This window comes from Caulobacter sp. GW822-FHT01G02, from assembly GCF_058802865.1.
In genome coordinates this window covers 395,266-507,308 of the sequence record NZ_JBXAON010000003.1, presented here as the reverse complement: position 1 = coordinate 507,308, position 112,043 = coordinate 395,266, and the positions used below count along the sequence as shown (strand labels likewise).

Annotated in this window: 102 protein-coding genes and 4 pseudogenes (2 of these 106 only partly in view); 32 read left to right on the top strand and 74 right to left on the bottom strand. The window is 68.1% G+C overall.

The window, feature by feature from the left end; translation table 11 throughout:
• The 7 genes and pseudogenes from AC1RNC_RS11325 to tet form a co-directional block, all read right to left on the bottom strand.
• Positions 1–984, bottom strand: partial view of an NADPH:quinone oxidoreductase family protein gene (locus AC1RNC_RS11325; protein WP_492886267.1) — the 5' portion only. 15 nt of this gene lie to the left of the window's left edge; only the first 984 of its 999 coding nucleotides appear in the window; the start codon lies at positions 982–984; its stop codon lies beyond the left edge, outside the window.
• 145 nt (positions 985–1,129) lie between these two features.
• Positions 1,130–2,194 (bottom strand): annotated as a pseudogene (locus AC1RNC_RS11320) (alpha/beta hydrolase); the annotation flags it as partial.
• A 33-nt stretch (positions 2,195–2,227) separates the two neighbouring features.
• Positions 2,228–2,863: a TetR/AcrR family transcriptional regulator gene (locus tag AC1RNC_RS11315; RefSeq protein ID WP_492886265.1), complete on the bottom strand. Its 636-nt coding sequence runs from the start codon at positions 2,861–2,863 to the stop codon at positions 2,228–2,230.
• A gap of 254 nt (positions 2,864–3,117) precedes the next feature.
• Positions 3,118–3,369, bottom strand: coding sequence for a DUF2164 domain-containing protein (locus tag AC1RNC_RS11310; RefSeq protein ID WP_492886263.1), 252 nt, complete (start codon positions 3,367–3,369; stop codon positions 3,118–3,120).
• 133 nt (positions 3,370–3,502) lie between these two features.
• Positions 3,503–4,900 (bottom strand): flavin-containing monooxygenase, encoded by a 1,398-nt coding sequence (locus AC1RNC_RS11305; RefSeq protein WP_492886261.1) that lies wholly within the window; start codon positions 4,898–4,900, stop codon positions 3,503–3,505.
• Positions 4,901–4,974: 74 nt separating this feature from the next.
• Positions 4,975–5,301 carry a hypothetical protein gene (locus AC1RNC_RS11300; protein WP_492886259.1) on the bottom strand — a complete coding sequence of 109 codons (327 nt, stop codon included), beginning with the start codon at positions 5,299–5,301 and terminating at the stop codon, positions 4,975–4,977.
• A gap of 60 nt (positions 5,302–5,361) precedes the next feature.
• Positions 5,362–6,579 carry a Tet(A)/Tet(B)/Tet(C) family tetracycline efflux MFS transporter gene (tet, locus tag AC1RNC_RS11295; protein ID WP_492886257.1) on the bottom strand — a complete coding sequence of 406 codons (1,218 nt, stop codon included), beginning with the start codon at positions 6,577–6,579 and terminating at the stop codon, positions 5,362–5,364.
• Positions 6,580–6,662: 83 nt separating this feature from the next.
• Here tet and AC1RNC_RS11290 point away from each other — a divergent pair, with 83 nt between their 5' ends.
• Entirely contained in the window at positions 6,663–7,286 is a 624-nt protein-coding gene (locus AC1RNC_RS11290; RefSeq protein ID WP_492886255.1) for a TetR/AcrR family transcriptional regulator C-terminal domain-containing protein, read from the top strand.
• On the opposite strand, the gene AC1RNC_RS11285 is transcribed toward AC1RNC_RS11290, so the two are convergent.
• Entirely contained in the window at positions 7,270–8,598 is a 1,329-nt protein-coding gene (locus AC1RNC_RS11285; protein ID WP_492886253.1) for a PQQ-dependent sugar dehydrogenase, read from the bottom strand. The genes AC1RNC_RS11290 and AC1RNC_RS11285 overlap by 17 nt on opposite strands.
• A gap of 75 nt (positions 8,599–8,673) precedes the next feature.
• Here AC1RNC_RS11285 and AC1RNC_RS11280 point away from each other — a divergent pair, with 75 nt between their 5' ends.
• Positions 8,674–9,339, top strand: coding sequence for a GDSL-type esterase/lipase family protein (locus AC1RNC_RS11280; protein WP_492886251.1), 666 nt, complete (start codon positions 8,674–8,676; stop codon positions 9,337–9,339).
• On the opposite strand, the pseudogene AC1RNC_RS11275 reads toward AC1RNC_RS11280, so the two are convergent.
• The 9 genes and pseudogenes from AC1RNC_RS11275 to AC1RNC_RS11235 form a co-directional block, all read right to left on the bottom strand.
• Positions 9,336–9,454 (bottom strand): annotated as a pseudogene (locus AC1RNC_RS11275) (hypothetical protein); the annotation flags it as partial. The gene AC1RNC_RS11280 and the pseudogene AC1RNC_RS11275 overlap by 4 nt on opposite strands.
• 107 nt (positions 9,455–9,561) lie before the next feature.
• The gene (locus tag AC1RNC_RS11270) at positions 9,562–12,642 is read right to left on the bottom strand and encodes an efflux RND transporter permease subunit (RefSeq protein WP_492886249.1); all 3,081 of its coding nucleotides are present in this window, start codon (positions 12,640–12,642) and stop codon (positions 9,562–9,564) included.
• Positions 12,643–12,655: 13 nt separating this feature from the next.
• Positions 12,656–13,726, bottom strand: a complete 1,071-nt coding sequence (locus tag AC1RNC_RS11265; RefSeq protein ID WP_492886247.1) for an efflux RND transporter periplasmic adaptor subunit — start codon at positions 13,724–13,726, stop codon at positions 12,656–12,658.
• Positions 13,727–13,964: 238 nt separating this feature from the next.
• Positions 13,965–14,402, bottom strand: a complete 438-nt coding sequence (locus AC1RNC_RS11260; protein ID WP_492886245.1) for a hypothetical protein — start codon at positions 14,400–14,402, stop codon at positions 13,965–13,967.
• A gap of 75 nt (positions 14,403–14,477) precedes the next feature.
• Positions 14,478–14,828 carry a hypothetical protein gene (locus tag AC1RNC_RS11255; protein WP_492837142.1) on the bottom strand — a complete coding sequence of 117 codons (351 nt, stop codon included), beginning with the start codon at positions 14,826–14,828 and terminating at the stop codon, positions 14,478–14,480.
• Positions 14,829–15,025: 197 nt separating this feature from the next.
• Positions 15,026–15,370, bottom strand: coding sequence for a hypothetical protein (locus tag AC1RNC_RS11250; protein WP_492886243.1), 345 nt, complete (start codon positions 15,368–15,370; stop codon positions 15,026–15,028).
• A gap of 226 nt (positions 15,371–15,596) precedes the next feature.
• Positions 15,597–15,650, bottom strand: a pseudogene (locus AC1RNC_RS11245) (hypothetical protein); the annotation flags it as partial.
• 158 nt (positions 15,651–15,808) lie between these two features.
• Positions 15,809–16,867 (bottom strand): L-glyceraldehyde 3-phosphate reductase, encoded by a 1,059-nt coding sequence (gene mgrA / locus AC1RNC_RS11240; RefSeq protein ID WP_492886571.1) that lies wholly within the window; start codon positions 16,865–16,867, stop codon positions 15,809–15,811.
• A 95-nt stretch (positions 16,868–16,962) separates the two neighbouring features.
• On the bottom strand, positions 16,963–17,865 hold the full coding sequence (locus tag AC1RNC_RS11235) for a LysR family transcriptional regulator (protein ID WP_492886241.1): 903 nt from the start codon (positions 17,863–17,865) through the stop codon (positions 16,963–16,965).
• A 150-nt stretch (positions 17,866–18,015) separates the two neighbouring features.
• Between AC1RNC_RS11235 and wrbA the strand changes: the two genes are divergently transcribed.
• The 5 genes from wrbA to AC1RNC_RS11210 all read left to right on the top strand — a co-directional run bounded on the left by wrbA (position 18,016) and on the right by AC1RNC_RS11210 (position 21,549).
• Positions 18,016–18,615, top strand: coding sequence for an NAD(P)H:quinone oxidoreductase (gene wrbA, locus AC1RNC_RS11230; protein WP_492886239.1), 600 nt, complete (start codon positions 18,016–18,018; stop codon positions 18,613–18,615).
• A gap of 128 nt (positions 18,616–18,743) precedes the next feature.
• Complete coding sequence (locus tag AC1RNC_RS11225; RefSeq protein ID WP_492886237.1) at positions 18,744–18,944, top strand: hypothetical protein; 201 nt, start codon at positions 18,744–18,746, stop codon at positions 18,942–18,944.
• A gap of 213 nt (positions 18,945–19,157) precedes the next feature.
• The gene (locus AC1RNC_RS11220; RefSeq protein ID WP_492886235.1) at positions 19,158–19,985 is read left to right on the top strand and encodes a flagellin; all 828 of its coding nucleotides are present in this window, start codon (positions 19,158–19,160) and stop codon (positions 19,983–19,985) included.
• A gap of 329 nt (positions 19,986–20,314) precedes the next feature.
• The gene (locus tag AC1RNC_RS11215; protein WP_492886233.1) at positions 20,315–21,139 is read left to right on the top strand and encodes a flagellin; all 825 of its coding nucleotides are present in this window, start codon (positions 20,315–20,317) and stop codon (positions 21,137–21,139) included.
• A 254-nt stretch (positions 21,140–21,393) separates the two neighbouring features.
• Complete coding sequence (locus AC1RNC_RS11210; protein WP_492886231.1) at positions 21,394–21,549, top strand: hypothetical protein; 156 nt, start codon at positions 21,394–21,396, stop codon at positions 21,547–21,549.
• On the opposite strand, the gene AC1RNC_RS11205 is transcribed toward AC1RNC_RS11210, so the two are convergent.
• Positions 21,530–23,140, bottom strand: coding sequence for a carboxylesterase/lipase family protein (locus AC1RNC_RS11205; RefSeq protein ID WP_492886229.1), 1,611 nt, complete (start codon positions 23,138–23,140; stop codon positions 21,530–21,532). The genes AC1RNC_RS11210 and AC1RNC_RS11205 overlap by 20 nt on opposite strands.
• 169 nt (positions 23,141–23,309) lie before the next feature.
• Between AC1RNC_RS11205 and AC1RNC_RS11200 the strand changes: the two genes are divergently transcribed.
• Positions 23,310–24,728: a S41 family peptidase gene (locus AC1RNC_RS11200; RefSeq protein WP_492886227.1), complete on the top strand. Its 1,419-nt coding sequence runs from the start codon at positions 23,310–23,312 to the stop codon at positions 24,726–24,728.
• Here the strand turns inward: AC1RNC_RS11200 and AC1RNC_RS11195 are convergent.
• From AC1RNC_RS11195 to putA, 5 genes are all read right to left on the bottom strand, one after another.
• Entirely contained in the window at positions 24,725–26,044 is a 1,320-nt protein-coding gene (locus AC1RNC_RS11195) for a glycoside hydrolase 5 family protein (protein WP_492886225.1), read from the bottom strand. The two genes, AC1RNC_RS11200 and AC1RNC_RS11195, sit on opposite strands and share 4 nt — an antisense overlap.
• Positions 26,041–27,405 carry an alpha/beta hydrolase family protein gene (locus AC1RNC_RS11190; protein WP_492886223.1) on the bottom strand — a complete coding sequence of 455 codons (1,365 nt, stop codon included), beginning with the start codon at positions 27,403–27,405 and terminating at the stop codon, positions 26,041–26,043. Before AC1RNC_RS11190 ends, AC1RNC_RS11195 begins: the two co-directional genes overlap by 4 nt.
• A gap of 92 nt (positions 27,406–27,497) precedes the next feature.
• Positions 27,498–27,779 (bottom strand): type II toxin-antitoxin system RelE/ParE family toxin, encoded by a 282-nt coding sequence (locus AC1RNC_RS11185; RefSeq protein ID WP_395444673.1) that lies wholly within the window; start codon positions 27,777–27,779, stop codon positions 27,498–27,500.
• A complete protein-coding gene (locus AC1RNC_RS11180) occupies positions 27,776–28,039 on the bottom strand; it encodes an antitoxin (protein ID WP_492886220.1) in 264 nt (87 codons plus the stop codon). The genes AC1RNC_RS11185 and AC1RNC_RS11180 overlap by 4 nt, the downstream gene beginning before the upstream one ends.
• A gap of 38 nt (positions 28,040–28,077) precedes the next feature.
• Complete coding sequence (gene putA / locus AC1RNC_RS11175) at positions 28,078–31,167, bottom strand: bifunctional proline dehydrogenase/L-glutamate gamma-semialdehyde dehydrogenase PutA (protein WP_492886569.1); 3,090 nt, start codon at positions 31,165–31,167, stop codon at positions 28,078–28,080.
• Positions 31,168–31,601: 434 nt separating this feature from the next.
• Here putA and AC1RNC_RS11170 point away from each other — a divergent pair, with 434 nt between their 5' ends.
• Positions 31,602–32,069 carry an Lrp/AsnC ligand binding domain-containing protein gene (locus AC1RNC_RS11170; protein WP_492837129.1) on the top strand — a complete coding sequence of 156 codons (468 nt, stop codon included), beginning with the start codon at positions 31,602–31,604 and terminating at the stop codon, positions 32,067–32,069.
• A 388-nt stretch (positions 32,070–32,457) separates the two neighbouring features.
• Here the strand turns inward: AC1RNC_RS11170 and AC1RNC_RS11165 are convergent, their stop codons facing one another.
• The 3 genes from AC1RNC_RS11165 to AC1RNC_RS11155 are packed head-to-tail and all read right to left on the bottom strand — an operon-like array spanning position 32,458 to position 38,237.
• Entirely contained in the window at positions 32,458–33,885 is a 1,428-nt protein-coding gene (locus AC1RNC_RS11165) for an efflux transporter outer membrane subunit (RefSeq protein ID WP_492886218.1), read from the bottom strand.
• A 2-nt stretch (positions 33,886–33,887) separates the two neighbouring features.
• A complete protein-coding gene (locus AC1RNC_RS11160) occupies positions 33,888–37,052 on the bottom strand; it encodes an efflux RND transporter permease subunit (RefSeq protein WP_492886216.1) in 3,165 nt (1,054 codons plus the stop codon).
• A 12-nt stretch (positions 37,053–37,064) separates the two neighbouring features.
• Complete coding sequence (locus AC1RNC_RS11155) at positions 37,065–38,237, bottom strand: efflux RND transporter periplasmic adaptor subunit (protein WP_492886214.1); 1,173 nt, start codon at positions 38,235–38,237, stop codon at positions 37,065–37,067.
• A 201-nt stretch (positions 38,238–38,438) separates the two neighbouring features.
• Here AC1RNC_RS11155 and AC1RNC_RS11150 point away from each other — a divergent pair, with 201 nt between their 5' ends.
• Together AC1RNC_RS11150 and AC1RNC_RS11145 are read left to right on the top strand one after the other, a co-directional pair.
• A complete protein-coding gene (locus AC1RNC_RS11150; RefSeq protein WP_492886212.1) occupies positions 38,439–39,035 on the top strand; it encodes a TetR/AcrR family transcriptional regulator in 597 nt (198 codons plus the stop codon).
• 149 nt (positions 39,036–39,184) lie between these two features.
• Positions 39,185–40,861, top strand: a complete 1,677-nt coding sequence (locus AC1RNC_RS11145) for a M61 family metallopeptidase (protein WP_492886210.1) — start codon at positions 39,185–39,187, stop codon at positions 40,859–40,861.
• Between the two features lie 63 nt (positions 40,862–40,924).
• Here AC1RNC_RS11145 and AC1RNC_RS11140 read toward each other — a convergent pair whose 3' ends face one another.
• From AC1RNC_RS11140 to AC1RNC_RS11125, 4 genes are all read right to left on the bottom strand, one after another.
• Positions 40,925–42,547: a family 43 glycosylhydrolase gene (locus AC1RNC_RS11140; RefSeq protein ID WP_492886208.1), complete on the bottom strand. Its 1,623-nt coding sequence runs from the start codon at positions 42,545–42,547 to the stop codon at positions 40,925–40,927.
• Between the two features lie 182 nt (positions 42,548–42,729).
• Complete coding sequence (locus AC1RNC_RS11135) at positions 42,730–44,166, bottom strand: sugar porter family MFS transporter (RefSeq protein WP_125155499.1); 1,437 nt, start codon at positions 44,164–44,166, stop codon at positions 42,730–42,732.
• Positions 44,167–44,438: 272 nt separating this feature from the next.
• Entirely contained in the window at positions 44,439–45,032 is a 594-nt protein-coding gene (locus AC1RNC_RS11130) for a GNAT family N-acetyltransferase (protein WP_492886206.1), read from the bottom strand.
• Positions 45,029–45,262, bottom strand: a complete 234-nt coding sequence (locus tag AC1RNC_RS11125; RefSeq protein ID WP_492837122.1) for a hypothetical protein — start codon at positions 45,260–45,262, stop codon at positions 45,029–45,031. The genes AC1RNC_RS11130 and AC1RNC_RS11125 overlap by 4 nt, the downstream gene beginning before the upstream one ends.
• A gap of 191 nt (positions 45,263–45,453) precedes the next feature.
• On the opposite strand from AC1RNC_RS11125, the gene AC1RNC_RS11120 reads away from it, so the two are divergent.
• Positions 45,454–45,576, top strand: a complete 123-nt coding sequence (locus tag AC1RNC_RS11120; protein WP_492886203.1) for a hypothetical protein — start codon at positions 45,454–45,456, stop codon at positions 45,574–45,576.
• Between the two features lie 36 nt (positions 45,577–45,612).
• Here AC1RNC_RS11120 and xylD read toward each other — a convergent pair whose 3' ends face one another.
• The 6 genes from xylD to xylR form a co-directional block, all read right to left on the bottom strand.
• The gene (gene xylD / locus AC1RNC_RS11115) at positions 45,613–47,388 is read right to left on the bottom strand and encodes a xylonate dehydratase XylD (protein WP_492886201.1); all 1,776 of its coding nucleotides are present in this window, start codon (positions 47,386–47,388) and stop codon (positions 45,613–45,615) included.
• The gene (gene xylC / locus AC1RNC_RS11110) at positions 47,381–48,247 is read right to left on the bottom strand and encodes a D-xylonolactone lactonase (protein ID WP_492886199.1); all 867 of its coding nucleotides are present in this window, start codon (positions 48,245–48,247) and stop codon (positions 47,381–47,383) included. The genes xylD and xylC overlap by 8 nt, the downstream gene beginning before the upstream one ends.
• Positions 48,248–48,450: 203 nt before the next feature.
• Positions 48,451–49,197, bottom strand: a complete 747-nt coding sequence (gene xylB, locus AC1RNC_RS11105; RefSeq protein WP_492886197.1) for a D-xylose 1-dehydrogenase — start codon at positions 49,195–49,197, stop codon at positions 48,451–48,453.
• 5 nt (positions 49,198–49,202) lie between these two features.
• Positions 49,203–50,639: an aldehyde dehydrogenase family protein gene (locus AC1RNC_RS11100; protein ID WP_492886195.1), complete on the bottom strand. Its 1,437-nt coding sequence runs from the start codon at positions 50,637–50,639 to the stop codon at positions 49,203–49,205.
• A gap of 22 nt (positions 50,640–50,661) precedes the next feature.
• A complete protein-coding gene (locus AC1RNC_RS11095) occupies positions 50,662–51,816 on the bottom strand; it encodes a fumarylacetoacetate hydrolase family protein (protein WP_492886193.1) in 1,155 nt (384 codons plus the stop codon).
• A gap of 160 nt (positions 51,817–51,976) precedes the next feature.
• Positions 51,977–53,032, bottom strand: coding sequence for a transcriptional regulatory XylR (gene xylR / locus AC1RNC_RS11090; protein WP_492886191.1), 1,056 nt, complete (start codon positions 53,030–53,032; stop codon positions 51,977–51,979).
• An 87-nt stretch (positions 53,033–53,119) separates the two neighbouring features.
• Here xylR and mobA point away from each other — a divergent pair, with 87 nt between their 5' ends.
• Positions 53,120–53,653 carry a molybdenum cofactor guanylyltransferase gene (gene mobA, locus AC1RNC_RS11085; RefSeq protein WP_492886189.1) on the top strand — a complete coding sequence of 178 codons (534 nt, stop codon included), beginning with the start codon at positions 53,120–53,122 and terminating at the stop codon, positions 53,651–53,653.
• A pseudogene (locus AC1RNC_RS11080) lies at positions 53,622–53,747 on the top strand (hypothetical protein); the annotation flags it as partial. The gene mobA and the pseudogene AC1RNC_RS11080, both read left to right, overlap by 32 nt.
• A 7-nt stretch (positions 53,748–53,754) precedes the next feature.
• Here the strand turns inward: AC1RNC_RS11080 and AC1RNC_RS11075 are convergent.
• The 13 genes from AC1RNC_RS11075 to AC1RNC_RS11015 all read right to left on the bottom strand — a co-directional run bounded on the left by AC1RNC_RS11075 (position 53,755) and on the right by AC1RNC_RS11015 (position 70,220).
• On the bottom strand, positions 53,755–55,257 hold the full coding sequence (locus AC1RNC_RS11075) for a sulfite reductase subunit alpha (RefSeq protein ID WP_492886187.1): 1,503 nt from the start codon (positions 55,255–55,257) through the stop codon (positions 53,755–53,757).
• Positions 55,257–56,258, bottom strand: a complete 1,002-nt coding sequence (locus AC1RNC_RS11070) for an FAD:protein FMN transferase (RefSeq protein ID WP_492886185.1) — start codon at positions 56,256–56,258, stop codon at positions 55,257–55,259. Before AC1RNC_RS11070 ends, AC1RNC_RS11075 begins: the two co-directional genes overlap by 1 nt.
• 139 nt (positions 56,259–56,397) lie before the next feature.
• The gene (locus AC1RNC_RS11065; protein WP_492886183.1) at positions 56,398–57,291 is read right to left on the bottom strand and encodes a DUF4198 domain-containing protein; all 894 of its coding nucleotides are present in this window, start codon (positions 57,289–57,291) and stop codon (positions 56,398–56,400) included.
• A gap of 8 nt (positions 57,292–57,299) precedes the next feature.
• On the bottom strand, positions 57,300–57,824 hold the full coding sequence (locus AC1RNC_RS11060; RefSeq protein WP_492886181.1) for a DUF2271 domain-containing protein: 525 nt from the start codon (positions 57,822–57,824) through the stop codon (positions 57,300–57,302).
• A gap of 11 nt (positions 57,825–57,835) precedes the next feature.
• Positions 57,836–58,465: a PepSY-associated TM helix domain-containing protein gene (locus tag AC1RNC_RS11055; RefSeq protein WP_492886179.1), complete on the bottom strand. Its 630-nt coding sequence runs from the start codon at positions 58,463–58,465 to the stop codon at positions 57,836–57,838.
• 111 nt (positions 58,466–58,576) lie between these two features.
• Positions 58,577–60,547, bottom strand: coding sequence for a PAS domain-containing protein (locus AC1RNC_RS11050; RefSeq protein WP_492886177.1), 1,971 nt, complete (start codon positions 60,545–60,547; stop codon positions 58,577–58,579).
• A 114-nt stretch (positions 60,548–60,661) separates the two neighbouring features.
• Positions 60,662–61,369, bottom strand: a complete 708-nt coding sequence (locus AC1RNC_RS11045; protein ID WP_492886175.1) for a 2OG-Fe dioxygenase family protein — start codon at positions 61,367–61,369, stop codon at positions 60,662–60,664.
• The gene (locus AC1RNC_RS11040; protein ID WP_492886173.1) at positions 61,366–61,755 is read right to left on the bottom strand and encodes a group III truncated hemoglobin; all 390 of its coding nucleotides are present in this window, start codon (positions 61,753–61,755) and stop codon (positions 61,366–61,368) included. The genes AC1RNC_RS11045 and AC1RNC_RS11040 overlap by 4 nt, the downstream gene beginning before the upstream one ends.
• A gap of 240 nt (positions 61,756–61,995) precedes the next feature.
• A complete protein-coding gene (locus AC1RNC_RS11035; RefSeq protein WP_492886171.1) occupies positions 61,996–64,416 on the bottom strand; it encodes a glycoside hydrolase family 3 N-terminal domain-containing protein in 2,421 nt (806 codons plus the stop codon).
• Positions 64,417–64,524: 108 nt separating this feature from the next.
• The gene (locus AC1RNC_RS11030) at positions 64,525–65,064 is read right to left on the bottom strand and encodes a dihydrofolate reductase family protein (RefSeq protein WP_492886169.1); all 540 of its coding nucleotides are present in this window, start codon (positions 65,062–65,064) and stop codon (positions 64,525–64,527) included.
• A gap of 20 nt (positions 65,065–65,084) precedes the next feature.
• On the bottom strand, positions 65,085–66,884 hold the full coding sequence (locus tag AC1RNC_RS11025) for a DUF885 domain-containing protein (RefSeq protein WP_492886568.1): 1,800 nt from the start codon (positions 66,882–66,884) through the stop codon (positions 65,085–65,087).
• Between the two features lie 327 nt (positions 66,885–67,211).
• Positions 67,212–69,158, bottom strand: coding sequence for a M61 family metallopeptidase (locus AC1RNC_RS11020; RefSeq protein ID WP_492886167.1), 1,947 nt, complete (start codon positions 69,156–69,158; stop codon positions 67,212–67,214).
• Between the two features lie 198 nt (positions 69,159–69,356).
• Positions 69,357–70,220: a BON domain-containing protein gene (locus AC1RNC_RS11015; RefSeq protein ID WP_492886165.1), complete on the bottom strand. Its 864-nt coding sequence runs from the start codon at positions 70,218–70,220 to the stop codon at positions 69,357–69,359.
• 204 nt (positions 70,221–70,424) lie between these two features.
• Between AC1RNC_RS11015 and dnaG the strand changes: the two genes are divergently transcribed.
• Positions 70,425–72,353, top strand: coding sequence for a DNA primase (gene dnaG / locus AC1RNC_RS11010; protein WP_492886163.1), 1,929 nt, complete (start codon positions 70,425–70,427; stop codon positions 72,351–72,353).
• A gap of 173 nt (positions 72,354–72,526) precedes the next feature.
• Here the strand turns inward: dnaG and AC1RNC_RS11005 are convergent, their stop codons facing one another.
• Positions 72,527–72,811, bottom strand: coding sequence for a GIY-YIG nuclease family protein (locus AC1RNC_RS11005; RefSeq protein WP_492837234.1), 285 nt, complete (start codon positions 72,809–72,811; stop codon positions 72,527–72,529).
• A gap of 493 nt (positions 72,812–73,304) precedes the next feature.
• Here AC1RNC_RS11005 and rpoD point away from each other — a divergent pair, with 493 nt between their 5' ends.
• Positions 73,305–75,266, top strand: a complete 1,962-nt coding sequence (gene rpoD / locus AC1RNC_RS11000; protein ID WP_492837100.1) for an RNA polymerase sigma factor RpoD — start codon at positions 73,305–73,307, stop codon at positions 75,264–75,266.
• Positions 75,267–75,356: 90 nt separating this feature from the next.
• Here the strand turns inward: rpoD and AC1RNC_RS10995 are convergent, their stop codons facing one another.
• The 7 genes from AC1RNC_RS10995 to AC1RNC_RS10965 form a co-directional block, all read right to left on the bottom strand.
• Positions 75,357–75,860 carry a VOC family protein gene (locus AC1RNC_RS10995; RefSeq protein WP_492886161.1) on the bottom strand — a complete coding sequence of 168 codons (504 nt, stop codon included), beginning with the start codon at positions 75,858–75,860 and terminating at the stop codon, positions 75,357–75,359.
• A gap of 223 nt (positions 75,861–76,083) precedes the next feature.
• Positions 76,084–78,255: a hybrid sensor histidine kinase/response regulator gene (locus AC1RNC_RS10990; RefSeq protein ID WP_492886159.1), complete on the bottom strand. Its 2,172-nt coding sequence runs from the start codon at positions 78,253–78,255 to the stop codon at positions 76,084–76,086.
• 12 nt (positions 78,256–78,267) lie between these two features.
• A complete protein-coding gene (locus AC1RNC_RS10985) occupies positions 78,268–78,945 on the bottom strand; it encodes a class I SAM-dependent methyltransferase (RefSeq protein WP_492886157.1) in 678 nt (225 codons plus the stop codon).
• Positions 78,946–79,013: 68 nt separating this feature from the next.
• Positions 79,014–80,069: an endo-1,4-beta-xylanase gene (locus AC1RNC_RS10980; protein ID WP_492886155.1), complete on the bottom strand. Its 1,056-nt coding sequence runs from the start codon at positions 80,067–80,069 to the stop codon at positions 79,014–79,016.
• A 63-nt stretch (positions 80,070–80,132) separates the two neighbouring features.
• Entirely contained in the window at positions 80,133–80,552 is a 420-nt protein-coding gene (locus AC1RNC_RS10975) for a flagellar export protein FliJ (protein WP_492837096.1), read from the bottom strand.
• A complete protein-coding gene (fliI, locus tag AC1RNC_RS10970; protein ID WP_492837095.1) occupies positions 80,552–81,886 on the bottom strand; it encodes a flagellar protein export ATPase FliI in 1,335 nt (444 codons plus the stop codon). Before fliI ends, AC1RNC_RS10975 begins: the two co-directional genes overlap by 1 nt.
• A 56-nt stretch (positions 81,887–81,942) precedes the next feature.
• Positions 81,943–82,950 (bottom strand): alpha/beta hydrolase family protein, encoded by a 1,008-nt coding sequence (locus tag AC1RNC_RS10965; protein ID WP_492886152.1) that lies wholly within the window; start codon positions 82,948–82,950, stop codon positions 81,943–81,945.
• A 222-nt stretch (positions 82,951–83,172) separates the two neighbouring features.
• On the opposite strand from AC1RNC_RS10965, the gene AC1RNC_RS10960 reads away from it, so the two are divergent.
• From AC1RNC_RS10960 to AC1RNC_RS10940, 5 genes are all read left to right on the top strand, one after another.
• On the top strand, positions 83,173–83,469 hold the full coding sequence (locus AC1RNC_RS10960) for a type II toxin-antitoxin system RelE/ParE family toxin (protein ID WP_492837093.1): 297 nt from the start codon (positions 83,173–83,175) through the stop codon (positions 83,467–83,469).
• Positions 83,463–83,783, top strand: coding sequence for an addiction module antidote protein (locus tag AC1RNC_RS10955; protein WP_492886149.1), 321 nt, complete (start codon positions 83,463–83,465; stop codon positions 83,781–83,783). The genes AC1RNC_RS10960 and AC1RNC_RS10955 overlap by 7 nt, the downstream gene beginning before the upstream one ends.
• A 39-nt stretch (positions 83,784–83,822) precedes the next feature.
• Positions 83,823–84,599, top strand: a complete 777-nt coding sequence (locus AC1RNC_RS10950) for a LytTR family DNA-binding domain-containing protein (RefSeq protein WP_492886147.1) — start codon at positions 83,823–83,825, stop codon at positions 84,597–84,599.
• 439 nt (positions 84,600–85,038) lie between these two features.
• Positions 85,039–85,734 carry a response regulator transcription factor CtrA gene (gene ctrA, locus AC1RNC_RS10945; RefSeq protein WP_492837090.1) on the top strand — a complete coding sequence of 232 codons (696 nt, stop codon included), beginning with the start codon at positions 85,039–85,041 and terminating at the stop codon, positions 85,732–85,734.
• 259 nt (positions 85,735–85,993) lie between these two features.
• Complete coding sequence (locus tag AC1RNC_RS10940) at positions 85,994–87,370, top strand: M23 family metallopeptidase (RefSeq protein ID WP_492886145.1); 1,377 nt, start codon at positions 85,994–85,996, stop codon at positions 87,368–87,370.
• A 1-nt stretch (position 87,371) separates the two neighbouring features.
• On the opposite strand, the gene AC1RNC_RS10935 is transcribed toward AC1RNC_RS10940, so the two are convergent.
• Entirely contained in the window at positions 87,372–88,931 is a 1,560-nt protein-coding gene (locus tag AC1RNC_RS10935) for an ATP-binding protein (protein ID WP_492886143.1), read from the bottom strand.
• 318 nt (positions 88,932–89,249) lie between these two features.
• On the opposite strand from AC1RNC_RS10935, the gene AC1RNC_RS10930 reads away from it, so the two are divergent.
• The gene (locus AC1RNC_RS10930; RefSeq protein WP_492886141.1) at positions 89,250–90,209 is read left to right on the top strand and encodes a DMT family transporter; all 960 of its coding nucleotides are present in this window, start codon (positions 89,250–89,252) and stop codon (positions 90,207–90,209) included.
• A 70-nt stretch (positions 90,210–90,279) separates the two neighbouring features.
• Here the strand turns inward: AC1RNC_RS10930 and AC1RNC_RS10925 are convergent, their stop codons facing one another.
• The 4 genes from AC1RNC_RS10925 to AC1RNC_RS10910 all read right to left on the bottom strand — a co-directional run bounded on the left by AC1RNC_RS10925 (position 90,280) and on the right by AC1RNC_RS10910 (position 95,679).
• Positions 90,280–91,572, bottom strand: a complete 1,293-nt coding sequence (locus AC1RNC_RS10925) for a M20/M25/M40 family metallo-hydrolase (protein WP_492886139.1) — start codon at positions 91,570–91,572, stop codon at positions 90,280–90,282.
• A gap of 172 nt (positions 91,573–91,744) precedes the next feature.
• The gene (locus tag AC1RNC_RS10920) at positions 91,745–93,799 is read right to left on the bottom strand and encodes a phosphocholine-specific phospholipase C (RefSeq protein WP_492886137.1); all 2,055 of its coding nucleotides are present in this window, start codon (positions 93,797–93,799) and stop codon (positions 91,745–91,747) included.
• 216 nt (positions 93,800–94,015) lie between these two features.
• Complete coding sequence (locus tag AC1RNC_RS10915; RefSeq protein ID WP_492886135.1) at positions 94,016–95,116, bottom strand: Zn-dependent alcohol dehydrogenase; 1,101 nt, start codon at positions 95,114–95,116, stop codon at positions 94,016–94,018.
• A gap of 89 nt (positions 95,117–95,205) precedes the next feature.
• The gene (locus AC1RNC_RS10910) at positions 95,206–95,679 is read right to left on the bottom strand and encodes a chemotaxis protein CheW (RefSeq protein WP_492837081.1); all 474 of its coding nucleotides are present in this window, start codon (positions 95,677–95,679) and stop codon (positions 95,206–95,208) included.
• A gap of 206 nt (positions 95,680–95,885) precedes the next feature.
• On the opposite strand from AC1RNC_RS10910, the gene AC1RNC_RS10905 reads away from it, so the two are divergent.
• Positions 95,886–96,284, top strand: coding sequence for a hypothetical protein (locus AC1RNC_RS10905; RefSeq protein ID WP_492886133.1), 399 nt, complete (start codon positions 95,886–95,888; stop codon positions 96,282–96,284).
• 183 nt (positions 96,285–96,467) lie between these two features.
• A complete protein-coding gene (locus AC1RNC_RS10900; protein WP_099581075.1) occupies positions 96,468–96,695 on the top strand; it encodes a hypothetical protein in 228 nt (75 codons plus the stop codon).
• A 16-nt stretch (positions 96,696–96,711) separates the two neighbouring features.
• Here AC1RNC_RS10900 and AC1RNC_RS10895 read toward each other — a convergent pair whose 3' ends face one another.
• The 3 genes from AC1RNC_RS10895 to AC1RNC_RS10885 form a co-directional block, all read right to left on the bottom strand.
• The gene (locus tag AC1RNC_RS10895; protein WP_492886131.1) at positions 96,712–97,017 is read right to left on the bottom strand and encodes a hypothetical protein; all 306 of its coding nucleotides are present in this window, start codon (positions 97,015–97,017) and stop codon (positions 96,712–96,714) included.
• A 151-nt stretch (positions 97,018–97,168) separates the two neighbouring features.
• Positions 97,169–97,732, bottom strand: a complete 564-nt coding sequence (locus AC1RNC_RS10890) for a bactofilin family protein (protein ID WP_492886129.1) — start codon at positions 97,730–97,732, stop codon at positions 97,169–97,171.
• 78 nt (positions 97,733–97,810) lie between these two features.
• Positions 97,811–98,053 carry a DUF2188 domain-containing protein gene (locus AC1RNC_RS10885; RefSeq protein ID WP_492837077.1) on the bottom strand — a complete coding sequence of 81 codons (243 nt, stop codon included), beginning with the start codon at positions 98,051–98,053 and terminating at the stop codon, positions 97,811–97,813.
• A 204-nt stretch (positions 98,054–98,257) separates the two neighbouring features.
• On the opposite strand from AC1RNC_RS10885, the gene AC1RNC_RS10880 reads away from it, so the two are divergent.
• Both AC1RNC_RS10880 and AC1RNC_RS10875 read left to right on the top strand, forming a co-directional pair.
• Entirely contained in the window at positions 98,258–98,539 is a 282-nt protein-coding gene (locus AC1RNC_RS10880; protein WP_492886126.1) for a type II toxin-antitoxin system RelE/ParE family toxin, read from the top strand.
• Positions 98,514–98,840 (top strand): HigA family addiction module antitoxin, encoded by a 327-nt coding sequence (locus AC1RNC_RS10875; RefSeq protein WP_492837075.1) that lies wholly within the window; start codon positions 98,514–98,516, stop codon positions 98,838–98,840. The genes AC1RNC_RS10880 and AC1RNC_RS10875 overlap by 26 nt, the downstream gene beginning before the upstream one ends.
• A 4-nt stretch (positions 98,841–98,844) precedes the next feature.
• Here AC1RNC_RS10875 and cobS read toward each other — a convergent pair whose 3' ends face one another.
• Positions 98,845–99,855, bottom strand: a complete 1,011-nt coding sequence (gene cobS, locus AC1RNC_RS10870; protein WP_492886124.1) for a cobaltochelatase subunit CobS — start codon at positions 99,853–99,855, stop codon at positions 98,845–98,847.
• Between the two features lie 144 nt (positions 99,856–99,999).
• Entirely contained in the window at positions 100,000–100,380 is a 381-nt protein-coding gene (locus AC1RNC_RS10865) for an RcnB family protein (RefSeq protein ID WP_492886122.1), read from the bottom strand.
• Positions 100,381–100,503: 123 nt separating this feature from the next.
• On the opposite strand from AC1RNC_RS10865, the gene AC1RNC_RS10860 reads away from it, so the two are divergent.
• A complete protein-coding gene (locus tag AC1RNC_RS10860) occupies positions 100,504–101,232 on the top strand; it encodes a phosphatase PAP2 family protein (RefSeq protein WP_492886121.1) in 729 nt (242 codons plus the stop codon).
• Here the strand turns inward: AC1RNC_RS10860 and AC1RNC_RS10855 are convergent.
• Together AC1RNC_RS10855 and AC1RNC_RS10850 are read right to left on the bottom strand one after the other, a co-directional pair.
• Positions 101,204–101,635 carry a hypothetical protein gene (locus AC1RNC_RS10855; RefSeq protein WP_492886120.1) on the bottom strand — a complete coding sequence of 144 codons (432 nt, stop codon included), beginning with the start codon at positions 101,633–101,635 and terminating at the stop codon, positions 101,204–101,206. The two genes, AC1RNC_RS10860 and AC1RNC_RS10855, sit on opposite strands and share 29 nt — an antisense overlap.
• Positions 101,636–101,751: 116 nt before the next feature.
• The gene (locus AC1RNC_RS10850; protein WP_492837070.1) at positions 101,752–102,408 is read right to left on the bottom strand and encodes a J domain-containing protein; all 657 of its coding nucleotides are present in this window, start codon (positions 102,406–102,408) and stop codon (positions 101,752–101,754) included.
• Positions 102,409–102,466: 58 nt separating this feature from the next.
• On the opposite strand from AC1RNC_RS10850, the gene AC1RNC_RS10845 reads away from it, so the two are divergent.
• Together AC1RNC_RS10845 and cdd are read left to right on the top strand one after the other, a co-directional pair.
• Entirely contained in the window at positions 102,467–102,739 is a 273-nt protein-coding gene (locus AC1RNC_RS10845; protein WP_492886118.1) for a BolA family protein, read from the top strand.
• 87 nt (positions 102,740–102,826) lie between these two features.
• Positions 102,827–103,255, top strand: coding sequence for a cytidine deaminase (cdd, locus tag AC1RNC_RS10840; protein WP_492886116.1), 429 nt, complete (start codon positions 102,827–102,829; stop codon positions 103,253–103,255).
• A gap of 50 nt (positions 103,256–103,305) precedes the next feature.
• On the opposite strand, the gene AC1RNC_RS10835 is transcribed toward cdd, so the two are convergent.
• The 3 genes from AC1RNC_RS10835 to AC1RNC_RS10825 form a co-directional block, all read right to left on the bottom strand.
• Positions 103,306–103,674, bottom strand: a complete 369-nt coding sequence (locus AC1RNC_RS10835; RefSeq protein WP_125155551.1) for a response regulator — start codon at positions 103,672–103,674, stop codon at positions 103,306–103,308.
• Between the two features lie 3 nt (positions 103,675–103,677).
• The gene (locus AC1RNC_RS10830) at positions 103,678–105,213 is read right to left on the bottom strand and encodes an HWE histidine kinase domain-containing protein (protein WP_492886114.1); all 1,536 of its coding nucleotides are present in this window, start codon (positions 105,211–105,213) and stop codon (positions 103,678–103,680) included.
• A gap of 169 nt (positions 105,214–105,382) precedes the next feature.
• On the bottom strand, positions 105,383–106,669 hold the full coding sequence (locus AC1RNC_RS10825) for an HlyC/CorC family transporter (RefSeq protein ID WP_492837066.1): 1,287 nt from the start codon (positions 106,667–106,669) through the stop codon (positions 105,383–105,385).
• Between the two features lie 156 nt (positions 106,670–106,825).
• Between AC1RNC_RS10825 and AC1RNC_RS10820 the strand changes: the two genes are divergently transcribed.
• On the top strand, positions 106,826–107,608 hold the full coding sequence (locus AC1RNC_RS10820) for a hypothetical protein (protein WP_492886111.1): 783 nt from the start codon (positions 106,826–106,828) through the stop codon (positions 107,606–107,608).
• A gap of 447 nt (positions 107,609–108,055) precedes the next feature.
• On the opposite strand, the gene aroB is transcribed toward AC1RNC_RS10820, so the two are convergent.
• Positions 108,056–109,183, bottom strand: coding sequence for a 3-dehydroquinate synthase (gene aroB / locus AC1RNC_RS10815; protein ID WP_492886109.1), 1,128 nt, complete (start codon positions 109,181–109,183; stop codon positions 108,056–108,058).
• A gap of 10 nt (positions 109,184–109,193) precedes the next feature.
• Complete coding sequence (locus AC1RNC_RS10810) at positions 109,194–109,757, bottom strand: shikimate kinase (protein WP_492886107.1); 564 nt, start codon at positions 109,755–109,757, stop codon at positions 109,194–109,196.
• A gap of 60 nt (positions 109,758–109,817) precedes the next feature.
• On the opposite strand from AC1RNC_RS10810, the gene AC1RNC_RS10805 reads away from it, so the two are divergent.
• Entirely contained in the window at positions 109,818–111,326 is a 1,509-nt protein-coding gene (locus AC1RNC_RS10805; protein ID WP_492886105.1) for a hypothetical protein, read from the top strand.
• Positions 111,323–112,043: the 5' portion of a site-specific tyrosine recombinase XerD gene (locus AC1RNC_RS10800; RefSeq protein ID WP_492886103.1), read on the top strand. The gene runs 206 nt beyond the window's last position; only the first 721 of its 927 coding nucleotides appear in the window; its start codon is at positions 111,323–111,325; the stop codon falls past the right edge of the window. The genes AC1RNC_RS10805 and AC1RNC_RS10800 overlap by 4 nt, the downstream gene beginning before the upstream one ends.

Here is a 112,043-nt window from a genome sequence, read left to right as displayed (position 1 = left end):
CGCTTTCCCCACCACCTTACGCCCCGCCAGCAGCTCGAACGCCTCACGCCAGCGATCCAGCGGCAGCGCCATATGCACATGCGGCCGGATCACCCCCTCGTTCGCCATTTTCCAGATGGCCTCGGCGTTCTCGCGGCCTTTCTCGGGAAACCGCCGGCCGTACTCGCCGGCGCGCACGCCCATGACCGAGAAGCCCTTGATCAGTGGCATGTTGACCGAGACGTTCGGGATCCGGCCCGAGGTGAAGCCGATGACCAGCAGCCGGCCGTCGAAGGCGATGCAGCGGACGCTCTCGTCGAACACGTCGCCGCCCACGGGATCATAGATCACGTCGGCCCCGTGGCCGCCGGTGATCTCTTTCACGCGTTCCCGAAAGCCGCCGGTGACGTTGACGAGGGCGTCGGGGGCATAGAGCGCCTGAACGGCCGCCAGCTTGTCGTCCGAGGCCGAGGCGGCGATGACGCGCGCGCCCAGCGCCTTGGCCAGGTCCACCGCCGCCAGGCCCACCCCGCCGGCCGCGCCGTGGACCAGCACCCACTCGCCGGGCGCGACGCGCGCGCGGCGGACCAGGGCGACATAGGCCGTGAGATAGGCCGCGCCATAGGCGGCGGCCTCGGCGAAGGACAGCCGCGCGGGCTTGGGCTTCAAGGCCTCCGCCGACAGCACGGCGTATTCCGCGAACCCGCCCAGCCGCGCCCCGCCGACCACGGCGTCACCGACCTGGAAGCTGGTGACGCCCTGGCCAAGCGCGGCGACCTCGCCGGCGATATCGAGGCCCGGCGTGAAGGGCGGGGGCGGTTTGAACTGGTACTCGCCGCGGGTCATCAGCAGGTCGGGAAAGTTGACGCTGGCGGCGCGCACGCGGACCAGCACCTCGCCGGGGCCCGGCTGGGGCGTGGGGACGTCTCGGACGGCGCAACCGGCGAAGTCGGGGGCGAGGTCCTCGACGACGAGGGCGCGCATGGTGGGGGGAACAGAACTCACGCCATCTCCTCAATCCGTTTTCCCCGGCGAATGCCGGGGCCCAGATTCAGCCTGATCGGTTGGGGCTGTCCGAAAAGCGCCCCGTCACCGTGTCACGCGCCCATGGGTTCGATCTGGACCCCGGCATTCGCCGGGGAGAACGGATTTATTGAGAAGCGCGCTGATCAAACGCCTGCCGCACCAGTCCCGCGATTTCGCGGCACGCACCGTCCGCCGCCGGGATCGCGCCGGTGAAGGCCGTGAACCCGTGGGCCAGGCTATCGTAGCAGCGGTACAGCACCGGCACGCCGGCCGCCTGAAGGCGCTTGGCGTAACCCTCGCCCTGGTCGACCAGCGGGTCGAAGCCGGCGGTGGCGACCACGGCGGCCGTCAGGCCCGTCAGGTCGGCGGTCCTGTCCGGCGACAGGCGCGGGTCCGCCGGGTCGGCGTCGGCGCTCATATAGTGGCCCATGAACCAGTCCATGGTCGCGCGGGTCAGCGGATAGGCGTCGGCATAGGTGGTCATGGACGGCGTCTCGCTGGCCACGTCGACGGCGGGATAGATCAGGATCTGGGCGGCCGGCCGCGGCTCGCCCTTGCGCTGCATCTCCTGGGCGACGATGGCCGCGAAGTTGCCGCCCATGCTGTCGCCGCCGATGGCCGGCGGGACCGGCGCGGCGCCGAAGCGGCCGGTGTTGTCGCGCGCCCAGCGATAGGCGGCCAGCACGTCCTCCAGCCCAACCGGGAACTTGTGATCAGGGGCCAGTCGGTAGTCGACCGAGATCACCGCCGTGCGGACGATCCGCGCCAGGATCGAACAGAAGGCGTGGCAGGACTCCAGGTCGCCGATCACCCCGCCGCCCATGTGGGCGTAGACGATCAGCGGCATGGAGCTGTCCTGGTTCTCCGGACGGTAGGCGCGGCAGGGGATCGGGCCGTTGGGACCCTCGACCGACAGGCTCTCGGTGCGCACGCCCGGCTCCAGGGGACCCTGGACGGCGGCCAGGCCCCGAGCGCTGCCGGCCACGGCCTCGGCGGGGCTCAGCGTGGTCATGGGCGGCAGTTTCTTGGCCGCGTGGGCGAAGAACTGGAAGCGGGGGTCCAGGGTTCGCCCGCCCTTATAGACGACCCCGCCGCCCGACATGGCCCGCAGGATCGGGCTGGGCAGGGACAGGATCAGCTTCAGGATGGTCTTCTGGGCGGCGTCGGAGGCCATGGTTTCCCCACTCTCTGCGTTCTTGTTGTTCTGATTATCTGGAAGGCTCTAGAGCCTTGGCAAGGCCGGCAGCCCGCCCAGGATCAGCTTGACCGCGAAATCCGCGGCGCTCTCTGTGTCGACGGGCCGCCGCTCCAGCATCTTGTCGCCGATCTCGCGGGCCACGGCGATGCAGGCGGCGGTCAGGTAGTCCAGGTCGACCGGCGGGGCGTGGGTCTGCTCCAGCACCCGGGCGAAGGCCTCTCGCACCTCGTCGAACACGGCGGTCACCTCGGGCGATGGACGCGCGTGCGGGATCTGCTCGCCCGGCGGCCGGTTGATGCGCCAGCTTTCCTGCTCGGTGGCCACGAAGTTGAAATAGGCCAGGATCGCGCCGCGCACGAACGACTGGAAGTCGACGGCCTTCTCGGACTCGGCGCGCAGGAGGGGCCGGAAGCGGCGCGCGCCGTCGTCGGCCAGGGCGTCGAACACCTCCTCCTTGGACTTGTAGTAGTTGTAGAAGGTGCCTGAGGCCAAACCCGTGCGGCGGATGATGTCGCGCACGGTGGCGGCGTCATAGCCCAGCTCGCCGAACACCTCGCGCGCGGCGTCCAGGATCGCCTGGCGATTGGCGGTCTTGGTGCGTTCCCGCTTGCCCGGCCGCTGATCGACGTGGGGCTTGGGGAAATAGGCGATGTTCGACATGGACCGCGACTCGGAGATGGAGCGATCTTGACGCTCCGTCAGGATCACAGCCTTAGTCCGGCGCGAGACGCAAGGGGTTGGCTGGGGACGGCTGAATCCCGCCCCCCACCCCGACCTTCCCGGCGAAGGCCGGGACCCAGGTTCAGCCAGAGCGGTTTGGGATGATCCGAGATGCGCCCGTTCAGCTTGTCGGGCGCCCATGGGTTCGATCTGGGCCCCGGCGTTCGCCGGGGAAATCGGAATAGAGGGGATTTTCATAAGGGTTTGATCGGCTGCTCGATCTCCCACACGGCCTCGCTGATCGCCTCCAGTTTCTCGCGGTACAGCGCCGAGGCGTCGTGGAGGCCCTGGTTGTAGTAGTAGGGGCCCAGCCGCTCGGTGATGAAGTCGAGCAGGAACTCGGCGTCGAAGCCTTTCACCTCAAGGTCCAGCTCGGTCCGCAGATAGTCCGAGAGCCCGCCGACCAGCTTGGCGCGGGTGTCCTTGTCGAAGGTGATCTTGGCCATGGTCGTCACTCTCAACTTGTCATTCCGGCCGCAGCGAAGCGGAGAGCCGGGACCCCCGGGGCCCTCCGCACTACCATTGGCCCCTGGGTCCCGGACAGCCTCTTCGAGGCTTCCGGGATGACAAGGTTTTGCGTCAAGACGCCAGCAAGGGTTCCATCCTGATCTCCGCCAGCGCCGGCACCGGCAGCTTGCCGCCCTGGCTCCGCGCCCGCGCCTCGCCCTTGGCGATCTCCTTCTTCAGGTCGGCGCAATAGACGTTGAAGTCGACCTGGATGGTGTGCCGCGCGGAGTCATAGAATTGGCCCGTGTGGCGCGCCTCGTCGTTGGTCATGATCCGGACCATCTCGGCGTCCGACGGCGGGGCGTACTTGCCCGCCAGATAGGCCGCCGCCAGCTTCGCCTGCTGCTCGGCGAAGTTCACCAGGGTCGGCAGCGGCTGGGCCAGACCCATGAAGAAGAGGTTGGGGATTCCCGGCTTCATCATCCGCTTGAACAGCGGGAAGCGGTGGTCGGCGCCCGGCAGCAGGGCCGGATCGTCGAAGAACGGGAAGCTGATCTTGTAGCCGGTGGCGAAGACGATGGCGTCGACGTCCTCGACGGTGTCGTCGGCGAAGCGCACGCGCTTGCCTTCCAGCGCCTTGATCGCCGGCTTGAACTTGATGTCGCCGCAGCCGGCCCGGGTCAGGAACTCGCCCGAGACTGACGGGTGGGCCTCCAGCGGCTCGTGGTCGGGCTTTGGCAGGCCATAGTCCTCCATCCGGCCGATGGTCTTCTTCAGCACCGAGCGGGCCAAGGCGACGCCCAGCTTGCGCGGCATCCAGGCGGGCATGGCGCTCTTATCCGCCGGCTTTCCGTTCAGGTACTTGGGAAACACCCAGACCCCGCGCCGGGCCGAGACCCACAGGGTCTTCGCGATCGGCCGTTGAGAGAGTTCGCTGGCGATGTCCATGGCCGAATTGCCCATGCCGACCACCACGACGTTCTTGCCGCGCATGTCGACTGGATCGAACGGGTCGCTATAGGCGTGGGCGTGAAAGGCCGGACCTTCGAACTCGCCCGGATAGTCGGGAATACGCGGATCCCAGTGGTGGCCGTTGCAGACGAACAGCACGTCGTAGAGCCGCGTCTCGCCGGTCGACAGGGTCACCGACCAGAGACCATCGTCGGTGCGGCGAGCCTTCTCGACGCGGGTGTTGAAGGTGATCGTCGGACGCAGGCCGAAGTGGTCGACATAGTCCTTGAAGTACTGAAACAGCTGCGCGTGGTGCGGGAAGTCGGGCCAGTCCTTCGGCACGGGGAAGTCCTCGAAGGCCAGCCGCCACTTGCTGGTGTCGATGTGCAGGCTCTCGTAGCAGGCCGACATCCCGTTAGGGTTCTTGAAGTACCAGTTGCCCCCGATCTCGTCGGACATCTCGAAGCAGTCGTAGGGGACCCCGTGGTCCTTCAACCGCTTGATCGTGGTGAAGCCGCTGCAGCCCGCGCCGATGACGCACGCTTTCGGAAGTTTCCCCCCTGAAGCTTTGAGCGACATTCCACCCTCCTGACTTATCGTTGTTCAGGAGCGTATCAGCGTTATGCGGAGCGGCAAGCGGCCGTTGGGGAAACTCAGCGGCCGAAGCGCGCCGGAGAATAGGTGGCCGTGCAGGCGGCGTTGCACTGGGCCCAGCGACCGCCGCACCCGTCATCGTCGCCGCCCGCCTGGCAGAAATAGAGCGTCTTGGAGCAGGTCGTCTTGCACTGCTGGGTGTCGCCGGCGGGCCGGCCCTGGGCCAGCGGGATCGGGGCGGGCAGGATGAAGCTGGGCGCGTCGACCGGCGCGGCGAGAACCGCGACGGGCTTCTTGGGCTTCGGCGCGGCCGGGACCGTCGGCTGGCCGGCCAGGGCCGGGCCGGCGATGGCGAGGGTCAGCAGGACGAGCAGGCGGCGGCGCATGAAGCGACCCTAGGCCGCCAGGGTAAAGGTCCGATTAACCATGTTTCTCCGGTTCGGACCCTATCGGCGGACCGCCGTCGAAGGGCCTCTCAGGAGGATCGGCAGGCACAGCAGGCCGATCGCCGCGCCAGCCATCCACACCAGGCCCGGGAACCAGCCGCGACTGGCGAAATAAACCTGGGCGATGACCACGGGACCGATCACCGAGGCCAGGCTCGCCAGACTCGCCAGCACGCCTTGCAGACGGCCCTGCTGGTCCTCGCCGACCTGGGCCGACAGCAACGACTGGATCGCCGCGTGGCCTATGCCGCCCAGGCAGAAGAACGGCAGCAGCGCGAACGCCATCCAGCCTTTGGCCGCCAGGCCGATGGCGACATAGGCGAAGGCGTCGCAGACGATGGCGATGGCCAGGGTCTTGCGCTCGCCGAACCGCCCGGCCACCGGACCGGCCACGAAGGCCTGGGCCAGGGCGGTGAAGACGCCGAAGCCCGCCAGTGAGAAGCCGACCGTCCAAGGATCCCAGGCGAACTTGTCCTCGCCGTACAGCACCCAGATCGTGCCGCCGACCTCGCCGACGATCGCCAGCATGACGAACGCGGCCATCAGCGGCAGCAGGGCCGGGAAGGCGGCCGCCCAGCGCAGCGAGCCGAACGGGTTGAGGGCCCCGCGGTCGAACGGCTTGACCCGGCTCTCGGCCAGGGTCTTGTGCGACTCCGGCAGGATGAAGACGGCCATCAGGAAGTTGACGCCGTTCAGCGCCGCCGCCGCCAGGAACGGCGCGCGCGTCCAGACCTCGCCCAGGAACCCGCCGATCACCGGGCCCAGGATGAAGCCGACCCCGAACATGGCGCTGAACAGGCCAAAGCGGCGGGTGCGCTGCGTCTCGGGCGTGATGTCGGCGATATAGGCCTGGGCCACGGCCATGTTGGCCCCGGTGATCCCGGCGATGGCGCGGCCGACGAACAGCCAGGCCAGCGAGGGCGCGAAGGCCATGAACACATAGTCGATCGCCGCGCCCGCCAGCGAGACCAGCAGCACCGGCCGGCGGCCGACCTTGTCGCTGATCGCGCCCAGCACTGGCGCGCACAGGAACTGCATCAGGGCGTAGAGGCCCAGGAACGCCCCGAACCGCCAGCCCAGGTCGCCGGTATGGCCGACCTCGCGCAATAGGCGCGGGATGATCGGCATGACCAGGCCGATGCCGACGGCGTCCAGCATCACGGTGGCCAGGATCAGGGGAAAGGCGAGCTTAGCGCGGCGCTGAAGAAGATCGGACATAAAATTTATCATCGATAAAGTTCCTTATCGACGATAAAGTCCGGATCGGCCGCGAGGTCAAGATGATTCAGAATGGGACTCTCATGAAGGTCGATCGTCGGCGGATCCTGGAGACGGCGCTGGAGGTGCTGAACGAGGTCGGGGTCGACGCCCTGTCCACGCGCGCCATCGCCGAGCGCCTGGGCGTGCGGCAGCCGGCCCTCTACTGGCACTTCAAGAGCAAGCGCGACCTGCTGGACGCCATGAACGGCGAAATCCTGGGGAGGGCCCACGAGGCGCGCGTACCCCGGCCAGGCGAGACCTGGCAGGACTTCGTGCGCCGCAACGGCAGGAGCTTCCGCGCGGCGCTATTGAACTACCGTGACGGCGCGCGGGTCCATGCGGGCACCGAGGCCGATCCGGACGGCCTGACGCACGTCGAGGCCCAGGTCGCCTTCCTGGTCGCGGCGGGCTTCACGCCCGGCCACGCCATGCAGCTGTTCGTCGCCGTCAGCCGCTACGTGGTCGGCTGCGTGCTGGAGGAACAGGCTTCGTCCGCGGACGGCTCGGTCGAGCAGAGCCAGCTGGACGAAGCCGCCAGGGCCTATCCGGTTCTGTCCGAGGCCGTCGCCTACTACCGCACGAGCGGCCATGCGGGACTGTTCGAGCGCGGGCTGGAGCTGATGGTGAAGGGCGCGGAGGCGGAGCTGGCTACCGCGAGGGGCTGACCCTCCACACCGCGTTGCCGACGTCATCGGCGACCAGCAGCGCGCCGGAGGCGTCGACCGTCACGCCGACCGGCCGGCCCTGGGCCTTGCCTTTGGCGTCCAGGAATCCCGTCAGGAAGTCCTCGACCGGGCCCGCCGGCTTGCCGTCGACGAAAGGCACGAACACCACCTTGTAGCCCGCCTGCGGATTGCGGTTCCACGAGCCGTGCTGGCCGATGAAGGTTCCGCCCCGATAGTGAGCCGGGAAGCTCTTGCCCGTGTAGAAGGTCAGGCCCAACGAGGCGGTGTGGGCGCCCAGGGCGTAGTCGGGGACGCTCGCGCGCTCGACCAGGTCGGGGCGGCGGTCCTTGTCCCTGACCCGCTTGTCGACGTGGGGGCCGTAATAGCTGTAGGGCCAGCCATAGAAGCCGCCCTCGCGGACCGAGGTCATGTAGTCGGGGACCAGGTCGTTGCCCAGTTCGTCGCGCTCGTTGACGGCGGTCCACAGCTGGCCATTGGCCGGGTTCCAGGACAGGCCGACGGGATTGCGCAGGCCCGAGGCGAAGATGCGCTGCTGGCCCGTGGCGAGGTCGATCTCGTGGATCGCGGCGCGGCCCTCCTCGGCCGGGATGCCGTTCTCGCCGACATTGCTGTTCGAACCGACGCTCGCATAGAGCTTGGCGCCGTCCGCGCTGGCGATGATGTTCTTGGTCCAGTGGTGGTTGATCGGCCCGCCCGGCAGGTCGGCGACCTTGCGCGGCGCGGCGGTGATCCGGGTGACCCCGGCGGCGTAGGGGAAGGCGACGATGGCGTCGGCATTGGCCACGTAGAGGGTGTCGCCGACCAGGGCCATGCCGAACGGCGAATAGAGATTGGTCAGGAACGGGACCTTCATCTCGGCCACGCCGTCGTGATCGGCGTCGCGCAGCAGGGTGATGCGGTCGGCGCTGGGCGCGCCGGCCCCGGCCTTTTTCATCAGCATCTTCTCGAAGAAGCCCTTCAGGCCGCGCGGCGGCTCCTTCTTGGGCGGGGCGTTGCTCTCGGCCACCAGCACGTCGCCATTGGGCAGGACGAGCAGCCAGCGCGGATGGTCCAGGCCTTGCGCGAACGGCTGGACGCGGAAGCCCGCCGGGGCGCTCGGCGTGACGCCCGCCGGCCAGCCGACGACGTCCGAGACCTTGACGGTCGGGATCAGGCTCCTGCTGGGCTTGGGCAGCTGCGGGTCAGGGCCGTAGCCGACCGCGCCGTTCTGCTGACCGTTGCTCCGCCCGCAGGCGGCGAGGGCGGTCAAGGCCGCGCCGACGATCAAGATTTCGCGAAACCGACGCCGCATTGAACACTTCCCTCTTCATCCTGCGTTCAACGCGCAGGGTGTTTGATCTGTTCTGGTTATGGATACGGTTCGACGATGGTGAAGTTCCAGTCTTCCGCTCTTGATCGCCGGTTCCTGCTGGCTGGCCTCGCGGCGCTCATGACGCCCGGCGGCGCCTCGGCGACCGCGCGGAACGCCAAGCCTTCGCCGCCGCCCTTGCCGGTCGTGACGGTGCTGGGCGACTCGATCACGGCGGGCCTTGGTCTGGCGCAGGACCTTTCCATGCCCGCGCGGCTGCAGGCGGCGCTGGAGCGGATGGGCGCGCCGTCGCGGGTGCGGAACCTGGGCGTGCTGGGCGACACCAGCGCCAACGGCCTGGCGCGCGTCGATCGCGTGCCCGTCGAGAGCGTGGTCTGCGTGGTGGCGCTCGGCGGCAACGACCTCCTGCTCGGCCTCGCCCCGACGATGACCAAGGCCAACCTGCGCGCCATCGTCCAGCACCTGAAGTCGAAGAACATCCGCGTGGTGCTGGCCGGGGTCCGCGCGCCGGGCCTGCTGGGCGTCGACTACGCCCGCCGCTTCACCCAGCTCTATCCGGACCTGGCCCGCGAGCAGGGGGTATTCTACGCGCCGGACTTCCTGACCGGGGTGATCGGCGTGTCGCGCTACATGCAGCGCGACGGAATCCACCCGAACGCGGACGGGGCGAGGATCATCGCCGACCGTCTGGCGCCGGTGGTGGCCCAGGCGCTGAGGGCTTAACAATCCTTGTCATCCCGGAAAGCCCGCAGGGCTTGTCCGGGACCCAGGGGGCGGCGCAGTGCGTTGCCCCTGGGTCCCGGCTCTCCGCTTCGCTACGGCCGGGATGACAAGCTTTTAGACAGACAGAAAAGCGCCCCCCCCCCCCGCCGAGGTTCGACGAGGGGCGCTCTGGGTTCGATCTAGACCCCGGCTTTCGCCGGGGAGATCGGGATATTGGAGGCTCTACTCCACGATCGGCTTCTTCGGCGCCACGTGGTGGTGATTGCCGAACAGGCGGCCCATCAGGCGCTCGGAGCGCGTCTTCAGGCCGTCCATCAGGATGAACACCACCGGGATGTAGAGCAGCGACAGCAGGGTCGAGGTGATCAGGCCGCCGATGACCGCGATGGCCATGGGGGCCCGGAACTCGACTTCCGCGCCCAGGCCGATGGCGGTGGGCAGCATGCCCGCGCCCATGGCCACGGTGGTCATCAGGATCGGCCGGGCCCGCTTGTGCGCGGCGTCGATGATCGCCGTGCGCTTGTCCATGCCGTGCTCCTTCATGGCCATGATCGCGTACTCGACCAGCAGGATCGAGTTCTTGGCCGCGATGCCCATCAGCATCAGGATGCCGATCAGGGTCGAGATCGAGAAGCTGGAGTGGGCCAGCACCAGCAGGCCGAAGGCGCCGCCGATGGCCAGCGGCAGGGCCACCATGATGGTGATCGGGTGGGCGAAGCTGCGGAACAGCAGCACCAGCACGACGTACATCAGCAGGATGCCGGTGATCAGCGCGCCCAGGAAGCCGGTGACCATCTCCTGGATGAACTCGGCGTCGCCGGCGGCCACTTCCTTGACCCCGTTCGGCAGGTTTTTGACCGCGGGCAGGGCGTGGACGCGCTTGGCGGCCTCGCCCACGACGATGCCGTCCAGCTCGGCGGTGATCGTCGCCACGCGCGCGCGGTCGCGGCGGTCGACCTGCGAGGGACCCGCGCCGAAGCGGACGTCGGCGACGGCGTTCAGCGGCACGGGGCCGTTGGGCGACGGCACCTGCAGGGTCTCCAGGACGGCGATGTCCTCGCGCGCGGTCTGGCTGAGGCGCAGGCGGATGGGCACCTGGCGGTCGCCCAGGTTATACTTGGGCAGGTTCTGATCGACGTCGCCGATGGTGGCGACGCGCACGGCCTGGGAGATCGCGCCGGCCGAGACGCCAGCGCGGGCGGCCTGGTCGGGCTTGGGCGTGACGACGATCTCGGGGCGGGCGATCGAAGCGGTGTTGACCACGTGGGCCAGGCCCGGGACGCCGCGCATTTCGGCCTCGACCTTGCGGGCCGCCGCTTCTAGGGCCGGGCCGTTGTCGCTGACCAGGCTCAGGGTGTAGCTGCCGCCGCTGGACGGGCCGCCGCCGTTGTTGCTGCCCGAGCCGATCCGCGCGCCGGGGATGGCGGCGAACTGGTCGACCATCTGGCGGCTGAACACCTTCTGGCTGATGCGTTCCTTCTTGTCGGTCAGGTCGGCGGTCAGCTCGGCCTTGTTGACGGCGCTGTTGCTGCCGACCGCGGCATAGACGCTGACCACTTCCTTGCGGGCCCGCAGTTCGCGGGTCACGCGCTGCACGATGGCGTCGGTCTCGTCCAGCGTGGCGCCGGGCGGCAGCTCGACCGAGAACTCGGCGCGACCGCGGTCGGCCTGAGGCTGGAACTCGAACGGCAGGCGGGTGGCCAGCAGGATCGAGATGGCGAACATCGGGATGCCCATCGCCAGCACCTTCCAGCGATTGCGCAGACCCCAGTTCAGGGCCTTCAGGTAAGGTCCCATCCACGCCGGATCCTTGTCCTCGTGGTTATGGTCGGCCTTCAGCATGTAGGCGCCCATCAGCGGCGTCAGCAGGCGGGCGACCACCAGCGAGAACAGCACCGAGATACAGGCGGCCAGGGCGAAGGCCTTGAAGAACTGGCCGATGATGCCGGGCATGAAGCCCACCGGCGCGAACACGGCCACGATGGTGAAGGTGGTGGCCACGACGGCCAGGCCGATCTCGTCGGCCGCCTCCATGGCCGCCGCATAGGGGCTTTTGCCGCCGCGCATGTGGCGGACGATGTTCTCGATCTCGACGATGGCGTCGTCGACCAGGATGCCGACGGTCAGCGACAGGGCCAGCAGGGTGATGCCGTTCAGCGACTGGTTCAGCGGCGCCAGGACGGCGAAGGTCGGGAACAGCGACATCGGGATGGCCACCGCCGCCAGCAGCGTGGCGCGCCAGTCGCGCAGGAACAGCAGCACGACCAGCACCGCCAGGATCGCGCCGACGATCAGGGCCTCCATCGAGGCGATATAGCTCTCCTCGATGTATTTCACGTTCGAGGTGATTTCCTGGATCTGGATCTCGGGATGATCCTGGTCGAGCTTCTCGACGGCCTTGCGGATCTTCTCGGCGGTCTGCACCTCCGAGGCGCCGCGGCCGCGGACCATGTTGAAGGTGACGACTTCCTGGCCGTCATAGCGGGCGCGCGAGCGGGGCTCGGCCCAGTGGTCGGTGACCTGGCCCAGGTCGGCCAGGCGCACGGCGTCGCCGCTGGAGACGGGCACGCGGGTCTCGCGCAGCTGCTCGACCGAGCCGGCCGCGCCCAGGGTGCGGATGGCGCGCTCGGCGCCCGAGATCGTCACGCGGCCGCCGGGCAGGTCGGCGTTCGAGGACACCAGGGCCTGGCTGACGGCGGCGGCGGTGACGCCGCGCGCGGCCAGGCGGTCGGGATCCAGGGCGATCTCGATCTCGCGGCTCACGCCGCCCTGGCGGTTGACCTCGCGCACGCCCTTGATGGCCAGCAGGGCGCGGCTGACGTCGTTGTCGACGAACCAGCTGCGCTGCTCGGGCGTCAGGGTCGGCGCCTTGACGACATAGGTGATCAGCGGGTCGCCCGAGATGTCGATCCGGGTGACGATCGGCTCCTGCATGTCCTGGGGCAGGGAGCCGCGCAGGTTGGACATGGCGTTGCGCACGTCGTTGGTGACGCGCTCGTGGTCCACCCCCAGCTCGAACTCGATGAACGTGGTCGAGGCGCCGTCGACCACGGTGGAGTTGATGTGGCGCACCTGGCCCAGGCCCGCGATCGAGTCCTCGATCAGGCGGGTGACCTGGGTTTCAAGCTCCTGCGGCGCGGCGCCGGGGCGCACGGCCGTGACGACGACGAACGGCAGGTCGACGTCGGGATTGTTGTTGATCCGCATGCTCTTGAAGCCGGCGATGCCGGCGAAGCAGAGCAGCACGAACAGCATGATGACGGGGATCGGGTTCTTGATCGCCCAGGACGAGATGTTGCGCATCGGTCTGTCGTCCTCAGCGCGCGGTCTTGGAGGCGGCCGGCCGGGCGGCCGCGCCGACGCGGACCAGGTCGCCCTCGCCCAGGAAGCCCGCGCCCTCGACCACCACCTGCTCGCCGGCGTTCAGGCCGGTCGCCGCCACGCGGTCGCCCGTCGTGGCCAGGATGGCGATGCGGCGGAAATGGACCTTCTTGGCGGCGTCGACCACGAACACGCCGGGGCGGTTCTCGCGGTACAGCACCGAGGCCGACGGAACGACCAGCGCGGCCTGATCGCCGGCGTCGATCGTGGCGCGGGCGAACATGCCGGGACGGAAGCCGCCCATCGACGACAGGGCGATGCGCGCCGTGCCGATGCGGGTGGCGGGGTTGACTTCCGAAGTGACGATGCGGACGCGGCCGGTCGTTTCACCAACCTTGTCGGAATAGATCTTGGCCGACATGCCGGCCTTGACCGAGCCGAGGTCGGTCTCGGGGATGTCGGCGTCCAGCTCCAGTCGGCTGTCGCGGACGATACGGAACAGTTCCGAGCCGGCCGTGACGATCTGGCCCTTGGTGACGCTGCGGCGGCTGATCAGGCCGCCGACCGGCGCGCGGATCGAGGTCTGGGCCACGCGCGCGGCGGTCTCGCCCCGCGCGGCTTCGGCGGCGGCCAGGTTGGCGGCCGAGGTGCCCTGGCGGGCGACGGCGGTGTCGAGGCCGGCCTGGCTGAGATAGCCCTTGGCCTGCAGCTCCTTGGCGCGGTTCAGTGCGGCGCTGGCCTCGGCCAGGGTGGCCCTGGCGCTGGCGACGGCGGCGTCCTGCTGGCGCAGTTGGGCGGTGATCAGCGCGCTGTTGAGCTGGACCAGGACCTGGCCGGCGCGGACGGTCTGGCCTTCCTCGGCGTTGACGGCGACGGCGGTCAGGCCGCCGGTCTCGGCGCCGACCGGCACCTCTTCCCACGGCGAGACCGTACCTGTGGCGTTGATCTGGCGCGCGATCGGCTGGCTGGAGACCGTGGCGAGGCTGACGGTCGCCGAAGCGCTCGGCGCGGCCCGAGTCTTCTTCTCCGGCTTCTTCCCGCATCCGGCCAGAGCGATCGCGCTCACGCCCAGGACCAAGACCAGCGCGCTCAGAGTCGGGCGGCGCCCATTGATCCCGTTAAGCACGAACATTTCCCCAGCAACAATTGAGCCCGACGGCCTTCTAGCCGACAAACCTCGGGTCGCTGAGTTAATTTGCCGTAAGACGATAAGAAGCCTGGAATTCCTCCCCTCTTGATGGGGGAAACCTGAGCCGGCCGTTGGTAGCGCTGTCAGCGGTGAGGCGGCGTCACGGGGTTGGGTGTCAGGGCGCGACGGCCTTGGGCGGCGTCGGGCGCCGGCGCGGCAGCGCGCCGCAGAACAGCGCCGCCATGGCCAGGTAGCTGAAGACTCCGCCGCCCGCGATGTAACCGGCGCGGTTGGAGAGCTTGTGATCGGCCAGGTTGGCGAGAACCAGGATCAGGGTCAGGCCGTGAAAGCCGCAGGTCCACATCGGCCACCAGCGATCCGATCGCAGGGCGATGAACAGCAGCACCAGCATCAGGGCCAGGTCGACCAGGATGACCGCGGTCTGGGGACCGAACCTCTGCAGGCTGTTGTAGAACAAGGCCGTGGCGAACCAGGCCAGGATCATGGCGACGGCGGCCACGCGCTCGGGCCAGCCGCCACGCCACAGGGCCACGCCGGTCGCGATCAGCAACGCGGCGAGACTGGCCCATTGATAGAAGAAGCCGAGAGACATCGCGCCAGGGTGGCGCCATTCGTCCAGATTGCAACGCCTCTCGCCGATCGAGACCGGCGAGAGGCGCGCTCGAACCTAGGCGGCGACGGTCAGGCGGCCGCTGGGGCTGGTCTCGATCAGGCCGGCCGGCTTGACGGCGCCTTCGCCGAAGGAGACGGCCGACAGGCCGATGTCGTGCTGGGCGGTCGACAGGTGCTTGTGCGTGACCACGATGCCCTCGCGGGCCGCGCCCAGGGCCTGCATGGTGTTGATCGCCGCCATCAGGGCGTCCTGGCCGACCAGGGCCGAGAGGTTGGCGTCCTGGCGGGTGGTCGGCATCAGCCCGGCCAGGGCGGCGGTGCGAGTGATGGCGGCGTCGATGGCCTTTTCGGCGGCGAACAGAGCTTCGGCCACGGTCTCGGCGGCCAGGCGGCGTTGCTTGAGCATGAGAAGTCTCCTCGCGCCGAGAGCTCCCGGCGCGTTGCTGAGGTGAAAATCTGGGCGGATGGACGCCCCGGCTCCCCGGAGGCGGAAATCTTACGGAAACAGGCCTTGCAGTGCGTGGAGCCCCGCCAGGATCGAGCCGAACGCGAACGCGGTCACGATCATCACGGCGGCGATGAAGGCCAATCGCAGGGGCAGGCTCAGATGATTGGGCCGTCCTCCTCCGAGTCCGAAGAGGACAAGTCCGACAGGAACGTCTCGTCCATCACCGCGCTGGCGATGCACAGAATCTCCCGCATCACCAGTTCGCTGGGCTTGAACGAAGCCTGCTTGCGGGTGGCTTCCACCAGGTCGTGCACCATCGAAGCGCCCGCCGGAGTCACCGACAGGCTCTGCAACTGGCGCTCGAGCTCGCTCCACGTGATCGGGGGCATGGTCTCGGCCGAATTCAGCAGGGGCCACGCGTGCCGGAAGCTCGACACTTCCTGGCGCAGGTGCGTGGCTCGGCCGATCGCGTCCTTCTGGTGGGGGGTCAACTCGTTCACTGGGAACTCCTTCCTCGATGAGGTCAGCAGACCGCGAGGAAGGATGTTCGCCTAGCCGGGCCGTGTCGGACCCCGACGCGATAGGAGGGGGGGGCGCGATAGGAGGGGGGGCTCCCCCCTGATGGGGGCCCTGATCGCCCGCCTGATACGCCCGGTCGAAGACGCGGCGCGCCGCGTCGTAGCGGTCGGCCGCGCCCAGGCGCTTGCGGGCCTTGTCCAGGTGCCAGTCGACGGTGTGCTTGGAGAGGCCCAGTTCGCGGGCGATCTCCTTGGAGCTCATGTGACGATCGACGAGTCGGAGACACTCGCGCTCACGTTCGGTGAGGCGTTCCAGGCCGTCGGCCTGGTCAGGCAGGGTGTGAGCGCCCTTATCCATCACCGAGAACCATATGCAAACGCGACAGGTCGGCCAAGCGCCGGAACATTAAACCTTGGCTATCAGCGACGCGGCAAATCGCCGTCTGCCAGGGTCGACGACACTTTCCACAGGTCGACGCCGCCTTCGGAGGCATGGCGATCGATCAGCGCCAGCTCCTCGGCCGAGAAGGTGACGCCCTTCAGCGCCGCCAGGGAATCCTCCAACTGGGCGACGGTGCGGGCGCCGATCAGGGCCGAGGTGACGCGCGGATCGCGGAGGGTCCAGGCGATCGCCATCTGGGCCAGGGTCTGGCCACGACCTTGGGCGATCGCGTTCAGGGCCTTGATGCGATCCAGATTGTCCTGGGTCAGCAGATGCCCGCCGAACGAGCCGTCCCGGGCCGCCCGCGAGTCCGCGGGCACGCCGCCCAGGTACTTGCTGGTCAACAGCCCTTGCGCCAGCGGCGAGAAGGCGATGCAGCCGACGCCGAGGTCGTCCAGGGTGTCCAGCAGCGCATCCTCGATCCAGCGATTGACCATCGAATAGGACGGCTGGTGGATCAGCAGCGGCACGCCCTCGCTCTTCAGGATCGCGTGGGCCTTGCGGGTGAGCTCGGGCGAGTAGGACGAGATCCCGACATAGAGCGCCTTGCCCTGTCGGTGCAGGTGGGCCAGCGCGCCCATGGTCTCCTCCAGCGGCGTCGTGGGATCGACGCGGTGCGAGTAGAAGATGTCGACATAGTCGACGCCCATGCGCTTGAGGCTCTGGTCGCAGCTGGCGATCAGATATTTCCGCGACCCGCCGATCCCGCCATAGGGGCCCGGCCACATGTCCCAGCCGGCCTTGGTCGAGATGACCAGTTCATCGCGGTGGGCCCTGAAGTCGCTCCCCAGCACCTTGCCGAAGTTCTCCTCCGCCGAGCCGTAGGGCGGGCCGTAGTTGTTGGCGAGGTCGAAATGGGTGATCCCCAGATCGAAGGCCCGGCGCAGGATGGCGCGGCCGGTCTCGAACACGTCGACCCCGCCGAAGTTCTGCCACAGGCCCAGCGAGATCGCCGGCAGATCCAGGCCGCTGCGGCCGGTGCGGCGATAGGGCATGGCCGCGTAGCGGTCGGCGGCGGCGACATAGGGAGTCTGCATCGGGTGTTCCTTGGAGCGCGTGCGAATACAGCCGCCCCGCGCCGGTTCGGCAAGAGTGTTCAGGCCATAGGTCTGACCAAAGCGCGGCGGGCGGCTCAATTGGCCTGGCTGCGGAACCGTTCGATCAGGAAAGCGGTGGCGGGACCAGGCGGGGTGTCGCTGCGATAGATGGCGTGCAGCGTGTAGACCGCGTCGCTCAGGTCCGGCATGTCGAGGCGCTTCAGGCGGCCGGCGGCGATGTCCTCGCGGACCATCGGCTCGGGCATGTTGCCCCAGCCGAAGCCCTCCTTCATCAGCAGGTGCTTGGCGCCGAGGTCGGCCAGCCGCCACGTGTGGACGCTGCCGACGGCGAAATCGCGACCGTCGGTCAGCTTCGAGCGGTCGGTCAGAACGAGCTGGGTATGGCCGCGCGCCGCGCCCGGCGGATTGCGGCCCAGGGCCAGCGGATGGTCCGGCGCGGCGACGGGGATCAGCAGGGTCGAGCCCACGGCGATGGTCTCCAGGGCGTCGCCGCCGTTGACGACGTCCAGCGGTCCGGCGATGCCGATCGTGGCCCGGCGGTCCAGCACCATCTGGGTCACCGCGCCCAGGCCCTCGACATAGAGGCGCAGGGTCACGGTCGGGAAGGCCTCGCGGAAGGCGCGCAGGGCGTCGACCACCCGGGCGGTGGGCAGCATGACGTCCAGCACCAGGTTGACCTCGGCCTCCAGCCCCTGGATCAGGCCCCTGGCCTGGGCCCGGAGGGACGCGACGTCGCCGGCGATCACCCGGGCCTGGGCCAGCACCACCCGGCCGGCTTCGGTCAGCACCGGCGTTTTGGCCGCGTCGCGGTCGAACAGCGTCAGGCCCAGCTGGGCCTCCAGATTGGCGATCGCGTAGCTGACCACCGAATTGGCCCGATTCATCCGCCGGGCCGCGCCCGCGAAGCTGCCCGCCTCGACCACGGCGAGGAATACGGACAGCTGGTCGAGGGTGGGAAGGCCGGGCTCGGCGGTCATCGGGCTCTAGGACCTAAGATTGGCATTCGAAAATCTCGAACATATTAGACGATTTTATTCGGCTGTTTCGCAAGTCGAAGCGGCGCCAAAAGGCGCGTCAACGACGGGGCATGACGCTTCCGCCAAGCAAGACACCGAGGGTTCGCCGTCATGGCCAAGGTTCTGGTTCTCTACTATTCGTCCTACGGTCACCTGGAGACGATGGCCAAGGCCGTCGCCGAGGGGGCGCGCGAAGCCGGCGCCAGCGTCGACATCAAGCGCGTGCCCGAAACCGTGCCGCTGGACATCGCCAAGAGCGCCCACTTCAAGCTGGATCAAGAGGCCCCGGTCGCCTCGGTCGAGGATCTGGCCAATTACGACGCGATCATCGTCGGCGCGCCGACCCGCTTCGGCCGCATGGCCTCGCAGGTCGCGGCGTTCTTCGACCAGGCCGGCGGCCTGTGGGCCCGCGGCGCCTTGCACGGCAAGGTGGCCGGCGCCTTCACCTCGACCGCCACCCAGCACGGCGGCCAGGAAACCACCCTGTTCTCGATCATCACCAACCTGCTGCACTTCGGCACGACCATCGTGGGTATGGACTACGGCCACGCCGGCCAGATGACGCTGGATGAAATCACCGGCGGCAGCCCCTACGGCGCCACCACCATCGCCGGCGGCGACGGCTCGCGTCAGCCCAGCGAGAACGAGCTGACCGGCGCCCGTTACCAGGGCCGCCGCATCGCCGAAACGGCGATCAAGCTGCACGGCTGATCTCAAGCCCCGGCTTTCGCCGGTCACATCGCTAGCGACCGGCCGTGAGGGGCCGGCCGGCTCCTTCCCCCTCCCGGGGAGCCGGTCGGCCCCTTCTTTCGTTGAACTGGAAAGCAAGGAGTCTCGTCATGCGTCGCCGCAACGGCCTTTTCGCCGACCTCTGGAGAGGTTTCGTGTTCATCGTGACCATCCGGGCGATCGCCAGGCCCTATCGCTCGCGCCGTCTGTACCTGGCGGGCCGCCGAGGTCCGGCCGCCAGTCCGCGCGAGCCTCTCGGGGAAACCGGGGAGGGGCTGGGCGACTACCAAGTCATCATAGGCAATACCTAAGATGTGCCATTTTGATACAAAGTGTTATCGCTCATTAATTCAAATTCAAAGTTGATCTGGCTTTAATAGTAAACGAAATAGTTTGAATTGTTAATTATGGAATACTGAAAATTAAACGAAGCCGTAAGCTCGTTGTGCGAGGTTCGTATTGGGCAAAACGCCCACCGGTCGTCAAAATGACGCCGGAATACCTCGAATAGGAGTTACTTCGTTATGGCGCTGAATAGCATCAACACGAACTCGGGCGCTCTGATCGCCCTGCAGAATCTGAACGCGACGAACGCCGAACTGGGCTCCGTCCAGCAACGCATCAACACCGGCAAGAAGGTTGGCTCGGCCAAGGACAACGGCGCGATCTGGGCCATGGCCAAGACGCAGACCTCCAACTCGTCGGCGCTGAACTCGGTGAAGGACTCGCTGCAACGCGGTCAGTCGACCATCGACGTGGCCCTGGCCGCCGGCGACACGATCACCGACCTGCTCGGCAAGATGAAGGAAAAGGCCCTGGCCGCTTCCGACACCTCGCTGAACACCGCCTCGTTCAACGCGCTGAAGTCGGACTTCGACTCGCTGCGCGAACAGGTCCAGAAGGCCGCCGACAACGCCAAGTTCAATGGCGTCAGCCTGGCTGACGGCAAGGCCTCGAAGATGACCTTCCTGGCCAACTCCGACGGTTCGGGCTTCACCGTCAAGGCCCAGACCCTGGGTCTGGCCGGTCTCGGCCTGAGCACGACCGCGACCTCGACCTTCGCCTCGGCCAGCGCTGCCAAGACGATGATCGCCACGCTCGACAAGGCCATCGGCACGGCCACCAACAAGCTGGCCTCGCTGGGTACGGCCTCGACCGGCCTCGACACCCACCTGACCTTCATCGGCAAGCTGCAAGACAGCCTGGACGCCGGCGTCGGCAACCTGGTGGACGCCGACCTGGCCAAGGAAAGCGCCAAGCTGCAGTCGCTGCAGACCAAGCAGCAGCTGGGCATCCAGGCCCTGTCGATCGCGAACTCCTCGAGCTCGTCGATCCTCAGCCTGTTCCGCTAAGCCGGACACCTCGACCGAAAGGTCGTCGAAAGGGCGAGTCTCCGGACTCGCCCTTTTTCTTTTGCGCGCAGTCTCTCAGAGTCTAGGTGGGAGCCGTCGGGTAGAAGGAGGGATGTTTGAATGTGTGCCAATTTGGGACACTTGCGGAAATATAGTAATGAGTCCTAACGTCCAGGCCTTGTTTCTTAAGGAAGAGGTTCGATGATTCAGTCAGGGCCTGTCGCTCATCAACAATATTGAAAGAGCGGGTGGCATAGTGTCGCGGCGGGCAAAACGCCCGCCGGTTGTCAAAACGACGCCGGAACACCTCGAATAGGAGTTGTTTCGTCATGGCGCTGAACAGCATCAACACGAACTCGGGCGCGCTGATCGCCCTGCAAAACCTCAACACCACCAACAGCGAACTGGGCGTCGTCCAGCAACGCATCAACACCGGCAAGAAGGTCGGTAACGCCAAGGACAACGGCGCGATCTGGGCCATGGCCAAGACGCAGACCGCCAACTCGTCGTCCCTGAACTCGGTGAAGGACTCGCTGCAGCGCGGCCAGTCGACCATCGACGTGGCCCTGGCCGCCGGCGACACCATCACCGATTTGCTCGGCAAGATGAAGGAAAAGGCCCTGGCCGCTTCCGACACCTCGCTGAACACCGCCTCGTTCAGCGCGCTGAAGTCGGACTTCGACTCGCTGCGCGAACAGGTCCAGAAGGCCGCCGACAACGCCAAGTTCAACGGCGTCAGCCTGGCCGACGGCAAGGCCACGCAAATGACCTTCCTGGCCAACTCGGACGGCTCGGGCTTCACCGTCAAGGCCCAGACCCTGGGCCTGGCCGGTCTCGGCCTGGGGACCGCTAGCCCCACCTTCACTTCGGCCTCGTCCGCCAAGGCGATGATCACCACGATCGACAAGGCCATCGGCACGGCCACCAACAAGCTGGCCTCGCTGGGTACGGCCTCGACCGGCCTCGACACCCACCTGACCTTCGTCGGCAAGCTGCAGGACAGCCTGGACGCCGGCGTCGGCAACCTGGTGGACGCGGACCTCGCCAAGGAAAGCGCCAAGCTGCAGTCGCTGCAGACCAAGCAGCAGCTGGGCATCCAGGCCCTGTCGATCGCGAACTCCTCGAGCTCGTCGATCCTCAGCCTGTTCCGCTAAGCCGGACGTCTTCGACCGAAAGGTCGTCGAAAGGGCGAGTCTTCGGACTCGCCCTTTTTCTTTGTCCGATCTCTCGTTGAGACGCGCCAAAGGGGCCAGACCGCCGCCTCGGCGACCTCGATCGTTCCGCGACAGCTTCCCGCGTTACGGGGGCTTCCCGCGGAAGCTCCAGCACGAAAGTCTGGTTACCCGCGCGTTAACCAGCAACCCCTTGTTCCGCCGAGCCATTGGAACCCCCGAAAGGAGTTCGCCCGGTGGAGTACGAAGAGCGTCAGGCGTGGATCGCCCTGTGGGTCGCCGTCTTCGGCGAGCCGCCGCCCGTGCAGCCCGATCGGGAACCGACGTCGCGGATCCTGGTCCAGCATCTGCCGCCGACGCTCCCCTACGAGATCAAGTCCCGAACTGAGTGAACGGCACGCGGTTGAAGAACGCGCGCTCGGCCCCGCGCGGGTCGTCCTCCAGCCGCGTCGTGGTGTCGAACACCATCGTCTGGCGGCGGGGCAGGGTGTAGGGCTCCCACTTCGGCAGGGCGCCGCCGTTCGGGTCGCCCGTGTCGGCGAAGCGCACGAAGGCGTCGCTCATCGTGTTCGACATGGTGACCGACTCCGGCCCCGTCCCGACGATCGAGCCCTTGGCGTCCAGCGTGCCGAACACCAGGCCGATGTCGATGGTGTGCGGCGCGCCGAAGATCCCGCCGTCCCTGGGCGACTTCCAGTTGACCTGGTAGGCGAAGGCGGGCGCGCCGGCCTTGGCGCGTTCCTCGTCCTGGATGATCGCGGCCTTCCACGAGCGGCCAGCCGTCGAGGCGGCGAAATAGACGTCCGACGGCGAATAGGTCGGATAGGTCTCGCGGTAGAAGGCCACCACCGTTTCGGGATCGATGTCGATGCGGGCGTTGAACTGGCCCGGCAGGCGGGCGATCACCTCGTCCCAGCTCTTGGGGAACGCCCCGGCGTCCCAGCCGATGAAGCCCTTGGTCTCGTCGTGGGTGTTGCCACACATCATCGGCACGCCAAGGCCCACCGGCGAGGCGTCGGGGAAGAACGGGTGGCGGTCCAGGGTCCGCTCGTCCAGCACCGGCCCCATATAGACCCCGCCCGCGCCGGCGATCGGATCGACGGCCCGCAGCCCTTCGACCATCTTGTCGGCCGAGAGGGCGCGCAAGGACGCCAGGTCCTGGGCGCCGACCTTCTCCATGAACGCCTTGGCGCGCTTCGTCGCATTGAACGGGCCGCCGGCGGTGACCTGCTGGCCGCTCATGGTGGCGGCGCGGTGGAACAGGCCCTTGGCGTTGGGCTGGGCCAGCAGGGTGGCGATCTTGGCCCCGCCGCCGGATTGGCCGAACAGCATCACCCGGCCGGGATCGCCGCCGAAGGCGGCGATGTTGTCGCGCACCCATCGCAGGGCCAGGACAAGATCCAGCTGACCCGCATTGCCGCTGTCGGCCACCGACGGATCGTTGAACAGGCGGGCGAGATACAGATAACCGAAGGCGTTCAGGCGGTGGTTGACCGTCACCACCACGACGTCGCCGCGCTTGGCCAGCTTGGTCCCCACGTACCAGGGATGGCTGCCCGAGCCGGTGTTGTAGGCCCCGCCGTGGATGTAGACCATCACCGGCCGCTTGCCGCCATCCGCGAGGCCGGTCTTGCCGGCCTTGGCCGGGGTCCAGACGTTGAGGAACAGGCAGTCCTCGGACTGGACCTCTTCCTCGCCCTTGCCCTGGGGGCATGACGCGCCATAGGTCAGGGCGTCCTTCACCTCGGTCCAGGGCTCGGGCCTGACGGGCGGCATGAAGCGCCGCGCGCCGCCGGTGTCCTGGCCGTAGCGCAGGCCCTTGAAGACGCTGACCCCGTCCTCGACATAGCCGCGCACCTTGCCGGCGGTGGTGGCCACGACCGGGGAGCGCTTCTCGGCCGCATAGCCGGCGCGGGGCAGGGCGCCATAAGCGGCCAGGGCGGCGGCGCCGGTGATCAGGGTGCGGCGGGTGGCGGTGTGCACAGCGGTTCCTCCGGCGCCTTCCTGGCGCGCTTTGCCGTAGCGGTAGCACGAATGACACCGGTAACAATCCACTTTCGACCCGCCAGGACTTCGCACCTTTCGTCGTTTTAACGTGGCGTAGCGGCGTTCGGCGACTAGGAGGCTTGGTGAAGCTTTCCGGGGAACCTTCATGATTTCGCGCCTCAGCGCCGCCGTCGCCGCCGTCGCCCTGATGGGCCTCGCCGCGCCCGCCCTGGCCTACGATCCCGCGCCGTGGATCGAGGACGCCCGTCAGATTCGCGCGGCGCTGGGCAGTCGCTACGCCAATCTCGACTGGTTGACGATCGACCGGGGCCTGAACCTCGACACCAGCTTCAAGGCGGTCGAGGCGGGGTTGGCCAAGACCACGTCGGACGCCGAGGCGCGCGCCCTGCTGGATCGCGCCCTGGCGTCCCTGGCTGACGGCCATGTGCGGGTCGACTGGAGCCCGGCCGTTCCGGCGCCCAAGGTCACGGCCCCGTCCGCCACGCCTTGCGCCGACCAGCGCCCTTTCCGGCCCCGCCCGCCGGTCGCCTCGGGCCTGCCGGGCTGGACGCCGCTGGACACGGGCGAGGGCGCTCGCGAGTTCCCGGGCGGTCTGGTCACCGTCGACGACCGCAAGATCGGTGTCGTGCAGATCAACATCTTCATGGCCGACCCCGCCGTCTGTGAGGCCGCCGCCGCCAAGCTGCAGCTGCCGCTGGACAAGCCGTGCGACGGCGACTGCTCGAGCAAGCTGGACACCGCCGTCTACCAGGAACTGACCGATCGTTTCGCCGCGCGTCTGGCGACCGTGAAGGCCGCGGGCGCGCAGGTGCTGATGATCGATCTCGCCGGCAATGGCGGCGGCCGCGAATGGGCCGAAATCGCCGCCCGCATGGTCACGTCCATACGCCTGAAGAGCGCGCCGGTGCGCCTGGTGCGCTCGCCCCAGGCCGCCGACCAGCTCGACGCCCGAGCCCTGGATATCGAGAACAATGTCGGCGGTGAGCGGGGGGCCGCCAAGGCCGCCCTGCTGGCCGAGGCCAAGGAGCTGCGCCGTCGCGCCGCCGAGGCTCGCGCGCCCTGCGTCGAGGGCCAGGCCTGCCCGTTGCTGATCGACGCCGGCTACAGCAGCGGCCCGCGCGCTTCCGCCGATCCGCTGGCCCTGGCCGACAAGCCGTGGGGCCAGTCGGTGTTCGAGCCGGCCAAATGGTCCTGGCGCGAAGGCGTCTGGTCCGGCCCGCTGATCGTGCTGGTCGATGGCAAGTCGGCCAGCGCCTCCGAGGAATTCGCCGCGATGATCCAGGACAACAGGGCCGGGATCATCCTGGGCTCGCCGACCCTGGGCGCCGGCTGCGGCCACGCCACCGAGGCCGGACCCGTGGTGCTGAAGAACAGCGGCGGCCGCCTGTCGCTGCCCGACTGCCTGCGCCTGCGGGCCGATGGCTCCAACGAGATCGGCGGGGTCGAGCCCGACGTCCTGGTCGGCTTCCGCGGCACGGACGGCCCGGCCCTCAAGGCCCGCCGCCTGGCCCCGCGCCTGCCCGAGGCGGTGCGGCAGGCTCTGGCGCTGACGGCCGCTCCCTAGAGCGCCTTCACCGCGGCCGCGTGCTCGGCGATCACCGCCAGGGTCGCGGCGTCGGTGTCGAAGACGCCGTAGAGGCCTTGCTCCTCCTGGGGCGGATCGCCGACGAAGCTCTTGTCGCCGGGCGCGAACCAGGCGTCGCCGTGCTGGGCGCGGCCCTCGCCGTTCCACGCCCAGAAGTTGGTCCCGGCCGTCGGGCCGCCGGCCTTCATATCGTCCAGGGCCAGGCCATAGATCGCGCGGTAGAAGCGGTCCTTGTCGGCCGTCGCCGAGCCGGGCGCGAAAGCGCGGGTGTCGCGGATCAGGCCGAACTCCTCGATGACCAGCGGCTTGTTGAGCGACCTGGCCAGGGCGATGTGGCGGGCCACGTACTCCCGGCAGCGGGCCTCGCCAGCGGTGTAGGTCGCCGGCTGGTTCTTGGGATCGATCCAGCTCCAGTTGTTGGGCCAGACATGCAGCGTGACGTAGTCGATGGTCGCCGGCCGGTGAGCCTCCAGCGCGCAGGCCTCGCTGCGCAGGCACCCCATGCTGCCCTCGCTGCCGGTGCAGACCAGGTGGCGCGGGTCCAGGGACTTGATCAGGGCCGAGGTCTCGCGGATCCAGGCTTGGTAGGGCGGCAGCAGCGTGTCGGCCTTGGCCTCCGTCCCGCCCGGACGTGGCTCGTTGGCCAACTGCCAGGCCATGATGGTCGGGTCGTCGCGATAGGGTTTGCCGGTGATGCTGTTGGTGCGCTGGACCAGGCTGGTCAGGTAGCGGCGGAACAGGGCGTTGGCCTTGGCGTCGGCATAGAACCGGGCCGAATAGTCCGGATATTCCGGCCACGGATGTTTCGGATCGCTGGCCTCGAACCACGGTCCGTTGCCGACCCAGTTCAGATAGGCCGGCATGCCGCCCGACCAGTCCCAGAAGTTGTTGACGTAGATCACCGCCTTCATGTCGCGGCGGGCCATTTCGGCCAGCAGCCAGTCGAGGCCCTTCAACAGGTCGGCGCTGTAGACGCCGGGCTCCTCCTGCATCGTCGGCGAGACGGCGGCCTTGGCCGGCGAGCGCTCGCCCGCGCCCAGGACCCGTAGGTTGGTGACCCCCAGGGCCGTCAGCCGGTCCAGCTCGCGCCCCAGCCGCGCGCGGTCGCCGGTGGGGCCGGGCGAGCCCAGCCAGGCCCCGTACCAGAGGTTCGCGCCGACGAAGCGGTAGGGCTTGCCGTCCAGCGCGAGGCGGCCGTCCTTGACGGCGACGAAACCCTTGGGCGGCGTGGCCGACGCACCGAGCGCAGGCAGGGCGGCGAGGCCCGCCAAGAGCTGGCGGCGCGAGGCGGTCATTTCTTCGCCGCGTGGGCGACGGTCCAGTCGACGATCGTGGCTAGGGCGACGGGAGCGATGGTCTCCTCGATCTGGCCGTACTCGATGACCAGGCCGGTATCGGCGGTCTGCAACAGGTGGTTCAGGCCCGGCAGTTCCTTGACCGTCACGTCGGCGTCGCCGGCCAGGGCCGCGCGGATCGCGGCCAGGTTGGTCTTGGCGTCGACCTGCAGGTCCTTCGAGCCGCCGATGGCCAGGACGGGGACCTTGATCTTCGCCAGGGCGTCGGCGGGGCGGGCGTTCAGCATATAGTGTCCCGCCGCGCTGGAGAGGGCCAACACCTGGGCGCGCTGGGGCGAAGTCGCGGGAAGGCCTTGACGGTCGAGCACCGCGTTCAGCCGCGCGCGCCCGTCGTCGACGTCCTGGGCGTCGCGGGCGGCCTGGAACCATTCGGCTCGGTTCTTCATCATGATCTCGACCTGATCGGCGGGCAGGCCATTGGCCGTGAACAGCGCCCGGTTCTGCGCCAGCAGCAGCGCGGTTCCGTCGACGCCCGGCGCGGCCATCAGCACCAGAAAGGCGATGCGGGGGTCGTCGGCGGCGACCAGCGGCGCGATCTGGCCGCCCTCGCTGTGGCCGATCAGGCCGATGCGGGCCGGGTCGATGTCCCCGCGCGCCCGCAGGAAGGCGACGCCGGCGGCCACGTCGGTGGCGAAGGCGGGGATGCCGGCCGTTGCGGGATCGCCCTTGTCCGAACCGCCCGCCCCGCGATCGTCGACCCGCAGCACCGCGACGCCCTTGCGCGTCAGGGCGTCGGCGATGACCAGGAAGGGCTTGTGGTCGAAGATCGTCTCGTCGCGGTCCTGCGTGCCGGAACCACTGATCAGCACCACGGCCGGGAACGGTCCCGGTCTCTCGGGCAAGGTCAGGGTTGCGGCCAGTTTCAGGCCCGAGGCCGGATTGCGGTACGAGACCTCCTCGGCGCGATAGGGGAAGGGCGGCTTGGGCGTCTGCGGACGGTTCACGACCGGCGCGGCGCGGCTGATGGTCAGAGGCAGGCCCGCCCCGCCCTGGGACCATTCGCCCTGAACGGCCTGACCGTCGGCCGAGACCGTTCCCTCGAAACCCGCCGGCGCGGCGCTCAGCGTGAGGGTCATCTTGCCCTTGGCCAGGGTCGCGCTGGCCGGCATGCCCTTGACCATCTGCCGGGGGCTGTCCAGCGTGGCCGAGCCGTCCGGCTTGATGTGGAACACCACCGGCAGCTTGCCGCGCGGGGTGTCCAGCGTCCCGTACCAGTCACCGACGATCGGCCCGACTTGCGCCGAGGCGATCGCGGGCGCGAACAGGGCGGCGGCGACGACCGCGCGAGGCAGGAAACGCATGTGATCCGAAACTCCCCTAACTCTTGTCGGGAAGCTTAGGCGCTACGCGTGACGGTTGTGAAGATGGGCCATCGCAGATTCGGCGGTGGCGTCTACCGACGCTGCAGGCTGTGCAAGATACGGATGACGTTCACTTGCGATCCATCGACGCGATAGCGGACGATGTAGGCATGCTGGCCAAAGGGAATGTTGATCTCGCGGACAGTCGGACCGGCTAGGCGGCCTCTCAAGGGCGCTTCCGCCAGGCTGTTCACGGCCTCTTCGACAAGCGGGCCAAGCCTGGCGGCAGCACGTGCGTCGCGGACTAAGAGCCAGACGACAAGACGGTTGAAGTCTCTTTTGGCGCGGACCGAGACCGAAACCGTGAAGGTCAATCTAGGGCCGCGCTCACGCGGCGCAGATGAGCGCTGAATTCGTCGAGGGTCATGGTCGGCTCTTCGCCGCGCTCGATGGCGTCGGCGATAGCCTCGTCGATGGCGGGATCTGGATCGATACTCTTCGGAAGCGCGCCCGTTAAGCCAGCATCTATGAGGGCCAACGCATACTCGGACGCAGACATGCCGACGCTGTCCGCCGCGACCTTCAGTTGGGCGGCCTGTTCTCGATCGATATGGATGTCGAAGCCATCGGCCATGGGCGCAGAGTCTCGCCGGCGGCCGATGGCGTCAAGTCCTACAGATTCAGCAGCGCCGGGTCGCCGCCCTGGGCGGTGATGTTGACGCTGACCGCGCGCTCGACCGCGAAGCGCAGCAGGGCGTGCGGGCCGCCCGCCTTGGGGCCGGTGCCGGACAGGCCCTCGCCGCCGAACGGCTGGACGCCGACCACGGCGCCGGTCATCGAGCGGTTGACATAGGCGTTGCCAGCCGGGACCAGGCGCTGGACGTCGGCCGCGAAGCTCTCGATCCGCGAGTGGACGCCCAGGGTCAGGCCGTAGCGACGGGCGGCCAGCGCGCCGGCGACCTGCTCGAGGTTCTCCGGCTTGTAGCGCACCACGTGCAGAACGGGTCCGAACACCTCGCGCTCCAGGAAGTCGGCGGCCGGGATCTCGGCCAGCACCGGCGCGAAGAAGGTCCCGTTCGTTGGCGCCGTCAGGACGTGCAGCACCTTGGCTTCCTCGGTCAGGCGGACATAGTGCTTGGCGAGCGCGCCCTTGGCCTCGATGTCGATGACCGGGCCGACGTCGGTGACGGCCAGGGCCGGGTCGCCGATGACCAGGGCGTCCATGGCGCCCTTCAGGCCGTCGATGATGTGGTCGGCGGTGTCTTCCGGCAGGAACAGCAGGCGCAGCGCCGAGCAGCGCTGGCCGGCCGAGCCGAACGCCGAGACGATCACGTCGTCGATCACCTGCTCGCGCTGGGCCGTCGTGTCGACGAACATGCCGTTGAGGCCGCCGGTCTCGGCGATGAACGGCACGATCGGACCCTGGCGGGCCGCGAGCGTCTGGTTGATCCGCCACGCGGTGTCGGTGCCGCCGGTGAAGGCGACGCCGTCCAGGCCTTCGTGGCTGGTCAGGGCCGCGCCGACCGTCTCGCCACGGCCGGGCAGCAGGGCCAGCAGGCGCGGGTCCAGGCCAGCGGCGTGGTAGAGCTTCACGGCCTCGAAGGCGATCAGCGGGGTCTGTTCGGCGGGCTTGGCCAGCACGGCGTTGCCGGCGGCAAGCGCGGCGGCGATCTGGCCGGTGAAGATGGCCAGCGGGAAGTTCCACGGGCTGATGCAGACGAAGACGCCACGACCGGCCAGACGCAGGGTGTTGGTCTCGCCGACCGGGCCCTTCAGCACCTCGCCGTCGCCGAACTGATCCTCGGCCAGCACCGCGTAGTAGCGACAGAAGTCGACGGCCTCGCGGACCTCGGCGATCCCGTCGCTCAGGGTCTTGCCGGCCTCGCGGGCCAGGATGGCGATCAGGCGGTCGATGTCGGCTTCCAGGGCGTCGGCCATGGCGCGCAGCACCTTGGCGCGAGCGGCGCCGCCGGCGCGGTCCCAGGCCGGCTGGGCGGCGCGGGCCAGGCGGAAGGCCTCGTCGATCTGCGAGGCCTGGGCTTCCGAGACCGCGCCGACCACCTTGTGGTCGTCGGCCGGGGCGACGACCGGCAGCGGCGGGGTTCCGGCGCTGATCTTGCCGTCGATCAGCGGGCCAGCCGCCAGGGTGACGGCGTCCAGGGCGGTGACGGCGGCCTCCAAGCGCTGGCGGTCGGCCTTCACCGACAGATCGAGGCCGGCGCTGTTCTTCCGGCGCGGGCCATAGACCTCGATCGGCGTCGGGATCTTGGCGTGGCGGTCCGGGTGGGCCTCGACGGTGTCGATCGGGTCGGTGACGACCTTCTCGACCGGCACCCGCTCGTCCAGCAGGGCGTGTACGAAGCTGGTGTTGGCGCCGTTCTCCAGCAGGCGGCGGACCAGATAGGGCAGCAGGTCCTCGTGGCCGCCGACCGGCGCGTAGGCCCGCAGCGTGACGCCGTCATAGAGGTCGTCGGCGGCCTTGTAGAGCGCCTCGCCCATGCCGTGCAGGCGCTGGTGCTCGATCTTGACGCCGGCGTTCTTGGCCATGCGCACCACGGCCGCCAGGGTGTGGGCGTTGTGGGTGGCGAACTGAGCGTAGAGATGCGGGGCGCCGGCGATCAGGGCCTTGGCGTTGACCAGGTACGACAGGTCGGTGGCCGGCTTGGTCGTGTAGACCGGATAGTCCGGGCGGCCGGCGACCTGCGCGCGCTTGATCTCGCTGTCCCAGTAGGCGCCCTTGACCAGGCGGACCATCAGGCGGCGGCCAGTCTCTTCGGAGAGGGCGCGCAGGCGGGCGATAACCTCGCCGCAGCGCTTTTGATAGGCCTGGACGGCCAGGCCCAGCCCTTGCCAGTCGCCCAGCTCCGGCTCGCGGCACAGCTTGTCCAGCAGCTTCAGCGACAGGGCCAGGCGGTCGGCTTCCTCGGCGTCGATCGTGAAGTTGAGGTTGTGGTGGGCGGCGATCTTGGCCAGGCGCAGGGTGCGGGGATAGAGCTCTTCCCACACGCGATCCTCGTGCGTCGCTTCATAGCGCGGGCACAGGGCCGAGAGCTTGACCGAGACGCCGTGGCCCTTCTCCGGACCGGCGCCGTTCGACAGCTTGCCGACCGTCTGGATCGCGTCGGCATAGGACTTCTCGTAGCGCTCGGCGTCGGCGGCGGTGCGGGCGCCTTCGCCCAGCATGTCGAACGAGCACATGGTGTTCTCGCCGGCCGCGCGCTTGATGGCGGCCTCAATCGTCCGTCCAAGGACGAATTGCTCGCCCATGATGCGGATGGCCTGGCCGACGGCGGCGCGGATGACGGGTTCGCCCAGGCGACCGGCCATCTTCTTGATGAAGCCGGGCAGGTCCTTCTTGGCGTCATCGTCGGGCTCGACGATCTTGCCGGTCAGCATCAGGCCCCAGGTCGAGGCGTTGACGAACAGGCTGTCGCTGCCGCCCAGGTGGCTGGCCCAGTCGGCCGAGCCGATCTTCTCGGCGATCAACTTGTCACGGGTGTCGTCGTCGGGGGTGCGCAGCAGGGCCTCGGCCAGGCACATCAGCGCCAGGCCCTCACGGGTGCCCAGGCTGAACTCCTGCAGGAAACTTTCGACCACGCCCTGCTTGCGGACGGACCGACGGGCCCCGCGGACCAGGGCCTCGGCCTCGGCGCGGACGGCGGCGCGGTCCTCGCTGGACAGGGGCTTGGCGGCCAGCAGGTCGGCGATCACCGCGGCTTCGTCGCGATACTTGCCGTCGTCGAGGCTGTCCCAGTGGGCCAAGTCGGTCATGGTCGTTCCCTTGGTTTAGGATATCATCGGTCTAACTCGGCTTCGGGCAAAGGTGCTTCGTTTGTCGCGTGGTGGGGCTGTATCTTCTTCGGTAAAGTCGCGGAAAATGATCATCCGCTCCAGCATGGCGGAAGGCGCGCGCCGAGGCATGCTCCGGAAGCGAGGATGAAGAAATGGGGAGGGAGGAAGGGGCGCGTGCTGGGGGAGTATCGCGCCCCTTCCTCTCTTGCGCGACGCCCGGTTAGGGGGAGAGGGGCGAGCGTCGCGTGTGTTCCACCCCTACGGGCTGGCCGTTTTCGCCGGGCGCCTTTTAAGGGGGAGGGCGCGGGGCGGGGCTGGAACGATCGGAGGTGTAACGCTAGGCATTACGAATGTGCTACGTTTGTATCCGCTGATTTTCGAAGCTTCTTCGGCGAAAGTTCAATATGGCCATTTCCGCTCTGGATGACACCGATCGCCGCCTGTTGAGGGTTTTGCAGGCCGACGGCCGTGTCACCAACGCCGAACTCGCCAAGCGCTGCAACCTGTCGCCGGCGGCCACTTTCGACCGCGTCCGGCGACTGCGCGAGCGCGGCTACATTACCGGCTACGCGGCTCTGCTGGATCCGGCCAAGGTCGACCGGGCGCTGCTGATCTTCGTCGAGGTGGTGCTGGAGCGCACGACGGGCGAGGTGTTCGAGGACTTCGCCGCCTCGGTGCGCCGCGCGCCCGAGATCCTGGAGTGCCACATGGTGGCCGGCGGGTTCGATTACCTGATCAAGGCCCGGGTGCGCGACATGGAGGCCTATCGCGGCTTCCTCGGCGACATCCTGGTCAAGATGCCCGGCGTGCGCGAGACCCGGACCTATGCGGTTCTCGAAGAGGTCAAGAGCACGGTGCAACTGCCGCTCTAGACGTTGGGCTGAGGGGGCGAGAGACCGCGCCAACCTGTGGGGCAGTGGCGCGGCCTTGCCGAGCCGACGCGGTTGGATGCGTCGGCCCTGACGTTCGTCACAAGGGTGGACCTTGGGAGAGCCGCCTTCGTGTCGATAGGCCTAGATTTATCGCAATCATCTGTCGGGTCACACAACCTCTGGCATGATCCGCCCCATTCCGGGTTGGCCGGTCCGTTCGCATACGCGCTGAAGGGCGGGCGGAACGGGCAAGTCCCACCACAAGGGTGGAAGGGCGCCTCCAGGGATGGGGGGAGGAGAACGCCCTTCCGTTCGCGACCATCGGGGTGGGGGATGATGGCCAGCGAACCACCCCGGCTCTCGCCGGGGAGCTCGTGTTCGTTCAGCCTCAGGCCGCGGGCGCGCCGCCGCCGAGGGTCTTGTAGAGGGTGACGAGGTTGGTCGCCCGCGCCAGGCGCGCCGTGATCAGGCCCTGCTGGGCCGAATACAGGGTGCGCTGGCTGTCGAGCAGGGTCAGGGCGCTGTCGAGGCCGGCGTCGCGACGCTGTTGCGACAGGCGCTGGCTGTCGGTGGCGGCCACGACCAGGCGCTCCTGGGCGGCGAGGCGGTCGCCGACCGTGTCGCGCACCGACAGGGCGTCGGAGACCTCGCGGAACGCCGTCTGCACGGTCTTCTCGTAGGTCGCCACGGCGATGTCGCGGTTGGCCTTGGAGACGTTCAGGTTGGCCACATTGGCCCCGCCGGCGAAGATCGGCAGGCTGATCTGGGGCGTGAAGCTCCAGGCCTTGCTGCCGCTCTTGAACAGGTCGCCCAGTTCGGTGCTGCTCGAGCCCAGCGAGCCGGTCAGGCTGATGCGCGGGAAGAAGGCCGCGCGGGCCGCGCCGATATTGGCGTTGGCGCCCTGCAGCTGGTGCTCGGCCGCCAGCACGTCGGGGCGACGCGCCAGCACGTCCGAGGGCAGGCCCGCCGGCAGGTCGGCCAGGATCCGGGCCGACGCCAGGCTACCGCCCGGACCATTTGACGGCAGCAGGTCAGCGGGCACGTCGGCGCCGACCAGCAGGGTCAGGGCGTTGCGGTCCTGGGCGACCTGGGCGGTGTAGACCGCCATGTCGCTCCGAGCCGTCTCGGCCTGGACCTGGGCGTTGCGCAGGGTGGCCAGCGAGCCGACGCCGCCGTCGACCTGCTGCTGGGTCAGGCGCAGCGTGTCCTCGCGGGTGGTCAGGGTGTCCCTGGCGAGCGCCAGGCGCTCCTGGTCGGCGGCCAGGGTCAGCCAGGCGTTGGCGGTCTCGGCGATCAGGCTGATGCGGACCGAACGGCTGGTCTCCTGCGTGGCGAAGAAGCTCTGCAGGGCCTGGGCGTTCAGGCTGCGGACGCGGCCGAACAGGTCAAGCTCATAGGCCGTGAAGCCGATGGTGGCGCTGTAGACCTCGGTGTCGATCGACCCGCCGGTCGCGCCGGGGATCTGCGAGACCGCCGCCGGGGAGTGGTTGCGTTGCTCGCTGAGCACGCCGTTGATCCCCGGGAACAGGGCCGATCGCTGGACGCCGTACTGGGCGCGGGCCTTCTCGATGTTCAGCACCGCCACGCGCAGGTCGCGGTTCTGCTTGAGGGCCAGGTCGACCACGCCTTGCAGGCGCGGATCGACCAGCACCTGGCGCCAGTCGAGGTCGGCGGCCGTGACGGACGCCGTGGGCTCCGGCGTCGGCGTGGACCAGGCCTGGGCGACCGGCAGGGCCGGGCGCTCATAGCGCGGGGCCATGGTGCAGGCGCTGACCGCCGTGGAGGCCAGCAGGATCAGGGTAAGACTACGGAACATGATCAGTGGGCCTCCGTCGACGGCGCTTCGCCAGCTTGGGCGACCGCTTCGTCATGGCCTTTGTGCTTGGGTTTGAAGATCTTCTCGACGACCACGAAGAACAGCGGGACGAAGAAGATCGCCAGGAGGGTGGCCGAGATCATGCCGCCGATCACGCCGGTGCCGATGGCGTGCTGGGCCCCGGAGCCGGCTCCGTTGGAGATCGCCAGCGGCAGAACGCCGAAGACGAAGGCCAGCGAGGTCATGATGATCGGGCGCAGGCGCAGACGAACCGCCTCCAGCGTCGCGTCGATCAGGCTCATGCCCTTCTCGTACAGGTCCTTGGCGAACTCGACGATCAGGATGGCGTTCTTGGACGCCAGGCCCATGGTCGTCAGCAGGCCGACCTGGAAGTAGATGTCGTTGCTGAGGCCGCGGACGAAGGTCGCCAGCAGGGCGCCGACGATGCCCAGCGGGATCACCATGATGACGGCCAGCGGGATCGACCAGCTCTCGTAGAGGGCGGCCAGCAGCAGGAACACCACCAGGATGGAGATGCCGTACAGGGCCGGCGCCTGGTTGCCGGATTCACGTTCCTGGGCCGACAGGCCGGTCCACTCGTAGCTGACGCCAGGCGGCAGTTGCGCCGCCAGCTTCTCCATGGCCGCCATCGCCTGGCCCGAACTCTTGCCCGGGGCGGGCGAGCCCTGGATGTTCATCGACGACAGGCCGTTGTAGCGCTCGAGGCGCGGCGAGCCGTAGGTCCAGCTGGCCGTGGCGAAGGCCGGGAAGGGAACCATCTGGCCTTGGTCGTTGCGGACGTACCAGCGGTTCAGGTCCTCGGGCGTCATGCGGTAGGGCGCGTCGGCCTGCAAGTAGACCTTCTTCACACGACCGCGATCGATGAAGTCGTTGACGTATGAGCCGCCCCACGCCGCGCTGAGCGCGCTGTTGATGTCGGCGGTGGTCAGGCCCATGGCGCCGGCCTTGGCCTGGTCGACCTCGATCTTCAGCTGCGGGGTGTCGTCCTGACCGTTGGGGCGCACGCCCACCAGGTTCGGATCCTGCGCCGCCATGCCCAGCATCATGTTGCGGGCGTTCATCAGCGTCTCGTGGCCGACGCCGCCGATGTCCTGCAGCTGGAAGTCGAAGCCCGACGAGGTGCCTAGCTCCGGCACGGACGGCGGGATCACGGCGAACACCATGGCGTCGCGGATCTGGCTGAAGGCGCCCATGGCGCGGCCGGCGACGGCCTGGGCCTTGAGTTTGGCGGCCTTGCGGTGCTCGAAGTCCTTCAGACGGACGAAGGCGAGACCGGCGTTCTGGCCGGCGCCGCTGAAGCTGAAGCCCGAGACGGTGAACACCGACTGCACGGCGTCCTTCTCGGCGCCCAGGAAGTGCTCGCGCACCTGGGTCAGCACGGCCTGGGTCTTCTCCTCCGTCGCGCCGGCGGGCAGCTGGACGAGGGTGATCATGATCCCCTGGTCCTCTTCCGGCAGGAAGGCGCTGGGCAGGCGGACGAACAGCAGGGCCATGACCACGATGATGGCGGCGTAGATCGCCATCCAGCGGCCGCTCTTGCCCAGGATGCCGCGGACGGAGCCCTGGTAGCGCGAAGACAGGTCGTTGAAGCTACGGTTGAACCAGCCGAAGAAGCCGGTCTTGTGCTCGTGGTGGCCGGCCTCGACGGGCTTCAGCAGCGTGGCGCACAGGGCCGGCGTCAGGATCAGGGCGACCAGCACCGACAGGGCCATGGCCGAGACGATGGTGATCGAGAACTGGCGATAGATCACGCCCTGCGAGCCGCCGAAGAAGGCCATCGGCACGAACACCGCGGCCAGCACCAGAGCGATGCCGATCAGGGCGCCGGTGATCTCGTTCATCGACTTGCGGGTGGCTTCCTTGGGGGAGAGTCCCTCTTCGGACATCACGCGCTCGACGTTCTCGACCACGACGATGGCGTCGTCGACCAGCAGGCCGATGGCCAGCACCAGGCCGAACATGGTCAGGGTGTTGATCGAGTAGCCAAAGGCCGACAGCACGCCGAACGTACCCAGCAGCACCACAGGCACGGCGATCGTCGGGATCAGGGTCGCGCGCCAGTTCTGCAGGAACAGGAACATGACGATGAAGACCAGCACGATGGCCTCGATCAGCGTCTTGACCACTTCCTCGATCGACAGCTTCACGAACGGCGTCGAGTCGTAGGGGACGACGTATTTGTAGCTGGCCGGGAACGACTTCTCGAGCTGGGCCATCTTGGCCTTGACGGCGGCGGCGGTGTCCAGCGCGTTGGCGCCGGGGGCCAGCTTGATGGCCAGACCCGCGGCCGGGTGGCCGTTGAACTTGGCGACCGAGATGTAGTTCTCGGCGCCCAGCTCGACGCGGGCCACGTCGGCCAGGCGCACGGTGGCGCCGCCCGTGCTGTTCTTGATGATGATCTGGCGGAACTGCTCGGGGGTCTGCAGGCGCGACTGGGCCGTGATCGTGGCGTTCAGGCCCGTGCCCGGCAGGTTGGGCGCGCCGCCCAGCTGGCCGGCCGAGACCTGGGCGTTCTGGGCCCGGATCGCGGTGGCGACGTCGGCCGGGGTCAGGCTGAAGCTGGCCAGCTTCTGCGGATCCAGCCAGATGCGCATGGCGTACTGGGCGCCGAACAGCTGGATGTCGCCGACGCCGTCGACGCGGCTCAGCGGGTCCTGGATATTGCTGGCCAGATAGTCGGCCAGGTCGGTGTTGGTGGTCTGGGGATCCTCCGAATAGAGGCCCACCACCATCATGAAGTTACGCGCCGACTTGGCGACCGTCAGGCCTTGCTGCTGCACTTCTTGCGGCAGCAGGGCGGTGGCGGTCTGCAGCTTGTTCTGGACCTGGACCTGGGCGATATCGATGTTGGTGCCGGCCTTGAAGGTCAGGGTCACCGTGGCCGAACCCGAGCTGTCGCTGGTCGAGGACATGTAGTCCAGACCATCGAGGCCCTTCATCTTCTGTTCGATGACCTGGGTGACGCTGTCTTCGACCGTCTTGGCCGAGGCCCCGGGATAGTTGGCCGAGATGGCTACCTGGGGCAGGGCGATCTCAGGATATTGCGCGATCGGCAGGGTCCGGATGGCGAGCGCCCCGGCCAGCATGATCACGATGGCGATGACCCACGCGAAGATGGGCCTGTCGATGAAGAAACGCGAAAGCATCGTGGGCCCGCCTTAGTGTTGGGCTTGCTGCGGAGCGGCGGGCTTGCTGCCGGCCGGAACGGGCTTGATCGGCGCGCCGGGGCGCAGCTTCTGCAGACCCTCGGTGATGACCTTGTCGCCCGGGTTCAGGCCGCTGGTGACCAGCCACTTGTCGCCGACCGTCTGGCCCAGGGTCACCGGGCGCGGCTCGGCGCCCTTGGCGCCGACCACGCTGACCATGGCGGCGCCCTTCGGGTCGCGCTGGATGGCCGCCTGCGGGATCAGGATGCCGGTGGGCGCCACGCCCTGGCCCAGGGCCGCGCGGACGTACATGCCGGGCAGCAGCTGGCCGTTCGGATTCGGGAAGATGGCGCGCAGGGTCACCGAGCCGGTGCCCGGATCGACCGTGATGTCCGAGAACTCCAGGCGGCCCGGGATCGGATAGGTCGAACCGTCTTCCAGCGTCAGGGTGACCTGGGCGGAATTGGTGCGGCCGACCTTGCCGCTGGCGAACTGCTGCTGGAGCTTGAGCAGCTCGGCCGAGGTCTGGGTCAGGTCGACATAGATCTTCGACAGGTCCTGGACCGTGGCCAGCGGGGCGGCCTGGCTGGCGGTGACCAGCGCGCCCGGCGTCACCGCGCTCTTGCCGATGCGGCCCGAGATCGGCGAGACGACGCGGGTGTAGTTCAGGCTGATGCGGGCGTTGTCCAGCGCGGCCTTCTGCACGGCGACGGCGGCGGCCGTCTGCAGGGCGGCGGCCTGGGCGTCGTCATTGTCCTGCTTGGACACCGCGCCGGTCTCGACCAGACCCTTGTAACGGTCGGCCTTCAGCCTGGCGGCCGTGGCGGTCGCCTGGGCCTGGGCCAGGGCGGCCGCGGCGCTGTTGACGGTGGCCTGATAGGTCGCCGGGTCGATCTGGTAGAGCGACTGGCCGGCGCGGACGGTCGAGCCTTCGGTGAACAGGCGCGCCTTGATCACGCCGCCCACCTGCGGGCGAACCTCCGAGACCAGGAAGGCCGAGGTGCGGCCCGACAGTTCGGTGGTCAGGCCGACCGGCTGGGTCTGGGCGACGATGTAGCCGACCTCGGCCGGACCGCCCATGCCCATGCCGCCAGCGCCTCCCTTGCCCTGACCGCAGGCGGCGAGGGTGAGAGCGACGGCGGAGAGCCCCGCGGCCGTGATCGCGGCCGAGCGTTGGAATTGCATATTTGACCCCGGATGCGGTGGCTTCGCGGGCTATTGCCCTTGACGAAACCGGCATGATGAACAATTTGAGAATGAACGTTCATTCTCAAGTGGGCTGGACATAGATGCGGTAGTGTCGCAAGTCAACCTCCGCACCCTATGCCGTCGCCTGACCTAACGGAAATGTAATGCCAAGCGGGAATTTCCCAAGTGAAACCTTCGATGTCTGACGAGACGCATCCGAGCCGACCGTCGCCGGAATCGCGTCGCCAGCAGATTCTGGACGCGGCGTGCGAGCGGGTCAGGCAGTCGGGCTTCCACGGCGCCAGCATGGCGGACATCGCCAAGGCGGCCGGCCTGAGCGTCGGGCAGATCTATCGCTATTTCGAGAACAAGGAGGCGATCATCGCCGCCATCGTCGCCCAGGACCTGGCCGAGATGCGCGACAAGTTCGCCGAGATGGAGAGTCGGCCGGGCGCCCTGCTGGACGCGATCGAGGCGCACCTGCCCGAGGGCATCGACAAGTGCTTCGATCCGCGCCGCGCGACGCTGGCCCTGGAAGTCGTGGCCGAGGCCGCCCGCAATCCCAAGGTCGCCGCCATCGTCCGCGCCGCCGACGATCAGGAGCGGGCCCTGGCCCAGACCATGATGGGGCGCGATCGCAAGCCCGAGTGGAGCGAGGCCGAGTTCCAGGCGCGCTGCGAGGTCGTCGGCATGATCTTCGACGGCCTGCTGATGCGCGGCGTCAACCACCCGGATCTCGACCGAGACGCCCTGGCCGACGTCCTGCGCTCGACGGTGCGGCACCTGTTGGGGTAGGGGCGAGGCGCCCTGCGCCGTGTCCTGGGCCTGGACGGTCATCCTCGCACCGCTGACGGTGGCCGTGGCCGACACGCGCGCCGGGCGACTAGCTGGACCTTCGGTCGCTCGCTAGACTATCCGCTATCTGAGATTGCGGGAGTTGGGGCGTGAGGCGCTTGTCCGTCGGGGTGCTGGTCGCGCTCCTGCTGGGGGCCGCGGCGAAGGCCGAGCCCGTCCGCTACGCCCTGTCGCCGGTCGTCGAGAACGGCGCGCTGAAGGCCCTGGCGGTCGATATCGACTTCGAGGGCGACGAGGATGGCCTGACCGTCCTGAAATTCATCGACAGCTTCCAGGGCGACACCCGGCCCGGTCGGTTCGCCGAAGGCCTGGAGATCACCGGCGCCAGGTCTGTCACGCCCAGGCCCGAGGGCGGGGCCGAGATCCACGCCGCGCCGGGCGCGGCGCTGCACGCCCGCTACCAGATCCGTTCGGGCTACGATAAGGCGCCGACCACCCAGGACGAGACCCAGACCAAGCCGATCGTCCTGCCCGACTGGTTCTATGCGGCGGGTGAAGTGGTCTTCGCCTTTCCGGCCGGCCGGCGCGACGAAGCGGCGACCTTCGCTTGGGGCGGCGCGCCCGAGGGCTTTCGCCTCGTCTCCGACCTGAGCGCACCAGGCCCCCAGGCGGTCGAGGACGTTTTGCATGGCGTCGTGATGGGTTCGCCGCGCCTGCGGATCATCAACGGCGCTGGCGCCAACGCGGGGACGCGGATCGCGGCGCTGGGAACCTTCGACCGCTTCGACGATCCGATCTTCGCCGACGCGGCCTTCCGCATCATCAAGGCCGAACGCGACTTCTGGGGCGATGGCGCGAGCCCGTTCCTGGTCACCCTGGCGCCGCTGGTTCCCCGGGTCTTCGAGGCCTACAGCGGCACGGGGCGCACCGACGGCTTCGCGCTATGGGTCGGAACCTCGCTGAGCCTCAAGGAGGTGCTCCCCCTGCTGGCCCATGAGTATTTCCACACCTGGAACAATGGCCAGCTAGGCGCCCAAGCCGCGCACCGCTCGACGGCCTGGTTGTCAGAGGGCTTCACCGACTTCTACACGAAGCGACTGCTGCTTCGCGCCGGGTTGTTCAGCCTGGAGGATTACGTCGCGTCTTGGAACGAATGGCTGCGCGCCTATGGCGTCTCGCCGGCCCGTAACGCGACCGAGAAGCGCATCACAGAGGTCTACTGGACGGATCACGACGTCGAGGACGTCGCCTACAAGCGCGGGGCGATGCTGGCCGCCCTGTTCGACGCCCAGCTACGCCGGGACGGGCGCGGTCTGGACATGGTGATGCGACAGATGCGCCTGCTGAAGAGCCGGAATCCCGAGAGTGGGCTGCGGCCGAACATCGAGGTGGCCTTCGAGAAGATCGCCGGACGCCCGGCCCTGCCGGACATCGACCGCTACGAGATGCGTGGCGAGACCTTGATCCTACCGCCCGATGCTTTCGCCTGCCTGACGGTGGAGACTGTCATCCAGCCCAATTTCGATGTCGGCTTCGACACCGACGCCACCGCCGCGAAAGGTGTCTTCGCGGGTGTCGATCCAGCTGGGCCCGCATATGCCGCGGGCCTGCGTGACGGCATGAAGCGGCTGGGCCGCGAGGGCGGGGCGGCGAACGACTCCAGCGTTGATCTGACCTATCGTGTCGCTGACGCGGCCGGCGTGGAGCGGGAGATCCGCTACAAGCCCGAGGGCAAGACGCGCGTGACCTTCCAGCGCCTGTCCGTTCCGCTGAATCTGCCGCCGGACCAGCGGCGGGCCTGCGTCAGAACGCTGACCGGCCTTTGAGGCTCTATTTCAAAAGTTTAGAGCATTTTTCGATCCGATAGCCGCTTCACACTTATCGGAAATCTAGTCCAGCGCCCGGTACTGGAAGTTCCGGAACCGCGCCGAGCCCTTGCCGGCCGCGTAGAGGCCCGGCTTCAGCATCAGGAAGCCGCCGCGGACATTGTGGTGGTAGCCGCTGACCTCCATGCCCCGGTCGAAGCGCTTCCAGGTCTGACCGCCGTCCCCGCTGGTGTGGAAGGCCACGATGTGGCGGGTGTTGCGCAGCCTCATCAGCATTCGGGCGCCGTGCGGGTTGGCGGGCCGCCCGCGCTCGATGCCGTACTGGTGGGTGACGAAATTCTTCGCGTCGAAGCCCAGGCCGCAATAGAGCTGGCGGTCGTAGAACAGGATCAGGCCGGCGCGGGTGTCCGGATCGACCTCGATCTCGCACTCGATCTCGTAGGCCTGGTCGCCGTTGACGAAGATCAGCGGCGCGCCGCTGGATGGGGCCTCGCCGGCGCCCTTCAGGGTCATGACGCCATGGGCGCGACTGATGCGGCTCTGCTCGCCGGGCTTCGGATCGAAGAACGCCCACTGCACGCCGTACTTGTCGGTCGAGAAGTCGTCGGAAAGCGCCTTGCCGTGCGGGCCGGACTTGCCGCCTTTGGGTTTTGGAATGGGTTTCGACAGATCGCCGCCGCCGACCTCGAACCAGCCGTCGGCGGTCCAGGTCACGGGGGCCAGCAGGGTCTGGCGGCCAAGCGTGTAATAGCCGTTCTCGTAGCCGTGATAGACCGTCCACCAGTCGCCGGGCGTCGGACCCTCGACCAGGGTGGCGTGGCCGCGCGACCACCATGTCTCGCTGTTGTCGACGGTGCGCACGACCGGGTTGCGCGGGTGGTCCTCCCATGGGCCGGCCAGCGACTTCGAGCGCGCGACTATGACCATGTGGCCGGTCGGCGGGCCGGCGGTGCCGCCCACGGCGGTGACCAGGTAGAAGTAGTCGCCGCGCTTCATGACCTTGGGGCCCTCGGGCGAGAAGCCCTCCACGTCCCAGTCATCCGGATAGCGCCAGGGATTGTAGACGTGCTCGGGCTCGCCGACGGTGGACAGGCCGTCCGGCGCCAGCCTGATGCGGTCGCCGCCGGACAGGAACAGCCAGCGCTCGCCGTGCTCGTCGACGACGTGGCTGGGGTCGATGTAGCGCGGCAGCTTCAGGTCGACCGGCTCGGACCAGGGGCCTTCGATCCTGTCGGCCCAGATCACGTAGCTGGTGTTGTTGTTCGGCTGCTTGGCCGGCAGGTAGATGTAGTAGCGGCCCTTGTGCTTGCAGATCTCGGGCGCCCAGATCGAGCCGACATTGGTCCTCAGTGTGGTGACGACCGGCGTCCAGTTCACCAGGTCCTTGCTGCGCCAGATCAGCAGGCCCGGATAAGCGTCGAACGACGAATGGGTCATGTAGTAGTCGTCGCCGTCCTTCAGGATCGACGGATCGGGGTGGTCGCCGGCCAGGATCGGATTGAGGAACGTACCGTCGCCGAGGTCGGCCTTGCGCTGGCCCTCGATCCCCTTGGCCCAGGTCGGTCCCGCGACGGTCTTGGCGGGCAGCAGGCCCATCTGGGCGGCGTCGCTGGCGGCGGGCATGGCGGCGAGGCCGACGCCAGTCAGCAGCGAGCCCAGCGCGCCGCGGCGGTTGATGTCGACCATGTGCGTTTCTCCCGGACCCGCGCCTCCATTGCTTCGAAGGGGCGCTCGTCGCCGTTACCCTAGCGGCCCGGGAAAGGCGCTGTCCACCGGTGTCATTTCTCGTTTCGCAGGAGGGGGAACGACAAAGAAAAAGCCCCGGAGGCGACCTCCGGGGCTTCGGTATCTTCAGGTGACGGCGGGGCTTAGCCCTGCATCGCCTCCAGCTCCTTGCCGCGCGTCTCGTCGATCAGCTTCTGGACCAGGAAGAACGAGACCACGGCGCAGACGGCATAGAAGCCGTAGGTCATGGGCAGGCTGGCCTTCTTCATGATCGGGAAGCTGAACGAGATGGCGAAGTTGGCGATCCACTGGGCGAAGCCGCAGACGGCCAGGGCCGAGCCGCGCATCTGGTTGGGGAACATCTCGCCCAGCATCACCCACATGACCGGACCCCAGGAGAGGTTGAAGAAGATCACATAGAGGTTGGCGGCGACCAGGGCGATCGGGCCGACGCTGGCGTCCAGGTGCAGGGCGCCGTTGACCATGGTGGCGGTCGAGAAGCACCAGGTCATCACGCCCAGGGTCACGGCCATGCCGGCCGAGCCGATCAGCAGCAGCGGCTTGCGGCCGATCTTGTCGATGACGGCGATGGCGGCCAGGCAGGCCAGGATCGACAGCGCGCCCGACAGGATGTTGATCTTCAGGCTGTCATCCTCGGTGAAGCCCACCGACTGCCACAGCACCGAGCCGTAGTAGAAGACGATGTTGATGCCCACGAGCTGCTGGAACACGGCCAGCACCAGGCCGGCCCACAGGATCGCGCGCAGCTTCCGGGTCTTGGGGTCCAGCAGGTCCGAGAACTTCGGCTGGTGATCGGCGGCCAGCGAGGCGCGGATCTCGGCGACCTTGGCGGCGCCCTGACCCGGGCCGAACAGGCGCGAGAGGATGGCTTCGGCCTGGGCGTCCTTGCCCTTGGCGACCAGGAAGCGCGGGCTTTCCGGGATCACCAGCAGGGCGAAGAAGAAGATGCCGGCCGGGATGACCTGCATCCAGAACATCCAGCGCCAGGCTGGCAGGCCCAGCCAGAACTCGGCGGTCGAGCTGCCGGCGGTGTGGGCCAGGGCGTAGTTGGCCAGGAAGGCGCCGGTCAGGCCGGTGATGATCATGATCTGCTGCACGGACGACAGGCGGCCGCGAATATTGGCCGGCGTGACTTCCGAGATGTAGACCGGGCACAGCACCGAGGCGGCGCCGACGCCCAGGCCGCCGATCAGGCGGAAGATCACGAAGACCAGCGAGGTGTGGGCCCCGCCGGTGCCCAGGGCGCTGACCACGAACAGCAGGGCCGAGATGATCATCACCGTGCGACGGCCCCAGACGTCGGCCAGGCGGCCGGCGGCGAAGGCGCCGAAGGCGCAGCCGAGCAGGATGGCGGCCACGTTGAGGCCCTCGCCGGCCTCGGTCAGGTTGAAGGCGGCCTTCAGGCCGGTCTGCGTGCCGTTGATGACGCCGCTGTCATAGCCGAACATGAAGCCGCCGATGGTGGCGACGGCGACGATCGCGGCGATGAAGGCCATGTTGACCTTCAGCCCGTCGGCGCTCATGCCGGCGCTCGGACCGGCGTTGGATACTGAAGCCACAGGTTTCCTCCCCGTTGGGCCTACCGGCCCCGTTTGATGCCCTCGCGGTCCTTGTCAGACCTTTGGTTGCCGGCGACCTTAGTGTTACCGGTATCAGCGCGCAAGCGGTGGTTCTGGCGACCCCATGCCCATGCCCGTGCGCGGGACTCACCCCTGCGCCTCATCGATAGCAGAGGCGCGCGGGTTTCCGCGACGTCCGTTTCGTAGGACGCGCGAGGGCGGACAAGGCGGAATGGAAATCGGGTGTCCGGCGGCGAGGCCGGACGGCGGCGCTACATGATCGTCCGCGGCGCGCGGAAAAGATGCGCCCGGCGATCCTGGGCTTCGCCGCCAGGTTCGGCGGGGGACAGGCGCGGCCCGAGCTGTTCGATCTCATGCCAGGTCCAGGGCCGGGCGCTCAGCCGCTTCTCGTAGCGCCAGATCTTCAGAGGGTACCAGCCGCCCGGAATCTCGGTCGGAATGGTCTGGGTTCCGGTCAGGACCCAGCCGGCCTTCTGGTAGAAGCGCGCGGCGCGGGTGTTGCCGATGGCGCAGGCCAGCCAGGGCGTCTTGACCCCGGCTTCCAGCAGGCGGTCCTCGGCGTCGGCCATCAGCAGGGCGGCGATGCCGGCGCCGCGGGATTCTTCCTCGACATAGAGCTGGTTCAGCTCGTTGTCCTTGATCAGGTGGAAGCCCAGCGGCGCGCCGACCGGCCCCACGGCGCGGACGTGGGGCAGGGCCATGGCCATCCGGACGATGAAGCTGTCCAGCGTGCGTCGGGTCGCCAGGGCCTTGGGGACCAGCGGCACATGGGCGTCACGCCAGCCCTGCCACCACAGGCGGGCCAGGGGGCCGAGGTCCGGAGTCTGGGCGGCGCGAATGCTCATGACTTGTCCTCCTCGATTGGCGGCGAGGACACGGCGGGCCGCCGAAGGAGGGCGCGCACGGTTTTGACCGTCAGGATGGTTAAGGCCGCGATGGCGGCGGGGATGAGAACCAGCAGCCAGACCAGCACCACCAGGGCGAGCTGGAGCGCACTCGTCACGACCACCAGGGTCGGCGATTCCTTGCGTTCATCCAGGGCTCGGCTCACCGATAACATGCTGTCCGCGCTCAAAAAAACCGCCCCCGGTCTCGTGAGCATAACCTCGTTTTGAGTTTCAACCTAGGAGAGAATTTTACAATTGACTGCAGATTTTTTAGGACTTTCTTAATGTCCTTTTGGGTGGTCAAACTGGTTTACTTGGCTGCGACTGCGTCGCGGTAGCCTGGTTGGGCGGACAACAGCGCCGCACCGGCCAAGCCGCCATGCTGACGCCCCATTGGGCCTTGACGGCCCGCGCCGTCGCCGCCACGCCGGCCGAGGCGCTGGCCCACGGCCGTTCTCGGCGACGGGCCGAGCGGCGATCGTTCTCGCGCGACGAGGACTAGAAAAAAGCCCCGGATCGCTCCGGGGCTTCTTCGGTCTCAGTGGTTGTGCCGGGGTAGTTTCGACGCCAGGTCCTGGTACTTCACGGCGAACTCCAGCACCCCGCCGGTCTCCAGCTGGCCCGTGTGGGCGCGGTAGATTTCCTGCCAGGGAGTCATCGTCGCCGGGACAGCTGGAATGCCTTCCTTCCGGCGCTCGGCGATGGTCGCCTCATCCACCAGGGCGTCGCAGCGGCCGGTGTTGAGGTCGATGCGGATGGTGTCGCCGGTGCGCAGCCACGACAGGCCGCCGCCGATGGCGCTTTCCGGCGAGGCGTTGAGGATCGAGGGGCTGTCGGCGGTGCCCGACTGGCGGCCGTCGCCCAGGGTGGGCAGGCTCATGATGCCCTTCTTCAGCAGGTGATCCGGCGGCTGCATGTTGACCACCTCGGCCGAACCGGGCCAGCCGATCGGACCCGCGCCCCGGATGACCAGGATGCAGTGCTCGTCGATCTCCAGCGCCGGATCGTTGATGCGGGTGTGATAGTCGTCCGAGCCGTCGAACACGATGGCGCGGGCCTCGAAGATGTCCTCTTGCCCCGGCTGGCTCAGGTAGCGCTCGCGGAAGTCCGCGCCGATCACGCTGGACTTCATGATCGCGAAGTCGAACAGGTTGCCCTTCAGCACCAGGAAGCCGGCCTTTTCGGCCAGGGGCTGGGCGTAGGGGAAGATCACCTCGCGGTCGTGGGTCTCTCGGCCCTCGAGGTTTTCGGCCATGGTCTTGCCGGTGACGGTCAGGACGTCGCCGTGCAGACGGCCCTGCTGCAGCAGCTCCCACAGCACGGCGGGCGCGCCGCCGGCCCGGTGGAAGCGCTCGCCCAGATACTTGCCGGCCGGCTGCATGTTGACGATCAGCGGGATGTCGTAGGCCGCGCGCCAGTCGTCGGCGGTGATCTCCAGGCCCGCGTGGCGCGCCATGGCCGCGATGTGCGGCTGGGCGTTGGTCGAGCCGCCGGCCGCCGCCACCAGGGCGATCGCGTTCTCGAAGGCCTTCTTCGTCAGGATGTCGAGCGGCTTCACATCTTCGTAGGCCAGGTCGACGATCCGCTGACCGGTCTTGTAGGCCATCTGACCGCGCTCGCGGTAGGGGGCCGGGATGGCCGCGCAGCCGGTCAGCGACAGGCCCAGGGCCTCGGCCACGGCGTTCATGGTCGAGGCCGTGCCCATGGTGTTGCAGTGACCCGCCGACGGGGCCGACGAGGCGGCGCGGTCGATGAACTCTTCCTCGGTGATCTCGCCGGCCGCCAGCTTGCGGCGCGAGCGCCAGATCACCGTGCCCGAGCCGACCAGCTCGTTCTCATGCCAGCCGTCCAGCATCGGACCGCCGGAGAGGACGATGGCCGGGATGTTGACCGTGGTGGCGGCCATGATCCCGGCGGGCGTGGTCTTGTCGCAGCCGGTGGTCAGCACCACGGCGTCGATCGGATAGCCGTGCAGGGTCTCGACGAGACCCAGATAGGAGAGGTTCCGGTCCAGCGCCGCCGTCGGGCGACGGCAGTTCTCGAAGATCGGGTGGACCGGAAACTCCATGGGGATGCCCCCGGCGTCGCGGATCCCGTCCCGCACGCGCGTCACCAGATCGAGGTGGATGCGGTTGCAGGGCGAGATGTCGCTGCCGGTCTGGGCGATGCCGATGATCGGCTTGCCGCTGCGCAGCTCCTCCGGCGTGATCCCGTAATTCATGAAGCGCTCCAGATAGAGCGCCGTCATGTCGATGTGGTCGGGATTATCGAACCAATCGCGGGACCGGAACCGGCGGGGCGTACGGTTAGACAAGGCGTACCTCGTGTTGGGGCTGGCCCGCGATATTGACCTCGATGGCGAACAGACCGCCGGCCAGCGGATACTGGGCCAGGGTCTCTTCGCTGAGGCCCTTGCGGGCGGTGGTGAAGAACAGGGTTTTCAGATCCGGCCCGCCGAAGCAGACCTTGGTGACGTTGGGCGCGGGCAGTTCGATGCGGCCCACGATCTCGCCGGCGGGCGACACGCGGATGACGCCGAAGCCGCCCCACAGGGCGATCCACAGGCAGCCTTCCGAATCGACGACCGTCCCGTCCGGATAGATGTCGTCGCCCAGCTTCACATGGACGAACGCGCGCTTGTTCGACAGCGTCCCGTCCTCGGCCAGGTCATAGGCCCAGATCGTCTTTTCCAGCGTGTCGGTGTGGTAGAAGGTCTTGCCGTCGGGCGAGACGCACGGGCCGTTGGTGATGCAGATGTCCTTGTCCATCCGCGCCACGCCCTGGGCGTCCATGCGGTAGAGCGAGCCGCTCTTGTTCTCTTCGCCGTCGTGCATGGTGCCGAACCACAGGCGGCCGGCGGCGTCGACGGTGGCGTCGTTGGGCCGGTTGTCGAGCGCCTGATCCTCGACCTCGATCAGCGGGCGGAAGCCGATCGCCGGATGGAAGCGATGGATGCCGCCCTTCAGCCCGACCACGAACCCGCCGCGATCCGGCAGGGGCGCCAGGAAGGCGACCTGATCCGGGGCGTCGAAGCTGAAGTGGTCGCCAGTCACCGGATTGTAGTTGTGGATCTTGCGGCCCTTGATGTCGACGAACCATAGGGCGTCGCCGTGCCAGACGGGGCCCTCGCCCAGCGTGGCCTTGAGATCCCAGACGCAGGTGGCGGCGGTCATGTTCGAAACTTCTCCGTAAAGCCGTAACCTGCGTTCGATACGGCGGCGGGGCGCTTCAGGGAAGGCCCCCGCTCGAAACGGTCGTCTCGGGCTAGAGCCTGTCCGTTTCTGATGGAAACATCAGAAACGGATAAACAGGCTCTATCTCTAACACTTAGAGCGTGGCGGGCGCCGAAACCGCTCACACTTTCGGCTGCCACGCTCTAACGCCAGCCCGCGTCGATCCAGTATTCGTGTCCGGTGCAGAGCGAAGCGTCGTCCGAGGCCAGGAACAGCACCAGCGAGGCGACATTCTCGGGCACGAGGCGGCCCTTCAGGCACTGGGCCTTGACGATCTCGGCCTCGCCCTCGGGCGTGTACCACTTCTCCTGGCGCTTGGTCTTGACGTTGCCCGGCACCACGCAGGTGACGCGGATGTCGTCAGGCCCCAGCTCGCGGGCCAGGGCCCGGGTCATGCCCTCGATGCCGGCCTTGGCGGTTTCGTAGAGGACCAGATCCTCCAGGCCCAGGTGCCAGCTGATCGAGCCGAAGTTGATCACCGCGCCGCCGCCGCGCTTGGCCATGCCCGGCGCGACGGCCTGGGTGCAGAACAGCATGTGGCGCAGGTTGACGTTGATCCGCTCGTCCCAGTAGGCGCCGGTCACGTCGCCCAGCTTGTGGCGGTCGTCGTTGCCGGCGTTGTTGACCAGCACGTCGATGTCGCCGATCTCGGCGAAGGTCGCCTTGATCGCGTCCAGGCTCATCAGGTCGCAGTGCTTGTAGACCGGCGGGATGGCCGAACCCGAAAGCTCGGCTTCCAGCGCCCTGGAGTCCTCGTCGGCGATGTCGAGGAAGATCACTTCCGCGCCCTGCCGGGCGAACCCGGTGGTGAGGCCGGCCCCGATGCCCGAGCCGCCGCCGGTGATGACGACGCGCTTGCCCTTCAGGCTGGGATAGATGGCTGACGACATGCTGCTTAGGACCACGAGTAGGAGGTTTTGGTCTGGGTGAAGAATTCGACCGCCGCGAAGCCTTGTTCGCGCGCGCCGTAGGAGCTGCTCTTCGAGCCGCCGAACGGCACATGGTAGTCGACGCCGGCCGTGGCCAGATTGACCATGGTCATGCCGGCCTTGGCGTGACGCTGGAAGTGGCGGGCGTATTTCAGCGAGGTCGTGGCGATGCCGGCCGACAGGCCGAACTCGACGCCGTTGGCGACCTCCAGGGCCTCTTCATACGAGCCGACGCGGATGGTCGAGGCGACGGGGCCAAAGACCTCCTCGTTGTTGATCCGCATGCCGGCCTGCGTGTCGGCGATCAGGGTCGGCTGCACGTACCAGCCCGGATTTTCGAGCTTCAGACGATTACCGCCGGTGACCACGCGGCCGCCTTCCGAGGTGGCGATGTCGATGTACTTGTAGCTCGTCTCCATCTGGTCTTCGGAGACGGCCGGGCCGATCTGGGTGTTGGGGTCCAGCGCATCGCCCACGCGCAGGGCGGCGACCTTCTCGGCCAGCAGGGCCACGAACCTGTCGTGGACGCCGTCCTGGACAATCAGGCGCGAGCTGGCGGTGCAGCGCTGGCCGGTGGCGTAGAAGGAACCATCCAGGGCGATGGCGACGGCGCGTTCCAGGTCGGCGTCGTCCAGGATGATCAGCGGGTTCTTGCCGCCCATCTCCAGCTGCACGCGGGCCTGGCGGGCCACGGCGGCGGCGGCGACCTGAGCGCCCACGCCCTGCGAGCCGGTGAACGAGACGCCGTCGACATCCTTGTGCTTGATCAGGGCGTCGCCCATCGAACCGCGGCCGAACAGCATGTTGAAGACGCCGGCCGGGGCGCCGCATTCCATCATGATATCGGCCAGCACGTTGGCGGTGGCCGGGGTCGGACCGGCCGGCTTGATCACCACGGTGTTGCCGAAGGCCAGGGCCGGAGCCGCCTTCCAGGCCGGGATGGCGATCGGGAAGTTCCAGGGTGTGATCAGGCCGAACACGCCGACGGCCTGACGATAGGTCTGGACCTCGACGCCGGGACGGGTGCTTTCCAGGTTCTGGCCGTGGCGACGCAGGGCCTCGCCGGCGAAGTACTTGAAGATGCGGCCGGCGCGGACGGTCTCGCCGATCCCTTCGGCGACCGTCTTGCCCTCTTCGCGGGCCAGCAGGCGGCCGATGTCGGCGCTGCGGGCGATGATGGTCGAGCCGACCTTGTCCAGCAGGTCCGAGCGGACTTCCGGCGAGGCTTCCGACCACGAGGGGAACGCCTTTTTCGCCGCGTCGACGGCGGCGTCGACCTCGGCCTGGCCGCCCATCGGGACCTTGGCGACGACGTCGTTGGTGTTCGACGGGTTCAGGCTTTCGGCCGGGGCGTCGGCGGCGACGCGTTCGCCGCCGATATAGTGGCGCAGGGTGTCGGTCATCGCCGAGCTCCTTGGATCTGGATTAGAGCAGGCCGCGGCCGGCCAGGTTGCGGATCAGGGCCGAGATGCCGAAGGTCCACGGCTTGGCCTTGTCGCAGGTGGTGACCTCGTTCTCGAGCACGCCCAGCTTCGGGGTCGAGACGCGGACGCGGTCGCCGACCTTGTGGGTGAAGCCCTGGCCGGGCGTGTCGCGGTCCTGGATCGGGGCGAACATGGTGCCCAGGAACAGGGCGAAGCCGTCCGGATACTGGTGCTGCTTGCCGAACGCCTGGCCGGCCAGCACGGCGGGATCGCGGCTGATCAGGCTCATGTTCGACTTGCCGTCGAGCACGAAGTTGTCGCGGCCGGTGATCTTCAGCTCGACCTCGGCCGAGCGGACGTCATCCAGCGAGAAGACATCGTCGAACAGGCGGAAGAACGGACCGATCGCGCACGAGGCGTTGTTGTCCTTGGCCTTGCTGAGGAGCAGGGCGCTGCGGCCTTCGAAGTCGCGCAGGTTGACGTCATTGCCCAGCGAGGCGCCGCGGATCTGGCCCTGGCCGTCGCACAGCAGCACGACTTCCGGCTCGGGATTGTTCCAGTGGCTGTCATAGCGGACGCCGACATGGTCGCCCCAGCCCATCGACGACAGGGTCGGGCCCTTGGTGAAGATCTCGGCGTCGGGGCCGATGGCGACCTCGAGGTATTGCGACCACAGGCCGTCCTTGATCAGGGTCTGCTTCAGGCGCTCGGCGCCCTCCGAGCCTGGGTTCACGCTGCGCAGGTCGCCGCCCATGCTCTCGGCCAGCTGCTCGCGGATCTTCAGGGCCTCGGCGGCGTCGCCGCGCGCGCGTTCCTCGATCACCCGCTCCAGGGTCGAGACGGCGAAGGTCACGCCGGCGGCCTTCAGGCATTGCAGGTCGACGGGGGCCAGCAGCTTCACGGCCGCCGCGCCGTCGGCGTCTTCCCAGACGGGACGGATGTCGAGGGCTTCCAGCGGACCCTTATCCTCGCCGCGCGGGATCACGGAGCCGGGCGGATAGGCGTTCATCAGGTCGGCGACGGTGGGAGCGATCTTCGAGACGTCCTCGACACGACCGCCGCGCACCAGCACGGGCGTCGGGCCATCGCCGAAGTCGATGCGGCCCAGCAAGGTCGCGTCTTTCCAGTCTTCCGGAAGGAATTCACTCACGCCCACGGCGTCGTCTCCCCAAGTTCGAGCGTCTGGAAGCTGCCGACAGGCGGCGCTCGTTGATCAGGCACTTGGTAGCGCTAACATGTCTAAGCCGCAAGCGACTTGTCAGACCAATCCGCCAAACGCCGTGTCCCGCGCCGAGGGCGCGGCTGGCTAGGGTGATCTATTTGCTGACCGGCCCGCTGGAATCCCGCACGATCAGGGTGTGGGGATGCACGAGCTGCCTCGGCTCGCCGCTGCCGTCACGCTTGCGGCGGATCTCCTCCAGCACCAGGTCGACGGCGGCGCGGGCCATGGCGGCGATCGGCTGATGGACGGTGGTCAGGGCCGGCCAGATGTTGTCGGCGATCGAGGTGTCGTCGAAGCCGACGATCGAGACGTCGCCTGGCACGTCCAGGCCCAGCCTGTGCGCCAGGCCCTCGGCGGCGGCGGCCATGTCGTCATTGGCGGCGAAGATCGCGGTCGGGCGTGGCTCGGCGGCCAGCAGCCGCTCGGCGGCGTCCAGACCCGAGCGATAGGTGAAGTAGCCCTGCTCGACCCGGATGTCCTCCATGGGGATCCCGGCGGCCTTCAGGGCGGCCATGAAGCCGTCCAGGCGTTGCTGGCTGACGGTCTGGTTCGGATGGCCCTTGATGAAGCCGAAGCGCTTGTGGCCCAGGCTGATCAGATGCTGGGTCAGCTCGTAGGCGGCCGCCTCGTTGTCGATGCGGATGGTGGCCATGTCGGTGCTGGTCATGCCCGGGGCGACGGCCACGGCGGCGGCGCCCGCGGCGCGAATCTCGGCCAGCACCTCGGGCGACTCGCACAGCGGCGGCGGCAGGATCAAGCCGTCGACGCCGGTCTTCAGCAGGCGAGCCAGGGTGGCGCCGGCCAGCTCCGGTTCGGCGCACTTCTCGATGACGATCTGGGCGCCGGTGCGGCTGCTCTCGTCCAGGGCCCCGACCAGGAACTCCGACAGGTAGCCGGTCGAGGGGTTGTCGTAGAGTAGACCGATGCGGAAGGGCGCGCTGCCGGCCAGGCTGCGGGCCGCGGGGTTGGGGGCGTAGTTGAGGTCGGCGATGGCCTGTTCGACCAGGGCGCGGGTCTCGTCCTTGACGGTGCTCTCGCGGTTGATGACGCGCGAGACGGTCATCGGCGAGACGCCCGCCCGGGCGGCCACGTCGCGGATGGTGGCGCTCTGGGTCGTCCGACGACGCTGGCGCTCGACAGGCTGGCTCATTGTTACTTCGTCCCTTTGCGGGGCGGACACTAGACCGCTTCGGGCGCAGCTTGGAAGACCAGCGCAAAATCCTGCTAAGACGCGGACATGACCTCTTTCGGCGCGATCATTCTGTGTGGCGGCGAGTCCCGGCGAATGGGGCGCGACAAGGCCTTGCTCGACTGGGACGGCGCGCGGGCGGTGGACCGGGTGGCGGCGTTGGCGAAGGCGGTCGGCGCGGAGGCGCTGGTGACGGCGGGAGCGGATTTCGGCCTGCCGTGGGTTCCGGACGACGCGGCCTTCGCGGGACCGGTCGGCGGGGTGCTGGCCGGGGCGCGGGCGCTGGGCGCGGCGCGGCTGCTGGTGCTGGCCGTGGATGCGCCGACCGTGACGGCCGAGGATCTGGCGCCGCTGCTGATGGGCGGCGGCTATTACGAGGGCCTGCCGGTTCCGATGGTGGTCGAGACGCGTGCGATTCCGGCCGACGCCGAGGCCGGGTGGCCGCTGCGGCGGTTCGTGGAGCGTGCGGGGCTGATGGCTCTGCCTGTTTCCGACGAGGCGAGGGACCGCCTGCGCGGGGCGAATACGCCGGAGGAATTCAACATGCTAAATCGCTCAAATAGCTTGTCATCCCGGCCGTAGCGAAGCGGAGAGCCGGGACCCAGGGGCAACCGCACTGCGGCGCCCCCTGGGTCCCGGACAAGCCCTACGGGCTTTCCGGGATGACAAGAATTTTGAACGGCTCAGTACACGTCCCGCCGATAGCGCCCCTCGTCCGTCAGCCGCTCCAGCGTCTCGGCGCCCAGCACCTCGACCAGGGCCGCGTGGACGTCGCGCGACATCCCCTCCAGCGACCCGCAGACATAGATGGCCGCGCCGTTGGCCACCCACCGGCGTAGCACGTCGGCCGCCGCGCGCAGGCGGTGCTGGACATAGACGCGCTCGGCCTGGTCGCGCGAGAAGGCCAGGTCCGCGCGGTCCAGCAGGCCCGAGTCCCGCCAGCCCTCGATCTCCTCGCGGTGGAAATAATCGTGGGCGGCCGTGCGTTCGCCGAAGACCAGCCAGTTCCAGCGGACGCCCAGGGCCGCGCGGGCCTTCAGGTGAGCGCGCAGCCCGGCCAGGCCTGTTCCCGAGCCGATCAGGATGAGTGGGCGCGAGGCCTCGGGGGCGTGGAAGCTGCGGTTCGTCCGCACGCGGGCGTCGATCGTCCCGCCGATCTCGGCGAAACGACACAGCCAGCCCGAGCCCAGGCCCGGCGCGCCGTCGGCGCGGGGCATGAGGCGGACGATCAGCTCGGCGCCGCCGTCGGATGGTAGGGAGGCGATCGAATATTCGCGGTGCGGCAGCGGCGTCAGGCGCTCGGCCACGGCTTGGGCCGACAGGCCGCGCAGGGCCTCGATGGCGGCGGGCTCGTGCGGCAGGCGCAGGCCCGACAGGATCTGGTTGATCGACGCGGGCAGGCCCAAGGCGGCGACCTCGGCCGGGTCGTTGCGCGGGCCGATCTCCAGGATGTCGCCGGCTTCCCAGGTCGCGCCGTCTGTTGGGACGAGGCGGATATGCCAGGCCTCGCCGCCGGGGCTGCCAGGGTTGAGCAAGGTCCGCTCGGCCAGGGTCCAGCGGCCGTAGGCGGGACCGCTCCAGTCGGGCGCGTCGGTGACGCCGGTGAGCAGGCTCAGCTGCCCCTGCCAGTGACGCAGGGCGGCCGGATCGCCGTCGTCGACCTCGACGCGGTCGAACAACGGCGCAGCGCCGGACCGCGTCAGCCAGGCGTCGAGCTCGCGGCCGAAGCCGCAGAACGCGGCATAGGTCGAGTCCCCCAGGGCCAGCACGCCATAGCGCAGGCTGGACAGGTCGACGCCGTCCTTCATCACGTCGCGGATGAAGGCGCGGGCGGGATCGGGCGCGTCGCCCTCGCCGGTGGTGCTGACCACGAACAGGGCGCGGCCGGTCAGGTCGGTGGCGGTGACGCTGGACAGTTCGCGCAAGGTCACCGGCGCGCCGGCCTCGGCCAGGGTCCTTGCGGTGGCGTTGGCCAGCTCCTCGGCGAAGCCGGTCTGGCTGGCATAGGCGACCAGGATGGGTTCGCCGGCGCCTTCCGACAGGGCCAGGGTCGCCTTGCGCGTGGCGCGGCGGCGCAGGGTCTCGCGCAGGGCGACGCCCGCGCAGAACAGGGCGTAGACGCCGGCCACGGCGCCGGCCTCGATCAGGCGGCGGGTCTCGGGCGCGAAGGCTGAGAGGTCGACCATCAGTCCAGCATCGCTCGCAGGGCGGGGGACAGACGTTCTTCCAGGCCGTCGGGGCCTCGGCTGACGATCAACGCGGCCAAGTCATGCCTCGCCGCGAAGGCCAGGGCGGCGTCGGGGGGCATGACCGTCAGGGCCGTGGCCCAGGCGTCGGCGCTCATGCAGTCCTTGGCCAGCACCGTGACGCTGATGGTCGCGTGGGTGGTCGGCGCGCCGGTGGCCGGGTCGAGCGTGTGGGCGTAGCGGCGGCCGTCGTGGTCGAAGAACCGGCGGTAGTCGCCCGAGGTGGCGACGGCCAGGTCGTGCAGGGCGACCATGGTGCGTTCGGCGTCATTGGCGGTCAGGCCATTGGGCGGCGGGCGCTCCAGCTCGACCCACCAGGGCTGGCCGTCGGGCTTGGCGCCGACGCCGCGCAGTTCGCCGCCGACCTCGACCAGGTAGCTCTTCACGCCGGCTCTATCGAGGGCCGCGGCGGCCTGGTCGACGCCGAAGCCCTTGGCGATGCCGTTGAGGTCGAGGCGAAGGCCGCCCGGCTGGAACAGGGCGTCGCCGTCCAGCGTCAGGCGCGTCCAGCCGCCGGCGTCACACAGCGGAGCGACTTCGCTCGCCAGCGGCGGCTTTCCGGAAAAGGGACGCGGGCCGAAACCCCACAGGTCGGTCAGCGCGCCCAGGGTCGGGTCGAAGGCGCCGGCGCTCTGTTCGGCGACTTCGATGGCGCGGCGCAGGACGATGGCGGTCGCGGCCGGCAGCATCGTCCAGCTTCCGGCGGCCGCGCGATTGTAGCGCGAGAGGTCCGACAGTGGCTCCCACGGGCTCATCTGCGCGACGACGGCGTCGAGGGCGCGCTGGACCATGGCCTCGAGGGCGGGGAGGTCGGTGGTGGCCGGCAGCACGGCCTTGACCGCCCAAGTCGTCCCCATGGTCGCGCCACCGAACGCGCGCACCGTCCCGCCGACGGGGCGGGCGGGCGGCGTGGTCAGGACGGGGACGAGGACGCGGGGCATCTGTCTCAAACAGCAAAATGCTTGTCATCCCGGCCGCAGCGCAGCGAAGAGCCGGGACCCAGGGGCGACAGCGATGCGCCGGCCCCTGGGTCCCGGACAGCCTCTGCGAGGCTTCCGGGATGACAAGCTATTTTAGACCTTAAGGCCGCTGGGCTTCGATCGTGGCGGTGTAGCCGGCGCTGTAGCCGTCGCCGGCCAGCGGCGTGGCCGGGCCTTGCTGGCCGCCGCCCATGCCGCCGCCGGGCCCGCCCGGACCGGGACCACGACCCGGCATGGCGCCGGTGCGGACCGTGGCGTTGATCCAGTACATGCCGGCTTCCGGCAGGGTGAACTTCAGGACGCCGTCGGCGCCGGTCTTCACCTTCATGTCGGGACGCGGGCTGTAGCGCGAGCCGCCCTCGGCGATCGTCACTTCAAGATCGGCGGCGGGCTTGCCGTCGACCAGGAACTTGAAGCTGGCGGCCTCGCCGGCGACCAGGTCGTTGGGGTGGGTGATCGGCACGAGCTCAAGGCCCTTGCCGGTCGGCTTGAACACCTCGGTCGTCGGCTTGTCGCGAGTGACGAAAGCTTCGTTGCGGTTGAAGCTCTTGATGGTCTTCAGGTCGGCGGCGCCGGCCGGGACCTGCTTGGCGAAGTCGTCCGGCGAGCCGCGGAACCGCTTGACCTCGCCGTTCTCGGTGTAGCTGGCCATCACGCTCTGGCTGGCCGAACCGATCTTCCAGGTGCCCGGCTTGGTCAGGGCCACATCGAAGGTCGAGCGGTACTTGCCCGTCGCGCCGTTCTGGATCTTGTCGATCGCGCCGTCCGGCGCGGTGACGACCAGGCCGTCCAGGCGCATGGCGTTGTGGTCGGGATAGAACAGCTCGTTGGAGATGGCCGCGTCGAACGTCACCCAGACGTCGCCCGACAGCACGGTGGCCGACGGCACGATCCAGCCCCGGTGGGCCGAGGCGGTCATCGGCAGGGCGAGGGCGGCCACGCCGCCAACAAGCAGGTAGGCTGCGGCGGCCAGCAGGCGCTTCTTGAAGGTCATGGCTTTTCTCACTTCACGGAAACGGTGACGGCGCCGAGTTCCGAGGAACCCTTGGCCGTGGCGGGCTTGCCGGGCTTGCCCCAGACGAACGGCACGCGGACGGCCTCGTGGCCGCCGACCTCGCGGGCGGCTTCGACGACCAGGTTGTAGGCGCCGGGCTTGAGGTCCTTCAGCGCGCCCTTGGAGCCGGCGAAGACCAGCTTCTGCGGGCCTGGGGCGCGCGTCGCGCCGCTGACGCCGTCGGCCGGGAAGCTCATTTCGCGGCCGGCCTTGCGCCACCACTGGCGCATGTCCTTCAGCCACTTGGCGCCTTTGTCCTCGCGGTTGCCGGCGTCGTACCAGACGGCCAGGGTGCCGGCGGCGGTGCTGTCGGCCGGGTTCTCGATCCAGATCGCGACGTAGGGCTTGTGGTACTCGGCGACCGTCAGCTTCGGCACCTCGACGGTGACGTTGAGATCGGCGGCGAGAGCCGGGGCGGCGCCGGCGCCAAAGGCCGCGCCAGCAAAAGTCAGCAGGGAGATCGAACGCTTCACGGGGTCTGCCTCTAAAGGTGGACGAATAGGATGACGAGAATGAGGGGCGCGGCCAGGCCCAGCCCGACCAGCGGCCAGGTCAGCGGCCGGGCGCGGGCGTGGAACTGCAGCAGGATCAGGCCGGTGACCGTGAAGATCACGCAGGCCAGGGCGAAGATGTCGATGAACCAGCTCCAGGCCTTGCCGGAATTGCGGCCCTTGTGCAGGTCGTTGAGCAGGGAGATCGCGCCGCGCGTGGTCTTCTCGTGCTCGACGGCGCCGGTCTCGCGGTCGATCGAGACCCAGGCGTCGCCGCCCGGCCGGGCCAGGGCGACATAGACCTCGTCGGCCGACCACTCGCCTTCGCGTCCGGCGACGTCGGCCCCGACGGCCTTGTCGAGGAACGGCTCGAGCTGGACGGGCAGGGGACGCTTGCCCTCTTCCGGACCCTTGGCCAGCAGGGCCAGCAGGTCCGGCGGCAGGGTCGCCTTGCGCGACACCACCACGGGCTTGGCCTCGATCTGGCCGGCGTGGTTCAGGGTGAAGCCGGTGATCGCGAACAGCAGCATGCCGATCAGCGACAAGGCCGCGCTGATCCAATGCCACTGGTGCAGCTGCTTCAGCCAGAAAGAGCGGCGATGCTGATCGGCGGCGGATTTCACGGCGTCCTGACGAACCTCGGCGTTGGAGGTTCGTCCTTACTTGAGAACGAATTGCAATTTCAAGCCACAAGACTCGGCTGGGCTGTCCCGCGCCCAAAAGAAAGCGGAAGTCTACCGCGCCGCGCTTGGCGCGCCACGGGCCAGGGCGCCCAGGAGAGCGCTGGTGGCGACGGGCTTCCTCAGAATGGGGCCATTGTCGACGTCGGGCTCCTGGTAGCCGGTCAGGTAGACGAACGGGATGCGCCGGTCGGTCAGGGCCGCGGCCACCGGGGTGATCAGGCGGCCGCCCAGATTGACGTCCAGCAGGGCGCGGTCGATCGGCTGGCCGTCGTTCAGCAGATCCAGCGCCTCTTCGATCGTGCCCGCGGGGCCGACGACCTTGGCGCCGGCGGCGGTCAGGACGCGGGCCAGCTCCATGGCGACCACGGCCTCGTCTTCGACGATCAGGACGCGCTGGTCGCGCAGGGCCGGGCCGTCGTCGACCGCCAGGCCGGGGCGATAGGCTGGGATGCTCTCGGCCGCGCGGGCCTGGACGCCGGTCAGGATGTCGAGGCGGACCTCCAGGCCCTCGGGGCGCCAGTCCAGGGTCACGCGGGCGGCGGCCTGTTTCACCGCGCTCTCGATCAGGGTCGAGCCGAAGCCGCGCCGTTGGGGCGGGGTGACCCGCGCGCCGGCTTCCTCGCGCCAGACGAGGCGCAGCGCGCCGTCCCCATTCCAGCGCCAGGTCACCGACAGCCGACCCTCCGGCCGGGCCAGGGCGCCGTACTTGGACGCGTTGGTGGCCAGCTCGTGCAGCACCAGGGCCAGGGACTGGGCGCCCTGGGCGTCGATCAGGACCGGCGGGCCGTCGATGACCAGTTGCTCGGCGCCGCCAACGCCATCAGCGCAGCGATAGGGATCCAGCTCCAGCCGCAGCAGGTCATGCAGGTCGACTCCGCTCCAGCGGGCGTTCGACAGCAGGCTGTGGGCGCGGGCCAGCGAGCCGATGCGGCCCGACAGCGCCTCGACATACTGCGCCTTGCTGTGGAACGGGGTCAGCTGGGCCAGGGACTGGACCACGGCCAGGACATTCTTGGCGCGATGGTCGACCTCGCGGATCAACAGGCGCTCGGTCTCGACGGCGCGCTTGAGGGCTAGGTCCGAGCGGGCGCGCTCGCTGGAAATCCAGATCAGTTCGGCCACGTCGGCGACGAAGGCGATCTCGTCGCTTGAAAAGGCGCGCGGTTCATCGTGAGCCAGGAACAGATAGGCCGACAGCCGTCCGGCCTTGATCAGCGAGATGGTCATGAAGGCCCGCACGCCGAGGGCGGCATAGGCCTCCAGGGCGTCCGTGGCGTTGGTGCGATCGTCCAGGGCCACGTCGCCCACCGCGACCACGCGTCCCGCGCGCATGTCGGCGCTCATCAAGGGGCCGAAGTCCTCGAGGTGGATCCGTTGTCCGCTCAACGGCGCGACGCCGCGATCGGTCCCGCCGTCGTCGGCGACGATATCGGCCAGGTCGTTGACGAGATCCATCTCCGCATAGCCGGCCCGCGCGACGCCGAACTGTTCGGTCAGCATCCGCGCGGCGGTTTGGGCGATGACGATGGGATCGGCCTCGTCGCGCAGCTTCTGGCCGAGATCCAGCAGGGCGCCGCGGCGGCGCTCGCCAGCCAGCATCCGTTCAAGTTCGGCGGCGGTCTTCCTGCGGTCGGTGATGTCGTTGACCAGGACGTAGTAGCCGGGAATCTCGCCGTCGCGGGCGATATCGGGAACGTACTGGGCCTCGATGTGGCGGGCGCCAGCGCCTTGGTAGTTGTGTTCGGCCTCGAAGGTGACGCTCTCGCCGGCCAGGGCGCGGGCCGCGTGATCCCGCACCAAGTCATAGGCTTCCGGACCCAGGATCTCGGCCAGGGTCTTGCCCTCGATCTGCGAGCGGTCGACTCCGAACCAGCGCTCATAGGCGCGGTTGACGAAGCGATAGCGCTGCTCGCGGTCGACATAGCTGATCAGGATCGGAACGGCGTCGGCCATCGCGCTGGAAAAGACGGCGCGTCGCTCCTGCGGCGGATCGCCCGGCAGGCCTTGGTCGTCTCGAGACATACGCGGACGCTCAATCTTGTCGAAGGGCCAAGCCTCACCGTGTCACGTTGTGATCGCCGTCCAAACGGTCGCGCGGTGAGGCAAACGGTCGCAGGCGCAACCGCGCCGCGAGCTTTACCGTGGCGCGTCCGGGTTCTGCCTGTATGTGACGACCAGCACATCGCGCAGGGCGGGCTGCTCCGGATCGTGCGGCCGGATCGGCGTGACGCCGTGCAGCACGCGGTGGTCGTTCAGGAATACGGCATCGCCCGGCGCGGTCAGGGTGAAGGAGCCCAGGCTGGTCCCGTCCGGCGCGTAGATGTCGGTGACGCCGCTGTCGACGTTGCGGCGATCCACCAGCATGACGATCACCCAGTCGACGCCGTCGCGATGCGCGCCCTCGGGCGTCGGCAGGCCCGCCTCGTCGGCTCGGGCCTCGATGCGGAACTGGTGCAGCTCGACGTGCCACGGCGTGGCGGGCGATCCCGACAGCGGGTGGAAGCGCTCCAGGCCGGCGCGGATGACGCCTTGCGTCACCGGGTGCTCGGCGATCGCGTCGGTGACGGGCTCGAACCAGCGCTGCACGCCGCCGTTCAGCGGGTTGTAGTCGCGGCTCTGCCAGTGCGGCTGGTGCGGCTTGCGCGCGACCTGGCCGGGCTGGGCGGCGAAGGCCGCGAACCGCCGGCGACGGTAGCGGCCGCCGTCGGCCATGAAGCCGTCGAGGGGAAGGTCGTTCCAGCTTTCGGCGAAGGCCGGCCACTGGGCCATGGCCTCGGCGCCAAGCAGGGTTTGGGTCTCGTCGGCCTCGAAGCGGACGAAACCGTCGTCGGCCAAGCCGCTCAAGCGACCGCGTCCGGCTTGAAGAACACGCCGAGCTTCAGGCTGCGGGCGATGCGCTCGGCCTTCTGGCCGACGAGGGCGGCGCGCGGGGCGTCGAACAGCTCGACGCAGGTCTGATGGAAGAGGTTCAGCCACGGCATGAACAGGCCCTCGGTCAGCCCCTCGACGTGCTGATGGACGGTCACCGGCTGGCCCTTGTAGCGGCCGGAGGTGTTCAGCACCGACGACCAGAAGTCCTTCAGGGTCGCCAGGTGCGCGGGCCAGCCGTCGGGACCGATCGCCGTCTCGAAGATCGGACCCAGGCGATGGTGGCGGCGGACGCGCGCATAGAAGGTCTCGACCAAGGTGTCGATCTCGGCGTCGGTGAAGGGGGGCGGGGGAACGGCCATGGCTGGGAAGATGGCCCTTTACGCCTCGGGACTGAAGTCCCGGTGCGGTAAAGATTGGCTTGCGATTGTTACTTAGGGTTCGCCCGAACCCGATCGCCAAACTCGTCTCCTCGGCGAAAGCCGGGGCCCAGATTCATCCGGAGCGTCTTGGGTTGGCCCGCTAAAGGCTTGGCAAACCCTCCCACGCTCGTGGGTTCGATCTGGGTCCCGGCTTTCATCGGGAAGAACGGATTTGGAGGCTTACGCCACCGTCAGCGTCGCCTTCTTCAGGTCCACCGAGTTCGGGCCGACCAGGATCGAGAAGTCCCCCGGCTCGACGACGCGCTGCATGTCGAGGTTCCAGAACCACAGGTCCGACGGCTTGATCTCGAAGCTCACAGTCGTCCTGGCGCCGGCCGCCAGGGTGACGCGCTTGAAGTGCTTCAGCTCCAGCACCGGACGGGTGACCGAGGCCTGCTCGTCGTGGATGTAGAGCTGGACCACCTCGTCGCCGGCGACCTTGCCGGTGTTGGCCACGTCGATCTCGACCTTGACGCTCTCGCCCTGGCCAATCTTCGCTTTCGCCAGGCGCGGGGCCGAGATGTCGAAGGTCGTGTACGAGAGACCGAAGCCGAACGGATACAGCGGGCTGGTGTCGCCCAGCAGATAGCCGCGGCGGGCCGTGGGCTTGCGGTTGTAGTAGATCGGCAGCTGGCCGACGTCGCGGGCGATGCTGACCGGCAGCTTGCCGCCCGGATTGGCGCGGCCGAACAGCACGTCGGCGGCGGCGTTGCCGGTTTCCTGGCCGAGGTACCAGCCCTCGATGATGGCGTCGGCGCGCTGAGCCAGCAGGTTGATCGACAGCGGGCGGCCGTTCAGCAGGAACACCACGGTCGGCTTGCCCAGGTCGAAGATCGCCTTGGCCAGGTCGTTCTGCTGGCCGATCAGGTCCAGGCTGTCGCGGTCGCCCAGGTGGTTGTCGGCCCAGGCCTCGCGGCTGGTCTGTTCGTTGTCGCCCAGCACCATGACCACGACGTCGGCCTTCCTGGCGACCTCGACGGCCTCGGCGATCAGCTTGGCGTTGACGGCCGGGTCGACCAGCTTGACCTCGTCCTGCGCCCAGATGCGCTGTTCGGTGATCCGCACGGCCTCGGCGTAGTCGAGCGTGAAGCCCTGGGCCTTGGCTTCGGCGGTCAGGCCCTCGTGGATCGAGACCACGTGGCGCGGAATGTCGGAATAGCCGCCGATCGGCGTGTCCTTGGCGTGGGTGCCCAAGAGGGCCAGACGTTTGATCTTCTTGCCGTCCAGCGGCAGCAGGCCCTTGTCGTTCTTCAGCAGCACGGCGGCCTTGCGGGCGGCCTCGCGGGCCAGGGCGACGGCGTCCGGCGTGGCCGTCTTGGCGTCGGCCGTCTTCTCGTCGCAGTAGGGGTTCTCGAACAGACCGCCCTCGAACTTCATGGTCAGGACGCGGGCCACGGCGGCGTCGACCTCGAACTGCGGGATGCGGCCGTCCTTCACCAACTGCGGGATCAGGGCGTAGGCCTCGCCGTCGGGCAGCTCGACATCGACGCCGGCGTGCATGGCCATCACCGCCGTCTCGCCGAGATCGGTGGTCAGCTTGTGGCGGGCGATCAGCTCCTTGATCGCGAAGTAGTCGCTCTGGACCGAGCCCTTGTAGCCCCACTCCTCGCGCAGGACCTTGGTCAGCAGCCAGCGGTTGGCGTGCGACGGGACGCCGTCGATCTCGTTGTACGACGGCATGACGGCGCGGACCGGCAGTTCCTTCACCGCCCGTTCGAACGGCGGGAAGAAGTTCTCGCGCAGGGTGCGCTCGGCGATCTGGGCCGGGCCGACATTGGTGCCGTTCTCGGGCTGGCCGTGGCCGGTCATGTGCTTGAGGGTGACGAAGACCTTGTCCTTGGCCAGCGGCAGGGTCGTGCCCTGGAAGCCTCGGATGGCGGCCAGGCCGATCTCGGCGCAGACATGCGGGTCCTCGCCATAGGTCTCCTCGATGCGGCCCCAGCGCGGGTCGCGGGCCACGTCGACCACCGGCGCCAGCGCCAGGTTCGAACCCCGCGCGCGCATCTCGCGGGCGGCGACGGCGAAGATCTTCTCGGTCAGCTCGGTGTCGAAGGTCGAGGCCAGGGCGATGGCCTGCGGGAAGCTGGTCGCGTCACGGGCGACATAGCCGTGCAGGGCCTCGTCGTGCATCAGCAGCGGGATGCCCAGGCGCGTCTTCTCCACGGCCCACTTCTGGGCGGCGTTGGTGTAGCGCGCGGTCTCCTTGGCGTTGCGGTTGACCGCGCCGTCGTCGGCGCCGGCCGCCGCGTCGATCACCGTGGCGGGCTTGGCGCCCTTGCGGTCGGACGGACGCGAGATCTGGCCCAGGCCATTGGGGAAGTTCTTGCTGGCCTCCTCCGGCGAGAACTCGCCCTCGGAGGTCTGGATCTTGTTCTTCGTGAGCCAGATGCCGATCAGCTGGGCGGCCTTCTCTTCCAGCGTCATGCGGCCCAGCAGGTCCTGGACCCGGGCGTCGATCGGCTGGGCGGCGTCCTTGTAGAGCGGCTTGTCGGACTTGGCCTTGGCGGCCCTGCCGGCGGCCTGCGCGAGGCCCGGCATGGCGGCGGCCGAAAGGGCGGCGAGGCTCGCGCCGAACAGGCGGCGGGTGAGGGTGGTGGTCATCCGTTTGTTTCCCCGAAGGTGCGCAATGGCCGACGGCTCTGGGGCCGTCTTCGTCAAGGCACTATGGAGGCAGTTGTCAGACCACTCAAGATGGAAATGGTACCGGTCTCATTTTGTTGGCTCGGGGACATAGGTCAGCCGGATCGCGTCCGCGCCGATCCGGTCGCTGGACACCAGGCGCAGCCGAGGGCGGGCGGCGACGAAATAGGGCGCGCCGCCGCCCAGCACGACGGGGTGCAGATAGATGCGGTACTCGTCGATCAGGCCGAGCGCCGTGAGGCTTCCCGCCAGGTTCGGGCCGGCGACCTCGATCTCTCCGTCCTGCTCGGCCTTCAGCCGTCGGACCGCGCTTTCGAGATCGCCCTCGACCAGGCTGGCGTTGGGACCGAGCGCCGGCCGCCCGCGCGAGACGACCCACTTGTGCTGCCTGCGCCAGGCCGCCGCGAAGGCCTGCTTGTCGGCGGTCCACTCGGGCTGGTCGTCATCCCAATAGCGCATGATCTCATAGATCTTGCGGCCGTAGAGGCTTCCAGTCTGGGCTTGCGCCTCCTCGATGAAGTTTCGAAACAGCGTGGGGTCGGGGGCGAATGCGTCGTGATCGACGTAGCCGTCTAGCGACTGGTTCATCCCGAACACGAGCTTGGCCATGACCTCTCCCGTTCCCCACGCTATCCCTGCCACCGATCGATCACGCCCTCCAGCACCGTCAGCGGCGCGGGGCCGACCATCAGCGCGGTGTCGTGGAAGCGCTTGATGTCGAACTTGCTCCCCAGGCGCTTCCTGGCGCGCTCGCGCGACGCCGCCCAGACGGTGTGGCCGACCTTGTACGAGCAGGCCTGGCCGGGGTTGGCGCAGTAGCGGTCGACCTCGCGGGAGATCTTGCCGAGGGAGTCGCCGCCGGTGTCGACCATGTAGGCGATGGCCTTCTCGCGGCTCCAGCCCTTGGCGTGGAGGCCGGTGTCGACCACGCAGCGCGAGGCGCGGAACAGGCGCGCCTGATACATGCCCAGCAGGCTGAGGTCGTCGCCCTCGTACATGCCCATTTCCATGGCCACCTGCTCGGCATAGAGCGCCCAGCCCTCGGTATTGGCCGAGAAGCCCATGTTCTGGCGCAGCTTGGGTAGGTTGCTCTGGGCGACCAGGGCCAGCTGGAAATGGTGCCCGGGGGCGCCCTCATGGTGGATCAGCGTCGCCAGCGACAGGCGCGGCCACTCCGCCGTGTCCTTGAGGTTGATATAGACCGCGCCGGGACGCGAGCCGTCCAGGGCCGGCCGCTCGTAATAGGCGCCCGACGAGCCGGCCTCGGTATAGGTCGGCACGCGGCGGACCTCGACCGGGATCTGGGGCATCAGGCCGAACCACTTGGGCAGCTCGGGCTGCAGCTTGGCCAGTCGCCCTCGGCAATAGTCCAGGATCTGGGCGCGGCCCTCGTCGGTGTTGGGGAACACCTGGTCGGGCTGGGTCCCGAGGCTGGCCATGCGCGCGCCGACCGACCCTTGCGTCAAGCCGCGCTTCTTGAGGATCTCGTCCATGCGCGCCTGGATCTCGGCGCCTTCGTCCAGGCCCAGGCGGTGGACTTCCTCGGGGGTTTTGTTGGTCGTCGTGTAGATCTTCAGCAGGGCGGCGTAGAAGGCGTCGCCGTCCTTCAGGCGGCCGATGCCGGCGTCGTGGACGGCCTTGGGGCGCATGGCTTGCAAGGCGGCGATCTGGCGGTCGAGGGCCGGCTGGATCTCGCCGGTCAGCACCTTGGCGGCCTGGACGTCATAGTCGCCATACTGTTTGGCGCGACGGGCGGCCGAGGCGACCATGACGTTCTTGTCGGCCGGGATGGCGCGGAACTGCTGCAGCTGGGCGATGGCCTTGTCGACCATGAAGTCCGACGGGATCACGCCCTTGGCGGCGTCGGCGCTGGCCCGTTCGGTCTCCTGGTCAAGGACCGTGGCGAAGGCCTTCATGCGGGCGATGTAAGTGTCGGCGTCGGCGGCCGACTCGATCTTGTGCTTGCTGTCCAGGAAGTTGGGCGTCGAGATGTAGGCCCCATAATACTGGGTCAACACGAACGGCCGCGAGCCGCCGCCGTAGTCGAAGCGCGAGGTTCCCTCGCGGGCCTCGTAGTTGAACAGGGCGGTGTCGTAGTTGATGGCGTCGTCGCCGCTCAAAGCCTTGCGGTCGATCGTCTTCAGGCGGGCGATGCGCCGGGCCGGCTGGGCGCGGTCGCGCTTCCAGGCGGCGATCGAGCGGTCCGAGAGTTTCGAGCGGGCGTCGGCGTGCTTGCCGATGTCGAGGCCCAGGTTCGTGGCCTGTTCGGGGCTGTCGCTCAGGTCCTCGTCGAAGAAGGCGTCGAACAGCGCGTAGAGCTGTTCCTTCGGTGTGGCCGCCGAGGCCGGAAGAGCCGTTGCCCCAAAGCCGGCGGTAAGGGCGGCCGCGGCCGTCCCCATCATGATCTGGCGACGGTCGAGCATGGCGATCCCTAACGCTGAAACGCCGTGGGCCCCGCGCCCGGCGCGGCGCATCGTTCCCTCGCCGTCACGCGAGCGTCAATGTCCGGACGAAAAAATGGGGAGGGTCCAAACCAGACGTAAAAAAGGGCCCGCTTGGGAGAGGGGCACGGGCCCTTTTCGGTACGCGTTCAGAGGGATTGAACGATCAGGAAGGTGGCACGGATGTCGGCTTCCCGCTCTTCCCCAAATCGTCGCAGGCTGCGAGCGGCTCGCAGCCTGCTGGCGAACTTCTCTTTCCTTCCACGCATTTTCTTCACGCGAACCGGCATCCGGTTCGCTCGAAAATGCTTGGCCTTATTTGCGCGGCGTCAGGATGTCCCCGAGGCGGTCCGGCGCGCCGCCGATCCGCTCCAGGCGCGGGTAGCGCAGGCCGCCGCGATAGTCGATCTTGACCATCTTGTAGCGACCGCCGTCCTTGATCAGCAGCTCGACCAGCTGGCCGTCCGGCTTGGCGGCGGCCTTGACGGCGGCCTTCAGCTTGTCGCCGTCGAACTGCTCGCCGTTGACCGCCACGACCGTGAGCCCTTGCGTCAAGCCGGCCTTGAACGCCGGGCCGCCCCACTGCACGTCGGTCAGCACGCCGTCCGAACCCACCGTCAGGCCCAGCGAATAGCTGAGCGGGGTGTTCTTGGCCTTGGTCTCGGCCGACTTCATGAACTCGGTGGGGGTGTCGGTATAGACGACCTTGTAGCCGCCGCGCGCGAAGCCATCCAGCGGCCCCTTCTCCTGGACCTCCTGGATGCGGGTCTTGAGGAAGGTCGCCCAGTCATAGGCGTAGACGCCGTTCAGCGTGCTGACCACGTCGTCGAACGTGTAGGTCTTCTCGCTGTACGAGCCGTTGTCGACACCGAAGAAGGCCTTGGCGAAGTCGTCCAGCGACTTCTTGCCGCCGGTCTTCTCGCGGATCAGGGTGTCGGCGTCGAGCCAGACCAGCAGGCCCTCGGAATAGTAGTCCTCGCTGCGCTGCCAGGAGAGCCACGACAGCGGCTTGCGGTTGGCGATGATCGGGTCGTTGGTGGTGTCCTGCACGGGACGCCAGTCGCGGCCGCGACGGTTGTCATAGGCGGCGGCCGTGGCGGCCAGCGAGTCCATCGCCTGCTGCTTGGTCAGGAGGCCCGAGCGGGCGGCCAGGACGTTGCCCCAGTACTGGGTCTGGCCCTCATAGACCCACATCATGCTGTCGCGCATCGGCACGTTCAGGTTCGGGGTCCACAGGTCGGCGGCGCGACGGAACTTGCCGTTCCACGAATGGGTGTATTCGTGGCTCAGCAGGTCGCGGCCGACGAAGTTCTTGTCCCACTCGTTGAAGTACTTCGGGGCGACGCGGTTTTCGCTCGAACGATGGTGCTCCAGGCCGATGCCGCCCAGCTTGTCGGACATCGCCACCAGGAAATCGTAGTGATCGTAGTGGTGCGAGCCGTAGAGCTTGTAGGCCTGCTGGACGAGATCCTTGTGGATCTGGATGTATTCCGGCTTGGCCTCGAGGTTCTCGGGGCTGTCGGCGATCAGGTTCAGGCGCACCGGGGCCGGGCCGGTCGGATCCAGCTCGATCGACTTGAAGTACTTGCCGGCCATCATCGGCGAGTCGACCAGGATCTCGACATTGGTCGGCTTGAAGGTCGTGACCTGGCCTTCGGTCTTGGCGGTTTCCAGGGCGGTGGCGAACTTCCAGCCTTCCGGCAGCTTGACGCTGGCCTCGATCGGGATCTGGCGGGTGTAGTAGCCGGCCGGATACATGGTCACCTGCAGCCATTGCAGGTTCAGCATCTCGGGCGTGACCTCGATGCGGCCGACCTTGCCTTCGACGGCGGTCAGGAACTGGTAGCTGATCTGCAGCTCGGTGACGCCGGCCGGGACGTCGACGTGGAAGGCGTGGACGCTGACCACGTCGCGGGTCCAGGGGATGCGCTTGCCGTTGGCGGTGACCACCAGGCCGGCCAGCTTGTCCAGGTCGTTGCGCGGCGAGTGGCCGCCCGGGACCCACTGCGGATACAGGAACACGAAGTCGCCGGCCTTGCTGACCGGCATGGTCGTGGTGACGTTCCAGATCTTGCGGTCGAGATCGGTGGCGTCGACGGCGACCTTCAGCGTGCCGGCGGCGTAGGGCACATCCCGCGGAGCTTCGATCGGCGGAGTAGGCGGCGCGGACTCCGGCAGGGGAGAAGTCTGGGCCATAGCCGCCGTGGCGACCAGGGACAGGACGGAGACCGAGAAGAACAGCGCTTTCACGAAACACCCCAATGCGACGCGCGGGCGTGCTCCCGCGAAGAGAAGCCGGGATGTTTGTGGCGTTAACCCTCGCTTGTCGAGGGCAAGTTGGCCGGATGGGCAAGAACGTGGGTATGCGGCCGAATTTGCGTTTCGGCGCTGAAATCAAGCGTCGGAAGGGTAACGCGAAAAGGCGCTCCGCCCGTCGGTGACGGGCGGAGCTTCTGGCCCTTAACCCAGCGGCGACAGCGGAACGGTGGTCGCCGTCGTGTCGGTCCCGCGGTCGACCCGCAGGTTGTTCTGGACATTGTCGACGCCCGAGACGCTCTCGGCCAGGGCCTCGGCGCGCTTCTTGTCCTCGCGCGAGCGGACCGTGCCGGTCAGGGTGACGTCGCTGTCGGAGACCGCGACCTCGATGCCGTTGGCGTCCAGCCAGCTGTCGTCGGTCAGGCGGTCGCTGACATCCTCGCGGATGCGCTCGTCCGAGCGGCGATAGCCCTTGGGGCCCCGGCCGCGATGGGCGCCGTCGGCCTCGCGGCGATGCAGGGCGTCCTGGTCGCCCATCCACGAGGACACTTCGTCGCGAGCGCGGTCGAACCAGGTGCGCTCCTCCTGGTGGGGCCGCTGGCCGCGCGGGCTGAACGACCGATAGGGGTTGTAGTCCCGGCCATAGGCGCCCTCGCGGCCAGAACGATCGCGGTCGGGGCCGTCGAAATAGCGCTCGTCGCCATAGTCGGGGGTGCGGCCGGAATAGCCGCTGGAGCCGTAGTCGCCGGTCGCGCCGCCGAAGTCGTGACCGCCGACGCGGCCATAGTCGCCCGGCGAGCGATAACCCGTCGCGCCGGCCCCGTAGTCGGCGCCCGAGCGCGTGCGGCCATAGCCGATGTCGCCGCCCGCTTGCGCCGCGCGCAGGAACTCGCCGCCGTGGCGGCGCGGACCGCGCTCGGCGCGATAGCCGCCTTCGTTGCGGTAAGAGGTGTCATAGGCCGGATCGCGACGGCGCGAGGCGTCGTAGCCATAGCCTTGCTGGCGGTCGAAATCACCGTCGGCTTCGACGTCGAAGCGGCCTTCGCGGTCATTCCATTTCTGGGGCATGGGTCTTCTCCGTGGCGGGCTTGGAAGCGGTGGGCGCGTCGAAGCGCCCCGACCTTCAAAACGAAGAGGGCGGAGTCGATGTTCCTAAGGCCGAGCTTGAGATATCCACAGACTCGCCAAACTTGTGGGCGAAGGACCTACGTCCGATATCTGCGCCGCCGCGCTTCACTATGATGCGCGTTCACCGATCGGCCCCCAGCCTCAATGCGTTTCGACGACCGTTTCCTCGAAGAACTGAAGTCCCGCCTTCGCCCGTCCGACGTCGTCGGCAAGACGGTGAAGCTGCGCCGGCAGGGGCGCGAATATGCGGGGCTGTCGCCGTTCACCAAGGAGAAGAGCCCGTCGTTCTTCGTCAATGACGAGAAGGGCTTCTATCACTGCTTCTCCAGCGGCAAGCACGGCGACATCATCAGCTTCCTGCAGGAGACCGAGCGGCTGACCTTCGCGGAAGCCGTCGAGCGGCTGGCGGCCGAGGCCGGCATGAGCCTGCCCGCCGTCGATCCGCACGCGGCCCGCGAGGAGCAGAAGCGCTCGTCCTTGGGCGACTGGATGGAGCTGGCTGCCGCCTGGTTCGAGGCCGAGCTGCGCCGCCCGGTGGGCCAGGCCGCCCGCGCCTACCTGGAAAAGCGCGGCCTGCCCGAGACCGAGTGGAGCCGCTTCCGCATCGGCTTCGCGCCCAACAACCGCACGGGGCTGAAGGACTACCTGGTCGCCAAGGGCGCCAAGCCGGGCGACCTCGTGGACGCCGGGGTGCTGATCTCGCCCGAGGACGGCGGCCAGCCCTATGACCGCTTCCGCGACCGGATCATCTTTCCGATCGCCGACAGCCGGGGGAAGGTGGTGTCGTTCGGCGGCCGGGCCATGGATCCCAACGCCCGCGCCAAATACCTGAACGGCCCCGAGACGGAACTCTTCCACAAGGGGCGGGTGCTGTACGGCCTGTTCGAGGCCCGCAAGATCCTGCACGACGGCCAGAGCGGCGGGGGCAAGCCGCCGATGGTGGTGGTCGAGGGCTATATGGACGTCATCGCCTGCCAGCGCGCCGGCGTGCCGGCCGTGGCGGCCATGGGCACGGCCCTGACCGAGGAGCAGATGGAGGGGCTGTGGCGCCTGCATCCGACGCCCACCCTCTGCTTCGACGGCGACAAGGCCGGCCAGCGCGCCGCCCACCGCGCCATCGACCGCGCCCTGCCGCTGCTGAAGCCTGGCCGCTCGTTCCTGTTCTCCATGCCGGTCGGCGGCAAGGATCCCGACGACATATTGCGCGATCAGGGGCCGGCGGCGCTGAAGGCCCAGCTCAGCGACACCAAGCCTTTCGTCCAGGCCCTGTTCGAGCGCGAGCGCGACGTCGAACCCTTCGACACCCCCGAGCAGCGCACCAACCTCAAGGTTCGCCTGCGCACCCTGGCGGCGACCATCGCCGACAAGGACCTGGCGCACGCCTATAAAGAGGAGCTGCTGGATCGCCTCGACGAGATGCGGGCGGCGCGGCGGGTCAAGACCGACGCCAGCGACGCGGGCCGGCAGTTGTCGCGCCAACGCTGGGACAACACGCCCCGCAAGTTCGGCAAGCCCCGGATCGAGGGCTCCACGGCCGAGGGGCGCGCGGCCGCCCAGGCCTTGCAGCACGCCCCCAAGCCGTTCTCGGCCGCTCTGCTGATCGCCGCCATCCGCGACCCCAAGGTCGTCGACGACCGCATCGAGGTCTTGATGAACCAGGGCCTGGGCGACGCGCGCCTGGACGGCATCGCCCACGAGCTTGTGAACCTGCGCATGGAGGTCGACCATGTCGAGACCGGCATGGTGCGCGGCCGCCTGGCCTCGATCGGCTACGACGCCGGGGTCCTGGCGCTGCTGGAGCGGTCGGCCGCCGGCGTCAAGGCGCTGGATGTCGCCCAAAGCGCCGCCCAGAACCCGGAAGAAGCCATCCGCGTCCTCTGGTCGCAGGCTTTCGACCTTTTGATCCGCCTGACGGCCCTGGAGCGCGCGGTCGACGACGCCAAGATCGATCTCGTCGATGACAGCGACTTCCAGACCCTGCTGCGCCTGAAGACCGAAAGGGACGCGGTCAAGCGCCTGATCGACAGCGGCGGATGGACCGATCCCGAGATGGTCTCGCAGGTGTTGCACTAGTTTTCCTGTCCCGATCCGGTCTCCCAACCCCGATTTCCCCGGCGAATGCCGGGGCCCAGATCGAACCCGCTAGCCTTTGGATTTTGATCAAGGCTACAGGCGCGCCCACTCAAACCGTTCCGGATGTATCTGGGCCCCGGCGTTCGCCGGGGAAATCGGATTTGGGATGGCCGTTAGCCCAGGAATTCCAAGGCGAGATTCCGCCAATCGGGATTGTTTTCCTCGATCACCATCAGCTTCCAAGACCTGCGCCATTCCTTCATCCGTCGCTCTCGGATCAGGGCGCTTTCACGTGTCTCATGCTGTTCGAACCAGACCAGCATCGTGCAGCCGTACCTGGCGGTGAACCCTCGTACGCGGCTTTGATGTTCGAAGACGCGCCGGGCAAGATCGTCCGTGGAGCCGATATAGAGCGTACCGTTGCGGCGGCTGGCCATGATGTAGACGTAGAAAGCCATTTGCCATCGGTCCGGCGCGTTAACTCCACCATAAATTGAAATATTGGTGTGGAGCATCCGGAAATTGGACCCTCCTGCGCCAAAACAAGGCCATCCCATCTTGACACCGGCGTCACCCAAAGCCATTTGCCGACTCAAGGATTTGCCAAGCAGCTGATTGACATCGCTCGGGCCGCCGTTGCGCGCGCCCTCATCGAAACAGGATGTCACCCTCGCCGCGGCCCCAGGTCCCCAGCGGTCGCCGACCCGATCAGGGAAAGCGTCAGGCCGCGTCCACGCTGTATGGTCTCCGCCGGGTCTCTCGCGGAGCGCTTGTACATGGCGTATCCGGACGCGCTTGGCGAATTCTGACGGGAACGTGATCCTTGGGAAAGCGCTGACTCAGAACCCTGACCTATTGGGGGAAGCGCGCGACGGGCAGGCGACTCCTTTTCGATACGGATTTTTTCGGCGCCGCTCTTGCACGACGGCGGTGTCGATTTCGGAGAGCTTGATGAGCAACAATTCCTCGGCCGAGACGGAAGCGCCCGAAACCAACGGCGGTGACGGCCCTCTGCTCGACCTGACCGACGCCGGCGTAAAGAAGTTCATCAAGCAGGCCAAGGCCCGCGGCTACGTCACGATGGACGAGCTGAACAAGGTGCTGCCGTCCGAGGAAGTCAGCCCCGACGCCATCGAAGACACCCTCGCCATGCTGAGCGAGATGGGCGTCAACGTGGTCGAGGCCGAAGAAGACGCCGAGGGCTCGGAAGGCGGCGAAGTCGCCACGCGCGACGAGAACACCACGGTCATCACCAGCGAGAAGCCGGCCGCCTACGACCGCACCGACGACCCCGTGCGCATGTATCTGCGCGAGATGGGTTCGGTCGAGTTGCTGTCGCGCGAGGGCGAAATCGCCATCGCCAAGCGCATCGAGGCCGGCCGCGACACCATGATCCGCGGCCTGTGCGAGTCGGCCCTGACCTTCGAAGCCATCATGGTGTGGCGCGAGGAACTGGGCACGGGCCGCATCCTGCTGCGTGAAGTCATCGACCTGGAAGGCACCTACGCCGCCATCAATGGCGTCGCCGCCCAGCCGGCCGCGGACGAGGAAGAAGCCGAACCGGCCGAGCCCGTCGACCAGGAAGCCGGCGCCGAACCCAAGCCCGAGGGCGAAGGCGACGACGACGACGATTTCGACGACGGCGCCGGCCCGACCGTCAGCGCCATGGAAGGCGAGCTGCGCGAAGGCGTCATGGCCATCCTGGACGCCATCGCCAGCGAGTTCGAAAGCTTCCGCAAGCTGCAGGACAAGCTGGTCGGCAGCCGCCTGAAGGGCGAGGATCTGACCGACGCCGATCGCAAGGCCTACGAAGGCCTGTCGCAGACGATCATCCAGCACCTGAAGACGCTGAAACTGAACAACAACCGCATCGAGGCCCTGGTCGAGCAGCTCTATGCGATCAACAAGCGTCTGATCGGCCTGGAAGGTCGCCTGCTGCGCCTGGCCGACAGCTACGGCATCAGCCGCGGCGAGTTCCTCAAGGCCTATTTCGGCTCGGAGCTGAACCCGACCTGGTCGGATCAGGTCAAGGCCATGGGCGTGCGCTGGACCAAGTTCGTCGAGAACGACAGCCAGTCGGTCCTCGACATCCGGGGCGAGATCGCCGCCCTGGCCACCGAGACCGGCGTGCCGATCGACGACTATCGCCGCATCGTCCAGACGGTCCAGAAGGGCGAGCGCGAAGCCCGCCAGGCCAAGAAGGAAATGGTCGAGGCCAACCTGCGCCTCGTGATCTCGATCGCCAAGAAGTACACCAACCGCGGCCTGCAGTTCCTGGACCTGATCCAGGAAGGCAATATCGGCCTGATGAAGGCCGTCGATAAGTTCGAATATCGCCGCGGCTACAAGTTCTCGACCTACGCCACCTGGTGGATCCGTCAGGCCATCACCCGCTCGATCGCCGACCAGGCGCGGACCATCCGCATCCCGGTGCACATGATCGAGACGATCAACAAGATCGTCCGCACCAGCCGCCAGATGCTGCACGAGATCGGCCGCGAGCCGACCCCGGAAGAACTGGCCGAAAAGCTGGCCATGCCGCTGGAAAAGGTCCGCAAGGTCCTGAAGATCGCCAAGGAGCCGATCTCGCTCGAAACGCCGATCGGCGACGAGGAAGACAGCCACCTGGGCGACTTCATCGAGGACAAGAACGCCATCCTGCCGATCGACGCGGCCATCCAGAGCAATCTGCGGGAAACCACCACCCGCGTGCTGGCCTCGCTGACCCCGCGGGAAGAGCGGGTTCTGCGGATGCGCTTCGGCATCGGCATGAACACCGACCACACCCTGGAAGAAGTCGGCCAGCAGTTCTCGGTCACCCGCGAACGCATCCGTCAGATCGAGGCCAAGGCCCTGCGCAAGCTCAAGCACCCCTCGCGGTCGCGGAAGCTGCGGAGCTTCCTGGACTCGTAGGGGTCCGGCTCAGCCCGAAAACAAAAGACGCCCCGGTCGCGAAGGCCGGGGCGTTTTTCGTTCTCCCCCGCATCGCGGGGGAGCAGCCTGTCAGGCATTTTCGAGGGTTCGCGCCTGGGGCTGGTGGTCGTCGAGGACCATGTTCGGGTCAGCCTGCTCGGTCACCGCATGGGCGAAGCCGAGATATTCGGCGGCGAAGGTCGGCGGCAGCAGCTCGACCAGCCAGGTGTTCTCGATCCACACCTCGATTACGCGGAAGTGGCCGCCGCGATCGCAGATGAAGGCGTCCCAGCCCTTGGCCTTGGCGCGGGCCAGAGCCTCGTCCTGGGGCAGGTCGATGCTCAGCGCGAAGTGGGTGGGCGAGCGGCCGAAGGCCTCGGGCTGGCGCAGGAAGATCGCGCCCGGCTCTCCGTTGGGGACCATGACGCTGCCGGCGGGATAGATCTCGATGGCGGTGCCATGGCCGTCGGCCTTGAACACCATGCAGCTGCCGGGATTGGGCGGGAAGTCGACGACGACGCCGTCCATGATGTCAGCGAAGAACTGGCCCACGCCTTGAGGATCGGCGGCGGCGACGGACAGATGATGGATCATTTCGTTTCCCTTGGTGGAGGCGCGGCCGATCCCGTGGCGCGCGACAACTGCCGCGCGCGTGATTTAAGCTCGCCTTTTGCTGTTCATTGATCGGCGTTATGCGCCGAGGCCGCGCGATGTACGGGTGGAGCCGGCAAGTCTCAACTTACAAGACCGTCATGAAGCCGATTTAACCTTGAGCTGGACTACCCCGAACCTCGCGTAACCTTGGCGAGCGTGACGGTTACGGGTTGAACGCGGCCGGCGCGCCCGTCTCGGCGTTGGCGACGGACGGGGCCGTGGATGAGACGAGGCGATGAAACCCAGGCGCTCTGGCGTCGCCCCGCTCGGCGTGGTCGGCGGTCTCTGACCGGCCTTCCAGCGCCTGGGCGACGGCCGCGAACAGCTCCTCGCGGCGGATCGGCTTGGGCACGTGGCCGTTCATGCCGGCGGCGTGGCAGCGGGCGATCTGTTCGGGCAGGACATCGGCGCTGAGCGCGATGATCGGGACGCCGGCCACCGGGCCGGGCAGGGCGCGGATGGCGCGCGTGGCGGTCAGGCCGTCCATCCCTGGCATGTGCACGTCCATCAGGACGAGATCGAAGCCGCCGGCCGTGACCGCCTCCAGCGCCTGGGCGCCGTCGCCAGCGGTGGTCACCTCGCAGCCGGCCAGGGTCAGCAGGGCCATGCCCAGTTCGCGGTTCATCGGATGGTCGTCGACCAGCAGCACGCGGGCGGCGCGGGCGGGCGCGGCCTCCGGCGCGGGGCAGCAGCCAGCCGCCTGGGCGGCGGGGCCGCAGGGACCGGCGGTCAGGGTGATCCAGAAGCGGGCGCCATGGTTCAACTGGCTCTCGACGCCGATCTCGCCGTCCATGGCGCTGACCAGGGCCTTGCTGATCGCCAAGCCCAGGCCCGTGCCGCCATAGCTGCGGCTGATCGAACTATCGGCCTGGGAGAAGCGCTGGAAGAGCCTGGCCTGAACCTCGGGGGCGATGCCGATGCCGGTGTCGGTGATCTCGAAGCGAAGAGCGCCGGGGGCGGGGCCGGCGGTCAGGCGGGCGACCACGCCGCCTTCGCGCGTGAATTTCACGGCGTTGGCCAGGAGGTTCAGCAGCACTTGGCGCAGGCGGGTTTCGTCGAGGGCCACGGGCGCGTCGACATCGCCCTCGAACATCGCCCGCAGATAAAGGCCCTTGGCGGCCGCCTCGGGGGCGATGATGTCCACGGCGTCGCGCAGCAGGGCGGCGGGCGAGACGGGCGTCAGGGTCAGGTCCAGGCGGCCGGCCTCGACCTTGGCGAAGTCCAGCAGGTCGCCGACGATCTCGGCCAGGGAGCGGCCGGCGCGGCTGACCAGGTCCAGGCGGCGACGGTTCTCGACCGACAGGGTGGGATCGTCGGCCACCAGCGCGGCGAAGCCCAGGATGCTGTTCAGCGGCGTGCGGATCTCGTGGCTGATGGTGGCCACGAAGTCGGACTTGGCGCGATTGGCGGCCTGGGCCTTGGCCTTGGCGGCGCGAGCGACGGCGGTCCGGCGGACCAGCAGGGCCTGAAGACGGGCTTGGCGCCCCAGGGCCAGGGCCGAGACCAGGCCGACGGCGTAGAGCACGATGTGAAAGATCAGGGCGTGTCGCAGCGGGCCCAGCGCCGCATTGATGTCCGCGCCGGTCCGAAAGAGCACGGCTGGGATCGCCACGGCCATCGAGCCGGTCACCGCGATCGCCACGGCGCGCGGTCCGCCCCGGAAGGCGGCCAGCAGGACCGGGGCGAACAGCATCACCCTGTACTCGCCGTCGATGGCGAAGATGACGGCCGAGGTCGCGACGACCAGGAACTGGGTCGCGACGCCTTCCAGCGGCCGGACCTTGAAGCCTTCGCGATGGCGGCGATCCATCAGGATCAAGACGACGGGCAGGGCGATGGCCGCGCCCAGAACGTTCGAGGCGGTCCACTCGCTCCAATTTTGGAAGAACGGCCGGGCCCGGCTGGCCATCAGCAGGCCATTGACCAGGGCCGAGCCGATGGCGGTCAGGATCGAGGCGGAGGCGATCACCATCAGCAGGCCGCGCGCGTCGCGGACCCTGGAGGGCACGCGCATCGCCCGCATCAGGGCCGCGATGGCGATGGTCTGGGGCGCGTCCAGCACCGAGACGATCGCCACGAAGCGCCAGGGCACGCCCAGCGCCAGCTCCAGCCCGATGTGCACCAGCGTGGAGGCGATCAGGAAGTCGATCGCCTGGCGGCGCGGCAGCACCATGAGGGCCGCGATCGCCACCGCGTTGGCGGTCCAGAGCGTCGGCACGTTGCGCAGGAAGCTGGCGAGGAACAGGCTGTAGGCCATGGCCGCCGCATAGGCGCAGAGCAGAGCCGCCGTCCTGGCGCTGGCTTGCGTGTCCTTGACGCTGGCGAAGCCCCACATCGTGGCGATGCCCTAGTCGCGGATCGCGATCAGCGACTTGGTCAGGCCGACGAACGTCTCGTCGATATGTCGCGCGTCGGGGTAGAGGAACTTGAATTGCGCCTTGTCCAGCAGGCGCGCGTGCTGGACGTCGCGCATGGCCGCGCCGATGTCGGGCGCCTTCTCCGAAAAGCCGTGCGGCCGCTTCATCAGCAGCCTGGCCCGCGTCTGCTCCGAGCGCCAATGGAAGAACGGGCTGGAGAAGTGCGGCTCGATCGGGAACCAGAAATACGGCGTCTGGACGTAGTAGCGCGGCGCCAGGCGCCGGCTTTCCTTGGCGAAGGCCTCCATCCGAACCCAGTCGCCCACATGCTCGACAACCGAGTTGGAGTGGACGAGGTCGAAGCTCAGGTCGGCGTGCTCGTGCATGTCGCAGGCGTCGCCCACGGCGGCCGTGAACAGCGGATCGTCCACCGTGAATGGCTGAGGGTTGAACAGGCTGATATGGACCTTGTTCGCTTCCAGGAATGTCCGGTCGAACAGGATGTTCCAATAGGTCGGCTCGCCCCCGAGGTCGGCGATGCGGCACTGGCCGCGCTCGGCGAAGGTCTTCTCGATCAGGGTCACCACGCGCGCGGCGCGGGCTCGGCGGAAGCGCGCCGACAGCGACTGGTCGCTGTCCATGTCCTGGAGGGCGTGGATCAGTTTCATGCGGTCACCTTGTCTCGGGCCGCTTGAGATTTGGTGTACGTAGAACGACGTTTTCGCGGAAACGCCCTTTACCGCGAAAGCGTTTCCGCCAGGGCCTGGAACATCGGCTTGGGCCGTCCCGCGGCGTCGAAGGGGAGGGGCTGGTCGGTCGGGCGCCGGCCCGACGGGCCGTGCAGCCAGGTGTCGCTGTCGCGCAGGCCCCAGACGGTGAAGGCGAAGCGCTGCTCCCGAGGCAGGTCCATATAGGCTCCGGCCAACTCGCGGGTCAGGTCGGCCTGGCGCTTCTGAAGGTCGGGCAGACGCGAGAAGTCCGGCTTTTCGCCCAGCGAGATGTCCAGCTCGGAGACGTGGATCGGCAGGTCGAAACCGGCCAGCTCGCGCACGGCCGTGCGGCACAGGCCCGGTCGCGTAAAGTCGAGATCCAGGTGGCTTTGAGTGCCGATGCCGCCGATCGGCGCGCCGGCCTTCAGCAGGCGCTCGACCGTGCGCATGAAGGTCGCGCGCTTGGTCGGGTTGTTCTCGAGATGGTAGTCGTTGATGAACAACACCGCGTTCGGGTCGGCTTCCTTGGCGTGATGGAAGGCCAGGACCATGTGCTCGTCGACGCCGAGGTTGCGCGTCCAGATCGACTGGCGCAGGTCCACGCCGTTGTCGGCCACCGTCTCGTTGACCACGTCCCAGCCCACGGCCTGGCCGCGATAACGCCCGGCGACGGCCAGGATGTAGTTGCGATAGGCGTCGGCGAACCGCTTGCCCTGGCCGTCCAGCTTCAGGAAGGCGGGCATGGCCTGATCGTACCAGACGAGGGTGGTGCCATAGAGCCTTATGCCGTTGCGCCGCGCGAACTCGGCGATGGCGTCGGGCCGGTCGAAGCGGAAACGCCCGTCATCCTGGAGGATGTACTCCATCTTCATCTCCCACTCGGGCGTGAGCTGGGCGTAATTCCGAGCGAAGAGCTCGGCGTAGGCCGGGTCCTGGAGAAAAGCGTGCTGCACGCAGGCGCCGACGGGCGTCGAGGCGATGGACTTCAGCGGCGTACTGGTGGCCGGCTGGCTCTTGGCCCCCTGACCGCAGGCCGAGAGAGCCAGCGCCGAGGCGATCGCTGAGCGGCGGGTCAGCCGCATCGCGGACTTTTGGCTGGAGCGCGATCTCATCGCAAAATCGTCCCCACTTTCGCGGATCGCGCTCTAGCGGACGCCCATGGCGGCGCGGCGGATGCTCACTTCGTCCATCTGGGCGGCTTCGTAGGCGCCCAGCTTCTTGGCGGCCAGGATCTTGGCCTGTTCGGCGACGTGCTCGTACTTCTTGAGGTTCTCGAAGGCCTCGGAGAGAGCGTCGCGGGCGCCGATCTCTTCCTGCCGGCACTGCTCGATCTGGACCAGCATGTCGGCCTTGCGGCGCTTGTGGCCCTCGCGGTAGCCGATCATGTACCAGCCGGCGCTGGCGTCACCCTCGGCGCTCTTGGCCTCGGCTTCGGCTTCGGCGTCCATCATGGCGATGCGCAGCTCGGCAGCCATGCGGCGTTCGGTGATGTCGGCGAGGCGTTTTTGCAGCGTCTCGACCTCGTGGTTCGAGATGCGGATCAGCGAGGCGGCCCACTTGGTCATCAGTACTCACTCGCCAGGATCTGCCCCAGATGACTGAAAGAGTCGTCCAGAGACGTTGCTTCTTCCTTATCTTGGCTAAGGAAAGCCTCGATCGCGGGATTTAAACGGATCGCGCGGTCGACCACGGGGTCGGCCCCGGCGCGATAGGCGCCGATGCGGATCAGTTCTTCCATGTTGGCGTAGGCGGACATCACCTGGCGCGCGCTCTTGACGATCTCGCGCTCGTGCGGGTGCTGGCAGCCCGGCATGGTCCGGCTGATCGACTTCAACACGTTGATGGCCGGGAAGCGGCCGCGCTCGGCGATGGCCCGCTCCATGACGATGTGGCCGTCCAGGATACCGCGCGTGGCGTCGGCGATCGGCTCGTTGTGGTCGTCGCCGTCGACGAGGACGGTGAACAGCGCGGTTATGGGCGCGGCGGTGGTGCCGTCGGCGCGGATCGGGCCAGGACCGGCGCGCTCGAGCAGCTTGGGCAGCTCGGTGAAGACGGTGGGCGTATAGCCCTTGGTGGTCGGCGGCTCGCCGGCGGCCAGGCCGATCTCGCGCTGGGCCATGGCGAAGCGGGTCACCGAGTCCATCAGGCACAGGACTTCCTGGTCCTGGTCGCGCAGATATTCGCTGATCGCCAGGGTCATGTAGGCGGCCTGACGGCGAGTCAGGGCCGGTTCGTCCGAGGTGGCGACCACCACGACGGCCCGCTTCAGGCCCTCCTCGCCAAGGGTCTCCTCGACGAACTCGCGGACCTCGCGGCCCCGCTCGCCGATCAGGCCGACGACAACGGCGTCGCAGGTGGCCTCCTTGGCCAGCATCGACAGCAGCACCGACTTGCCGACGCCCGAGCCGGCGAAGATGCCCAGGCGCTGGCCGCGGCAGGTGGTGGTGAAGACGTTCATCGAGCGCACGCCCAGGTCCAGGCGCTCGCCCACCCGCCCGCGGGCGTGGGCCGGCGGGGGCGGAGTCTTCAGCGGATAGGGGACTTCGCCCTGGGGCAGGGGCCCGAGGCCGTCGATCGGCTCGCCGAAGGCGTTGATGATGCGGCCCAGCCAGGCCTTGGTCGGGCGGACAACCGCGCCTTCCGGCATGAAGCGGATCTCCGCGCCGGGCCCCACGCCCTCGACCGGACCGAACGGCATCAGCAGGGCGCGGGTCTCGCGAAAGCCGACCACCTCGGCCGGAAGGGGTTTCTGGCCGGGGCGCTCGATCTCGACGCGGGCCCCCACCGTCAGTCGGGTCAGGCCGCCGCGAACCTCGATCAGCAGACCGTTCACGGCCGCCACGCGCCCATAGATGGTCAGCGGATCGATACGTTCGACGGCGGCGATAAGGCTACGCAAGACGGCTCCTAAACAGCACGCGCAGACTCGACCATCGTGGTTAATCGGGTGTGAACTCAGCCCTCCGGAAGCGGCTTGCCCGGTGCGACCAATTGGTCGGTGAAGAACCGGGTGACCGCCGTGTTGAACGTCCGGTGGAAGGCGCGGCGGTCGAAGCCCGGCGCGCTCTCGCACAGCGCCTGGCTCGCGCCTTGCGGAGCGGTGTCGCAGGGCGTGAGGAAGTCGAAATGCCGGGCGCCCTCGACGACGTGATAGTCGTGGGGACGGCCGAGGTCGCGATGCACCGCCTCGGCATAGTCGTCGCCGGGCAGGATCTCGTCGTCGGCGGCCTTCCACAGCTGGATCGGGGCCTTGATCCCCTTCAGGCCCTTCTTGCCGAACGTGAAGCCCAGGGCTGGCGCGGCCGCGACCACGGCCTTGATCCGGACGTCGTGAACCCAACTGGCGGTCAGGGCGCCGGCCGGGATCGGATGGCCGGCGGTCAGCTGGCAGTCGAAGTTCTTCGGATGGGCCAGGCAGTGGCTGGGCATCCGCGACAGATGCGGCTCGCCGCCGGCCGCCGCCAGCACCGTGAAGCCTCCGGACGAGAAGCCGAATGCGCCGACCTTGTCCGGATCGATCTTCGCTTTCAGCGGCGAGCTTTCCAGCATCCAGCCGATCAGGGCCGACAGCGCCGCCGGACGGTCGGCCATGGCGGTGGCGCGGCTCTGGTCGCGATAGTTGTCGCCGGGGTGGGTGAGGGCGGCGACCACGAAGCCCGCCTCCGCCAGCGCCTGGGCGGTGTCGGCGTGGCCGCCGAAGAAGCCGCCGTTGCCGTGCGACATGACGATCAGCGGCAGGCGCTCGCCGACGATCGGCGCGCCGGCCGCGACCGTATGGCCCCAGGAGCCCAAGGCCATGAAGGCGGGCGTGGCGTCGGTCGGATACCAGACCCCGACCTCGACCGGCGTTAGGCCATCGGGGCGGGGCTCGTGCAGCACCATGAACCCGGCGTTGGCGGCGATGGCCTGGGACGAGGCGGCGGCCGTCAGCAGGACGGCGAACAGGAAAGTACGGAACGACATGGCGGCCCTTCAGCGAATGACGATGAGGTCGCTGTGACGGCCGGAGCCCCGCCTCGCCAGGGCGTTTGCGCGAATGGGCGAACGGGTTCGCGGGCGGGCGGATGGGCCGAGGGGCGCATATCGCCAGTTGCGGTCACTCCTGCAATGTTCTCATATTGTTCCGGTGTGAACGAATGCGCCGCGCCGACCGTTCTTGCGTTTTGTATCTACATGGATACGATAATGATCGAGGTTCTTGAGACCGATGAGTTCAAGGCTTGGCTTTCTGGCCTGAGGGACAGGCAAGCCCTGCTGGCCATCGGCGTGCGATTGGCCCGCCTGGCCCGTGGGCTGCTCGGTGATCATCGGCCGGTAGGCGATGGCGTTAGTGAGTTACGGATTCACTTCGGACCTGGTTATCGAATCTATCTGGTTCAACGCGGAGATGTCCTGATCGTGCTGCTCCATGGCGGCGACAAGAGTTCACAGGGCCGGGATATCGAGAAGGCAAAAGCAATCGCAAGGAGCCTCGAATGGTGAAGCTTACCCGTTTCGATCCCGTCGAGATGATTACGGACGCCGAGGCTGTCGTCGCATTCCTGGCCGACGCCTTCGAGACCGGCGACGCCGACTATATCCAGCATGTCCTCGGCCTGATCGCCCGCTCCAAAGGCATGGCCGAGGTCGCCGAGAAGGCTGGGTTGGGTCGGGAGAGCCTCTACAAGGCCTTGAAGGACGGCGCCTCGCCGCGGTTCGACACGATCTTGCGGGTGATCCACGCGCTGGGTTTGAAGCTGGCCCTGGTCGATGCGACCGCAGCGAGCCGCGACCAGGATGCCGAAGCGGCCGCCTAGGGAGTGGCGACCCCGCATGGCGTCGCTCTATAGGAGGGCATGGCCATACGCCCTTCCGACCCGCCGCTGCTGGGGACCGCCCGTCAATGGGCGGTCGACCTTGTCGTCGCCCTGGCGGTTGGGCTGCTGCTGGGGCTGATGGGGCCGTACGGTAGCTTCTTCAATGACAGTCCGGCGCTTCGGATCGCTTACTGGATCGTCAGCATCATGGTCGGCATGGTGCTGTTTGGCTGCCTGACGCGCGTGTCCGTGGCGCTGGCCGAACGCATGCGCGCGCCGGACTGGACGGTGATCCCGGTCGTTGTCCTGGTCGGCAGCGCGATCCAGGGCCCTCTGTCCAGAGCCGCCGCCATCGCCATCTGGCCCCACCTGGAGCGCGCCGTGCCGCCGTTGGAGTGGTACGGCCAGTGCGTGGCGACCACGACCCCGATCGTCATCGCCTACTATTTCCTCCGCGTCCGGGCGCGGGAGGCGAGGCCCGCGCCTCTTACCGCCGTCGAGGTCGCGATCCCCGCCGTCGATCCGGGCGCGGTGCTCTATCTAAGGATGGAGGACCACTATGTCCGGATCCGCACCGAACACGGCTCGCGGCTGGAGATGGGGCCGCTGGCGCGGGTGACGGCGGGCCTCATCGGCGTTGAGGGACTTCAGACCCATCGCTCGTGGTGGGTGGCCCGGCGGGCGATCGCGGGCGTCGTGCGCGACGGCCGCAACCTGCGTCTGCGGCTGGTCGACGGCGAAACCGCCCCCGTCAGCCGCGCTTCGGTCGCCAAGCTGCGGGCCGCCGGCTGGCTGGCCGAGGAAAATTCACTCTAAAGGCTGCGGCAGGGCGTCGCGGGCCTCCCCGATCGTCGAGCCTTCGCCCGGCTTCTCCCGCCGGGGGCGCACTCAAGGCGTGAGCATGGCGTGCAAATTTTCGCGGCGGAACGTCGCAATCTCGCCTCAAAGGCGAACGCAGGTCGGGCGGGTCTTAACCGCATAACGCTGTTTGGATCGTTGCGAGCGCACGGATTTTAGGGATTTGAGCGGCCCAGTTAGGGACTTGGAAAGGGCCCTCGCGGCGCCTGCGACCAATGTGTCCAGCGTCCCGTCCACGGCTTGCACCCGATTCGCAAATCAGATTAACCATTCGACCAACGGAAACATTCACCATTAACCAGTCTTAAATTAACTCACCGGCAGAGTGGCCGAAGGGTTTTCCGGCGGGCTTCCGCCTAAGACGTTCGAATACGCCAGATTTGGCGTGGAGGGGCTCATGCGCGTACTGTTGATCGAGGATGACAGCGCGACTGCGCAGACCATCGAGCTGATGCTGAAGTCTGAAGGCTTCAACGTCTATACGACGGATCTGGGTGAAGAAGGCGTCGATCTGGGCAAGATCTACGACTACGATCTGATCCTGCTCGACCTCAATCTTCCGGACATGAGCGGCCTCGATGTTCTGCGCACCCTGCGGGTCGCGAAGATCAACACGCCGATCATGATCCTGTCGGGTTCGTCGGAGATCGACACGAAGGTCAAGACCTTCTCGGGCGGCGCCGACGACTACATGACCAAGCCGTTCCACAAGGACGAGATGATCGCTCGCATCCACGCGGTGGTCCGTCGTTCGAAGGGGCACGCGCAATCGGTCATCAAGACCGGCGACATCATCGTCAACCTGGACGCCAAGACGGTCGAAGTGAACGGCAACCGCGTTCACCTGACCGGCAAAGAGTACCAGATGCTGGAGCTGCTCTCCCTGCGCAAGGGCACGACCCTGACCAAGGAAATGTTCCTGAACCACCTGTACGGCGGCATGGACGAGCCCGAGCTGAAGATCATCGACGTCTTCATCTGCAAGCTGCGCAAGAAGCTGGCGGCTTCGGCCCACGGCAAGCACCACATCGAGACGGTCTGGGGCCGCGGCTACGTGCTGCGCGACCCGAACGAGCAGGTCAACGCGGCCTAGTCTCGGACGAATTCAGTAAGCGTAACAGTACCGCGTACCCAAGACGCCCGCCGGAAACGGTGGGCGTTTTCTTTTATGGATCATATGGTTGCGCTCCATTCTTTAACGACCGTTAACCAAGTCGTGACAAAATGACCGAAGCGCCGAATAGTCCTTGCCGACGAGAGCACGCCTCGCGCATGGTCCGGCGCGACGATTGCTGGGGGGCTACCCGGCCGTGTCATTTTGACTTGCGCGGCATCGAACCGACGGGGGCACGATGCAGGAATTTGATCCGCGACGCAGCGCCACGCGCTGGGCGCCGAGGGTTTTCACCGCCGTGGCCGGCATGGCCGCCCTGGCGCTGGGCTGGAAACTGACCGCCGACGATGCGCAGCCGACCGCGGTCCGCGCGCCGCTCGATCCGGCCGCCCTCACCGCCTTGCAGCACGTGGCCTTCGCCAGCGCCGAGGCTCAGCCCGGCTTCGAGCGTCCCGAGAACATCGCCGTCAAGGTCCGGCCGGGCGAGACCCTGCAAGGCGCCGTGCAGCGCGCCGGCGTCGCCCCGGAAGACGCGCAAGCGGTCGTCGCCACCCTTCAGGGCGCCATCGACACCGTCAACATCAAGGCCGGCATGGCCTTTGAGGCCGCGGTCGCTCAGCGCCGCAGCCAGCGTGGTCCGGCCCGCCTGATCGGCCTGTCCATGCGCACCAGCCCCAACTCGACCCTGACCGTCTCGCGCACCTTCGACGGCGCCCTGCGCCTGCGCGAGCTGGAAGAGAAGGTGAAGGACGAGAAGAAAGTCGCCTGCGGTGAGATGAACGGCTCGTTCTACGAGAGCGTGGCCAATGTCGGCGGCACCCCGGCCGTGATCAGCGAGGCGGCCAAGCTGTTCTCGCACAAGATCGACTTCTCGCGCGACATCCACGAGGGCGACCGCTTCTGCCTGGTGTTCGAACGCAAGGTCACCGAGAGCGGCCGCACCATCGAGGCCGGCGACCTGGAATACGCCGAGGTCAAGGGCCAGAAATTCTACGCCTTCGATCGCAAGGACAGCGACGGCAAGCGCCAGTTCTTCGACGAACTGGGCAAGAACATCAAAGGCTTCCTGCTGCGCACCCCGGTGGACGGCGCGCGGATCACCTCGGTGTTCGGCATGCGCAAGCATCCCGTGCTGGGCTACACCCGCGCCCACCAGGGCGTGGACTTCGGGGCCGGAACCGGCACCCCGATCCTGGCCGCCGGCGACGGCGTCGTGCTGGAGGCCAAGCGCTGGGGCGGCTACGGCAACTGGCTGCGCATCCGCCACGCGGGCCAGTGGGACACCGGCTACGGCCACATCTCGCGCTACGCGCCCGGCATCCACGCTGGCTCGCGTGTCCGTCAGGGCCAGGTGGTCGCCTATGTCGGCTCGACCGGCTTGGCGTCGGGCCCGCACCTGCACTACGAGGTCTGGCTGAAGGGGCAGCGGGTCAACCCGATCGGCGCCAAGGTCCCGCAAGGCACGATCCTGGCCGGTTCGGAGCTGGCCTCGTTCAAGTCGCAGAAGTCGCGCATCGACCGCATGCTGGCCGAAGGCGGCCAGGCCGTCAGCGGCGAGGACACGCCGAAGCTGGCGATGGCGGACCTGGAAAAGGCCAAGAGCAGCCTGCGGTAGTCTAACCCACCGCCGCCCGGATTCCCGCCAGCAGGTTCGCCGCCGTGATCGGCTTGGCGACGTGCAGGTCGGCGCCGGCTTCCAGGGTCTGTTCGCGGTGTGCGGTCAGGGCGTTGGCGCTCAGCATGATGATCGGCGTGCGGGCAGCGCCGCTTTCGGCCTCCAGGGCGCGCAGGGCGCGGGTGGCGGCCAGGCCGTCCATGCGTGGCATCTGCACGTCCATCAGCACCACGTCGAAGGTCCCGGCCCGGAAGGCGTCGATGGCCTCAAGTCCGTCATTGACGGTCACCACCTCGGCGCCCAGGGTCGCGAGGATCAGCTGGGCCACGCGCTGGTTGGTCGGGTGGTCCTCGACCAGCAGCACCCGCAGCGGGGCGTCTTCGTTCTCGATCGGCGCGGCCTGGGCGTCGCGCGGGTCATCGGCCTGCTCGGGCGGCGCGTGGGGCAGGTCCAGCACGACGGTGAAGCGGCTGCCGGCCCCGGGGGTCGAGGCGGCCGAGATCTCGCCGCCCATCATCTCGACCAGCGAGCGGCAGATGGACAGGCCCAGACCCGTGCCGCCGAACCGGCGGCTGATCGAGGCGTCGGCCTGGTGGAAGCGGCCGAACAGGCCGGCGGCGTGGTCGGCGTCGAAGCCGATGCCGGTGTCCTCGATCTCGAAGGTGAGGGTGGTCTTCTCGCCGGCCGTCTCCGCGCGGACGCGCAGGGTGACCTCGCCGGCCTCGGTGAACTTGACGGCGTTGGACAGCAGGTTGCCGATCACCTGACCGATCCGTGTGCCGTCGCCCAGATAGCGGCCGTCCGTTCCCCTGGCCGTCGTGTCCAGGCCGTGCAGCCGCAGGGTCAGACCCTTCTCCTCGGCCCGATGGCGCATGACCTCGATACACGGGCGCAGGGCCTGGTCGAGGTCGAAGGGGCGATTCTCCAGCTCCATCTGGCGAGCTTCGATCTTGGCGATATCGAGGAAGTCGGAGACCAGCCGTTCCAGGGTCGCGCCGGAGTCGCGGATCAGGCCGACCATCTCGGTCTGCTCGGCGCTCAGCGGCGTGCGGGCCAGGGCGTCGACGATGCCGATGACGCCGTTCAGCGGCGTGCGGATCTCGTGGCTGATATTCGCCAGGAAGTCGGTCTTGGCGCGGTTGGCCGCCTCGGCCGCCGCCTTGGCCTCGACCAGCGCCCGTTCGGCGGCCACGCGCTCGGTCACGTCGCGCGCCACGCCGTAGATGCGGTCGCCCAACCGCTGGGCGCGCCACTCCAGGGTCCGGTAATGGCCGTCCTTGTGGCGATACCGGTTGGTGAAGCCCAGCACCGTGTCGCTGTCCCGACGGTTCTCCACCTCCATAACGCTGCTCAGGGTGCCAGGCATGTCCTCGGGATGGACCAGACGCAGCAGCGGGCGGCCCTCCATGTCCTCTGGGCGGTGGCCCAGCTGCGCCTCCCACGAGCGGCTGGCCTTCAGCACGCGCCCGTTGATGTCGCGGATGATCAGCAGGTCCAGCGAGACATCGAAGAAGGCGCTGATGTCGCCGGCCAGATTCTCGTGCGGGGTCGTCTGAGCCATGGTGAACGGGATCCTTGCTGCCGCCGAAAGTTTCGCCAGGGGCGAAGCGTCCAGTAAAGACGTCGATATCAGTGACGCTCGAATAGATGAACAACCAAGAGGGGGTTTGCGAAAGGACGGGCGCTCTGCGTTGAGGGCTATCCACTTAAGGTGGAGAGAAATTGAGGGAAACGTCGTTATCTCAATAGAACTTGGCGATTGTTCTCGTGCTGGCCTCCAGAAGTCGCGTTTCAGGCGACGATTGAAGCGCGCTGACCCAGGCTTTAGAAGCTCCGCTTCGGACGAGGTGTTTCGCCCGCAACCTCGAGCGAGCCAGCGTTGTCCCAGCCCCGCGCCGATCTCTATCGCGACCGTCGCTTCGTCGTCGGCGTCGCCGTGCTGTGCTGCCTGCTCTGGGGCAGCGCCTTCCCGGCGGTGAAGGCGGGTTACGCCCTGCTGCATGTGGCCAAGACCGACATGGCCACGCAGATGCTGTTCGCCGGCTGGCGCTTCCTGGGGGCGGGGCTGATCCTGCTGGTCCTGGCCTTGCTGGGCCGCCGGTCGATCGCCGTGCCGCGCGACCGGATCGCCTCGGTGGTGGGGCTGGGCCTCGTCCAGACCACGCTGCAGTACGTTTTCTTCTATGTCGGCCTGGCCCACGCCAGCGGCGTGAAGTCGTCGATCATGAACGGCACGGGGGCGTTCTTCAGCGTCATCCTGGCGCACGTCCTCTATGCCAACGACCGCCTCACCGCCCGCAAGGCGGCCGGCTGCCTGTTGGGCTTCGCCGGCGTATTGGTGGTGAACCTGGGCGGCTCAAAGGGCGTCAAGGGCCTCGATTTCGAGTTCACCCTGCTGGGCGAGGGCTTCGTGGTCATCGCCGCCTTCGTGCTGGCGGCGGCTTCGATCTGGGGCAAGACCCTCTCGCAGAAGCTCGACCCGATGGTGATGACCGGCTGGCAGCTGGCCATCGGCGGCGCGGGACTTCTGGCGATCGGCGAGATCGGGGGCGGCCACCTCGCCGGCTTCGATGTCCGGTCGCTGGCGCTGCTGGCCTATATGGCCGGCCTGTCGGCGGCGGCCTTCGCGCTGTGGAGCCTGCTGATGAAGCACAATCCGGTCGGGATGCTGGCGGTGTTCAACTTCCTGATCCCGGTGTTCGGCGTGCTGCTGTCCGGGCTGTTCCTGCACGAGCCGGTGCTGGCCTGGAAGAACGCGGCGGCGCTGGCGCTGGTGTGCGGCGGGATCTGGCTGGTGACGCGGCGCGGCCGTCCTCGCCCTTCGACAAGCTCAGGGTGAGGACGACTTTTAGCGCGGGGCTTGAGTAGAAACCTCATCCTGAGCTTGTCGAAGGACGAGGTTTCGCTTCTCAGTTCACCCCCGCCACGGCCAGCAGCGCCGCCAGGCCCACCTGCATGCCCTGCACGCTGGGCGCCTTCTCGACGTCGATCCATTCGTCCAGCGCGTGGGCGCGGCCGGCCTTGCCGCCCGAGCCGATGGTGACGGCGGGAATGCCCAGGCTCATCGGCACGTTGCTATCGGTCGAACTGTCCTGGTGCTCGGGTTTCATGCCCAGGGCCGAGATGGCGGCGGCGGTCAGCACCACGATGTCGGAGGTCTGGGGCGTGGTCCCGGCTGGGCGCTCGCCGATCACCTTGGCGTCGTAGCTGATCCTGCCGGCCCCCGTGGAGCGGGCGGCGTTCTCGCCCGCGACGGCCTTGTCGAGGATGCCGATGAAGGTCTGATCCAGCTTGGCCAGTTCGGCGGCGCTTTCCGAGCGCATGTCGAACTCCATGAACACCGAATTGGGGATCGAATTGACCGAGGTGCCGCCGCCGGTGACGCTGGCCGAATAGGTGACCTTGGGTTCCTTGGGGGCCTGCACGGCGTAGAGGTCGACCACGGCCTGGCTCATCGCGGTCATCGGGTTCACGAGGCCGAACGCGCCGTAGCTGTGGCCGCCCGGACCCTTGAAGGTCACGCGATAGCGCTTGGAGCCGACGCCCCGGTCGACGATCCGCGACGGGTCCGAGCCGTCCATCGAGAAGAAGGCGCTGATCCGGCCCTTGTACGGACCCTTGTTGAACAGGAACCGCGCGCCGCGCAGGTCGCCGGGGCCTTCCTCGCCGACATTGCCGACGAACAGGATGTCGGCCTTGGTCGAGATCTTGGCCGCGTCCAGGGCGCGCATATAGGCCAGCAGGGTGGCCAGCGAGCGGGTATCGTCTCCGATGCCCGGGGCCATCAGCCGGGTCCCCTCGCGCCTGACCTTCACGTCCGTGCCCTCGGGGAAGACGGTGTCGAGGTGGGCGGCCAGCACCACGAACGGACCCTTGCCCTTGGTCACCGTGCCCGGGCGCACGCCCATGACATTGCCCTCGGCGTCCATCTCGACGCTCGTGAGGCCGTGGGCCTTCAGCATTTCGAGATAGGCCTTGGCGCGGGCCTCTTCCTTGAACGGCGGGGCCGGGATCTCGGTCAGGGTGACGATGTCGGCGACCGTGCGATCGAAGTCGGCGTCCAGCTTGGCGGCCGCCGCCTTGAAGGCGGGCGACGCGACCATCCTGGCGACGGTCTTGTCGGCGTCAGGCTTGGGGGCGGCGAGGGCGGAGCCGGCGGCCAATGCGATGGCGAGGGCGAGGAGGGACGGGCGAAGGGTCATGGGCGAATCCTTGAGGCTCGCCGGCACCCTAGCTTGCGATATCAGCGTAACCCAACCCAGCTTGTCATCCCGGCCGCAGCGAAGCGTAGAGCCGGGACCCAGGGGGCGGCGCAGTGCGGTTGCCCCTGGGTCCCGGACAAGCCCTGCGGGCTTTCCGGGATGACAAGGATGGTCAGGCGGAAAGCCGCGCCGCGCCCCCCATCAGCGGGTCGCTGATCGAGTCCTTGCCGGTCTCGATCCGGCCCGCCAGTCGGCGCAGCCAGGCCGGATCGGCGGCGTCGCGGATGGTCAGGTCGTACCAGCCTTGCTTGGTCGTGAAGGTCTTGGCCTGGGTCGCGCCGGCCGCCAGGCTGACGCGCCAGGGCTCGGGGCCGCCCTCGACCGAGACGATGCGCGGTTCGTGGCCGGTATTGGTCAGGGTCAGCAGCATCGCGCCGCCGCTGGCCCGCCCGGTGACCTCGACCCCCGTCGCGGTCCCGGTGAAGCGGCGGTGGAAGCCGTTCGGACCCAGCACCCACAGGTCGTGCGGACCGGCCGGCCAGGCGTCCGCCAGCGAGGCCTGCGGACCGATCGTGTAGCGGCGCGGAACCGCGTCCAGGCGCAGGCGGTCATAGACGTGCAGAACCGCCGCCTGGGCGCCCGCATTGGTCAGGCTCAGGGTCATGGCCCCGTCCTTCACCCGGCCGTCCACGGCCAGGGCGTAGGGCAGGGCGCGCGAGGGACGGGTCCCCTTGGCCTGGACCGGGGCGACGATCGTCGTCGGCGTCGGCGGCTTGATCTCCTTCAGCTTGGCCGCGCGGGCCGCGGTCTCGGCGGTCGGCGGCAGCGGGGCCAAGGGCTTGTGGTTCGGGGTCTTGAAGTCGAAGCACGAGGTCAGGTCGCCGCATACCGCCCGCCGCCAGGGCGCGATATTGGGCTCCATCACCCCGAAGCGCGTCTCGAGGAAGCGGATCACCGAGGTGTGGTCGAACACCTGGCTGTCGACCCAGCCGCCCCGGCTCCACGGCGAGATGGCGTAGAGCGGCACGCGGGGACCCAGGCCATAGGGCCGGTTCATCAGGTCATCGCGCTCGGACTTGGCCTCGGTCGGGTTGCGCACGGTGTGGTGCATGCCCGTCAGGTCGATGGTCGAGCCGCCGATCAGCTTGCCGTCCGCGTCCTTGGACGGCGGCGACGGGGGCGGCATGTGGTCGAAGAAGCCGTCGTTCTCGTCGAAGTTGACGATCAGCACCGTCCGCGCCCAGACCTTGGGATCGGCGGTCAGGGCGTCGATGACCCGGGCGGTGTAGTCCGCGCCCTGGGCTGGGCTGGACGGGGCGGGGTGCTCGCTGTCGGCGGCCGGGGCGATGATCCACGACACCTGCGGCAGGCGGCCGGCGACGACGTCCTCGCGCAGCTTGTCCAGGTGCCAGGTGCTCAGGGCCAGATCCTTCAGGCGCTTGTCCGAGCCCGGAACGTCCTTGTGGGCGTCGCGATAGGCCTTGAAGCCGGCCAGGGGGTTGTCGGTGAAGTTGTCGGCCATGTCCTGGTAGATCCGCCAGGAGACGCCAGCCTTCAGCAGCCGCTCGGGATAACTAGTCCATGTGTAGGACTCCGCCGCCCCGCCCTTGTCCGGGAAGTCGTCGTGCGAGTTGGAGATCGACGGGCCGCCTTGCGTGCCGGACGGATCGTTGGTCCCGGTCCACAGGAACAGGCGATTGGTGTTGGTCCCGGTCTGGGTCGCGCAGTGATAGGCGTCGCAGAGGGTGAAGGTCTCGGCCAGGGCGAACTGGAACGGGATGTCGGCCCGCTCGAAATAGCCCATCGACCAGGCGTGCTTGGCGTCGGGCCAGCGGTCCATGCGGCCCTGGTCCCAGGCGTCCTGGGCGTCGGTCCAGCTGTGCGGCGTGCTCTCGACCCGCATGTGGGCGAAGGTCTTGGTGGTCTCCAGCGGGAACGGCGCCAGCAGCTGGTCGCCATAGCTCTGGACGAACACCGAGCCGTCCTTGCGCGCGCCCTTGTCCCTGACCGGAACCGGGAAGCGGTCGCCGAAGCCGCGCACCCCGGCCATGGTCCCGAAATAGTGATCGAAGCCGCGGTTTTCCTGCATCAGGATCACCACATGCTCGACGTCCTTGATCGTGCCGGTGCGGACGTCGGCGTCGATCGCCGCCGCCCGGGCCAGGGCCGGCGGCAGGGTCATGGCGCCGATCGCGGCGAGCAGACTACGGCGGTCGAGCTGGGGCATGAGAGAGCGCTCCGGAGAAGGTTTCGCCGGAATTAGCACAGCTGATTGATCAGGGATGTGACAACTGGACTAGACCAATCCAATTCTTGTCATCCCGGCCGAACCCCGGCGAAAGCCGGGGGTAGAGCCGGGACCCAGGGGGTGACGAAGCGCGATGCGCGCCGCCCCTGGGTCCCGGACAGCCTCTACGAGGCTTCCGGGATGACAAGGTTAGGATCAATCAAACACGATCACCGACCGCGCCAGTTCCCCGCGCTTCAGCTCGTCGAACGCGCTGTTCACGTCCTCCAGCTTGATCCGGCGCGAAATCAGTTCGTCCAGCTTCAGGCGGCCCTGCATGTAGAAGTCCACCAGGCGCGGCATGTCGACCGGGAAGCGGTTGGAGCCCATGTAGCTGCCCTGGATCCGGCGCTCTCCGAGAAAGTCGACGCCGTGCAGCTCGATTTTCGTCCCGACCGGGATCATGCCGATCACATTGGCCGTGCCGCCCCGGCGCAGCATCTTGAACGAGGCTTCCGCCGTGGCTTTCAGGCCGATGGCCTCGAAGCTGTGGTGGACGCCGCCGCCGGTCAGCTCGACCACGGCCTTGGCGATGTCGTCGACGGCCGAGGCGTCGATCACGTCCGTCGCGCCGAAGGTCTTGGCCAGGGTCAGCTTGGAGGGCATGCGGTCGATGGCGATGATCCGCCCCGCGCCGGCGATCGCCGCGCCGTTGATGGTGGCCAGGCCCACGCCGCCGCAGCCGATCACCGCCACGGTCTCGCCCGGCCGGACGTTGGAGGTGTGCATCACCGCCCCGACCCCGGTCATCACCGAGCAGCCGATCAGGGCGGCGCGGTCGAACGGCATGTCCTTGCGGATGGCGACGCAGGCGTGTTCGTGCACCAGCATGTACTCGGCGAAGGACGACAGGTTCAGGAACTGGGCCATCGGACCGGTCCCGCCGCCCAGGTCTTCCTTGAAGAGGCGCGGCTCGCTGCCCTTCGGACGCTTGGTCTCCGGGCTGACGCACAGGTTCATGTGGCCCGTGAGGCAGACCTCGCAGTGGCCGCAGTAGGGGTTGAGACAGGTGATGACGTGGTCGCCGACCTTCACGGTCCGCACCTCGTCGCCGACCGCCTCTACGATCCCGGCGCTCTCATGGCCCAGCACGGCGGGCAGGGGATGGGTGTAGGAGCCCTCGACGAAGTGCAGGTCGGAGTGGCAGACGCCGGCGGCCTTGGTGCGGATCAGCACCTCGCGCGGTCCCGGCTTGCCGATGGCCACGGTTTCGATCTCGAGGGGCTTGCCCACCTCGCGCAGAACAGCGGCCTTCATGCGTGTCTCCCTTTGACCTGCGGGGAGACTAGCGTTCCGTCCAGCCCAAACGGAAGAGGTATTCGAACAAATGTTTGGACTGGTCGGCTTTACGCGGCCAGCGCCTGTTGGCGTTCCGGCAGGATGCGGCTGACGGCCAGCAGGACCGTCATGTCGCCTTCGCCGCTGGTGATCACGGCCGCGACCAGCGGGGAATCCTCGCCGTCGCCCAGGGACGGGGGCGCATTGATGTGCTCGGCCTCGACGGTGAAGCTGTCGCAGACGGCGTCGACCAGCAGGCCGGCGACGTCGTCATGGTTCTCGACCACGATGATCACCTGGCGCGCGCCGTCCTGGGCGGGGCCCTTGCCGAGGCGCCACGACAGGTCGATGACCGGCATGACCTGGCCGCGCAGATTGATGACGCCGCGCACGTAGGGCGGGGCTTCGGGCAGCGGAGTCGGCGGGGTCACGCCGCGGATCTCGCGCACCGCGCTGACGGGGACGCAATAGGTCTGGGCCCCGACCTCGAACGAGAGGACCTGCAGGGCTTGGCCTTGGGCGTAGGACACGGTGTCGGTCATGAGGGCGGTCTCCGTGGAGGTCGCAAAGATCTGTTCCGACCCACCTTTCCTGAAAAAGATGAACAAACCCGTTCCGACGATCGTTGAAAGACTTCGTTCAGGCGCCGTTCAGGCTCGGAGTCCGATCGTCCACATGACGCTTGAGACGACGCGCCGCGCCGCCAGAAAGCGAAGGACCCAAGTTCGAGAGAGCCAAGGAGGCCATCATGGCCAGCAAGATCATCACCACGGTCGGTCGGGTCGCCGCCGGCGTCGCCGCGCTCTCGCTGGTCGCCGCCGCGACCACGGCCTCGGCCGACTCGCGCTACGGCCACTATCGCGGCCATCGCGGCAATGACACCGCCGCCGTGGCCGTCGCCGCCGGCATCGTTGGTCTGGCGGTCGGCGCGGCGATCTCGGACGGCAACCGCAACGATCGCTACGACCGCGGCTACTACGACCAAGGCTACTACGCCCCGCCGCCGCCCCCGCCGCGCTATGGCTATGGTTATGGCTACGGGTACGCCCCGCGACCGTACTACGGCCGCCCGGCTCGCGATTGCTGGACGACCCGCGAGTACGACCGCTGGAACGGCGCGTACTACGAGCGGACCGTCTGCCGCTAAGCCATCATCGGATCAGGTCGCCGTTGTGAGCCGGCGACCGGATAGGCGCTGTCCGCCCCGACACGCCGTCAGCCCCGACGTCTTCGGACGTCGGGGCTTTTTCGTTTTGGGGATTCGGGGACTCGACTCCGGCGAACAATGGGAACAAAAAAGGAACATTACCGCGCCGCAGGAGGATCGCCCATGTCGTTCGCCGATCAGACTTCCGTGTTCCAGAGCCCGTTCGGCGCCGGCCTGCGCCTGACCGACGATCGGCTGGACATCGCCGAGGCCGTGCTGGCGGGGGCGTGGCGCACCTTGCGCGCGGCCGGGTTCGGCGAGGCCGAGGTCCAGGCGCTGTTCGACCAGATCGCCGACCGGCCCGAGGACCTGGCGCGCCGCCTGCGCAAGATGGCCAATGCGGCGGCCTGAGCTTCGGGTCCGGGGTTCAGTGCGAGCGCTCCAGCAGGGCGCGGAGGATTTCGGCGCGCTGGGCCGTGTCGACGCCGATGCGGCCCGCCAGTTCGCGAATGCCGGCCGGATAGGCCTCGCCGCCGTCGGCGATCGTCCTGGCCTGGTCGGCCAGGCGGCGCAGGTCGCGATCCAGTCGCTCGATCTCTTCGCGGGCCAGCAGACGGGCTTCGTTCTGCAGGCGCTTCACGCGCTGAGCGGTGGTCTCGGGACCGCGCCCCAGGTCATAGATTTCCGCCACGCCGGTGACGGGCGGCACGATCTTCAACGGCTTTCCGGCCATGGATTCGGGCTCCTCGATCCGGACCGGTTCGCGCCGGCCCACATCATATCAAAGCCTGGCTTAGCGTCAGCGTTCCGAGGTTTTCCGTGAAAGCGGGGCTGGGTGGCCGCCGCGCCACAGGCGAGCGCGACGGCCGAAAGGGGCAGATCGTTCAGTGCGCGACCTGGCTGTACGGCGTTTGCGAAGCCGACGGCGGCGCGGTCGGCGCCGGCTGCGGCGCCGGCTGAGCGTAGGCCTGGGGCTGAGCTTGAGCCGCTTGCGCTTGCGCTTGCGGTTGAGCCGGGGCCGGGGCCGGGCGGCGGAACTTCAGGCTGCGGCCCTGGAACTGGGCACCGGTCTCCATGGCCAGCTGCTCATGGGTGATGTCGCCGTCGATTCGCGCCGTGCCGTACAGGCGCACGGCCTGGGCCGTCACCGCGCCGATCACCAGGCCGTGGATCTCAATGGCCTGGGCGATGATCGAACCCTCGATGCGGGCGTTCGGACCGACGATCAGCTTGCCCACCTTCACATCGCCCAGCACCACGCAGTCGAGATGCACCTCGACGTCGCCGACGATGTCGCCGCGGATGGTCAGGCCCTGGCTGAACATCGAGGCGGGCTTCGGGCGCGCGGGCGCCGGCGCGGCCTGCTGAGGCTGCGGCGCCGCGGCGCGACCTTGATCCAGCGGGGTCAGGGCCAGCGGCGCGGCGGTGTCTTTCTTCTTGGCGAACATCGGCGGCGACCTTTGTCTCAAAATGGGCTTCAGGAAGCACCATGCCGCAAGAACCGGGCCGATTTCAGGACTGAGCCGTCAGGCGTCCTTGACGTGAGTGGTGGGGCGATCCTCGCCGGACGAGACTTCCTGATGCCAGACGGCGTTCTTGTCCTCGTAGGTGATGCCCTCGGTCTCGCCCGAAACCCGCTGCTCGCCGGCCGCGCGCTGGGCCGCCTTCAGCGCCGCGTCGTGGCTCGCGAAGGTCTCGGAGAAGGTGTCGCCCACCTTATAGGCCCAGCCGCCGTCGTGCTCGACGATGATGTAGGTGAGGTCGGTCATGGGGCGTCTCCAGGTAAGCGTCGCAGGTGAACGGGGCGCCAGGGGAGGGGGTTCCGGATGGCGAGTCTTGTCGGATCGTGCGGCAGATGACAATCGCCGTCCATCGATTGCGATGCAATCTATAGTAGCATAAATCTACCATGGCGAGGTTAGTGAGGGCGCCATGATTGAACCGCATAACGTTATGCGTTATGGCTCTCCAAGGTGATCAGAGGTTTCGCCAATCGCGAAACCCAGCTCATCTGGGAAGGCGCGCGCTCGCGTCGACTGCCTGATGACATACAGGCCTCGGCTCTGCGGAAGCTGCGTATTCTCAATCGCGTGGCGCGCCTCGATCAATTGCGCGCGCCGCCGGGCAATCGGTTGGAGGCGTTGCAGGGCGATCGCGCCGGGCAACACTCCATTCGCATCAATGACCAGTGGCGAATCTGCTTCCGCTGGCGCGACGGGAATGCCGAGGATGTCGAAATCTGCGACTACCATTGAGATCGACCCGGCCGATTGGCTGCACAATCCCACGCCGGGCGATATCTTGCTGGAGGACTTCCTGAAGCCGATCGGCATGAGCCAGACGGCCTTGGCCAAGGCGATCGGCGTGCCGCCGCGCCGTATCAACGAGATCGTCCTGGGCAAGCGGGCGGTGACGGCTGACACCGACCTGCGGCTGGCCCGCTACTGGGGTCTGTCGGAAGGCTTCTGGCTGCACCTGCAGACGGATTTCGACCTGATGGAGCAGAAGCGGAAGATGGGCGCGGAGCTGGACAAGATCACGCCGCGGGCGGCGTGATCTTTTAGGCCACCTTCACCCGCGCCGCGCTTTCCGGCAGGTCCGTTCCGAACGCGCGCTGGAAGAACTCGGCCACCGTGGGGCGTTCGAGCTCGTCGCACTTGTTGAGGAAGGTCAGGCGGAAGGCCAGGGCCACGTCGTGATCGAAGATCTCGGCGTTCTGGGCCCAGGTGATCACCGTGCGCGGGCTCATGACCGTCGAGATGTCGCCGTTCATGAAGGCGTTGCGGGTCATGTCGGCGACGCGGACCATGGCCGAGATCGTGCGCTTGCCTTCCGTCGTGTCGTAGGACGGGTTCTTGGCCAGCACGATCGCCGCCTCGACGTCGTGCTCCAGATAGTTGAGCGTGGTGACGATCGACCAGCGGTCCATCTGACCTTGGTTGATCTGCTGGGTGCCGTGATAGAGGCCGGTGGTGTCGCCCAGACCGATGGTGTTGGTCGTGGCGAACAGGCGGAAATACGGATTGGCGCGGATGACGCGGTTCTGGTCGAGCAAGGTCAGCTTGCCGCCGGCTTCCAGCACGCGCTGGATCACGAACATCACGTCCGGACGGCCGGCGTCGTATTCGTCGAACACCAGGGCGATCGGGCGCTGCAGGGCCCAGGGCAGGATGCCCTCGCGGAATTCGGTGACCTGCTTGCCTTCCTTCAGGACGATGGCGTCCTTGCCCACGAGGTCGATCCGCGAGACGTGGCTGTCCAGGTTCACCCTGACCAGCGGCCAGTTCAGGCGCGCGGCGATCTGCTCGATGTGGGTCGACTTGCCGGTGCCGTGATAGCCCTGGACCATCACGCGGCGGTCCTTGGCGAAGCCGGCGCAGATGGCTTTCGTCGTCTGCGGATCGAACTTGTAGGCCGTGTCGATCTCGGGGACGTGCGGGTCGCGGTGCGAGAAGGCTGGAACCTTCATGTCGCTGTCGACGCCGAACGCGTCGCGGAGCGTCACCCACTTGTCGGGGACCAGGGTGATCAGCGGATCGGCGGCGGAGCTGGTATCGGCGAACTCGGGCATGACATCGGATTAAACGCTTGAGCCCCCCCGTTTCAATTGGAATCCAATTGAAACGAAAGTTTGAGTCCGCGGAGCGCGACCAAAGTCACGCTTTGGGGCAGGGGAAGAGGGCGCCGCGTCGCGGCGCCCGCTCCAGCGCTATTTTTAGTGGTTGGCGATGATCACCGAGGCGATCAGGCCGGTCGCGACGGCGGCCAGGACGTATTGGTCGTTCACGCGCTGCCAGCGATAGCCGCGCGGCGGCTGGCGCAGGCCGTAGCGACGATAGTCGCTGACGTAATAGCTGTTGCCGCGATAGCGGTGGTCGAGGCGTTGGCCCTTGGCCCAGCGGCGATACTCGCGTCGGTCGTCACGGCGGTCGTCGCGGCGATCCATACGGTTTTCGTGACGCGCCTGGTCGCGGCGGCCTTGTTCATAGGCCCGGTTGCCGCGATGGTTGTCGTTGCGATAGTCCTGGGCCGAAGCGGCGCCAGCGCCGCCGGCCAGCATCAGAACGGCGAGCGAAGCGGTGATAAGACGTTTCATGGTCGGTCTCCTTGGAAGGTGAGAGCACCCTAGGATGCTCGACCTAGAGGCGGGATGAACGGTCCCGCTCAGCTTAAGTTCATGTTTCATTTGAGATATGTTGTTGCGAGAAGTGTCGGCTAGATGACCATCCGTTTGATCCGCATCGGCTTTCCGGGATTGCTGTCCGCCGCGCGCCGCGAATTGGGCGCGACCAGCGCCCTGCTGGTGGTCACGCTGGGCGGCTGGGGCTTCCTGTCGATCGCGGATGAGGTGGCCGAGGGCGAGACCCGGGCGCTGGATCTCTCGGTGCTGAAGGCCCTGCGGGTCGACGGCCAGCCGCACGAACTGATCGGGCCTGGATGGCTGCACGTGGCCGCCGCCGACATCACCGCTCTGGGCTCGGTGACGGTGCTGGGCCTGATCATCCTGCTGGCCTTCGCCCTGCTGGCGTCCCTGCGCCGCTGGAGCGAGGGACTGCTGCTGGTGGCCGGGGCGGGGGGCGGCCTGCTGATCAGCCAGGGCCTGAAGCGGGTGTTCGAGCGCGAGCGGCCCGATCTGGTCTACCGCGCGGTCGAGGCGGTCAACGCCAGCTTTCCGTCGGGCCACGCCATGCTGTCGGCCGTCGTGTTCCTGACCCTGGGCGTGCTGGCCGCGCGCTTCGCCGAGCGGCGGCGGGTCAAGGTGCTGGCGGTCGGGGCGGCTGTGCTGGTCAGCCTGCTGGTCGGTCTCAGCCGCGTCTATCTGGGCGTCCACTGGGCCAGCGACGTCCTGGCCGGCTGGTGCATGGGCGCGGCCTGGGCCATGGCCTGCTGGCTCGTGGCGTTCTTCGTCCAGCGGCGGTTCAGGCCTTCGGCTTTGGCCGCCACCTGAGTTCCAGCGTCGTCCACACGGCTCCGACCATGTCGAACAAGCCCACGGCCAGCCAGGCCTTGGGCAGCCAGTCCAGCAGGACGAAGGCGCCGATCACCACCAGCGACAACACCCGCAGCACCACCGAGGCCCGCATATAGGTGCGCTGCCCGGTCCAGCCGGCGACGTGATAGCCCATGGCGTAGGCCATCAGCAGCAGGCCGGCGAATCGCACCCAGGGCAGGGACGGGGTCTCGACGTGGGCGTGCAGCAGGGTCAGCACCGGGCGCGGCGCGACGGCCAGGGCCAGGCCCGCCGTCGAGATCAGGCCGCCCCAGGCCCAGATGCTCCAGGGTTTGCCGAACGGCACCGGGGTCACCGGCGTCGGCGGATCGACCGGCGCGCGCCAATCTGGGTCGGTCATGAGATGTCTGTCCCTCGCCCGGAAAGGCGGCGCGAGGATGGCCCAGGCGTGGGTCGCTTCGCAAGCTCGGAGCGATTTGGCCGTCGCGCGGCCGGGAGCGCGGGGAGGGGAAGGCCCTAGGCCTTCACCATCCCCGACTTCTGCAGGGTCTTGTACGCCTTGATGACCCTCTGGAGCTTGTGCTCGGCGCTGCGGTCGCCGCCGTTGGCGTCGGGGTGGCAGCGCTTGAGCAGTTCCTTGTACTTGGCCTTGATCGCGGCGCTGTCGGCGCCGGCTTCCAGGTCGAGGTCGGCCAGGGCCTGGCGTTCCAGCTTGCCCAGGCTGCGCTCGGCGGCGTCGCGCGCGGACTCGGCCTTGCGCTGCTGGGCCCGGAAGATGCCGAACGGGTCGGCGAAGGCGCGGGCGTCGCGGGCGGCCGCCGCGGCGGCTTCCCGGGAGTTGGCGTCGGCCTTGAAGCTCCACGTCGGGCGACCGCCGGTCTGGCGCTCAGCCTCCTGGGCGGCGCGGATCTGCGCCTCGCTCATGCCGGCGTAGAAGTTCCAGTTCTTGTTGTACTCGGCCGCGTGCTGCTGACAGAACCAGTAGTGCTGGTTCGGCAGGTCGCGCGACTTCGGCGCCTTGGTCGATCCCGCCAGTCGGCAGTCGGGATGATCGCAGCGCTTCTCGCCGGGCTTGAGGCCCAGGACGTCGTTGACCACGTCGTCCTCGCCCTTCTTGGGAGGGCGGACGCGGATGTCGGTGAATTTGGGGCGATACTCGAACGGCCGGTTCATGGCGCTTAGAGTAATCCCGCGCTATTTCCGTTCAAGGATTGACATGCAAGAGACGCACATGGGCGACGTCACGGACACCCTGCTTCGCAAACTGAACGAGGCTTTTTCGCCCTCGAAGCTCGAACTGGTCGACGACAGCGACCGCCATCACGGCCACGCGGGCCACACCGGTTCGGGCGAGAGCCACTTCAATCTGCGAATCGAGGCCGAGGCCTTTGCCGGCAAGGCCTTGGTGATGCGCCAGCGCATGGTGATGAAGGTGTTGGCCGAAGAGTTGGCGGGGCCGGTCCACGCCCTGTCGATCATCGCCAAGGCGCCCGGCGAAGCGTAAGGCGGCGCTTACTTTTTGCTTGCCTGACGGCTCTGCGGCTGATTGCCTCTCTCCCCGGCGCGATCCTGCCGGCAGGCCAGAAACCGCATGAGCGCCGACGTCACCCAAAGCCCCGAATCCGTCGAACAGGACGCCGCGCGGATCCTGCCGGACCTGCTGTCGCGCGCCTACGCCCGCTATTCGAACTTCACGGTGGCCGCGGCGGTGATCGACGACGAGGGCCGCGCGCACTACGGCGTCAATGTCGAGAACGCCGCCTATCCAGCGGGCACGTGCGCCGAGCAGACGGCGATCGGGGCGATGATCACGGCCGGCGGCTCGCGGAAGATCGACAAGGTGCTGATCGCCGCCGGCTCCGACGCGGTGGTCCAGCCGTGCGGCGCCTGCCGTCAGCGCATCGCCGAGTTCGCGGGCGAAGCCTGCGAGATCATCTCGGTCCAGGGCGGCCGAACGACCCAGCGGATCCCTTTCTGGACCTTGCTGCCCCATTCCTTCGGGCCGCGCGACCTGGACTGACTGGCCGCACGAAATTCTTGCGATGAGCCGTTTCTCTGGAGGGGAGCGGCCTAAGCCGTCTGGCCGACCAGGGTCTCGAGCACACGGCGCAGATCGGCCTCGCGGAAGGGCTTCTGCAGCACGGTGGCGCCGCGGTGGTCGTCGGTCAGGCCCGCCTCGCCATAGCCGCTGGCGAAGGCGAAGGGCACGCCGCGCGCCTTCAGGGCGTCGGCGACCGGGAAGATCGGGCGGCCGCCCAGATTGACGTCCAGCAGGGCCGCGTCGATGTCGGCCGACCCCGCCAGGCGCAAGGCTTCCTCGATCTCGGCCGCGGGACCGACGATCGTGCAGCCGAGGTCGGTCAGCATGTCCTCGACCAGCATCGAGACCAGCGCCTCGTCTTCGACGACCAGGACCTTCAGGGACGTAAGAGTCTTCATGTTTCAGGGCTCCAGCGCGCGCAGGGGCAACGCCATTTGGCAGACGAGACCAGCGGCATCATAGGTCAGCTCGACCCCGCCGGATAGCTCGGCCGCAAGACCGCGCTCCAGAAGGCGCACACCGAAGCCGCGGCGGGCGGGCGGGGTGACCGGTGGACCGCCGCTTTCGGTCCAGGTGAGACGTAAAACGCCATCCTCGATGGCCCAATCGACGGCCACGTGGCCGTTCGGGGTCGAGAGAGCGCCGTACTTGGACGCGTTGGTGGTCAGTTCGTGAATGCCCATGCCCAGGGCCACCGCGGCCTTCGGATTGAGGCGCACGTCGCCGGCATAGGTGAAGCCGACGCGGTCCTCGCCGGCCATGGCGTGCAGCTCGAGGTCGAACACCTCGCGCAGGCTGGCGCCGGCCCAGCTTTCGCGGGTCAGCAGGTCGTGGGTGTGCGACAGGGCGATCAGCCGGGTCTCGAAGGCGTCGCGGAAGAACTCCGGCGCGGCGACCGACCGCAGGGTCTGGGCGGCGATCGACTGCACGGTGGCCAGGCTGTTCTTCACCCGGTGATTCAGCTCGTTGACCAGCAGCTTCTGACGTTCCTCGGCGCGCTTGCGCTCGGTGATGTCCAGCGACACCCCGGCCAGGCGCCGCACGCCGCCGTTGTCGGCGCTCGTGGCCGCGCGGCCGCGGGCGTGCAGCCAGCGCAGCTCGCCGGTCGGGTGCACCACGCGATACTCGATGTCGTAGTTCGTCCCGTCACGAATGGCGCTCTCGATCGCCGCCAGGACGCGCGGACGATCCTCGGGATGGATGGTCTCGATCAGGTCGGCGAAGGTGAAGACCTCGTCCGGCCGGCGCCCGTAGTTGAGCTTGCAGAGGTCCGAGGCCTCGTAGGTCTTGGTGGCGACGTCCAGATCCCACGACCCCATGCGGCCGCTGTCGAGCGCGAACTTCAGCCGCTCCTCGGCCCGCCGGCGGTGGGTCAGTTCGGCCACGGCTCCGGCGTTCAGCTGGATCGAATCGATGGTGGCCGCCACCTGGGCGCCCAGGCCGATGACCAGGGTCTCGTCGTGGAGGCTGAAGCGGCCCGGCTCGGGATGGCCGAAGAACAGGCCGCCCAGCACCTCGCCCCGCCGCGTGGCGACCGGAATGGCCAGGTAGCTGTGAACCGGAAGATGCCCCTCCGGCATGCCCTTGCGCGGGGCGTTCCTGCCATAGCGCGGGTCCTGGGTGATGTCGTCCGACCGCACGACGCCGGCGTTCTCGAAGGTAGGGGCGAAGACCTCGGTCTTGCGGAGCTTGGGGAAGCTGGCGAACGCTTCGGGCGCGGCGCCCGACAGGCGATAGAGCGCGTAGGATTCCCCATCCGGCTCGACCTGATTGTAGAAGAACGCCCCGTACGCGGCGCCGATGATCTCGCGCGCCCCATCCAGCACCACCTGCACGCAGGTGTCGATGTCGGTGCTGCTGGTCACGGCCGCGTTCACCCGGGCCAGGGTTTCGGACTTACGGATTTCGTCGGCGAGGGCGGCTTCCAGCTGGGCCAAGCGCGCTCGCGCGTCCGGCTCATCGCCGTCGCGAACCCTGCTCTCAGCCACCAAGCTGGCCAAACACGCCCCCTAGAGTCCGGACCGCCCCTGGTCCGCAAGGACGCAAAACGCGCCTTTTTCGATCCGGTTCCCAGTCATCGAAATGGGCGACCTTGACTGTAGAGATTCAGAGTTCGGCGTCTTCGTCCAGGGGCGCGCTGATCCGCAGGGCGGTGATCTGGTTCCTCTGCCGGCGGAACACCTGGAAGCGGTGATGGTGGAAGATGAAGGTCTGGCCCGGCTCGGGGATCATCTGGGCCTCGTGGATGACCAGGCCGGCGATGGTGACGGCGTCGCCTTCGGGCAGGCGCCAGTCCATGGCGCGGTTCAGGTCGCGCACCGTGACGTGGCCGTCGACATAGACCGAGCCATCCTGCTGGCGGCGCACGCCCTCCAGCGCGGTGTCGTGCTCGTCGTCGATCTCGCCGACGATCTCCTCGAGGATGTCCTCCAGCGTCACCAGCCCCTGCAGGGCGCCGTACTCGTCGACGACCAGGGCGAAGTGGCTCTTGCGCTTGAGGAAGGCGTTGAGCTGGTCCTTCAGGTTCGTGGTGTCGGGAATGAACCAGGGCTCGCGCAGGATGGCGGCGATGTCCAGGCCCTCGACGCCCGTCGGCGATTGCGCCAGGGCCTTCAGGAGGTCGCGGGCGTGCAGCACGCCGATGATGTTGTCCGGCTCGTCGCGATAGAGCGGGATGCGCGTGTGCTGGGCCTCCAGCACTTCCTCGACGAGGTCGCGGGTGGGCTGGTCGGCGTCCAGCAGGACCATCGACTTGCGGTGGACCATGATCTCCGAGACGTCCATGTCCGACAGGTCCAGCACCCCGCCCAGCATCCGCCGGTCGTCGGTCTCGACCAGGCCCTCGGAATGGTGGTAGTCGACCGCGCCGCGGATCTCCTCGTGGGCGGCCAGCACGTCGACGGCCATGTCCAGCTTGACCCCGAACACCCGCAGGGCGCGGCGCACGATCCACTGGATCACGTAGATGATCGGCCCGAACGCCCGGACGATGAACAGGGTTGGGCCCGACAGGGCGCGGGCCGTGTCGTCCGGGCGGACGATGGCCACGGTCTTGGGCAGCACCTCGGCGAACACCAGCACCAGCACGGTCATGGCGGCGGTGGCCACGGCCACGCCCCACGGTCCGGGGATCAGGCGGGTCAGCACCTGGGTCGCCAGGGCCGAGGCCAGGATGTTGATCAGGTTGTTGCCCAGCAGCACCGCCCCGATCATCGTCTCCTGGTCGGACAGCAGCTTGTTGACCCGGCGGGCCGGCGCGTCGCCCTCGCGCTCCAGCTGATGCATCCGCGAACGGCTGGCCCCCGTCATCGACGTCTCGGCGGCCGAGAAGATCGCCGACAGGGCCAACAGGGCGATGACGATGGGCGCGAGGCCGAGCAGGGCGGTGAGCATGGGACGCTTTTACGCTGCAAGAACCAATTAGAGGAGAGCCGGCCGACCCGCGCGGCAGTTTGATCGCAACGTGAGCTGTGCCGTATGGACACCCCCTTCAGCGAGTGCAATCTGGGCGAGATTGGTTGACCTGGGTTTGGCTCTTGGAGAGTGTCTTTGGACGTCTATGCCGAACGGCGTGAATTAAAGGCGCAACTTAAGCGAGCGTTGAGTGATGAATTCGTTGTGGTCGCCGGGCCGGATCATCCATTGCTCCTCAGTGGGCCTGACTTGTTAGTCGGGGGGCGGGGCGGTCTTACCGCTATCCTATGTGTCGCGGCCCGAGAGCGTGCACAGCCGAAGTTGGCTGTGGCGCGGTTCGCACTGATGAAGATGGCGCTGCCATCTCATGCGCGGTTTGTTCTCATAGCCGATGATCAGGATGCGGGCGTGGCCAAGGTCCTTGAGCGCGATGTCGGCGTAATTTTGTCTATGGCCAACAAAAGGGAGCGTGCTGAGTTGTCGGCTATTGCAGAAAATCCATCTCGTGTTGATGGAAGGCCCGTCCCTGAAAAGTTGCGGGCACAGGCGCACGAACGGTTCTCCACTACATATCGCGTTAGTCGAGCGGTGAGGCAGCGTGGTGCCCGCTTTGGCGTTTCGGCAGTTAGTGATGAGTATTTTGGCGATAATGTAAGAAGGGTAGCCGGTAATTCGAGAGCCTTTTCCAGGCTGTCATTGCTTGGATCTGAGAGATCGTTCCGTGTCGACAGTGGCGTTCCATACTTAACCGGGGAGCCATCTATTCCAGTATTGGCGGAAAATATTCCTGAGTTTCCTGGAGATCCAGAAAAATATGCCAGAGCAAGTGCTTTTGCTGGATGGGCGATTGCGACGGGTGGGCTACCTAAGGAGGGAAGGTTGATGGACCTCCTAGATCAGAGGACCCGATATCAGTGAGCGCCCGTCGAAGTCGTCATTTGGCAATTCAGGCTTTAGTACGAGGTTCGTCACTATTTCCGGGAAATCCGGATCTTGCGCAGGTCGATGCTGAGCTGGAAGAGTTGGGACGATGCAATGGCTTGCAGCCCGTGAAACGTCAGCGATTACTGCAAGTTATACATTCCACCCGCGCACTAGATACCAGCCTTCTGGCTGTTATTCGCCACCATGGGGTGACGCCAAGATACAGTATCGGAAAAATGTTATATCAGTTATCTAGTCTGCCGGTCGGATCAGTTGGTTATGTGACTCACAACGCTGCCGCAGGTTTCGTCGGTGGAATATGTAGCATTAGAAACAGGTATGCCCATAAAGCTGGTGCATTCCCGAATTCGACTCTTGAGGTGGATAGCCTCGTTGCGCGAATTCATTCCTGCATTTCTTCGATATTATGAGAAGCGGCCCCTAAATCGCCCCCTCGCTCACCAGGAACTCCTTTAGCGCTTCCCGGTCGACGTCCTTAGCCACGAAGGCGTCTCCGATCCCGCGCACCAGCACGAAGGTCAGCGCGCCGCCTTCGGCCTTCTTGTCCTGGCCGCAGTGAGCGACCAGGGCGTCGGCGTTGAACGGTTCGGGGCGGACGTCGCTCATCCGGGTCGGCAGTCCCGCCGCCTTGATCGCCGCCTCGGCGCGGACCGCGTCCTGGCTAGGGCACAGACCCAGCTTGGCCGAGAACCGGAACGCCTGGGCCATGCCGACGCCGACGGCCTCGCCGTGCTTGAGCGCGTCGCCGAAACCCATCTCGGCCTCGATGGCGTGGCCGAAGGTGTGGCCGAGGTTCAGCAGGGCGCGGCGGCCGGCTTCCTTCTCGTCCTCCTCGACGATTTCGGCCTTCATCTCCACCGAGCGGCCGACGGCGCGGACCAGGGCGTCGACGTCGCGCTCCAGCACCTTGGCGACATTGGTCTCCAGCCACTCGAAGAAGGCGAAGTCGCCCAGCAGGCCGTACTTGACGATCTCGGCGTAACCACAAGCCAGCTCGCGGGCGGGCAGGGTGGCCAGGACGTCGAGATCGGCCAGCACCAGGCGCGGCTGGTGGAAGGCGCCGATCAGGTTCTTGCCGCGCGGCGTGTCGATGGCGGTCTTGCCGCCGACCGAGCTGTCGACCTGGGCTAGCAGGGTGGTGGGAACCTGCACGAAGTCGACGCCGCGCTTGTAGATCGCCGCCGCGAAACCGGCGAGGTCGCCGACCACGCCGCCGCCGAACGCCACGATCTGGTCGCCGCGCTCCAGGCCCAGGGCGAGCAGGCGGTCGGAGAGATCGGCCAGGCCCTCGAAGCTCTTGCTCTCCTCGCCGGGCGGGATGGTGATGACGTCGACCGCGATCCCGGCCTTCTCAAGCGACACCGCCAAGCGCTCGCCGTGGTGCTCGCCGACATTGGCGTCGGTGACGATGGCGACCCGCTTGCGCTTGCCCAGCCCACTTCTACCAAGCACCGGAGCGATCCGCTCGCCGGCCTTGTCGATCAGGCCCGGACCGATGACGACGTCATAGGCGCGATCGCCCAGCCCCACGGAAACGGTGCGGATCATGGCGATACTCCTATTTGGCGGACATGTGGGCCAGCAGCGCGGTCAGGATGGCGTCGACCGCCACCCCGTGCGGGGTGTCGCCGGTCTCGACGTGCACCTGGGCCTCGGCATAGGCGGGATAGCGCGCCTTCGCCAGTTCGGTCAGGACCACCACCGGATCCTTGCCGCGCACCAGCGGGCGATTGTCCTTGCGCGAGACGCGGCGGGCCAGCAGCTCGACATCGGCCTTCAGCCAGACCGAGACGGCCTTGGCGTTGATCAGGGCGCGGGTCTCGGGACTGACGAAGGCCCCGCCGCCGGTGGCCAGCACGTGCGGCGGCTCGTCCAGCAGGCGGCCGATCACCCGGCGCTCGCCGTCGCGGAAGGCGGCCTCGCCCAGCTCGGCGAAGATTTCCGAGATCGAGCGGCCGGCGGCGGCCTCGACCTCGTTGTCGGCGTCGCGGAACGGCAGGTCCAGCACGGTCGCCAGCCGCCGTCCGACGCTGGACTTGCCCACGCCCATCAGGCCGACCAGCACGATGGTCCGCTGGCGCAGGGCGGCGAGTTCTTCGGGGGAAAGGACGATGGCGGTCATGATGCGGTCGCGGGTTTACACGAGGCTGGGCCAAACCGCCAAGTTTGCGAGAACGCCGCGATGCGTCATAACCGGTCCATGGTCTTTTCGAAGCGTCACACGCAAGCCGTCGCGCTCTCCGCGCTCCTGCTCACGTCCTCGGGTCTGGGGACCATCGCCGGGGCCCAAGAGGCAGGGCAGGAGGAGGTCAGGGTCAAGAGCCTGGCCGCGCCCGACTATTTCTCCAGCCCGGTGGCCGAGACCGGCCTGGGCGGTGATCTTTGGAAGGACACCGCTCCCGACATCATGCGCGATGTCGTGCCGAAACTGGCCGGGACCAGGCCGCTGTCGCCGGCCTTCGCGAACCTGGCCAGGCGGATGCTCTCGACCGGCGCCAACGGTCCGGCCGGGGTGGGCGACAATGTCGACATGGGCGCGGCGCGCGGCATGGCCCTGGTGGCCCTGGGCGAGGCCAAGGGCGCCAACGCCATCCTGGACCGCGCGACCGGCGCGCCCGGCAGCGCCCCACTGTCCATGGCCACCGCCGAAGCGGCCCTGATCACCGGCGACGACGACAAGGCCTGCCGCGTGCAGGACGCCCTGACCGTCGATCGCGGCGCGGCCTACTGGCTGCGCCTGCGGGCCTTCTGCCAGCTGAAGGCCGGCCAGGCCGACGCCGCCCAGCTGACCTTCCAGCTGGCCCAGAACGCCACGAAAGACACGGACTACGCCCGCCTGATGGGCGCGGCCCTGGGCGGAACGGCGTCGGGCGCGGCCAATCTGAAGAACGGGGTCAACTACGCCCTGTCGCGCCGCCTGAACCTCGACCTGCAATCGGCCGCCGCCGTCGCCTCGGCCTCGCCGGCCCTGAAGCCGGTGCTGAAGCCCGCCAGCGGCGACCTGGCCGGCGTCGCGCCGGGCGCGGACCTGACGGCGCAGGAGGCCTCGGACCTGGCGTTCCTGCGTCAGGCCAAGACCGTGCCCGCCTTTGTCGAGGCCGCCCACGCCGCGGCCGCTTCGATCGCCGCCCTGGCCGCCGCCGGCGCGCCCTTGCAGGATCCGGTGCTGATGGCCCGCGCGGCCGTCGCGGCCGGCGATGTCGCCAGCGCCCGAACCATCCGCGGCCATCTGGTCCAGGACAGCATCCCCGGCGCTGGCCCCGCTGATCTCGCCATCCTCGACGCCCTGATCGCCGCCGCTTCCGGCAAGCTCGACAACCAGGTGCTGGGCAATCTGGTGGCGCGGGGCGCCTCGGGCGGGGCCAGGTCGGCGGCCCAGTCGGCTTCCGTGCTGCTGGCCAGCCTGGGCGGCGCGATGGACGCCGACGCCCGCGCGCAGTTCGCCAATTTCGACCTGGGCAAGCCGGCCGCTTCGTCCGCGCGAGTGATCCTGCTGGAGGACGCCGCCGGCGCCAAGCGCAAGGGCGAGGCGGGCCTGCTGGCCCTGTCGATCGCGCTGGACGCCGGGGCCACCGGGCCGCAGCCGGTGGATCGCGCCCGCATCGCCCACGCCCTCAACCGCGCCGGCCTGACCGCCGACGCCCGCGCCGTCGTCGTCGAGGGGCTGCTGTCGCTCGCCTTCGTCAAATGAGTACGAAGGGCTCCGGCTGGGTCGACGCCTTCCTGGAGATGATGGCCGTCGAGCGCGCCGCGGCCCGCAACACCCTGACCGCCTATGGCAAGGACCTGGAGGACGCCCGAGGCTTCCTCAGCCGCTCGGGCCGCGACCTGGATGACGCCGACGCGGAAGACGTCGAGGCCTATTTCCAGGACCTCGGCGCGCGGGGCCTGTCGCCGGCCACCGCGGCCCGCCGCCGCTCGGCCGTGCGGCAGTTCTACCGCTTCGTGCTGGGCGAGACCTGGCGAACCGACGATCCCTCCCGCCGCGTCGCCGCGCCCAAGGCCGGCCGGCCGCTGCCCAAGGTGCTGGAGCGCGAGGAGATCGAGCGCCTGCTGGCCGCCGCGATCGCGAAAGACGGCGCGCAAGGCCTGCGCCTGTCCTGCATCATCGAGCTGATCTACGCCTCGGGCCTGCGGATCTCCGAGCTGCTGGCCCTGCCGCTGACGGCCCTGGCGCGGGACCCGGCCTATCTGATCGTCAAGGGCAAGGGCGGCAAGGAGCGGCTGGCGCCCCTGAACGACGCCGCCCGGACGGCGGTGAAGGCCTACCTCGTCGCGCGTCCGGCCTTCTTTCCCAAGGGCGCGAAGGACAGCCCGTGGCTGTTCCCTTCGCGCGGCGCGTCCGGTCGCCTGACCGCCCGCCGCGTCGGGCAACTGCTGGAGGACGCGGCCATCGCCGCCGGCATCG

Excerpts from the sequence above, each read along its gene's own strand:
- AC1RNC_RS11315 (WP_492886265.1), bottom strand. The coding sequence starts at position 2,863 with ATGTCGAACATCGCCTATTTCCCCAAGCCCCACGTCGATCAGCGGCCG.
- AC1RNC_RS11310 (WP_492886263.1), bottom strand. The coding sequence starts at position 3,369 with ATGGCCAAGATCACCTTCGACAAGGACACCCGCGCCAAGCTGGTCGGC.
- AC1RNC_RS11305 (WP_492886261.1), bottom strand. The coding sequence starts at position 4,900 with ATGTCGCTCAAAGCTTCAGGGGGGAAACTTCCGAAAGCGTGCGTCATC.
- AC1RNC_RS11300 (WP_492886259.1), bottom strand. The coding sequence starts at position 5,301 with ATGCGCCGCCGCCTGCTCGTCCTGCTGACCCTCGCCATCGCCGGCCCG.
- tet (WP_492886257.1), bottom strand. The coding sequence starts at position 6,579 with ATGTCCGATCTTCTTCAGCGCCGCGCTAAGCTCGCCTTTCCCCTGATC.
- AC1RNC_RS11290 (WP_492886255.1), top strand. The coding sequence starts at position 6,663 with ATGAAGGTCGATCGTCGGCGGATCCTGGAGACGGCGCTGGAGGTGCTG.
- AC1RNC_RS11285 (WP_492886253.1), bottom strand. The coding sequence starts at position 8,598 with ATGCGGCGTCGGTTTCGCGAAATCTTGATCGTCGGCGCGGCCTTGACC.
- AC1RNC_RS11280 (WP_492886251.1), top strand. The coding sequence starts at position 8,674 with ATGGTGAAGTTCCAGTCTTCCGCTCTTGATCGCCGGTTCCTGCTGGCT.
- AC1RNC_RS11270 (WP_492886249.1), bottom strand. The coding sequence starts at position 12,642 with ATGCGCAACATCTCGTCCTGGGCGATCAAGAACCCGATCCCCGTCATC.
- AC1RNC_RS11260 (WP_492886245.1), bottom strand. The coding sequence starts at position 14,402 with ATGTCTCTCGGCTTCTTCTATCAATGGGCCAGTCTCGCCGCGTTGCTG.
- AC1RNC_RS11255 (WP_492837142.1), bottom strand. The coding sequence starts at position 14,828 with ATGCTCAAGCAACGCCGCCTGGCCGCCGAGACCGTGGCCGAAGCTCTG.
- mgrA (WP_492886571.1), bottom strand. The coding sequence starts at position 16,867 with ATGCAGACTCCCTATGTCGCCGCCGCCGACCGCTACGCGGCCATGCCC.
- AC1RNC_RS11235 (WP_492886241.1), bottom strand. The coding sequence starts at position 17,865 with ATGACCGCCGAGCCCGGCCTTCCCACCCTCGACCAGCTGTCCGTATTC.
- wrbA (WP_492886239.1), top strand. The coding sequence starts at position 18,016 with ATGGCCAAGGTTCTGGTTCTCTACTATTCGTCCTACGGTCACCTGGAG.
- AC1RNC_RS11225 (WP_492886237.1), top strand. The coding sequence starts at position 18,744 with ATGCGTCGCCGCAACGGCCTTTTCGCCGACCTCTGGAGAGGTTTCGTG.
- AC1RNC_RS11220 (WP_492886235.1), top strand. The coding sequence starts at position 19,158 with ATGGCGCTGAATAGCATCAACACGAACTCGGGCGCTCTGATCGCCCTG.
- AC1RNC_RS11215 (WP_492886233.1), top strand. The coding sequence starts at position 20,315 with ATGGCGCTGAACAGCATCAACACGAACTCGGGCGCGCTGATCGCCCTG.
- AC1RNC_RS11200 (WP_492886227.1), top strand. The coding sequence starts at position 23,310 with ATGATTTCGCGCCTCAGCGCCGCCGTCGCCGCCGTCGCCCTGATGGGC.
- AC1RNC_RS11195 (WP_492886225.1), bottom strand. The coding sequence starts at position 26,044 with ATGACCGCCTCGCGCCGCCAGCTCTTGGCGGGCCTCGCCGCCCTGCCT.
- AC1RNC_RS11190 (WP_492886223.1), bottom strand. The coding sequence starts at position 27,405 with ATGCGTTTCCTGCCTCGCGCGGTCGTCGCCGCCGCCCTGTTCGCGCCC.
- AC1RNC_RS11180 (WP_492886220.1), bottom strand. The coding sequence starts at position 28,039 with ATGGCCGATGGCTTCGACATCCATATCGATCGAGAACAGGCCGCCCAA.
- AC1RNC_RS11170 (WP_492837129.1), top strand. The coding sequence starts at position 31,602 with ATGGCCATTTCCGCTCTGGATGACACCGATCGCCGCCTGTTGAGGGTT.
- AC1RNC_RS11165 (WP_492886218.1), bottom strand. The coding sequence starts at position 33,885 with ATGTTCCGTAGTCTTACCCTGATCCTGCTGGCCTCCACGGCGGTCAGC.
- AC1RNC_RS11160 (WP_492886216.1), bottom strand. The coding sequence starts at position 37,052 with ATGCTTTCGCGTTTCTTCATCGACAGGCCCATCTTCGCGTGGGTCATC.
- AC1RNC_RS11155 (WP_492886214.1), bottom strand. The coding sequence starts at position 38,237 with ATGCAATTCCAACGCTCGGCCGCGATCACGGCCGCGGGGCTCTCCGCC.
- AC1RNC_RS11150 (WP_492886212.1), top strand. The coding sequence starts at position 38,439 with ATGTCTGACGAGACGCATCCGAGCCGACCGTCGCCGGAATCGCGTCGC.
- AC1RNC_RS11140 (WP_492886208.1), bottom strand. The coding sequence starts at position 42,547 with ATGGTCGACATCAACCGCCGCGGCGCGCTGGGCTCGCTGCTGACTGGC.
- AC1RNC_RS11130 (WP_492886206.1), bottom strand. The coding sequence starts at position 45,032 with ATGAGCATTCGCGCCGCCCAGACTCCGGACCTCGGCCCCCTGGCCCGC.
- AC1RNC_RS11120 (WP_492886203.1), top strand. The coding sequence starts at position 45,454 with ATGCTGACGCCCCATTGGGCCTTGACGGCCCGCGCCGTCGCCGCCACG.
- xylC (WP_492886199.1), bottom strand. The coding sequence starts at position 48,247 with ATGACCGCCGCCACCTGCGTCTGGGATCTCAAGGCCACGCTGGGCGAG.
- xylB (WP_492886197.1), bottom strand. The coding sequence starts at position 49,197 with ATGTCGTCAGCCATCTATCCCAGCCTGAAGGGCAAGCGCGTCGTCATC.
- AC1RNC_RS11100 (WP_492886195.1), bottom strand. The coding sequence starts at position 50,639 with ATGACCGACACCCTGCGCCACTATATCGGCGGCGAACGCGTCGCCGCC.
- xylR (WP_492886191.1), bottom strand. The coding sequence starts at position 53,032 with ATGAGCCAGCCTGTCGAGCGCCAGCGTCGTCGGACGACCCAGAGCGCC.
- mobA (WP_492886189.1), top strand. The coding sequence starts at position 53,120 with ATGACCTCTTTCGGCGCGATCATTCTGTGTGGCGGCGAGTCCCGGCGA.
- AC1RNC_RS11075 (WP_492886187.1), bottom strand. The coding sequence starts at position 55,257 with ATGGTCGACCTCTCAGCCTTCGCGCCCGAGACCCGCCGCCTGATCGAG.
- AC1RNC_RS11070 (WP_492886185.1), bottom strand. The coding sequence starts at position 56,258 with ATGCCCCGCGTCCTCGTCCCCGTCCTGACCACGCCGCCCGCCCGCCCC.
- AC1RNC_RS11065 (WP_492886183.1), bottom strand. The coding sequence starts at position 57,291 with ATGACCTTCAAGAAGCGCCTGCTGGCCGCCGCAGCCTACCTGCTTGTT.
- AC1RNC_RS11050 (WP_492886177.1), bottom strand. The coding sequence starts at position 60,547 with ATGTCTCGAGACGACCAAGGCCTGCCGGGCGATCCGCCGCAGGAGCGA.
- AC1RNC_RS11040 (WP_492886173.1), bottom strand. The coding sequence starts at position 61,755 with ATGGCCGTTCCCCCGCCCCCCTTCACCGACGCCGAGATCGACACCTTG.
- AC1RNC_RS11035 (WP_492886171.1), bottom strand. The coding sequence starts at position 64,416 with ATGACCACCACCCTCACCCGCCGCCTGTTCGGCGCGAGCCTCGCCGCC.
- AC1RNC_RS11030 (WP_492886169.1), bottom strand. The coding sequence starts at position 65,064 with ATGGCCAAGCTCGTGTTCGGGATGAACCAGTCGCTAGACGGCTACGTC.
- AC1RNC_RS11015 (WP_492886165.1), bottom strand. The coding sequence starts at position 70,220 with ATGCCCCAGAAATGGAATGACCGCGAAGGCCGCTTCGACGTCGAAGCC.
- dnaG (WP_492886163.1), top strand. The coding sequence starts at position 70,425 with ATGCGTTTCGACGACCGTTTCCTCGAAGAACTGAAGTCCCGCCTTCGC.
- AC1RNC_RS11005 (WP_492837234.1), bottom strand. The coding sequence starts at position 72,811 with ATGGCTTTCTACGTCTACATCATGGCCAGCCGCCGCAACGGTACGCTC.
- rpoD (WP_492837100.1), top strand. The coding sequence starts at position 73,305 with ATGAGCAACAATTCCTCGGCCGAGACGGAAGCGCCCGAAACCAACGGC.
- AC1RNC_RS10995 (WP_492886161.1), bottom strand. The coding sequence starts at position 75,860 with ATGATCCATCATCTGTCCGTCGCCGCCGCCGATCCTCAAGGCGTGGGC.
- AC1RNC_RS10990 (WP_492886159.1), bottom strand. The coding sequence starts at position 78,255 with ATGTGGGGCTTCGCCAGCGTCAAGGACACGCAAGCCAGCGCCAGGACG.
- AC1RNC_RS10985 (WP_492886157.1), bottom strand. The coding sequence starts at position 78,945 with ATGAAACTGATCCACGCCCTCCAGGACATGGACAGCGACCAGTCGCTG.
- AC1RNC_RS10980 (WP_492886155.1), bottom strand. The coding sequence starts at position 80,069 with ATGCGGCTGACCCGCCGCTCAGCGATCGCCTCGGCGCTGGCTCTCTCG.
- AC1RNC_RS10975 (WP_492837096.1), bottom strand. The coding sequence starts at position 80,552 with ATGACCAAGTGGGCCGCCTCGCTGATCCGCATCTCGAACCACGAGGTC.
- AC1RNC_RS10965 (WP_492886152.1), bottom strand. The coding sequence starts at position 82,950 with ATGTCGTTCCGTACTTTCCTGTTCGCCGTCCTGCTGACGGCCGCCGCC.
- AC1RNC_RS10960 (WP_492837093.1), top strand. The coding sequence starts at position 83,173 with ATGATCGAGGTTCTTGAGACCGATGAGTTCAAGGCTTGGCTTTCTGGC.
- AC1RNC_RS10955 (WP_492886149.1), top strand. The coding sequence starts at position 83,463 with ATGGTGAAGCTTACCCGTTTCGATCCCGTCGAGATGATTACGGACGCC.
- AC1RNC_RS10950 (WP_492886147.1), top strand. The coding sequence starts at position 83,823 with ATGGCCATACGCCCTTCCGACCCGCCGCTGCTGGGGACCGCCCGTCAA.
- ctrA (WP_492837090.1), top strand. The coding sequence starts at position 85,039 with ATGCGCGTACTGTTGATCGAGGATGACAGCGCGACTGCGCAGACCATC.
- AC1RNC_RS10940 (WP_492886145.1), top strand. The coding sequence starts at position 85,994 with ATGCAGGAATTTGATCCGCGACGCAGCGCCACGCGCTGGGCGCCGAGG.
- AC1RNC_RS10935 (WP_492886143.1), bottom strand. The coding sequence starts at position 88,931 with ATGGCTCAGACGACCCCGCACGAGAATCTGGCCGGCGACATCAGCGCC.
- AC1RNC_RS10925 (WP_492886139.1), bottom strand. The coding sequence starts at position 91,572 with ATGACCCTTCGCCCGTCCCTCCTCGCCCTCGCCATCGCATTGGCCGCC.
- AC1RNC_RS10920 (WP_492886137.1), bottom strand. The coding sequence starts at position 93,799 with ATGCCCCAGCTCGACCGCCGTAGTCTGCTCGCCGCGATCGGCGCCATG.
- AC1RNC_RS10915 (WP_492886135.1), bottom strand. The coding sequence starts at position 95,116 with ATGAAGGCCGCTGTTCTGCGCGAGGTGGGCAAGCCCCTCGAGATCGAA.
- AC1RNC_RS10910 (WP_492837081.1), bottom strand. The coding sequence starts at position 95,679 with ATGACCGACACCGTGTCCTACGCCCAAGGCCAAGCCCTGCAGGTCCTC.
- AC1RNC_RS10905 (WP_492886133.1), top strand. The coding sequence starts at position 95,886 with ATGGCCAGCAAGATCATCACCACGGTCGGTCGGGTCGCCGCCGGCGTC.
- AC1RNC_RS10900 (WP_099581075.1), top strand. The coding sequence starts at position 96,468 with ATGTCGTTCGCCGATCAGACTTCCGTGTTCCAGAGCCCGTTCGGCGCC.
- AC1RNC_RS10895 (WP_492886131.1), bottom strand. The coding sequence starts at position 97,017 with ATGGCCGGAAAGCCGTTGAAGATCGTGCCGCCCGTCACCGGCGTGGCG.
- AC1RNC_RS10890 (WP_492886129.1), bottom strand. The coding sequence starts at position 97,732 with ATGTTCGCCAAGAAGAAAGACACCGCCGCGCCGCTGGCCCTGACCCCG.
- AC1RNC_RS10885 (WP_492837077.1), bottom strand. The coding sequence starts at position 98,053 with ATGACCGACCTCACCTACATCATCGTCGAGCACGACGGCGGCTGGGCC.
- AC1RNC_RS10875 (WP_492837075.1), top strand. The coding sequence starts at position 98,514 with ATGTCGAAATCTGCGACTACCATTGAGATCGACCCGGCCGATTGGCTG.
- cobS (WP_492886124.1), bottom strand. The coding sequence starts at position 99,855 with ATGCCCGAGTTCGCCGATACCAGCTCCGCCGCCGATCCGCTGATCACC.
- AC1RNC_RS10865 (WP_492886122.1), bottom strand. The coding sequence starts at position 100,380 with ATGAAACGTCTTATCACCGCTTCGCTCGCCGTTCTGATGCTGGCCGGC.
- AC1RNC_RS10860 (WP_492886121.1), top strand. The coding sequence starts at position 100,504 with ATGACCATCCGTTTGATCCGCATCGGCTTTCCGGGATTGCTGTCCGCC.
- AC1RNC_RS10855 (WP_492886120.1), bottom strand. The coding sequence starts at position 101,635 with ATGACCGACCCAGATTGGCGCGCGCCGGTCGATCCGCCGACGCCGGTG.
- AC1RNC_RS10850 (WP_492837070.1), bottom strand. The coding sequence starts at position 102,408 with ATGAACCGGCCGTTCGAGTATCGCCCCAAATTCACCGACATCCGCGTC.
- AC1RNC_RS10845 (WP_492886118.1), top strand. The coding sequence starts at position 102,467 with ATGGGCGACGTCACGGACACCCTGCTTCGCAAACTGAACGAGGCTTTT.
- cdd (WP_492886116.1), top strand. The coding sequence starts at position 102,827 with ATGAGCGCCGACGTCACCCAAAGCCCCGAATCCGTCGAACAGGACGCC.
- AC1RNC_RS10835 (WP_125155551.1), bottom strand. The coding sequence starts at position 103,674 with ATGAAGACTCTTACGTCCCTGAAGGTCCTGGTCGTCGAAGACGAGGCG.
- AC1RNC_RS10825 (WP_492837066.1), bottom strand. The coding sequence starts at position 106,669 with ATGCTCACCGCCCTGCTCGGCCTCGCGCCCATCGTCATCGCCCTGTTG.
- aroB (WP_492886109.1), bottom strand. The coding sequence starts at position 109,183 with ATGATCCGCACCGTTTCCGTGGGGCTGGGCGATCGCGCCTATGACGTC.
- AC1RNC_RS10810 (WP_492886107.1), bottom strand. The coding sequence starts at position 109,757 with ATGACCGCCATCGTCCTTTCCCCCGAAGAACTCGCCGCCCTGCGCCAG.
- AC1RNC_RS10805 (WP_492886105.1), top strand. The coding sequence starts at position 109,818 with ATGCGTCATAACCGGTCCATGGTCTTTTCGAAGCGTCACACGCAAGCC.